Below are 115,343 nucleotides of genomic sequence, written 5' to 3' on the forward strand. Positions count from 1 at the left end.
CGTTGCAGGCAAGCCAGTACTCCATGTCAATCAAGCGAGTTAGCCAAGTGTCCGCCTGGTTACTGGCTTTCATTTGGCCCATCGCCGCACCGACTGCTGGATCGCGCATTTTATGGGCAAGCTTCGAGACGACGTCGGGGGCGATCGTGGTGTCTGAGTCCACATTCAAGATGAGATCCCCAGAGGACTGGGTTATAGCGGCGATTTGCGCTTTGCGCTTTCCAACATTCTTAGGGAGAATTGTGAAGTTGAATCTCTCATCGTCTGCATAGGCAGCGCGCTGAGCCACCACCGCTTCGCGATTTTTGGAACCGTCGTCGACTACATAAAAACGCAATTTTCCAGCGTAATCCTGTTCCGCGAGAGACGCGAGGCATTCCGAGAGAACGATTGGATCCTCGTTGAAGCACGGCACAATGACATCAACGCTTGGTAGACGGGTGCTTTCGACGTCTTTCGCAGGTGTTGTTGAGACCGTTGTCCGCCTGGCATGAAAGACCTGCGCGCTCTTGTAAACGGTGGAGAGCATTGCATAAAGAGAGACGGCGGCGATGCTGGTTGTTGCTAGCAGGGTCATGGTTTCTCGTTTGTCCAGTGGTGTCAGGGAAGTGAACGAATTTCGAATCCGCGGCTATGCAGTGCCGGAATAATTCGAGAGAGTGCTAGAAGCGTCTGGTCACGCAGTCCGGCAAGGGAGCATTGCTCAACCTCATCGGGAGGACACCCGTCATGCAAAAGCACGATTGCCCCAGGTCGAGCAGCAGCAAGCACCTCGTCAACGATCACGTCGACGCCCGGGCAAGACCAATCTCTAGGGTCGGCCGACCAGTGAACGGCTCCAAGTCCAGCCCTCGCCGACGCTGAAAGCACGTCTTCAGTCCAAACCCCGTAAGGCGCTCGTAAGTGCCGGACCAAGGCTTGGGGACAGGCTGAGACAATGGCTTGATGCGCCTCGTCTATTTCACGTTTCACATCCTTTGGATCGCAGGTGGCGAGGTCGGGATGCGTCATGGTATGATTGGCGACATCATGACCTTCCGCCACAAGACGCCGAATGAGTTCGGGGTGGTCCTTCACGTATGAACCGATAGCAAAAAATGTCGCCGGGACGCGGTGCTCGGCTAGAACATCCAGGATTTGCGGCGTGCAGAATGGATTAGGACCGTCATCGAACGTCAAGTAAATGCAGCGATCTTCCTGGCCGCTTGCGTGATTGACCGGTACTTCGCTCATATATGCAGGCCGCTTCATAGTTCCGACCCGTTTCGTTCAATCAACGAGCCCGCAGGCCACTCAGTCATCGGACGGTCGACGGGAACTACCAATACGAGGACATCTTCAGTGCGCGTGGCTGGCAGGTCGGAATGCGCGTCTGGAAGCGTCGAGCGCACACGCAGCCCGGTCATAATATTGGCGGTACCGTCTCGGCAGTATCTTTCCATATGGTTCCGCATGGCGTGGCGAACTGTTCCGAAAGCAAATGGAACGCTCAACTCGCGAAGAACCGGAAACATGGCGCGGACAGAGTGAGCGATGCCTAATCCCTCTAGATCCGGTCGCACTCCGTACAGGCCTAGCTCGGCCACAAGCAAATCAGTCGTACCGACCTTTATGAAGCGGCGTAACAAGCCCATGTGACTAGCGACGCCGCGCGAGTCATATGCGATTGCGCGGCGTTCGGGCCTCGCACCACCCCAGCTTCGGCCAGTCTCGAAGGGCTTGGCATTGAAAGCTCCCGTCGGCCCATAGGTCTTGCAAAAAAAATCAGCGAGTTCCGCGTGGTCTGAGGCTTCCAGCTCATTTTCCCAGCATATTTTCCATCGCACTTCAGAAGACATGCAAAAGCTCCACGTTGTTTCTTCACCCAGCCAGGATCAAAGCTGCGCGAGATTGTTGCGCATGATTATTGGATTGCCGGTTAGACAATCGAGCGGTTAAGAGAATTAAGAATTCAAATCGGGCCCCTTGCCCGGCATTTCGATTTTTCGTTCGCGGCCTTGATATTGATCAAGTTGCGGCTTTTCTATAAGCGAACCGAAAGATTGGTAAAATTGATTGTTTGGATGGCAATCATCTATGGAATGGATATAAACTCATGCGTTTTAAAGGCCTGGATCTTAACCTTCTTGTAGCGCTCGACGCTCTAATGACCGAGCGCAAGCTCACAGCAGCGGCACGCAGCATCAACCTCAGCCAACCCGCCATGAGCGCTGCTATCTCTAGGTTGCGCGACTATTTCCGCGACGACCTTTTTATCATGCAGAGACGGGAGCTAATTCCGACCCCGCGTGCAGAGGCACTCGCCCCCGCTGTTCGCGAGGCCCTCTTGCACATTCAGCTCTCCGTCATCGCATGGGATCCAATAAATCCTGCGGAGTCCGATCGCCGATTCAGAATTATCCTTTCAGACTTCATGGCTCTGGTCTTCTTCGACAAGATCATCTTGCGCTTAGCTCGGGAGGCGCCAGGGGTCAGCTTCGAGTTGCTGCCACTTGACGACGATCCCGAGGAGCTTCTCCGGCGCGGGGATGTTGATTTTCTGATCCTTCCGGATTTATTCATGTCTGGCGCCCATCCGAAAGCAAGGCTTTTCGAAGAGAGACTGGTGTGCGTCGGCTGCTCTACGAACGAGCAACTGCAAGGGAAGCTCTCCCTGGAGCAATATATGTCCATGGGGCATGTTGCGGCTAAGTTCGGACGTGGTCTTAAGCCTTCCGTTGAGCAATGGTTATTGATGCAGCACGGCCTCAAGAGGCGTATTGAACTCGTCGTCCCGGGGTTTAACTTGATCCCGCCGTTGCTGTCAGGCACTAACCGAATAGCAACCATCCCTCTGCGGCTTGTCAAACATTACGAACAAACTATCCCCCTGCGGATCATCGAGCATCCTTTGCCACTTCTTTCGTTCACCGAGGCTGTCCAATGGCCGGCTCTTCACAACTCTGATCCTGGAAACATATGGATGCGCGAGATTATGATCCAAGAGGCTTCGCGCATGGAATCTGAGACGGAAAGTTGTACGTCTTAAGCGGCGCCGCCGGGTTCATTTCACGGCCGCAGTAGTTAGAATGGGCGCTGATCATAGGACCCACACATCCGCTGTGTACCCAAATGAGGCATCACATTACAGGCAGGCCTCCTGCCTCAGCTCATCTAGCGATCGAAGCCATGGTGCCGAGAGCCATGATGCGGCGCCAGGTCCAAATAGTGAGGAGGCAAAGGTTGGTAACTCTGATAGACAGCGGACGCTCTACATGGATCACGAGCAATCGGCCTTTTAATAGGTCCAGACCAGGAGCTCTCTAAAATTATCGATCGCAACCCTTCCGAATGGGAAAAACGCGGCTGTTATCCTTAGGGCAACTAATCGCCCCGTCCTGCTGCTCGCATAGGACCTGCACGGCCAATTTTCCGTAGTCTTGTCTCAATCGACGAACGTCGACTCGATGTTCGATCAACTGCAGCGCTTAACAGAACCGTGAGCCGGCCGCGCCCCTGGAGCATTTTCGATGTGCCGGCAGGTCGGTTCTCAAGTGTCAACAATCGACGCCCACGACAATGCCATTGCGGTTGCTACCTGAGTGCCCTTTTTGTGCTTGCCTTAGCCGATTGCAAAAGTGATTCAAAACTTCATTGCTGATGGCTTTATGTTCGGCTCATTGCGGAAAACCAGCATCCAGCTACGACGACTTCACCGACCTCCCGCACATGCTTCCTGCGCACACTGGCCAACGCGCCGTCCCGGGGAAGTGGCCAAAGCTTAATACTTTCGATCCGCGTAATCACGCTTATCCCGGAGGATTTGCAACTGCGCCGGCGCGTGAATTAGCCGCGGCAATGCGTCGAGCCACAATCCACAGCGTGGATGCTTTTGATCCACACAATCAATTTTACCAATCATTCCATATGATCCATAGCAGGGCAGCCGCGCGGTGAGGTTCCGGTAACTTTATCGGTTTCTGTCGTCACTTCGCAGACGAGCCGGAACATCTTCCGATGTGAGCAGCAATTTGACCGAGCCTTCTCGCAAGGCCGTCGGCTTGTCGAAATTAGGCATGATGGAAAGGAATAAAATGGCTGACCAACTCACACTAGAAATTATCAGTGCGATCAACAAGCTCGTCAAAGCCGAAAACGGCGAGAGAAAGACCGTAGCGGTCGGCGAAATAACGACCGGCACGGAGTTGACTTCGCTGGGCATCGACTCACTGGGTTTGGCCGATGTCCTTTGGGATCTGGAGCAAATCTACGGCATTAAGATCGAGATGAATACGGCAGATGCCTGGTCGAACCTCAACAATATCGGCGACGTGGTGGAAGCCGTCCGTGGCTTGCTCACTAAGGAGGTCTGAATGGACAGGCGTGTCGTTATCACCGGATTGGGCGGACTGTGCGGACTGGGCACCGATGCTTCCTCTATCTGGACGGAGATGCGCCAAGGCCGCTCCGCCATTGGCCCGATCTCAAATTCAGAGATTCATGAGCTGAAGGGGATGATCGGGACCGAGATCAAGGTGCTGCCTGAACACGACATTGATCGCAAGCAGCTCATCTCCATGGATCGCTTCAGCCTGCTTGCCGTGCTTGCAGCTAAAGAAGCCATGCGACAGGCCGGCCTTTCGTGCGATGAAGGAAATGCCCACCGTTTCGGCGCGACAGTGGGCGTTGGCTTTGGCGGCTGGGACGCAACCGAGAAAGCCTACCGGACCCTCCTATTGGGGGGCGCGACCCGCACTGAGCTATTCACTGGGGTAAAGGCAATGCCTAGCGCCGCTGCCTGTCAGGTAAGCATGAACCTCGGGCTGCGGGGCCCAGTCTTCGGCGCCACCTCCGCCTGTGCCTCGGCCAACCATGCGATCGCTTCAGCGGTAGACCAGATCAAGCTCGGTAGGGCCGACGTTATGCTAGCTGGAGGAAGTGACGCGCCACTCGTGTGGATTGTGCTTAAGGCATGGGAAGCAATGCGCGTACTCGCTCCAGATACTTGCCGGCCATTCTCCGCCGACAGGAAAGGATTAGTTTTGGGCGAGGGTGCGGGCATGGCCGTGCTGGAAAGCTATGAGCATGCGGCCGCCCGCGGTGCAACGGTGCTTGCCGAGATCGCCGGCGTCGGCCTTTCCGCCGATGCCTACCACATCGCTGCACCAGCTGTGCATGGGCCGGAGGCGGCGATGCGCGCCTGCCTTGTTGATGCGGGCCTAAATGCTGAGGACGTGGACTACCTCAACGCCCATGGCACCGGCACCAAGGCCAACGATCAGATCGAAACGATGGCGATTAAGCGCGTCTTTGGTGACCATGCTCGATCGATTTCCATCTCTTCCACCAAATCCACTCACGCGCACTGCCTCGGGGCAGCAAGTGCGCTCGAAATGATTGCTTGCGTGATGGCGATCCAAGAAGATGTCGTGCCGCCGACCGCCAACTATCGCGAACCAGATCCCGATTGTGACCTGGACGTGACCCCTAATGTGCCCCGGGAGCGAAGGGTGCGCGTGGCCATGAGCAACGCCTTCGCCATGGGCGGCATGAATGCTGTCCTTGCGTTCAAGCAGGTGCAATGAAGTCGAGACCGTCACGATTGAACTCTTGTAGGGCCAGCGGCAAATGCCTGAAGCAGGCGCCGCCGATTCCCCTCAGCAAGGTTTCGATGTAATTCCCCAGATACACAGGCATCTGAAAATGTTCCCCCGCGCAGCTCACGCTACACCGCTTTCACCACGTGTCGCGGGGGAGCTGGAGCCCGACTGTGTTTCGACTCCGGGAGCTCTCACTGCGGCTCGCCGGTCGACTAAAGTTTAGGCCTCGACCTTTTCTGCCACGACCAAGGAGTGTTGCTATCAATTCCACCTCTGCCTGCACCCCATATCGTGCCAGGCGCCAGCTTGATCGCGAAGTAGTCGCTGGTCCAGAGTTTGGGGGGCGCTTGCCGCTGTGTTCGGAACCTGCCAAGCTGAATCCGCACATCTGATTGTGCCCTCCCAGAGCCGGTGAAATGCAAGGTCGCTGGTCGTCAGTCCCTCTGCAGGATTTGCCTCGCTTGAGCGGACGACTTTCGAACCAGCCTCAGAAAGGGGAAAGATTGCTGTTTACTCCTCTGTGAGCTCTGCCGGTATTAGTTGAATTCGAGCGGTAAGGACCGACCACCCCCACGAACAAGATCTGAGAAGAGACGATGACACGCAGCCAAAAAGAGAAGATGCTAGCAGGCGAAATGTACAACGCAGCGGACCCCGAGATCCAAGCCGAGCTGCTCCTCACGGGGGCTTGGCTGAAGCGGTATAATGACACGCTGGGCGACTCCGCCGAGCGGTGGAATGCGCTCCTTTCAGAAAGATTGGGAGCAGTCGGACTTGGAGCGGTTATTCGTCCTCCGTTCCACTGCGATTACGGGTTCAACATCCGGATCGGAGCTTGGGTCTACATCAATTTCAACTGCGTCATTCTTGACGTGGCAGCGGTGACTATCGGTGACGGAACCGCAATAGGGCCTGCTGTGCAAATTTATACCGCGGACCATCCACACGATCCAGAGCAGCGCCAGGCTGGACTGCAGTTGGGACGACCTGTCAGCATTGGCAGGCACGCTTGGATCGGCGGTGGAGCAATCATTCTCCCCGGCGTGACGATCGGCGATCATGCTGTCATTGGCGCGGGTAGCGTGGTCACGCGAGATGTTCCTGCAGGAAGCACGGCCATGGGAAATCCAGCTCGGGTCCGGGTAGGTGGACGCTCGACGCAATCATAAAAGTAGGCGTTGGGGTGAATCCGGTGGTAACGGGTAGTTTCTTTGCTTGTGCGAACGGATCGTCTGGGCCGCCATGGCCCTTGCGGTTCCAACTGTCGGCACTTTGACGCAAATCTCTTTGCAAATGCGCTTGGGCAGTCGAGCTGACCGGTTCGTGATCAAGTTTGCATGCAAAGGGGCAATTACGACTTAGGGTCAACCCGCAGACACAGACCGCTTCACCTGCAGAAAACGAATTGCTTTTTCGGTCCGTGCGCTCGATGAAAGACAATTGGTCGCGTCGAATGGACATGCGCGTGGCATGTCGTCGGCAAATACCAATCCCTGTTGGCTGGAACATCTTTGTCAGAGGCAGGCGCCCATCATCCGGGCGTAGCCTTTCTGTCGACACCTTGCAGAAGGCATCATTTGCTACGTAACGGCCCTACCGAGGGCGCCGCATCCATAACGTGGATGATAGCTATCGCAACAATCAATTTTACTAATCTGTTCAGATTTATTAGCACCCGCTGGAGGACACGCACCGAGCGGCGTCCGCCCTCCTGATTACCGGTCGGGGGCTCTTGGGACATGGGTGACGAGCATGTGTGGGATTGTTGGCATAGTGGGACGTAAGCCCGTGTCGGAGCGGCTGATCGAAGCCTTGGAGCGACTGGAATATCGCGGCTATGATTCAGCCGGCGTTGCTACGATCTTCGAGGGAGAATTGCACCGACGCCGCGCAGAAGGCAAGCTCGTGAACCTTAAAACGAGGTTGAAAAGAGAGCCCCTGAGCGGCACCGTCGGCATCGCTCACACGCGCTGGGCGACCCATGGCGCACCGACAGAATGCAACGCTCACCCGCACTTTGCCGATGGCGTAGCCGTTGTTCATAACGGCATCATCGAAAATTTTTCCGAGCTGAAGGACGGATTGGCGAAGGTAGGGGTCAAGTTTAAGACCGATACGGACACCGAGGTGATTGCGCATCTCCTGACCAAATTCCGTCGGGATGGCATGGGATGTCTTAAGGCAATGCAAGCCATGCTGAAGTGCGTCAAGGGCGCATTCGCCCTTGCCATTCTGTTTGAGGAGGATCCCGCAACCATTATGGTGGCGCGCAATGGGCCACCGTTGGTGATAGGCCATGGCGACGGCGAGATGTTTCTAGGCTCCGATGCGATCGCTCTTGCTCCGTTCACCAATGACATCACTTATCTGCACGATGGCGATTGGGCTGTTGTAGGCAAAGCGAGTGTCCAAGTTTTCGATATCGAAGGCAAAGTCGTAACGCGCCCGCGGCACATATCGATTGCTACCGCCGACCTGGTCTGCAAGGGCAATCACCGGCACTTTATGGAGAAGGAAATCTACGAGCAACCTGAGGTCATCGCCCGTGCTCTTGGGCACTACATCAATGTCAACGAAAATCATGTCAAAGCCATTTCAACCGACATTGGATTTGCCAGGGTTGAGAGCCTCGCAATTTCTGCCTGTGGCACTGCATATCTTGCGGGACTGATTGGCAAATATTGGTTCGAGCGCTACGCACGCTTAATGGTTGAAATTGATGTCGCCTCTGAATTCCGTTATCGAGAAATCCCGTTGTCGCCGCGGTCGGCAGCGCTCTTCATCTCTCAATCTGGTGAGACGGCTGACACGCTTGCGTCGCTGCGCTATTGCAAAGCACAAGGTCTGAGAATAGGCGCTGTCGTCAATACGCGAGAATCAACTATTGCCCGCGAGGCAGATGCCATCTTTCCGATTCTCGCCGGGCCAGAGATCGGCGTTGCGTCTACCAAGGCATTCACTTGCCAGCTTGCTGTTCTCGCTGCGCTAGCCATCGGCGCAGGCAAGGCGCGGGGCACGATCACAGACGACGAGGAACAAGTGCTCGTCCAAAGTTTGGCGACGTTGCCGGGCGTTATTCGACAGGTGCTGAACGACATCAAGCCGGAGATCGAGCTCTTGTCACGGGAATTGTCGAATTACCGCGACGTGCTCTATCTCGGCCGCGGCACGAGTTTCCCATTGGCCATGGAAGGTGCGCTGAAGCTCAAGGAGGTTTCCTATATCCATGCTGAAGGTTATGCGGCAGGAGAATTAAAGCACGGTCCGATCGCCCTGATCGATGAAAATATGCCAGTCATCGTCATCGCGCCACATGATCGGTTCTTCGATAAGACTGTCTCCAATATGCAGGAAGTGGCCGCCCGCGGCGGCCGCATCATTCTGATCACCGACGAGACGGGAGCGTCGATGTCGAAACTCCCCACCATGCACACTATCGTATTACCCAATGTCGAGGAGATTATCGCGCCGATGATCTTTTCTCTGCCGCTGCAGCTTCTTGCGTATCACACGGCGGTCGTCATGGGGGCAGATGTGGACCAGCCGCGGAATCTGGCTAAATCAGTCACAGTCGAATGATTGTGACGATTGGGTAAATCGCAACTCGCCTCCGAGAAAATCCACGACTTGATCAGACATCAAATAAGTGAGGTCGTATGCACGAACTTTCGCTCGCCGACGTGCCGTCGCGAATTGGCCAGGAACTCGGCAAATCCGAATGGATTACCGTCGATCAAACTACAATCGATCTCTTTGCCGATGCGACACACGATCATCAATTCATCCACGTGCACCCGGAACGCGCGGCAGTCGAAAGCCCGTTTGGTGGCACGATCGCTCATGGCTTCTTAACACTCTCACTTCTGTCGGCGATGAACTTCAGCGGCATGCCAAGGATCCGCGAGCAGACCATGGGCCTTAACTACGGCTTAGACCGGGTGCGTTTCATGTCACCGGTTAAGACCGGCAGCCGCGTGCGCGGTCGCTTCGTTCTCTCTGAATGTCAATTTCGCGGCGCAAGCATGCTGGTGACCACCTACGAGGTGACGGTCGAGATCGAGAACGAGAACCGACCGGCACTCACGGCCAATTGGATCACGATCATTCAGTTTGACCCGGACGACAGGCCTAAAGGGATTTGACGCCAGCCCGCGCCAGTTGCCTGGTCTACGGATAGAACCGCCATGGATCTACGCGCTGTTTTGCATTGAGCGTCTGTTTTCCCTTACGAACGCCTATTGCTTTCAGCCGGTTGATCAGACTTGCGCCGCAAGCAAGGCGGCAGACTGGCATCATGCGCGACATAACGTTATCAGCGAGATCACCAGGCTCGCTTGACCTGCCACTGAACTTTCATCCAGCGGCGGTTAGAGCCTCGGCGTTCATTGAACCGCCCCAGGATTCTGGACCACCGGAGGCTGGAGTTTTCCGGCTTCATTCAGGGAGGTGGGCTGGTTGCGCCTCCCGGATTCATCAGTAAGATTGGCACCTTATTGCCGATGGCGCCATGTGGCCGAACCTCATTGTAGTCTCTGCGCCAATCCTCCATCTTTTCGCGGGCATCCGCAAGGGTCAGGAACCAATGCTGGTTCAGACATTCGGCTCGGAAGCGGCCGTTGAATGCTTCGATGAAGGCATTGTCCGTCAGCTTTCCCGGACGTGAGAAGTCCAAGGTCACACCCTTGGCATAGGCCCAAAGGTCGAGATCACGTGACACAAATTCCGTCCCCTGGTCGACACGGATGGTCTTCGGAATAGCCGACGTTCCGGCACACCCGTTCCAAGGTTTGCACGACATCATCACCGCGATAGCTGTGGCGCGGATCAAGCACCGGAGCATAACGCGAGAAGGTGTCGACCACCGTCAGAACGCGTAGTTTCTTTCCGGTGGCGAGCTGATCGTGCACGAAATCCATCGCCCAGACATCATTCGATCCGACAGCCATTTGCCGATCCTCCCGAAGTTTGGCCTTTACCCGGCGCTTGGGCGTCTTGTTCCGCAATTGCAGGCCCAAGTCCCTGTAAATGCGATAGGTTCGCTTGATGTTGGTGCCCCAACCCTCACGTTCCAACAGCACATGTACGCGACGATAGCCGTAGCGCACGCGGGTCTCGCAAATCTCACGAATGCGACGTTCCAGACCGGCCTGATCGGCGCGGCGAGAGGTGTAGTGGTAGGTGGACCGATCGAAGTTCAACGCTCCACAGGCACGCCGGATCGAGATCGTCCAATCGCGGCACAAGCCCTTCACCACCTCCCGCTTCCGAGCAGGCCTTAGAGCTTTCGCCGGATGACGTCCTGCAGCATCTCGCGATCCAGCGTCAGATCTGCGACGATCCGTTTCAGCCGAGCGTTCTCGTCCTCGAGTTGCTTTAGCTTCTTCATCTCCGGCGGCAACATGCCGGCATACTTTTTCTTCCAATTGAAGTAGGTCGCCTGGCTGATCCCCGCCTTGCGGCAGATCTCCGCAACAGACACACCTTCATCACCTTGCTTCAGAATGAACGCCTTCTGCGCGTCCGAAAACTGCGATGCCTTCATCGTCTTCCGTCCTTTCCCAGCCAGGAAAATGCACCGGAAAACTCTAACCAAAACTGGTCCAGTTTGAAGGGTTCAGATCATCGGCGCTATCGACCTCATCGGCGGGCACCCAATCTGCCTTGACTTCCATGGCGCCGACAGGAGCTGAGATCGGCCGGCCGGTACTATAGAAGGATCGCAGACCGGCCTTGGTAAAGAGCTGGTTGCAAACGATGTAATCGAAAATCGCCTGGTTGCGGCGAACTTCTTCGCTCCCGTCGGGCGACCCATGCGGGACGGGGCCCATCGGAGCCAACTGCTGGAGGGCTGGAATACTCAGTATTTTTGGGCTGGCCACGGGAGTGGCGATTTCCGCCGCTGCAACGACCGCACCCGACTGTCCACAGGACGGGTTACCTTTGGCGCCCGGGAAAATTGGGTGCGGGGTGAATGTATCTTCGTTCGAAGCCCATGTTTCGAACAAAACCTTGACGGGCGTCGCCGCGACGGGAGCAGCGACATAAGCGAGGAAACGCCAAGACGCCTCGTCCGGCCTGTTGATTGCCAGGTTGGCATCGACCGACTGGGCGAAGCCGTCGAGGGGTATGGACGCCAACGCAAAAACGGCACCCGTTGCAAATAATCTGGAAATCCAGTGCATCTTGTCCTCCAAGCAGGTTCATCCAGTCTCCGAGATTTTTCGGCGGCGATTTGTATTTTCGTTGCCTATTCGGGCCATACCGCCGTGGCACTGAATGCGTTCCGACGTCGTTTCGATTTGATAGCGCGGATTCTCCGAATGTGTCATATATTACTCCGTGACGGAGTTACATATAGATAACGTCTATATACCGTCAGAATGTAAAAAACACAATAATGCGATAAACGAAAGTGAAGTGTCGCGATATGCTGGAAAATCCTGAAACATCAATCGTTAAGGCCAGAATCAAGCATCGCTGCCCTACTGGAAATGGCGGAGAACAAGACGGAGTAATCGGGCGATGACCTACATCAGTACGCCCGATCTCTCCCTTATCCGTGACGCCGATCTGAGGAAGAAACTCGCCCAAGCCCGCGAGCGGCTCAAGATGGATGTCGTATTCGCCCTGGAAGCGCGCGAGATTATCGCCGAACAGACCGCGCGCGATGCCAAGGCCGAGGCCCGCGCGAATGAATTGGCAGCCATGTCACCGGGGGCGCGGCGCCGCGCGAAAAGCAAAGACGCGCTCGAAAAAGGGCGCCCCCGCCAAGACCTGCGCTATATTCATAGCGTGCTGGCCCTGTGTGGCCTGCCCTATAGCCGCCAGCCGATCGAGGAGCGCGAGTACCGCAGCAAACAGGGCAACATGCGGCTGATCGTCAATGCCGGTGAGTTGCTGTCGCCAAGGGGCGAGTTCGTCAAGCAGCCGTTGCCCTATGGCTCCCGCGCGCGCCTGTTGCTGTTGCACCTGTGCAGCGAAGCCATCCGCCAGCAGTCGCCCACGATCAAGATCGACGCCAGCCTGACCGCCTTCATCAAGAAGATGGGCTTTGGAGCCAACGGCGGCCAACGCGGTAACCTGAGCGCCTTCAAAAAGCAGCTGCAAGCGCTGGCGGCCTGCAAGATGACCATCGGCACCTTCGACGAGAAAGGGGGCCATACCAAGACGGTCAACACCGCGCCGTTTGAGTCGATGGACGTTTGGTTCCCGCCCCATCCCGACCAGCAAATGCTCTGGGCGAGCACCATCACGTTCAGCCGCGAGTTCTACGACACCCTCACCAGGCACGCGGTACCGGTCAACGTCCATGCGATCCACGCGTTTTCGGACTCGCCGCGCAAGATCGACATCTACTATTGGCTCGGCCACCGCAGCCACGGCTTGAGCAAACCCGTTTCTATCAGTTGGAAAGCCCTAAAAGAGCAGTTCGGGGAGGGGCATTTCGTGACCTCGGGCAAGACCGGCGGCTATACCCGCGATCGAGATTTCCGGGCCAAATTCACGAAGGAACTGGCTCACATCTGCGAGGTGTTTCCCAAGCTCCCCGTCGCCGTCAATGAAGGCGGCATCCGGCTGAAACCGGCTGATTCTGATGCGTGGTCACTCCCCGCCAAGAGTTCCACAAAAAAGCGTGAAATCATAAAGCGTTAGCTACGCTGAATCGGTCGCGCCCCTTACGCTGAATCGGTCGCGCCCCTTACGCTGAATCGGTCGCGCTTTTACGCTGAATCGGTCGCGCCTATATATAGAACTGAACACTACGGAACACTGCGGAACACCTTTTTCTAAAATCCTTCTGAATTTACAGAACAGGAAGATTTGAAATTTTGGATTTTTTGAAGAGATGAAGCTTTGCGGACTTGATCGCACGTGGAAGCTCACCAAAAGCCCACACAGCGCGTTTTCAGGACCTGAGTGCCCGCGAGTGTGGCCGAGGCGTGAAAAACGCCTCCTAGGTGTTTAGTACCGGCATTTGATGGAGCGGATCGAAGGCGAAGCGCTCGGGTTGTGAAGCCCATGCTTTGCAAATGAACTCGTAGGGTGGCCCTTGAGAGTCTTGAGTCTGCGGCCGAAATTGTAAGCGGCGACAAAGTCGGCGAGGTGCTCGCGGAGTTGATCGTGGCTTTCATAGTAGAAGCGTCTGACGGTGGCATCCTTGATGGTGCGGTTCATCCTCTCGACTTGACCGTTGGTCCACGGATGCTTCGGCTTGGTCGTGCGGTGCTCGATATCGCTGGTGGCGCAGGTCTATTCGAAGGGCGATGTCACGTTGTTTGATCAACGGCCGTAAAGTCGCTTGTCGGTAAACTCATGCAATTGCAGCGGTCACGGCTTTCCACTGCGCCATGGCGCGGATGCGATGAATATGGGTGGCTGGGGCTGAGTGTCTCTGGTGCGGCGCGACGAAAAGATTTCGGACTGCTGAAAAGACCGAGATGAAACGTTGCAAACCTCCGACGGATCGAAAGCCCTGCATCATCCGCTCTCGTTATTCGAAGCGGCACGTGAGAATTCTCTGCGCGATTGTTAAGGCCCTTGTGCGATCGATGTTCGACGCCGGGCATTACATCCCGTTTTGCCGCGCCGTATGAGCGCAGTTTTTCGGTGACGATGCGCTTCGGCGACAGACCTTGCTTCTTCAGCAGCCTGACCAGCAATCGCTTGGCAGCCTTGGTATCGCGGCGGGTCTGGACGATCTCGTCGAGAACGTAGCCGTCCTGGTCGACAGCGCGCCACAGCCAATGTTTTCGGCCGCCTATGGAAATCACGACCTCGTCCAGATGCCAGATATCTTTCCGCGACGGCTTCTTTCTAGGCAGCTGCTTGACGTAGGCTGCCCCGAATTTGCGGCCCCATCGCCGTATCGTTTCGTAAGAGACGACGATACCGCGCTCCAGCAACATTTCCTCGACCAGCCGCAGGCTCAACGGGAACCGGAAATACAGCCAGACCGCACGGGCGATAATCTGCGGTGGAAATCGGTGGTTCTTGTAGCTGATGGTCGATGAGGTCATCTCAACCGTATTATCCGCCACCCGTTAGGTTGCCGACAACGTGACATCGCCTGGCGAGATCATTGCCCATAGGCTGACCGATCAGGGCACGGATGATCCTTCCCAGGTGGAGCCGTTGCTCAGCCAGATCGACGGCGAGATTGACCAGTTCACAGCCGACGGAGCCTATGATGGGAAGCCAACCTATCAGACGGTCCTGCAGCACAGCGCAACCGCGAACGTCGTCATTCCACCGCGTTCGACGGCGGTGGAAAGCAATGGTGATACAGGGCCACTTGATCAAAGAGACAAGCACATAGCGGCGATCGCAAAAGACGGTCGGCTGCAATGGCAGGCGGCCACCGGCTACGGCAAGCGTGCACTGATCGAAACCGCCATCGGGCGATACAAGGGGCTGATCGGGCGACGTGTGCGGGCTCGTTCGTTCGCCACCCAGCAGACAGAGGTCGCCATCGGTTGCATCGTTCTCAACCGCATGCTGGCATGTGGACGCCCGGAGTCTGTCCGGCGTCAAGTCAGGTAGGCATAACCGACAACATCAAAGGCCGAAATGCGTTCGATTTCATATCCGCTCAAATGCCGGTACTAAACACCTAGGAGGCGTTTTTCACGCCTCGGCCACACTCGCGGGCACTCAGGTCCTGAAAACGCGCTGTGTGGGCTTTTGGTGAGCTTCCACGTGCGATCAAGTCCGCAAAGCTTCATCTCTTCAAAAAATCCAAAATTTCAAATCTTCCTGTTCTGTAAATTCAGAAGGATTTTAGAAAAAGGTGTTCCGCAGTGTTCCGTAGTGTTCAGTTCTATATATAGGCGCGACCGATTCAGCGTAAAAGCGCGACCGATTCAGCGTAAGGGGCGCGACCGATTCAGCGTGAAAAGACAGTGAAGCCCGACCGATTCAGCGTAGCCCCGCGACCGATTCAGCGTAAGGCCCCTGATAACGTGTTGATTCATATGGGGTACTTTGACCCTGAAAGCGCGACCGATTCAGCGTAGCTAACGCTTTATGATTTCACGCTTTTTTGTGGAACTCTTGGCGGGGAGTGACAACGCATCAGAATCAGCCGGTTTCAGCCGGATGCCGCCTTCATTGACGGCGACGGGGAGCTTGGGAAACACCTCGCAGATGTGAGCCAGTTCCTTCGTGAATTTGGCCCGGAAATCTCGATCGCGGGTATAGCCGCCGGTCTTGCCCGAGGTCACGAAATGCCCCTCCCCGAACTGCTCTTTTAGGGCTTTCCAACTGATAGAAACGGGTTTGCTCAAGCCGTGGCTGCGGTGGCCGAGCCAATAGTAGATGTCGATCTTGCGCGGCGAGTCCGAAAACGCGTGGATCGCATGGACGTTGACCGGTACCGCGTGCCTGGTGAGGGTGTCGTAGAACTCGCGGCTGAACGTGATGGTGCTCGCCCAGAGCATTTGCTGGTCGGGATGGGGCGGGAACCAAACGTCCATCGACTCAAACGGCGCGGTGTTGACCGTCTTGGTATGGCCCCCTTTCTCGTCGAAGGTGCCGATGGTCATCTTGCAGGCCGCCAGCGCTTGCAGCTGCTTTTTGAAGGCGCTCAGGTTACCGCGTTGGCCGCCGTTGGCTCCAAAGCCCATCTTCTTGATGAAGGCGGTCAGGCTGGCGTCGATCTTGATCGTGGGCGACTGCTGGCGGATGGCTTCGCTGCACAGGTGCAACAGCAACAGGCGCGCGCGGGAGCCATAGGGCAACGGCTGCTTGACGAACTCGCCCCTTGGCGACAGCAACTCACCGGCATTGACGATCAGCCGCATGTTGCCCTGTTTGCTGCGGTACTCGCGCTCCTCGATCGGCTGGCGGCTATAGGGCAGGCCACACAGGGCCAGCACGCTATGAATATAGCGCAGGTCTTGGCGGGGGCGCCCTTTTTCGAGCGCGTCTTTAGTTTACCGACAAGCGACTTTACGGCCGTTGATCAAACAACGTGACATCGCCCCCGGCGCAGCTGGCGAAAGCTGCATCTGGCTGTTGATGCCGATAGTGGCGAGATCATTGCACATAGTCTGACAGATCAGGAAACCGGCGATGTCTCGCAGCTGGAGCCGTTGCTGGATCAGATCGACGATGAGATCGACCAGTTCACTGCCGATGGAGCCTATGATGGCTATCCAACCTACGACGCAGTTCTCCGTCACAGCGCAGGTGCAAGGGTCGTCATTCCACCGCGCTCGAACGTGGTTGAACGGCCCAACGTCCAAGCATCCTGCCAGAGAGACGACCACATATCATCCATGCAGGCAGATGGCCGGCTGAAATGGCAGACGTCCACCGGCTATGGCAAACGGGCGCTGATCGAAACGGCGATGGGCAGATACAAGGGCATCATCGGGCCGCGTTTGCACGCTCGTTCATTCCGGTCGCAGCAGACAGAGGCTGCGATCGGGGTCACCATACTGAACCGAATGCTCGCCTGCGGACGCCCGAAATCCGTTCGTTGCGAGGCACCGACGGCAGCAACGAAATAAGTACGCATCAAAGACCGAATGATGACCCGTCGCTGAGCGGTGCACCAACGCCAAATCGACCATGATCGGGAAACTCAATCTGCCTGCTCATCTTCAACCCGGATCTACGCCTACCATACTGGTTGCAAACCCGGTGAAAAGTTTTGCGACAGAACCAAAGCGCAGGCTCGGCCTCACGTGACAACGCCGGCCGCCGACATGGGGGATCGTTCCTCCCGGCCGAAGACGAGCCCACGCCGGACCGCGGAGCGGATCGCTGAGGAAATTGTCTCGCTGCGCCTTCTCTAAGAGAAAAGTCAATGAGGCACGAAAGGCCTTCCGATGGAGCCGGTAAGTTTTGTTGGGCGGCAGCTTATTGACTGTTGACGGTACCGAACAACATCTATATCAACATGACGGAATAAATGCTGCATACATATATAAAACCGTCAGGAGGCAATTTGGCACATTTTGATAATCCGCGCAATGGTCAAGGGGTCCGACCTCCTTGTCTCGGCAATTGAGAACGAGGGGAGTACATCTTCGGCGTCTCCGGCGAGGAAGCCCTCGACGTCGTCGCTCCTGCTCCATCTACATCAAGGCTCGGCGTCTCCTATCACGACGGGGACATCGGCACTCTCACAAAAGAAGGACTGTCGCAATGGCCCGCCCCGCAGAAGCCATTTCAGAAGACGAAATCACCAGCGTGTATTGTCGAGCCGCTAACGCACTTCCACTCTGGCAAGGTATATATCCTCGAATTTTGGGCCACTTGGTGCAAACCATGTGAGGCATCACCCTGCCGTTCGACAGAGAAAGCAAAGGCAGCAACTTTCGCGCATCATCCGTTTCGAGTTCTGCCATCAACCAGTCTGGCCCCCTGAATTCCGCGACCTATCAGAAAGACACGATGCTCATGACCTTCCATTCAGAAAACCTCCAACTCGATTCGCCGCTTGGAGAGAAGCACGAGACATCCCCAGACAGGGTCTTCACTGGCCGATTGGGCAACGGCATGGACGTCATCGTCATCCGCGACCATCGCAGGCCGATCGCGACACATATGGTCTGGTACAGAAACGGTTCGGCGGACGACCCAATTGGAAAATCCGGGATCGCACACTTCCTCGAGCATCTGATGTTCAAAGGAACGCGCAACCACCCAGCCGGGCATTTCAGCGGTCTTCTGGCATCGGTCGGCGGCAATGAGAACGCATCGACCAGCTGGAGTTACACCAATTACTACCAGCGCGTTCCAAAGGATTACCTGAAAACCTGCATGGTCTACGAGGCGGACAGGATGACGGGGTTGATCCTGACGGACGAGATCGTGGACATAGAGCGGCAAGTCGTCCTTGTCGAGCGTGGCATGCATTGCGATGCGGATCCCCAGGTTATTTTTGAGGAAGCGCTGCTGGCGGGTGCCTTTTCACCCGATCCGTGCGGTCGGCCGATCATCGGTTGGCAGCATGAGATCGAGACGCTTGGCCGCGAGGACGCCCTTGCCTATTATTACCGTTTCTACACGCCGGAGAATGCCATTCTCGTCGTGGCCGGAGATGTAGATCCCGATGCGGTCATGGACATGGCGGAAACAATCTACGGCGCGATCACGCCGACCGGCGCATCGTTTAAGCGTCCCGTCGTGCAGGCCCCGCCCGTCAGGACACAGCGTCTCCTGACCCTTGTGGACGAAAACGTCCACGAGCCCGCCTTAACAAGGATCCATGTCGTGCCCTCCATGACGGCGACCGGCCCACATGCGGCGGCACTGGAGGTTCTTGCCTTTCTTCTCGGCGGCGGGAACGCCTCGTATCTGCACGAAGCGCTGATCGTGAACAACCGCATGGCTATCTCCGTCAGAGCGTCCGACTGGAGCAATGTGTTTCGCGACCTTGTGCACTTCCAGATCGATGCGTGTCCCGCACCGGGCGTCTCCTTGACGGACCTGGACGATGCCATTGAAAATGCGCTCGAAATGCTCCGCCGAACCGGATTTTCCGCAGATGACATCCAACGCGCCAAGTCGCGGATCGTCGCAAATGCAATTTATCAGAAGGATGACCATTCCGCTCTCGCATGGCAGTACGGCGTTGCCGCGAGCCTCGGCCTGAGCGTGGAGGACGTCGCGCTCTGGCAGGACCGCATCAAGGGCGTGACGACGGAGGACATCCGCAACGCGCTGACCCTGCTGGAGCGCAGCACCGGGATTGTCGGCTATCTCACGCCCCCCGCAACCGACGCCTGAACCGCAAAGGATTTCTCTCTTGACGATCTTCACCACGCCGTCCTTGGCGACCACCACCTACGCAAGCCGGCTTCAGCGCGTTAAAAGCCCGGGCGGCATCGAAGCCTGGCTTCTGGAGGATCACACGCTTCCTGTTCTATGGACATCGTTCTGCTTCCGCGGCGGCGCGGCGTTCGACCCGGAAGGAAAGCCCGGAGCCGCAGCCCTTCTCGGCAGCATGCTAACCGAGAGCGTGGGCGATCTCGACGCTGGCGGTTTCCAGCGCCGCCTGGACGAAAAAGCGATCCATCTATCCTTCGGCGTCAGGCGCGAAACGCTTCACGGTTCACTGGAGACCTTGACGCAGAATGTGGACGAGGCATTCGACCTCCTCGGCATGGCGGTATCCGACCCGGCCTTCCAGCAGCGGGATTTCGAGCGCACGCATGCCATGCGCGCTGCCTCTCTGCGGATGGGCATGGCCCAGCCCGACAATGTCGCCCGTCAGGTCTTCAATGCCATTGCCTTTGCCGGCCATCCCTTCTCCCGTCCAGCCTCCGGACATTACGAGACGATCGGAAGTGTCGAGCTTTGCGATGTCGTCGCGCTGCATTCCCGCATGATCGCCCGTCATAACCTCGAGATCGTCGCCGTGGGCGCCTTGGGTGCTGACGCCTTCGCCGCTGCCCTCGATCGTGCGTTCAGCCGGTTGCCAGTCTCCGCCGAAGCGTCCGTCCTCCCCGCTCCCTTCCTCGGTCTGGGCGAGGAGGTGCTGACGCACCTCGACAGTCCGCAATCGACGATGATCTTCGGGCGCCGGTGCATCTCGGTGGACGATCCGGACTTCATGGCCGCAGAGGTCGTAAACCATTGCCTGGGCGGCGGAACGTTCAGTTCCCGCCTCGTTACCGAACTGCGTGAAAAGCGCGGGCTGTGCTACTCGATCGGCACACGTCTCGATGCCACCCGAAACGTATCCCAGTTGATCGGGTCCACATCGACGCCAAACGATCGCCTCTACGAGGCTCTGGACGTGATCCGATCCGAATTTGCGCATCTTGTGAGCAACAAGATTTCAGCCGAGGAAGTGGAGATGGCGAAGAGCTATCTGATGGGCTCCTTCGCCCTGCAACTCATGACGTCCAGTGCCATCGCCGAGGAACTGCTATCCACGAAGGTCGAGGGGTTCCAGCCGGACTTCATCGACGAGCACAATGCTCGCATTGCCTCTGTCACCCGTGACACCGTCGCGAATGCGGTGGACCGCCTGATCGGAGACGGTGCCTTACTGGTATCGATTGCCGGCAATCCAGCCACGCACTGAAGCCAGCGCCACGCGATGCCGGCGAAGCCGGATGCGCGAAACAGGACGGTCCGCCTCAAGGCACCGTCGCAACCCACTACGAAATTCAAAGGAACATACCCATGAAAGTGAAAGAACTGCTGATCGGCGATCTTGCCCCGGAGCTGCGGCTCGGAACGGATTTGAAGGGACAGGGGATCGACGGGTTCGATGCAGGCATCGTCCATGTGATCGAGTGCTGGGCCACGTGGTGCAGACCGTGCATCGATACGATCCCGCATCTTACGGATCTGCAAAAGACCTATCCGGACGTGAAGATCATCGGCGTCGCCATCAACGATGACGAGGAAAAAGTGGCGAAATTCGTCGCGGAAAAGGGCGACGAAATCGGCTACATGGTGGCCTCGGACGGGCCGGTCGAGAACGGGCAGGAACGGGACGGTGGCTGGGTCGCGAACCACTGGTGGAAGGCATCCTACAGCAGATCCGTCCCGGAAGCTTTCATCGTCGATGGGACTGGCCGGCTCGCATGGATTGGCGATCCGGTAGAAATGGATGATATTCTTCCGATGATCCTATCAGGCGAATGGGATCTTGATGAGCATGCCAAACAACACCGGTCTGCGCTGGAGAACAACAAGGTCCGAGAAAGTTTCGCTCTGGAGGATATCATCCACGCCAAGGCGAAAGCCGGCGATCAGCGCGGCATGATTGAGGCTTTCGACGAAGCCTTCGCAGCACATCGGGCACTGGAGCGTCAATGGTGGCCGTTCAAACTGCAGATCCTCCTCCAGATCGACAGGCCCGCCGCCCTCATCTACGCGGACCACCGGGTGATATCCGCGAAACCCGATGACGGTCACATCGTTCTGAATGTCGGCCAGATGCTGGTCGGGGCCGCTATCGACAAGGATACCGACACCCTTGCCGCGGATGGGAGGGATCTTTTCGATGCGGGCCTCGGATACGTTCTGGCCGGCGCCATATGGCTTGCGACCTGAGCATGACCATCGTCGACGCGATGTTGATGTCTGGCGATCTCCAGGACGCGAAACGGCGTGCGGTCGCCGCATTTGCATTGGCCGAGGAGTCCGGCCTCCCGGACGACGCCATCGAGGATCTGCGCGCGCGTCGGACGCTGCGAAGGTGCGGAGAAAGCGGCCTCGCCGACCATTGTGATGGTGACGTCTGCATCATCGATCCGGCCCGATTTGGAGAAGCGACTCCCAGAGCGGCGATCAGGATGAGGCGCCGTATTGCCTCACCCAAGAGTGTTCCCAAAGAACAATGCTTGCCTCAGTCGAATGTCCTCGATTGCCTCACTGGTTGTTCCCGAGATGACTCGCATGCCATGGCGATCTTGCCCACGCGATCGTTATGCCAAACGTCAAAGCCGACTATGTCCTACACCTTATCGACGAACAGCGGATCGGGAGACAGCTTGAATGTCTCAGAGCGATGCGGCTGCAAACCAAATGCAGCCCATATCCGACGGATGGTGGTGTGCGACAGCCCGCTGTCGGCTGCCATGGAACGGATAGACCAGTGCGTGGCATCCTTCGGAGTGGTGTTCAACGTACGTTCGATGACCGCAGCCACCTGCGTGTCAGAGACGGTTCGCGGACGACCTGCGCGATATTCGTCAGTCAGCCCGTCAATGCCATCCTGCACGAACCGGCGGCGCCACTTGCCAACCGTGTGCTCGTCGACGCCGAGGCGTTCGGCAACATCCTTGCTCTGCAGGCCCTGCGCGCACAGTAAAACTATCCGGCATCGATCCGACAACGAGCGTGGCGCTTTATGCCGGCGCACCTGAGATTCAAGAAAATTCCTGTCCGCGTTGCTCAGAACGACGACGTCTGCTTGCCTGCCCACCATCAGTTAAACTCCTGCCGTTGTAGCAGAAGCATAACAAAATGATGCCTACTTTAGTGCCAGGTTAATAGGTCCTCCTATCCGATTGCGGCCGCCGCCTTCACGACGGCCACGAGACGACGGCGCACATCGGCGGACGCAAGTTTGCGAAACGCCTGATTGAGGGCGATACCCTCAGTCGACGACAGAAAGGCAATGAGATCTCGTTCCAAGCCCGACCCTCGAACGAGTTCCGGCGTCGACTCGATTGGATCAAAGAAAAAAGACACAGGCACTACCAGCGCGTCGGCAACCGCCTGAAGTCGGCCGGCACCGACGCGGTTCGTACCTTTCTCGTACTTCTGAACCTGCTGGAAGGTCAGGCCCAGCTTATCGGCAAGGGTCGTCTGGCTCATGTTTAGGATTCTGCGCCGTATGCGGATTCGGCTGCCGACTTCAACATCTGTCGGGTGCGGTTTCTTCTTCTCCAAACATAATCTCCTGTGTCATTGCGCCACGGCGATCATTATGGCGCGGCTTGCACCGCGCCCTGATCATGCCGTTCTCCATTGGCTTGATCTGCAGATGCTGCAGAAAGCCGAGAATCGCCGTCAGGGTCGGACCGTCGAAGATCCAGCTTGTCGATTTTCGGACTTCGGCCTCGCTCTCTGCTTCGCCCCAAAGATGCGGTGCGACGGGATCGGATCTCCAGGAGCAACCGGCTGACCGTCAATCGGGGCACGGCGTTTTCGTACCGGTTATGAACTTCGTCGCTAAGCCCGAGCACCGGAGCAAGTTTCGAGCGCGGGATTTTCCGCCGGTCGCGAGCATTGCGTGAGCTGGTGCTGATTTTCTTTTCGATCTCGGCGCTTAACTCCAGTTCCCGGAAGCTGGGTTTACGATAGACCGGCTTGTCAAAATGCGGATCGTGAATCTGCTGCAAACCGAGATGAAATATCCATTCTTCGAAAGTAGGACATTCCATTTCTCCTGCCTATTACTGTTGTTCGTTCCTCTATGTAACCGATTTGGGTGTGTGTATGCTCCTTGGAATATGGCAGAATTATGGGGCGTGTCGCTTCCCCCGAAACCGTCTATGCGGGCGTGTCCCAAAGCGGTCGGCCGAACGTGTTGAGCTGAAATACGTTCTGCTCTTCACGCCTTATTAACCTTCCGAAGAGACGCGCGAGCAGATAGGGCTCAATACATTATTGGGACACGGATATACGGTAGCGGTTATTGGCGCAGATCGATCACCCCAAGTTCGTGCCATATCCACTCGAAACGGCGATGTCAGGTTGTCGGCAACTTAACGGGTGGCGGATAATACGACCTCATCGACCATCAGCTACAAGAACCACCGATTTCCACCGCAGATTATCGCCCGTGCGGTCTGGCTGTATTTCCGGTTCCCGTTGAGCCTGCGGCTGGTCGAGGAAATGTTGCTGGAGCGCGGTATCGTCGTCTCTTACGAAACGATACGGCGATGGGGCCGCAAATTCGGGGCAGCCTACGTCAAGCAGCTGCCTAGAAAGAAGCCGTCGCGGAAAGATATCTGGCATCTGGACGAGGTCGTGATTTCCATAGGCGGCCGAAAACATTGGCTGTGGCGCGCTGTCGACCAGGACGGCTACGTTCTCGACGAGATCGTCCAGACCCGCCGCGATACCAAGGCTGCCAAGCGATTGCTGGTCAGGCTGCTGAAGAAGCAAGGTCTGTCGCCGAAGCGCATCGTCACCGAAAAACTGCGCTCATACGGCGCGGCAAAACGGGATGTAATGCCCGGCGTCGAACATCGATCGCACAAGGGCCTTAACAATCGCGCAGAGAATTCTCACGTGCCGCTTCGAATAACGAGAGCGGATGATGCAGGGCTTTCGATCCGTCGGAGGTTTGCAACGTTTCATCTCGGTCTTTTCAGCAGTCCGAAATCTTTTCGTCGCGCCGCACCAGAGACACTCAGCCCCAGCCACCCATATTCATCGCATCCGCGCCATGGCGCAGTGGAAAGCCGTGACCGCTGCAATTGCCTGAGTTTACCGACAAGCGACTTTTCGGCCGTTGATCAAACAACGTGACATCGCCGCCTCTGTCGTCGTGGCGCTCCCATGAAGAACCTGGCCCATAGCGCATCCTTTGATTCGGAAGACAAGGATGCTCCATCAAAGCCTGGGATCAAACATCCAAGGCCCTCAACGCGGACTTTCACAAAGATGGAATTGCTTCGCGGGCCTGTACAGAAGACGGACGCTACGCAGGCGTCGCTCCTGATACCACGCTGGTCTTCCGCAGCAAGGCCAACTCTGCCAGCGTCTCACGATCCTCTCGACCAAGGTCACGTCTTTGCCGTTGAACAACGCCGACATTGGACAGCACGCGACCGGCCATTGGACCTGGTTCACGTGCCGGTGCATTCGATCAAAAAATTACGTCGTTTCTATTTTCCGTACTGCGCCACGTTGGAAAAGAGAAGCGCCCCAAGGGTGGAACGCTCCTCGGATCTTCGAATTAAATGAAGCCGAAATTTTCCGCCGTAAGCGAGGTAAGACCCGACATGTCGTGCAGATTGTCGGCATGAGCGAAGGCATGCGCGTGGTTCGCAGAATCGACATAGGCTAGTGTCGCACCGTGAGTTTCGCCATCTTGACCGAGAGTTTTTTCATCATGGTAGACAATGATGTCACCGCGGGCTTCGCCGTGAATAGCGGTCGCGGCGGCAGAGCTAGACGTGAACCCTCGATCAGTGATTACCACGACGTGCTCACCGTGCGCGTTCGCGGCCTCGCCATTGTAGAAAGTGTCCACAAATTCGCCCGGGAAACCCTTGGAATGGTTGATGAAATTCGCGCCAAACACATTCCTATCACCACCGAAATCTGCGGCGTCCAGGACAAAACGGTCCTGCTCCGGATCAAAATCCGTCACAGTCGTATAGCAGTGTGTTGTTCCAACCATAGGGTCGTGGAACCGAAACACGAAGGCGTCGCCGTCTTCGCCGCCAGTCAAAACATCTGCGCCGTCACCAGCAACCAGGATATCCTTCCCGGGGCCGGCGTCGATCCGATCGTCGCCCTCGCCGCTATGTGGTATTACGCGGTGCTCGCCGAAGGGTTTGGAGGCGGAGGTGGCGTCGCTATACACGAGGTCGTTACCTTCACCAGCACGGATTGAGTCTGAGCCATCCCCGGCCCAGACAATGTCATGGCCGGGACCGGCCTCGATAAAGTCAATGCCGCCATCAGCCCGAATCAAATCATCGCCGCCGCCGGCTTTAATCCAGTCATTGAACTTGCTTCCATCGATTGTGTCATCGTGATCGGATCCGAAAATAAAGGGGCTGTTATCAGTGCGTTCGATCTTCATCGTAAATACTCCTTATGAGGCGGCCGGCGCCGCCAGCAGCCCTTATGTTTTCTAAGAGCGAATTAGTGAAATCCATTGTTTTGATAGGAGCGATTTGAATGACGGATGCCAAAACCTTTATCTCGGCGGCACTGTGCGCCCTTCGCGGTGGCCGGCAGAATATGAAAAAAAGACTTGGGGCGATTACATGCGTCCGGAACGTGGTCCCTCCCAGATTGATCTTCTATGTCAGTCAAACGGTGGCCAAGCAGCAGCAGCTCTGTCCGCGACTCTTTGCGTGCATCTGATTTATGTTTGAGGCGAATCGTTCAACATGCATAATCGCAACACCCCTATGCGCCGAGGGTTGGCGGCCGGCCGCTCTTCTGTAAGCTCACTTTTTCTCTGGTTGGGATGCACATTTCAACCGAGTCCCAAGGCTCGATGCAGGCTGGCCGCGCGCTGTGCCAGCGAGTTGCGGATTTTCTTAAGTTGAACATTGGCAATTGCGAGAAAAGCGGGGAGCGCTTGATGCTTTCATCGGTGGCTGAGAGGAAAATGCTGAGTGTGCGGAGCCTATTGCTCATTGCGTGGCTCACCCTGATTATGTCTCTTTTTTGGGATCCTTATTCCTTTGGTCTGACGGAGGCTGGCAACGGAAGCAGTCCTTTGAGCATCGCCCATCATGCTGCCATCGTGCAGGGCGTGGAGCTTCCTGTTGAGCCGTATGCCCTCGGCACGCGCGTCTTCTGGACCATCCTTTTACCGATCATGCCGTTGTTCCTCATGGTATTCGGGCACGAGGCCTGGCGCCGGGTGTGCCCCTTATCGCTTGCCTCCCAGATACCCGGGCTGGTTGGCTTGCGTCGTTATCGCAGTAAAGAGGAGCGTCGCACCGGCACCATTCGCAAGACGCTGCCAGTGATCGGCCAACAGAGCTGGCTAGCCCGCAACAGTTGGTATGTGCAGTTTGGCCTGCTGTTCATTGGTATCGTGGCCCGAATCCTCGTCATTAATTCGGATCGCAAGGCCATGGCCATCGCATCGCTGTCGATCATCGGCGCTGCGTTGCTGACCGGTTTTCTGTGGGGCGGTAAGACTTGGTGCAACTATTTTTGTCCGGCGAATGTCGTTCAGAAAATCTACACCGAACCTGGAGGAATCTTCGAGAGCCACCCCCATTTTTTACGCCCCAAGCTGCCTCAGTCTATGTGCCGGAAGGCAACTGCTGAAGGTGACATAGGCGCATGTGTGGGCTGTATGAGCAATTGCGGCGACATCGACCTGCAGCGCGCTTACTGGAGCGTCGTGCTCGATCCACAGCGCCGGAATGTCTACTATATGTTCTTCGGTCTTATTATCGGTTTTTATGGGTACTATTATCTCTATGCCGGCAACTGGGGCTATTACTTTTCTGGTGTATGGACGCATGAAGAGGGCATATGGGAAAAACTGCTTCAATCCGGCTTTTATCTCTTTGGTCAGGCTTTGCCCATACCCAAGGTTTGCGCTGCCCCTCTCACGCTCGCTATCGCCTGCACATTGTCACCTGGTGTGGGCCGCGGACTTGAGAAACTTTACCGCCAATGGCGCTCGCGCGACAACAGCATGTCAGAAAAATTGACTATTCATCACTGCCTCACAGCCGCTGCATGGTTGTCCTTCAATTGCTTTTATCTCTTCGGCGGCCAGCCTAACATCATCCTGCTACCTGAGCTCGTTGGCTGCGTCATCGATATCATTATTGTGGCATTGAGCACAATTTGGCTGTGCTACGCCCTTCAGCAAAGCCCATGTCGATACCAGAAGGAGAGCAGGGCACGGCCTGCCTGAAAAGCGCAGGCTCGGCCTCACGTGGCCACATTCAAACAACGTGACAACGCCCATCCGGGAGCCGGCGGCGCAATCATCTCGAAACAAAGGACGACCTCATCGGAAACGGCAACAAACTGAGCAATAGTACTTATTTACGACATCACGAATATAGCTAGTCTAGCGGCGTCTTGTCCCGCCAAATTTCAATCAATTGTGGAGTCAGCCGATGACAGCAGCGTTTTGGAGTCAGCCACCGACAGTTGCGGATGTGACCAGTACAGGCGTGGCTATCGGCGCTCTTGCGCCTGTAGTTACTCCGACACCTGCCTTCGCGCAGACCGACTTGGTTGCGTTGTCGCGCTATTTTTCCCTTCTGATGATGCGCAACATCACAAGCGATGGCTATGTCATCAACGACCCGGTGTCGCCGGGCGCCTTTTCGGTCCCGGGCTGCGTCATCGCCGCACCCTCCTATCCAGCGAACACACCGGGTGTCGACCAGGATTATGTTTTCAACTGGGTCCGCGATGGAGCGATCACGGCCATCGAGACCGCGCTTGCCGACTTGCCGCCCGTTTCCGGTGGAGGTGTGCCGTCTCTCATCGACTACGTGAACTTCGCCGCGCGCTGTCAGACGAATGCGAAGAAATCCGCGAGCGTAACGCTCGGCCATGCCTGCTTCACTATCAGCGGAGAGGTTCGTCCGTGGTCGGAGCAGAATGACGGGCCAGCCATTCAGTCAATTGCAATCCTGACCTTGTTCGATCGGCTGGATGGTGCCACGCAGACGATCGCCAAACAATTGGTCGAGACTAACCTCTCGTATCTTCTCGAAGTTTACCAGAACAAGACCACAAATCTCTGGGAGGAATATGAGGGCTATTCTTTTTTCGCAAGAGCCGTACAGCTGCGCTTTTTCCGGGAAATTTCCACAAACACGATCGGCATTGCGGTGCCTGCGGGGGTGGCCGATGCCATCTCCTGGCTGGAAAGCCAGCTGGCCACCCACTGGAACGGGCAGCTCTATGTGAGCATTCTGGATGCCGCTGAGCAAGCCGGTTACGACGCGAACATCGATATCGTCTCTTCGGTCTGCTATGGCGGGATCGAGCCGACCGATACCAAGCTTCTGGCAACGGCCGCCATCCTGCGGCACCAGTGGGCCGATCCTTCGTCTTCGAACTATTACCCGATCAATGGCGCCGACGCGGCCAAAGGGCTCGGACCACTCTTCGGGCGCTATCCAGGCGACCATTACGATGGCGACGTGGCGGCTCCGGTGGTCGGCGGGCATCCCTGGGCTCTATGCACTGCCAACTTCGCCGAGTTTCAATATCGGCTTGCCAATGCCATCGAGGCCAACGGCGCCATCCCCCTCGATCAGTTCTCCGAACCCTTCTTCGCGGAACTGGGACTTGGTGCATCCAGCAGCGCCGCAGACGCGTCAGCTGCCTTGCGGGCTTCGTCTGACGTCATGCTGCGCGCCATCGTCTATCACAGCGATCACTATGAACTGAGCGAACAGTTCGATGGAACCGTTGGCTATGAGAAAAGCGTCCGGAATCTGACCTGGAGCTACGCCTCTTTTCTCTCGGCAGTCAGAGCCCGCTCCGCCGCCGCCCCGGCCGCCAAGTCCAAACCCCGAAACTCCCGCGGCCCGAAATCATGACGATTCAGGCCGGACGGCCTGAAATCTCGATTGAGTCCAGAACCGCATGATCCGCAAAGCCTGATGCGGCTTTCCGGGAATAATGGAGGACCAAAGTGCTTTTTCCCCTCGAATCCGCGATAAAAGCCGATGCCGAAACCGTCGCAGCGTCTGACGACTACGATATCGTGATCGTCGGCAGCGGCATTTCCGGAGCAATCATTGCCAAGCAGGCTGCGGAGGCGGGCAAGCGTGTCCTTATCGTTGAAGCTGGAACCGGTGCCAACAGCACGTTGGCAGGCTATGACGATCTGCTGACGACTTTCTATTCGGCAGCCTCCAAGGACAACCAGTCGCCCTTTCCGCTGAATGCGAACGCGGCCATGCCCCGCAGCCCGCAGCTTCGCAAGCTGCAGGCGGGGGAAACCGATAGCTCGACCTATATCGTTCAATCCGGCCCTTATGTCAGCGATACGACATATAACCGTATTTTCGGCGGAACGACCATGCACTGGGAGGCGAAAACGCCCCGCCTGCTTCGCTCGGATTTCAAGACGCGCACCATTTTCGGCCAAGGGTTGGACTGGCCGCTGAGCTTTGAGGAAATCGAGGATGATTACCGCCTGGCCGAGCGGGAAATCGGCGTATCGGCCAATGTCGAAGATCAGCAATATCTGGGGCAGACCTTCCCGGGCGACTATGTCTTTCCCATGCGCGGCCTGCCGCTTTCCTATCTGGATCAGCAGGTCAACAAGGGCATCGAAGGCACCCGTGTCGAACTTTACGACAAGACCTATCCCCTGAAGGTCAGGCCCTATCCGCAGGGGCGCAACAGCATACCAAACCCGGCCTATGACGGTGGGAAGGGCTACCGTCCCATCGGCGCCGTCGATACGCATCAGGTCGAAGAGGGCGGTCGTTGCCAGGGCAACACCAATTGCGTACCGCTCTGTCCCGTGCAAGCGCGCTACCACTCCGGCAAAACGCTTGCCAAGGCGTTCGCGGTAAACGGAAAAAGGGACGAGCGGCTTGTCGAACTGTTGCCGCAGGCGGTCGCATCGAAGGTCAACATCGATCCGGATAGCGGGAAAGTCCGCTCTCTCGAGGTCAAGATTTACAAGGACCCGGCCTCACCGGCCCACGAGACCATCACCGTGAAGGGCAAGGTTTTCGTGCTTGCGGCAGGCGCCATCGAAACGGCGCGTCTTATGCTGGCCTCCGGCCTGCGCAGCACCAGCGGTCTTGTCGGGCGCAATCTGATGGACCACGCCTATCTGCTGAACTGGGCGCTGATGCCGGAAATCTGCGGCACGATGCGCGGAACCAGTTCGACGGGCGGTATCGTGGACCTGCGGGACGGCCCTTTCCGGGAAAGGCAGGCCGCCTTCGCCATCGATATTCATAACGACGGCTGGGGTTGGGCCACGGGTGCGCCGACCACCGACCTTCTCGAACTTGTGGATGCTCGCAACCTCTACGGGGCGGATCTTCGGCGCGGCATGATCGACCAAGTTTCGCGGCAGTTGCTGCTGGCATTCATGATCGAGGTCATGCCCGTCGAAAGCAACCGCATCGCGGTGGATCCGCAATATACCGATGCTCTGGGCAACATGCGGCCCATCCTGTCCTTCACGGTTCCGGAATATACCATGAAGGGTGCCGCCTATGGCCGCCAGTTTGCGCGCACCGTCTTTGCGCGTCTGGGCGCGCAGGATCATACCCATTACGACCCCAGCGATTTCGGCTATGTGGCCTATGAGGGGCAAGGCTATGCGATCCGCGGCGGCAATCATCTGGCCGGCACCCACATCATGGGAACGACGAAGACCAATTCCGTCGTGGACAAGAACCAGCGCAGCTGGGACCACGAAAACCTCTATCTCGTGGGCGGCGGCAGCATGCCGACGATCGGCACGGCCAATGTCACCTTGACGCTGGCCGCCATGTGCTTCCGAAGCGGCCGCGACATTCTGAAGTCTCTGCATTGAACGACGACCGGCATCCGTTGCGCGGAACGAACCGATTGGCTCGATGCAAGCGACACGAGCCGACCTGTGCACCCAACTTATCTTTCACGGAGCTTGAGCATGGATTCCTCCAGTATTAAGACGCTCGATGAGCTGAAAGAGTTTCTCCACCGTGCGATGCAGCTCGAACATGCGACGATTCCGCCGTATCTGACGGCGCTTTACTCGATCAAGCCCGGCGTCAACCAGGATGCGACCCAGGTTCTTCGCGTGATCGTCTTGGAAGAAATGCTGCATTTGACCATTGCGGCCAATATCCTCAATGCCATCGGTGGCACGCCGGATCTTACTAGGCCAGATTTCGCGGTTAACTATCCCGCCTCGCTCCCTGACGGCGAGACCGACTTTAAGGTCAGCATCCAGGCTTTCAGCCGTGAAGCGCTGGCGACTTTCTTGAAAATCGAGCGGCCGGCCCGGCGCCCCGAACATCTCGCTGGCAAGGGCCTGATACAACGCAAAAACTCCCCGCATATCACAGCGCTTGGTAGTGATCCGAGGCACGAAGATCTCCATTTTTACAGTATTGGCGAGTTCTATTCTGCAATCGCAGACAGCATCAAATACTTAGAAGCCGAAGCGCGCCGGGCGGGCACAACGATTTTTATCGGCGACAAGTTTCGCCAGATTACCTCGGAATATTATTATTCCGGCGGCGGTGAGTTGTTTCCTGTGACCGATCTGAAAAGCGCCCTCGAAGCCATAGAGCTCATCATGGAACAGGGCGAAGGTGACGGTGGCGGTATCTACGACGATGACGAGCACGAACTGGCCCATTACTATCGTTTCGATGAGCTGGTCAAAGGCCGCTATTACCAGAAAGGTGATCAGCCGGACCACCCCACGGGTCCGCATTTGCAGGTCGACTGGGAAGGTGCTTATCCCATCAAACCGAACCTCAAGGTGGCGGAAATATCCGAAGGCTCGGAATTGCGTGAGGCGGCGACCGCCTTCAATACATGTTATGGCGAGTTTCTGGAGCTTTTGACGCGTGCCTATAATGGCCAGCCGAGCTTGCTGCTGGAAGCCGTTCCGATCATGTTCGAATTCCGCAATATAATCGTTGAACTGATCCGCAATCCCCTGCCGGGCCATCCCGGTAAGTACAGCAGCCCCACCTACGAGATTCCCCACAGTGCCAAACAGGCAGCTGTCACCAGGCAGGCGGAGGTGATCGCATGAACAGCCGTTTCGATGCATTTCTCGACCTTTCTGTCGAATTGACGGCCTTTTCCCGCTTCGATCTTTTGGGAACGGGCCTGGCGGAACTCTATCTCGACACGCTCGACAAGGTGGTCGGGAGCGAGGTCGCCGACACGCTGCTCACCGCCTTCGTCACCTTGCCCCAGCCGCCAGACGAGGCCCGCCTCAAGGCGGTGCGCACGACCATTCTGGGCAATGAATTGCTGGGAGACGTAGCCCGCGCACTGATCAAGCTCTGGTATTCCGGCACGTGGTTCTCGCTGCCCTCCATGTGGACGGAGCGCTTTGGCCCCAAGCCCGAGGATACCACTTTCGTCGTCTCTCCCGATGCTTATGTCGAGGGTTTGCTCTGGAAAGCTATCGGTGCCCACCCCGCAGGCGCCAAGGCACCCGGTTTCGGCTCCTGGGCCTTTCCGCCGAAAATTCCGCCTCTTCCGGGTCCTGATTCTAAAGGCTAATGCCACTTCCGTTTGTCTTACAAGAACTGGATCGATGCCATGGTGACATATCTGCATCGACTAACGCCTGCCAAGGTCTGGCTCGGTGTCATCCCCACGCTCTGGTGGAATGACGATTTCATCAAACATCGATATCGGGATCCTGCGTTGTCACGTTGTTTGAATGTGGCCACGTGAGGCCGAGCCTGCGCTTTTCAGGCAGGCCGTGCACTCACGGCTTCCCCCGCGGCCATTGCCCGGCGGCGATGGGTTCGAATTTGTGCTGCGGAGCGGTTGGTCTGGTATGGGACGAAGAGGTTTCGGACGGCGGAGAAGATCGACACGAAATGTTGCAATGAGCCAACCGACCGGAAACCCTGTCGCGTTCGCTCCAGTTTTCTCAACGGCAGGTGAGAAACTCCGCCCGGTTGTTCAAGCCTTTATGCGAGCGGTGTTCCACGTTCGGCATGACCTAGCGTTTGGCCGCCCCGTAGGAGCGCAATTTGTCGGTGATCATACGCTTTGGCGGCATGCCCTGTTTCTTCAGAAGTCGCGTCAGCAGGCGCTTCGCCGCCTTGGTGTTGCGGCGCGTCTGGACGATCTCGTCGAGCACATATCCGTCCTGATCAACCGCTCTCCACAACCAGTATTTCTGACCGTTGATGCGCACCACGACTTCCTCGAGGTGCCAGACATCGCCTTTCGTCGGCGCCTTGCGGCGTATGCAGCGCGCATAATCAAGGCCATGCTTTCGGCACCATCGGCGGATGGTCTCGTAAGAAACGACGATCCCGCGATCGAGCGGCATTTCCTCGACATCGCGCAGGCTCAGATTAAAGCGAAAGTAGAGCCAGACAGCACGGGCTACGATTTCGATCGGATAGCGGTGGTTCTTGTAGGTCGGTGCACTCACGGTCATGGGTGCGCTGCTACCTCAATTTCCTTACCGCTCAATCAATGTGACAGTACCGCGGCACCCCCTCCACCGTCAAATTGCCCAGGTTCGCTTCCAGGCCGTTGATATAGCTGACGAGCAATTCAGCCAAGCTACCCGAGAGGGCGATGTTGTTGGCACTCTGCAGAAGACTCGCATCACGGGTCAACAGTTCATACGGCAAGAAGACGAACACAGCGACTGAATCGGTCATCCGCCCGCGGTAAGGATAACAAGAGACCTGAAAATACCTCACCTGGGCCGGTCGCCGTTACATGCCGTTTGGCCTCGGTCCACGCCCAGCCGCTGCGCATTACGCCGACGTTCCAGTGATCGATTGGGCTCGATCGCAGCATGGCCTGATCGCGAATATAGCTGCATGCCTGCGCGCGCTGCTGAACGATGAGGATATCGCCGAGATGCCATCCGGTCTGTTCCGCAAGAACACCGTCGCCCTCTGTTTTCCATCCGGCAGATGAACATCCACAAGCGGAGCCATATGTGATCGCCAGGACTGGAACTGTTCTTTCGGTGGCAGGTTATGCGTCGAAAATCGCAAGGGCACCAGTGCCGCCGCTCCAGGTGCGCCGATCATTCCTGTCCCGCAGCGGGGGTCATCTCCAGCTCCGTAACCATCCAATTCCTCCAGCGCATAAGCCGATCCGGGCTGCTGAAACTGAAGCAAACAATCGTTTTCGCGGCTGAACCGCGCAGCCATCTTACAAAAGCCGAATTGGCTAAAGCTTTACGTGCATAAGCTACTTATCATATTCCCTGGCGAGCAGAAATGGACGGAGCGATAATTTTCAGGATGCGGCGATAACGACAATTGCGTCCTGTTCATATATCTAAATGAGTAGTGGTTAATTCCGAAGGAAGTTCGGAAATTCTAAAAATACGAAGCTGCCGGTGCAATGTAGTTTCGAGGCGCCGGCAACATAAAACGATATTTATTCAAAACAAAACATGCAAAATAGGAGGATAGGTCGTGAACTATCGGAGAATTGTTCTTGCGCGCTTTGCGCAAGCGTTAGCTTACTACAGGAATCATTCTGCGTGCACCCGCTCAGGCGCCGGGAAGAATTCCACCACCTATCGTGCAGATTCATGCGAGACGCTCCTGATGCCGGACATCGGCAAATAATGGCGCGCGAGGGGTTGCGCGCAGCCGAGGCAATCTGTGTCGATGCGTAATGGCTCGAGGCTTGCATGCAACCCCTACCATATCCACCCATTGTCGAAATTGTTGACGCTGCCTTTCATATGGCAGAGCGGAGGCTAAGATGACCACGGCACGTAATGAGAAACATATCGAATTGAAGCCGATTTCGAGCTGCAGACGAGAAGTCGAAGTCGCGATGGTGGAAATGCTCGTCAGTTTGCAGAAACGTGGATGGTCGGCTGCGGAATTGGCACTGGCGCTCGCAGATGCCTCAGAAGATCTCGTAATGCTGATTGCGACCAAAACGCTTCGACCGAATTAGGTCGTGGTGACGATTTAACGATTTGGGATTCCGCCGGAGGCGCAAATCAGATTCAAGGCCGACTTTTGGAGATCGGCCGTGGATTGTGATGCGCTTCGGGATGACCAGTGGGAACGGATCAAGGATTGTTTGTCGGGCGGCGCGAAGGGCAAACGCGGCCCGCGCACGAACAACCGGCTGTTCCTGGACTCGCTGTTGTGGATGGCCCGTTCCGGCGGTCGCTGGGTGACCTGCCCGAACGGCTCGGCGGACACTGTAAACTTAACGCTGCCGCATCATCAGGACGGCCGGAGGAAGAGCTGGCTGCTCTTGAAGCTGAAATCGCCATCTGAAACGGCTCATGCTCGTGAAGTTCCGTGAGGAGAACGATAGGCTCAATTCCATGCTTCGCCGTTTTGGCGGCGCATAAGCGCCAAATCCAGAGGTCATATTATGAGACGTCTTCGCGGACGCGCGACGCGTTTTTGCTTGGAAGAAACGCGGCGATGCGAACCTGCGGTAGCTCTGAAGTCTGCGCCCGCAGCGAAAGCGTGATCCAAAAAGCCTGATCGTGTTCTGAATCGGAGATATTAGTTACGGTAGAGGGCCAGGGTCCGATCAAGCTCCGATACTGAAACGGACGACACCGGCGGCCGTTTTGGCGATCTGCCCAAAGTGGAATACCTGGTTTTCGTTTTGGCGGCGATCGAATTGACTTCGCAATGATCCCAGCTCTTTTCGACCAACACACGAGGTCTTCACGGAAGGGGGTGCAACGGATGCATATCAGAATGTGTTCGGCGTAGGCGGATTTTCGCTTACGGTTCGCCGGAGATGTCGGCCACGTTTTCTTTTGCCGAATCGGATATTAGCAAAGGTTATGAAGAGCGAACAACGACGCCTTGCCGCGCAAAAAGCCTTTGATCGTCTCCGTCGCGCGGGATTGCCGACGGAGGAGGATCCGCGTTTCCTCGTATGGATCGAACAATGGATTGCCGGCGAGATTGAAATGCAAGAGGTTCGGGAGCGGTATCTTGGGTTCCTGCGAGAACAAGCTTCCGAACTCAAGCGGCGTGCGCTTGCCAGGGGCGCCAAGTTACCTTCCGATCCCGGACCGCAGCCGATCGACGAAATTGACAACTTCCTAAGCGACGTCACAAAAGGTTAGCCGGTTCGTTATTGTCCCTGAACGTACTTTGCTGTGCGCAGTTGCGTGATTGTGGCCCGATGTCCTCGGACGTGAAAAGCGTCGGTTTAGACTTCGGCGACAGAATCGTCCCGCCGCCGAACACCCACCAGCTTATAGAAGCCGCGGCCATCGCCAATTTCGTAGCAGAGGTCGAGGTGCGGTACCGTCACGTTAACCGGGCATCGATCAAAATGTGGGATCTGGCGGTATGACAAACCTTGCCCGTGATGCACTTTACCGTGGCCATCGATTTCCTGCAGAAGTGATTGCCCATGCGGTGTGGCTCTATCTCCGGTTTCCGCTCAGTCTGCGCAGGGTCGAGGATATGCTGGCAGCCCGTGGCGTTATCGTTTCTCACCAGACCGTGAGGCTTTGGGCGGAGAAGTTTGGCCGGCATTTCGCCAATGATCGTCGTCGTCAGGGTCCTAAGACCCTCGATAGAAACAACACAGACATCACCTGCCACCATGGCTCCGACGCCGGCCGACGTGCCGGTCATGATCAAGTCGCCGGGCTTTAGCGTCATCGACCGGGACAAGATCGAGATAGTTTCGGGAACAGACCAGATCAATTCGGAGAGATCGGCGTCCTGTCTCACCTCGCCGTTCACCATGAGGCGAATGGCGCCTTTTGCCGGATGGCCGACCACGCTCGCCTTGTGCACAGGGTCCGATCAATGCGGAACGGCCGAATGCCTTCCGCCAGTTCCAAGGTCGCCCCTGATCGCGTGCTTTCAGCTGAAGGTCGCGGCGGGTCAGGTCATTGCCCACAGCGTAGCCCCAGATGTGGGACAGGGCATCCTCCTCCAGTATGTCTCTCCCCGTCTTGCCGATGGCGACCACGAGCTCCGCCTCATAGTGGAAATTCTCCGTCTCTGGCGGATAGGCCACGGTTTCGCCGTCCCCAACGACCGCATCGGCGGGCTTGGTGAAGAAGGAGGCGGGTCGGGCCGCAGGCCCGTTCAATCCACGGGGACCGGCAATTTTAACAATGATTGCCGGTCGATCTTGCCTGTTCCGGTCTTCGGCAGTTCGGCGACATACTGAATGATGCGTGGGTATTTGTAGCGCATCAGAGTCGATTTCACGTAGTCGCGCAGGATGCGGGTTTGCGCATCGCCATGCACCGCGCCATCGCGCAATTTCACCACGGCCCGCAATGTCATACGGCGATCCTCCAATTCATGTGCGAGGACAGCGCACTCATGCACGTCGGGATGTTCGTTGAGGCAGCGTTCAACCTCCATCGGCCAGACCCATTGCCCAGAGACCTTGATCAAATCGTCGGTGCGACCGAGAAAGTAGTAATAACCATCCCGCTCGACGAAACGGTCTCCGGTGGCCATCCAGTCTCCACGCATCGTCTCGCTCGTCTTGTCCGCGCGGTTCCAATAGCAAGGCGCGGAAGAATGACCGCGGATGAGCATTGCGCCCTCCTCGCCCGGTTCGACCGGCTCACCATCCGGCGTGACGAGCCTGATTTCGTAGCCGGGAACGCGCGCACCGGCGGCACCGATACGGTGATCGTCGAGTTGGTTGGAAAGATAGATGTGTAAAAGCTCGGTCGAACCCAGCCCTTCGGTCGGACCGTGCCCGGTAAGATGTTTCCAGGCATTGTAGACGTCTTCCGAGAGGATTTCGGCCGCCGACATCGATTGCCGCAGCGACGAGAGATCCCTTGTCTTGGCTGAATTTGCGCGAACTAGAGCAGTGTAGAGGGTCGGCAACCCAAAAAGTACGGTTGGTTTGAACGTTTCGACCATGTCCAGCACGGCCTCAGGCAACGGTTGCCCGGCCATCAGCAACGTCGTTGCGCCAATTGAGAAGGGGAAAGTAAACGAGTTCCCGAACCCGTAGGCGAAATAAATCTTCGGCGCCGAAAAACAGATATCTTCTTTATTCAATTTAAGGACATGCTTACCGAACGACGCTTGAGTATAGGCCATATCATGGTGGAGATGGACAATGCCCTTCGGACGGCCCGTAGAGCCCGAGGAGTACATCCAGAAGGCCATATCGTCTGGACCCGTATCGGCGCAGCCCAGTTCATCCGGCTGGCCGTTCAGAAAGGTAGCCGCAGCAATCCTCTCTGTGCCGTCAGCGACGCCGTTGACAGTCACTACCTGAGCGACAGCTGTCCCATCGAGAACCTCCGCCCCGAATTTGTCCGCCAACGCCGCCTCGCAGAGCGCGATGCGAGCTCCGGTGTCCTTAAGGTAAAAGTTAAGCGTATCGGGCATCGTCTGAATGTTCAAAAGAACGGGGACAAAACCTGCCCGCACGGCCCCAAAGAAAGCTGTCGGACAGGCGGGCGTATCATCGAGGAACAAAGGGATGCGCTCCCCACGCTGCAGACCAGCGGCGATGAAGGCATTCCCCCAGCGCGAGGCCTCGGCCACAAGCTCCGCATAAGTCAGCGATCCCAGGGGACCGATCACAGCGAGCTTGTCGGGATTGCGGGCGAGATTGTCCCACAGAATAGACGAGCAGTTCGGATGTGCTGTCTTATCGAAGCCGATTTCGACCGCTCCCGGAACGTCGTCGCCAACCGGGTCGCTGATCTTCCGTCCCTCATTCGCCTTCGATGCGTCATAGCGGGCCATGAATTGCGGCGTGATTTTGCGCAGTCGGTTCATGTCCACCCGGCCCGAACGTGTCATGTAGTCGAAGGCAAAATCCAGGGGCTCCATCCTCATCTTCGAAGCAAAGCCGTCATACCAGTTCGCAGATGTATTCGCGGCGTTGACAATTTTCCTCGCAATGGGGGACCTCTCCGCCTGATAGGCTGCTAGCGCTGCGTCCACGTCCTCATGGGCCGCGAGAGCGCTGACCAGGGCGATGGCATCCTCCATTGCCAAACGCGTGCCCGAACCGATCGAAAAATGCGCCGTATGCGCGGCGTCGCCCAACAGCACATGCCGCCCCGCTACCCATTTGTCGCACCATAGACGGGGGAACTGCCGCCACATCGACTTGTTCGTGATAAGCGGGGCGCCTTGGAGAACATCGCGGAAAATCTCCCCGCAGAGCCGAGCACTTCCTTCTTCACCGAGGGCACTGAAATTCCAAGCTTTGAAGGTGTCGTCGTCACATTCGACGATGAATGTGCTGCGATCCGGTGAAAAGCGGTAGTGGTGCGCGTTGAGCGGGCCATGCTCCGTCTCGACGAAGCTCTGGGTCAGGGTGTCGAACGGGCGGGTCGTGCCGAACCACGCGAAGTGATTGCCCAAGACCTCCAAATGCGGCGCAAATTCTGATCCAAGGGACCGTCGCACGAGGGAATTCACCCCGTCCGCGCCGACGATCAGATCCGCTTTGAGTTCGTCGAGCGACTCCACGATGTGGGAAAAGCGAAACTCGACACCAAGCGCTTCTGCCCGCTTACGCAGGATCTCGATCAGTTCCAGGCGACCGATAGCGGAAAAACCGACCCCGTCTACGATAACACTGCCCTTGGGCAGGTTGAGGGTCATGTTCTGCCAGCGCTCCATATGCGGCGTGACAAGGCTAAGCGTTTCTGGATCGTCCGCCTTCAGGAAATCCAGCGCCTGATCTGAAAAAACAACACCGAAACCGAAAGTCGCTCCCTGTGGATTTTGTTCGCTGATCCGAACCCTGACCTGCGGCAGCAGACGCCGCAAAAGAATTCCGGTGTAGAGCCCAGCAGGTCCACCACCAAGGATCTCTATCGTTGAACGTCCCATATTTCTCCTCCCAGGGGGCTTTGACAATGTGAGACAGAGCATAGTACGTGTTCAAAACAATGAACCAAGCTAATTTGTCCCAGAAGGTCACATTTGGGGACTGTGACCCAGCCGGAATCGTGCTTTATCCCAATTACTTCGCGTGGTTCGATCGCGCTTTTCACAGCTGGTTGCGGCCGCACGGAGGACATGGCGCCCTTGTCACGCGATTGGGAGCGATAGGGCTTGGCCTCATGCAGGTGTATCGCCCGAGCGGATGATCGAGACGGCTTCGGCGGCGGAGACAATCTTGGTAGTGGACTTGCCAATTCCGCCCTTTCCATAGAATGCGATCTGACGCAGCGCTGCTTGGCGTTCCTTCATGTGTTCGAAGCAATGCGGATGCGGAGGCCGCTCCGCTGCCTCGCAATAGCTCTCAAGATTCGTGCCAAGCCGGCCGATTGAGCTGACCAACAATTATTTGCTGCTATTTCAGCTATGTGGGCGGAAAATACGGGATTGGGCGAAGACGAACGCATGTCGCGAAGCCGACAAAAGTGACGACGATGTCACAAGTTGGATGTCGAGAATTTCGGTTAATCGGGCCATCTGGAACTGCGACTTACGACCCGTGCAGGAAGAAATGAAGTGGAGATCGCATTGTCCTCAATTTTGGTAGAGGGGGAGTCCGATCGCCGATGTCTGTCGCAAAGCATAAGCTTCTAAACGCGACCTTCTAAATTAGCGCAAAATATACCGGTCTGATGCTCTCGCAAGTGAAGCGTCTACGCCATTTTGGAAGAGCGAACGTCAAGGTGAGGCGAACGTCGCCGAGCTATCGCTGAACAAGACCATGCTACAGTCGTGTCTCCTTCGTTCGTGCAAGCGTCATGGTTATCCAGGTGCCAGGCACACGGCGAGAGCCTCGTGAGGTCACCACCACCAACGGGATGGTCCGCCTCCCCCCGCAAGCCCTCGGCATCAGCAAGCAGGGAATCGCCGTGTTCGGACTTTTATGGTAAGCGCTGTTTTCAGGCCACGGCTTTTAGTTCGTGCTTTGCGGCGTAGGCCCACGGCATCAGGTCGTCGATCTGGCTATTTGGATGCCCGTTGACGATCTTGGTGAGGACGTCTGAGAGATAAGGCAGTGGCTCGACATCGTTGAGCTTGGCTGTTTCGATGAGAGAGCTGGCTCGGTTTGTCCGAATAGTTCGGGGCGTTTGCAAAGTGGATTTCCGCCTCGATTCATGTCAAGTCGGAGAAGATGCCATCCTTCAATCTGGGCCTTGAGGTGACGCGGCAGCAATTCACTGAGACGCTGTGGCTCTTCAGAGAGAAGCTGCTGAACGGTTTCCATTTCAACGTCGGCCAGGGGGCCGACAATCACTGGCCGATCAAGAGCTGGGGTGCCAGTTTTGAGCTTTAGTGATAACAATCGTAACCGCGAGGAAAGCAACGTTTGTCCCAAGGCGCCTCTGATCCAGACGGCGGCCATTTTAAATGGCGGTGAGCAGCTGCCGCCTCCGGTTCGGATAAATGGAAATTTCATCGCTTCTTTCACTAACCTCTTCTCCCTAGCCCTAAATAGATAATGACCCACTTTGAGGGTTGCATGCTTCTGCACTAAGCTCTATATGAACCACCAAAAGGTGCGCTATGGACTTGGAGCTTGAAATCTATCACGGCGGCAAATGGCACGTCGGAGCAGTGGTCGAAATGAAGGAACCCGATCTCGGCGTCATCGGCGAGACGGTCCTCACGTACGACTTGGACTACTGGATGGAGAACGTCGGCGAAGACCTTCAGAACAATCAAACCACACGAGACTTGCGTGCAGTGTCGGTAGCTGACCCAGTCGACCTTGAGAACCACCGTCGGAAGACTTGGCCTCCGTTTCTTCTAGATCTTGTGCCGAGCGGCCGTGCAAGAATTCGCCTTGCAGAAGCGCTGAATATCGATCCGGATGCCAAGACATCAGAGCTGCCATTGCTTCTGCGAGGAGCCGGAAGCCCCGTTGGCAATGTTCGGATAAAGCAGGCAGCGGAGTTGGACGCGGAGCGGGTCGCCGGTCTGGCTAAGGTTGGCGTAACGGAAGAAGAAATCTTCGGCCGAAGCGACCGGTTCATCGAGATCGTGGACTACTTCTCGATCATTGCCTCTGGCTCCAGCGGATTGCAGGGAGTGTGGCCCAAGGTCGCAATGACAAAGGCGAAGGACGGGCTCTATTATCCAGACCCGTTGGTCGATGATGCCGACGCTGTTGAGCACGTAATCGTTAAACTGCTTCGCAGCAGCAACGAGCGCGACGCGACAATCCTTTCGACCGAGGCGATCTATTCGGTGATCGCCAAGCAAATTGGACTGAATGTTGACGAGCCTTCACGCCATAAAAATGGGGTATTGGTGATCCCACGCTTCGACCGGCGGATTGTCGGCAACAGCGTCTTGCGCCTTGGCCAGGAAAGCATTGTCTCGGCTGCAAACATCGCTGAGTTTGCCTACCTTGGACGCCATGAGCAGTATATCGACGTTCTAAAGGCGGTCGCGTCCGATCCTTTTGCTGACATCGTGGAATACATCAAGCGTGAGGTTGCCAATCAAGCGCTGGGCAACAGCGACAACCACGGTCGAAACACAGCCTTATCGAAAGGGGCCGACCAGACAGTTGGTCTTTCGCCTTTGTTCGACTTCGCGCCAATGCGCCTAGCTCCGGAAACCATCGCTCGTTCAACTCGATGGGGCGTCATGCTTAAGACCCATAGCGACCACATGCCGGACTGGAATGTGATCGCCGAAACCATCTTTCCGGATGATACGACGTTGGCCGGAAAGCTTATCAGCGAACTGGCGGAATTCGCGACCAACCTAGAAGCCGCACCTAGCTTGGCTAAACAGCTTGGGGCGCATGATGACGTGCTGACAATCGCGATGAGCCGCTGCGAGGAGATCGTAAGGTCGCTTGATCGGCCTGCCAAATATGGACTTTGATCATGCCTAAGTTGCGAAAGCCAACCAGAGAAGAAATCAACGCTTATAGAAAGCGCCTCATCGAGCGAGCGGAAGCAGGCGCTCTACGCTACCCGCTCGCAGTATCCGAAATTCGGAGAACCATGGGGTTGACCCAAGAGCAGTTCGCGAACCTAGTTCAGATGACCCGACGCCAGATTGCTGAGATCGAACGTGGTGAGGCGAATCCTACGGTGGAAACCATGCAGAGGATCGGAAGGATCTTCGGCTTCACCGTGGGCTTTGTTCCGAAAAACCCTAGCGACGACGAGCCGGAGCCTGCCTTGAAAATGTAAAAGGCACTTTGGTAAGCCTGGTCTTTGGTCATTCCGTTTCCGATGGCGCAGCAGGACGGGAACGTTATGCAGGGCACCAGATGCGGCACGAGGTTACCTCGGTCATCGTCGTCACCTTTGTCGGCTCCGCGACATGCATTCTTCCTCCCCCAATCTCGTATTTTCCGCCCATGTCGCTGAGATAGCAGCAAATAATTGTCGTCAGCTCAATCGGCCGGCTTGGCACGAATCTTGAGAGCTATTGCGAGGCAGCGGGAGCGACCGGCGCCATCCACAGCGCGGCATAACCGCACCGAACACGTGAAGGAATACAAGCTATGGCATGCGCGACGACCAAGGAATTCACAGCAGCAATGCAGATGCCGCTTTTCGATCATCGGCGGTAGGCCAGAACCTAACGGTTGACGGTGCTATGATCGACCTCGAAGCCACGTTCCCGGAACATCTCCTCAAGATCCCGATAGCTGAGTGGATAACCCAAATACCAGGCAACCGCCTGCACGATCGGCCATGCCTCGAAATGCCGGCCATCGAAATCGTCCTTCGATTGCCGCTTCAACTTTTCGGCAATAGCATTCAGAATCATAGGCTCGCTCCACAACTTTCGGAGCGGCATCTCTATTCCCATAATCAACATACCGTTAAGCGCCAAAATTTGCGACAGGCCCATGCGCATCCTTCCTTCGAACGATCGGCTGGGCTTCCGGCCATGTAATATGCCGTCGAAATGTCGCTGAGTACTCTGCGCACGCCGCGCACGCTCCCCGCGGTGACCTTCGCTGCTTCCCTTTTCGACGGACACGCCATCCTTCCGCGCAAGGTCACCTCGCCATTGAGGACCGCCACCTTCACGACATCGTACGTCAGTCCGAGTTCCAGTTCCAAGCGCATTCTAACTGCAGTGGAAAGGTCGTCGTCGCTGACGGGAGTGACGGTGTGTGCGGGCATAGACTCTTCCTCCGATGCGACGGAGAGATCCTATGTCTGATTTGCCGTTGCGGCGTTGATGCAGATCAACTGGCGGCCACGCCGCAAGCCAATCTCCGCGGCGGTCCCACGGTCGAAGGTGATTGAGCGGCGGGCGAGGTGCGGTGCCGGCGCTGTCACGTTATTTGAATGGCAGGCGAGTCCACGAGCGCGACGTGCACCAGCGGCTTGCAGTCAGTTGCAGGCGTGTTCAATCTCGACGTGGACACGAAAAGCGCCGCAGGAGTCGAGATCGGGTCGCGTTGGTCGGAGCCCGCCTCCCGGAGGGTGTCGCCAAGCCGCAAATTACCCGGTTCAACGCGAACGACCAGCCGATCCTGTCGCTCGGGGTCTTTTCAAAGAGTAGTTCATTGTCCGGAATGCAGCATTGGCGGATCGCTTCATTGCCTAGCGGCTGCAAATGATCGCCGGCGTCGGCGAAGACCCCAGGTGGCCGGCAGCAACAAACAAATTCTAGTCTTAGTGGATCCCGACCGACCGCAAGCTTACGCGTGAGCGCCAGGCCGGTTCCCGCTACTTGCCGCACGGGGGCGCACCAAACTGGGAAAAAAGTTCGTCGCGTTCCGGTGCCGAGGGCTGCGGTGCCGATCAGTCCAGGGGTTCACTACGAAGTGCCTCGCACACCCTACGGCTTTTCATTGATTGGTGCACAAAACTCATTCGGACGCATGCCCGGAGCTGGTAAGCCGGTAAGTTTCGCTTCGTCTCGCCGACATTGCTCCGCCGCTCGTTCTAGCAGACGGCTTGAGCGTGCAGACTCACGTGCAAAAATTGACAGCTCGAATTGTTTTTCAGACGAGTGGCGCCAAACGGTTTGCCGACGACGATCCCGCTGGCGAAGACGCGCACGTTTATTCAGGCGACCAACTCGACCTGGAGATGCGCTTTTTGGTTGTATGTATCAAGGCTATCTAATATGGTTTTCAGAGGTTAGCCGCCCACGGAACTGGGCACTCACTGCTTAGATGTGACGAAGTTAATCTTGCGCCGAACCGGGAGGTTGTCGTGAAGGAAGAATCCTCAGCGGTCTCGAATGTGGTGTTCGATTTCCTGTCAGAGTCAGCCAGTGCAAAGAACAAAGACGATGTGTTACTCTTACTTGGAAAAATTTCACAATATTTCGGGTTTAGTTATTTCGCGATATCCGGCATCCCCTCGCCTCCGGAGCGAATTGATCCCTATTTCGTTTTGGGCAATTGGTCAGCCGGGTGGTTTGATCGCTATCGTGAAAACAACTATGTCCACGCCGACCCCATAGTGCAGCTTAGCAAGACATGTGATCACGCATTTGTTTGGTCGGAAGCTCTGCGAGATCAAAAACTCGCTCGGCAGAGCCGTCGTGTCATGAATGAGGCACGCGAATTCAAGTTGATTGACGGCTTTAGCGTTCCTTTACACACTGCCGCCGGGTTTCAATCGATTGTCAGTTTTGGAACGGAAAGGGTAGAGCTCTCAACCTGCGACCGAAGCGCGCTCTATCTGATGGCGGCTTACGCGCACAGCTTGCTCCGCGCCCAAATTGGGAATGATGCCAGTCGAAAAATTCAGGCGTTACCCATGATCACAACGCGAGAGCGCGAAATCATCCATTGGTGTGCCGCAGGCAAAACAGCAATAGAGATCGCAACGATTCTCGGACGATCCCATCGAACCATTCAAAATGTCATTTTGAACATCCAGCGAAAGCTCAATGTGGTTAATACACCTCAGATGATTGCCGAAAGCTTTCGTCTCAGAATCATTCGCTGAAATATATGGAGTTTTCGGCCACTTCAAAGATCGGGCCTGTTGGATCGCGACAGCCATCATGATCAGATAGTAGCCCCGTTGAAATGCAGAGCTAAATCTGCGCCTGAATTGGTAGACAGGCGCAACACAGTTTTCGGTAGGTCGAGCAGACAGCATCCATTGGGTGGCTGCGAGGACGTGCTTTGAATTTGTTTCCTCAGAAATCGTCCGATGACCGCCTACCGCCAGACGGCCCCCCCGAATTGACCCGTCGCGTCTTTTGGGGTGATCCCCGACAGATCGCAGTGGTTGGCATTTTCTGATCGGGCAGCTTGGATTAGCCGCGCACTTTTGACCGGCGCATTTATCACGCAATACGCGTTAAAGCGCGCGGGTAGCCCTGGCAATGTATTCGCCCGGTTGCCATTTGGCCTGCAGTTGACGCTTGCCCCCTCCAAACGTCCGGATGGATCCACGGGCTCGCCGCTGAAGTCGCATGTTTTCCCGGTTGACGTTCCCGGATTTCCAACCGGGCCGGCAAGCGTGACGCCGCGGATCACAACGCCAGTTTCTACGGGCTTCGCCGCGACCTTCCGTTTTTGATGCTTCTCAGCCGCGACTCCCTGCGCGAAGGTGACGGTCAGGGCGAAAGCAGCTAGGCACCCGAAAGCTCTCAAAGTAGCAGTCATTAAGCTTCTCCTCTTTTGCCGGCCGGCAAGATGTCGTCCGGACCGATGTCTCTGAATCGAAAGAAAGGACCGGCGACCCCTTCAAGTTACCGAAACTTGATCAGGTAGTTCACGGCCACGTTCTTGGGACGCGTCTCAAGAGCTGTGCGTGCCGGATTTTCTGGTGAACCTGTCGATTTGCTTGAAATGGAGGTTCCGGCGGCACTGCCCTGTTGCGAAATTCCCGCCGGCGTCGTTATCTCATAGGGATGCGCATGAACTTGCATAGCATCGCATTGGAGTGATCCAACAACATTCGCAACATTATTGCCGGTTGGATCTAGCCGTCGTTTCGCGTCAGGGTCCATACCGGCACCGGCATCGAAACCGCGCAGGAACAGCCCACGGTAGTCTGGAATCCGAAATTCCAGATCGGCCGTAGAATTCCGCTCTCCATAGAGTCCGCCGAGAACGGCGTAGAGTTCTGGATAGGCGGCTGCCCTAAGATAACGTCCGTCGCAAAGCATCCATCCCTGGGCTTCGATGTAGCAGATAGGAGCTTCCGCATTTGTACCCGCAGCCACGCCAGAGCTCGCGCAGGATGCGTTGCTCCAGATTGTATTGACCGAGTTCGAGATAGGGGCAACTTGCCCCGCAAACGAACACACCGCACCGATTGGAGGCCCTGCAAACATCTTTGGTTCCTCGGTCAAGATTGATGTGTGAGTGAGGAGTGCCACTTATCAGCAACAAGAGGCACTCCCATGCATCAGTTCTGACCTGACCGGCGGAGCTGAAGCCAATTCACGTCGCCATCAAGCCGGGTTGACATCCCAGGTATTGTCCTCGTGGAGCACGCCTACGAGATTGAAGACGGCAGAGGGAAACTTGGCTTCACTGGTCTGGGTGATCGTGTCGATACTGAGCACCGAGCCGATAGACACATTCGTTCCCGCCGCAATCCAATAGCTCGGAGTCGGCGTGAACGTGTGGAACAGATTGGTGCCCGCTTGTACAACATAAGTTCCTGTTCCGGACATGCCGATGCCCACGGAGAACCGATTGTTTGGTACATTGCCAGCATCGTTGATGACCAGCGATCCTGCAGGATCCGCCTTGATCGGTACGGTCAGGCCGGGTCCACCACTTAATGAAAAAGTAGTGGTGTTTTTCCCGCTGGGGCTGCAGTCCTCCACCCCGGAGGCAAAAAAGTCCACGCCAGGAATCAGTTGTCCCGTGTCGCTCCAGACGAAATTATAGGCGAGCTCCCAAGTGAACTTGATTTGATTGCCAACCCGAATTTGATACGGAGAGCAGAACCATGCCAAGGAGAAGACATTGGCAACAGGTTGAGGCATCTTTTGATAGACATAGAAGGTCCAAGGTTGCGCCGACTGATTCTTCAACAACAACGAATATTGCGTTCCTTGGGCAAGCGCCGCGCTTCCCGGCTGTGATGCACGGGCATGATCCGTCATTTCCTTGTCTACGTAGCTGACATGCAAGGACATTTGATTCTCCCTTTCCGCTGATTTTCTGTCTTGACGCCAGGACTGATCCAATCGTTTGGACCGCTTCTTGGCCCAGCTCCAACTGAGGCGAGTGTTATTGGAGACACGAATTCAGCTATAATCATTTCTAGGTGACGTAAATGAGTAGATATACTCCCTGACGGGCCGCCACTAACCCATAGGCATGCCCCCGAGACCCGGGACGGTAAGAGCGGTGGAAGCCTATTTGGTCGGTAGCGGATAAGCATCGGCCGAGATGGTTTTCTAACGTGATCCCATCAACGAAAAGCGGCCTGAGAGGCGGCTTGATCGAGCCTTAGGCGTCTTTGACGCACACCGTATGCTCTGCAAATTTACTCTAGCGGTATGAGATGATGGCATTCTTAAGCCCGTTTTGGCCGATCTTTCCGTTCGCGCTATTTCCCATGCCGCGCGGGATTGTTTGGTTTCAAACCATGGTAGCGCGACGGACGACGTTAATCATCCGCGACCTAGTGGATTGATTCCAACGTTTGGTGCCCACGTTTGACGGCTGCGATGATCTCATCGGGGTCTGCTTTCCAGATGAATGGCTTTGGTTCGTGGTTGTGTTCTTTGACGAAGCGGTTGATGGCCGCCTGCAGGTCAACGACGGAGTGGAAAACGCCGTGCTTCAGCCGCCGGCGTGTCAGTTTTGCGAAGAAGCCTTCGACAGCATTGAGCCATGAGCACGATATCGGGACGAAGTGGAAGGTCCATCGTGGATGCCTTGCCAGCCAGGCGCGGACCTTCGGCTGTTTATGCGTCGCGTAATTGTCGAGAATGACGTGGACCGCCTTATCTTTCGGCAGCTCCGCCTCAATGGCGTTGAGGAACCGAATAAACTCCTGATGCCGGTGGCGCTGCATGTTTCGGCCGATGACCGATCCGTCGAGAACATTGAGGGCGGCAAACAGGGTGGTCGTGCCGTGGCGCTTGTAATCGTGGGTCATTGTGCCGGCGCGCCCCTTCTTGAGCGGCAAGCCCGGTTGGGTCCGGTCGAGCGCCTGGATCTGGCTTTTCTCATCGACGGACAAGACAATGGCGTGGGCCGGTGGCGAGACGTAGAGACCGACGACATCGTGAAGCTTCTCGGCAAAAGCCTTGTCGTTGGAGAGTTTGAAACTGCGCCACCGATGCGGCGCCAGCCCATGCTCGTGCCAGATCTTGACGACGGAAGAGGCCGCGATCCCAACGGCATTTGCCGTGGCACGCACGGTCCAGTGCGTTGCCTCCTGTCGAGGCGGTTCCAGCGTCAGCGCAACGACCTGCTCCACCACGTCGCTCTCCAGAGGCGCCATGCCCGGAGGCCTGCTCTTGTCGCGCAACAGGCCATCGACCCCCTCGGACATGAAACGCTCCTGCCAGCGCCAAACGCAAGGTTTGGACTTTCCCGTCGCCTGCATGATGGCGACCGTTCCCAGGCCGTTGCCGCTCATCAAGATGATCTTGGCCCGCCAGACATGCTTCTGCGGAGACGTTGGGGCAGCAATGATGGCTTCAAGCCGAGAACGGTCGGCGGCGGTGACGTCAAATGTGATCCCTGTGCGCATCCCCAACCGTCGCACAATCCGAAACGGTTGGGAATCTCAGGACGGAATCTTTCGTCGCGATCAATCCACTAGCTCAGAAAATGAGTATTTCTACTCATTTTGAAGGACAGAAAGATCGCGCATAGTGATCCCCGGGGGTCAGGAAGCGATGATGAAGATTTGCATTGGGGACTCTCGGGCTAACGCCGTAATCATGGAGAAAATCTGGCGGTTTCGACACCAGCAATTTGTGGAGCGACGTGGGTGGCAGGCATTACGCAAGAGTGACAGACGGGAAATAGATCAGTTTGATCACGATTGCGCTATTCATTTTAGCGTTCTCAAGAACGATACGGTGATCGGGTATTCTCGGCTCCTTCCTACGGTGCAGCCACATCTTCTTTCAACCGTCTACCCGCAAATCATGCGGGGCCAAAAGTGGCCAAGGTCGCACGACGTTTTCGAATGGACGCGGTGGGCGGTTGCAAGCGGTGACGAAAAGATTGACGGGGTTCCAGTATCGCGTGTTTTGATGATCGGGTTGATGGAGTTTTGCCGCGTTGCTGGCATCACCTCGCTTATCGGCGAGACGCACCCAAAGCTGATAAACACCTTGCGCGCCAACGGGTGGCAAACACACATCCTCTCAGAGCCTAGCATTTTCGAAAACGAATTAGTCGTGCCACTCGAAGTCATCCCCTCGTCCGCCCCGCAGACGTTGTAGGCAACTAGCTAGCATAGGAAATTCCGCTCGATGTTTGAACCTTACGGCTCAGGAAGTTTTGGTCACCAATTCGCCGCCAGTCCGGCTCATAAGCGCACACAAGTCATCGCCTGGAATTCTTTTGCACAAGCGGTGCTACATCGCAATCAATGCTTAGGTCAGAGAGCCAGTCACGTAGCCGCCCGGATCGATTGTAGCCTAATGATTCCGCAGCCTATGCCACCCTAGAACGGCGTGGGACAGTCAGTGTAACTCAGTCACTCGCGTCACTGGCACCCCTTTAGGGGAACGGCGAGGAAAGCAACCAACGGAGAATCATAACATGGAAACGATAACTACCCGCAAGCCCGTTAAACTCATCGGTGGCGAGTTGAGCGTTTTTGCTAAGGCGCCGCGCGTCGGACCGACCCCTTCGACCACAGAAATTGCTGCCATGATCAAGGGGGGAAAACCGGGCGACATGGACAAACTCGACGTCTAAGTCTCATCCGTGTGACCGTCGCCAAGGCGGCGGTCACTGCCCCTTTAGATTTTCATCAACTAGGCGATCACCCATGTTCAAGGGAACGATTGACCGAGGTCATCTCGAGTGCGTGGATGAACCGCTGATCCCGTCGTCATACCCCAACATCTCTATCAAGATCCTGGACCATCCTTTACTCGAAAGCTTCCGTTGGGACACCACTGATCAAATCATCCTGATCTGCCGCGAGCGTTCCGCCGAAGCGAATGGGCAGGTTGTGGCACTCAGGGATTGGCCGATAGAACGAGCACATGATTTCTGTGCTTTTGGGCAATGGCCATTGGACTATCAGACAATTTCGATCAATCGCCATTCCGGCACGGTGACCTTCAGCGCCGGACATGGAGGTGTTGCGCCACTTTATCTGAAGGTCAGCGGTGAGCGCATTGATCTCTCCTGGTCGATAGCGGACTTTTATTCGGGCATGACTCTCGCTGACGTCGACACGGACCGAACTGGCCTGCGTCTTGTCGGGACGCTCCCCTATGCAACAACCACGATGTTTCGCTGTGTTTTCATGCTGACGGAGCGCGCGTCACTTTGCATCAGCAGGACGGGAGCCGTCGAGACGAAATATCCCCCTCCGGCACCGTATTTCATCCCGACCCCGCTTGTGGATGGGGCCGATGTTGCCGCCGCAGCATGCCGTTTGATCGACGCCCTGCTGCGTCGCTGGCCGCTCACGCCCGCCCTCACGGCTAGCGAATTCAGCGGAGGATTGGATTCGGCAGTCGTTGCCGCCATTTTGGCGGAGCAGCATCCTGACGCCCTGCAAACCTATGCCTTGGAGGTCGAGGGGCCAGCTCGAAGTCAACAGACTTCGAGGCGCGAAATAGCAATCGAGCATTTTGGCTTCCACGATCAAACGCTGCGTGTTGACACGATACTAATGGTTCCGTGTGGGTTCGAGGTGAGTAGCGACTACGTCCCAGCTCCCTACAATGCCGATCTGCAGCGGCCTCTCCATCAACTATTGAAGTTGCTCGCAACTGCCTCAGCCCCACGGGCGGTCGCAACTGGTACAGGCGGTGATGAGTTGCTAATGGCCCATGCTTTCGAGCAAAATCACGAGCAATTCGCTCGTAATATTAGCGATGCATTCCTTCCTGCGATCCTTCCCTCCGCCATGACACTGGTGCTCAAAAGCCGATTGCCCGACTATGCAGCAAGCTGCGATCGGGCACCCTTTCCTATTCTGCCGATTTCGGTACTGGAGGCACACGCCGCGCGGGCTCCTTTGTTTGCGAGCCATGGCATATGGCCAATAAGCCCATTCGCCCAGCCGGAAGCCGTACGATTTTATCGGAGTTTACCTTTAGCCTGGAGGCACGAAAAGGCGCTGCATCGCCGGATGTTGGAACGGCTTGGATATCCCAAACGGTTCTTCGGCGCTTCTATAAGAGAAAATTTCGAACACTATCTGACCGGCTCGCTGATTATCGGTGCTAGCGAGATCACTAGTCAATTATCCCGTCGTTGCCTGCTGCATGAACTGGGACTGATCGATGCTGACCGCCTGATCGCCACAATAGACGACATCCGATACGATTCTCCGCTTAGCGAGCTCGGCTCTATCTTCCACGCGATTAACGTTGAACACATGCTTCGGCGAATTGATGGAACTTGAAGGAGATCACCCGCTAACGCAGCGGGGACTTCAACACGCCTGCAATTGGAAATCGGTGTATCGCCACGGAACAAGGCGGATGGGTTCGCCGGCAGTTTGAAAATGTCGGGCTTCTGAAGCGAGACTTATATGAACATTTGCCATTGCTTTAGGGCGTTGCGTGGGCGGGATTGGCAGATGCGCCTGCCATGATCTGCCTAACAGGACCGAACAGTTAGGGCTTGATCTTAGCATGCAGTCACGACTTGATGTAAGGTCGCATCAACTGCTTTGCCTTTTGAAAAGATCCGCTCGTTCGTCAGGCGAGCAAATCAGCTACGAGGCGATACTAGCAATCGCCTCCAGGAATGCATCGATCTCTTCCTCGGTATTGTAATAATGTGGCGACGCTCGCACCACGGGCGGGAGTTGTCGCGTATAGGCGTCGACGGGTGTACTAGAAGGAGGGGAAACTGAGACGTTGATTCCCTTGCCATTCAGATAAGCCATGACGGATGACGAGTCCCAGTCGTTGACAGTGAATGAGATGATGGAAGCAAGGGGCCTCCCGAGATCATGCACGGACACGGCTCGTATACCCCGCAAGCCTTCGCGAAGCTTTGACGAAAGGTGATTGCAGCGCTCTTCGATATTTTCGAGCCCAATGTCGAGCGCGTAGTCCACTGCTGCCCGCAGGCCGAGACGAACCGAACAGTTCTTCTCCCATGTTTCAAAACGCCTGGCATCAGGGCGCAATTCGTATCGATCCGGACCAGTCCAGGGCGCGCCATAGAGGTCGATCATCGCTGGCTCGATCTTATCCACGAGTGATTTACGCATGTACATGAATCCCGTTCCGCGTGGCGCTCGGAGAAACTTCCTGCCGGTAGCAGTCAGGATGTCGCACCCGAGCGCGTTGACATCGATCGGGATTTGACCCGCAGCTTGGCATGCGTCGAGAAGATAGAGGATGCCGTTTTTTCGCGCTATTCGACCGATCGCTGCTGCTGGATTGATAAGCCCGCCGTTGGTCGGGATCCAGGTAACCGCTATCAACCGAACGCGATCATCGATCATTTTCGCCAGTGCGTCCGGATCGAGGACCCCAGAAGCGTCATTCGGAATGACTTCGATCGATACGCCGGTGCGTTTGGCAACCTGCAGAAAGGCGATGTAGTTGGCTGCAAATTCGACACTTGCCGTCAGGATCCGGTCTCCAGGTCGGAAAGAGAGGGAATAGAAGGCGCGTTGCCAGGCGATCGTCGCATTTTCAGATATCGCAATCTCGTCGCGGCCACAGTTTACGAATGTAGCCAAGCTGTCATATGTCCCCTCCAGTAGAGAGTTGGACTCAGCTGCGGCTTCGTATCCGCCGATCTCGCCTTCCCGGCTTAGGTACCCAACCACCGCTTCAATAACAGGGCTCGGCATCAGCGCAGCACCAGCATTGTTAAGGTGGTTTCTGTTTTTTGTGCCGGGGGTATCAGCACGCAAGCGAAGAAGGTCCAAAGTCTTGCGAGCGTCGCGGCTGATTTGCGACATGAGGGGTTCCTTCCTTTGATCGAGCGTCAATCTTGTTGACGCAATCGGCGTTGTCACGGAAGCTGACAACTTCGCAACCCGATGTGCAGAATTGAGCGACGGGACGTAAGCGTCCGCCAATTCGGCCGGCAAGAGCGCTCCGCGCAGTCCGATTTGCGAAACTTCACGAAGACCAAGGTGAGTTTCTCAGAAGGCGTTGTTCGTCTCGACGTACCAGCTCTTTCACGAATTGCTTTACGGCTCTCACTCTTGGAAGATAAGCTAGATCCTGGTGTGCTGACATCCAGATCTCGCGCTCGCCGCTCAGTTCGTCGAGCACTGGAACGAGACCCAGGTTTAGACTGAGTGCGAATTCGGGAAGCGCTACGATGCCTGCGCCCGCAGACGCCGCGAACATCTGCGACATCATGCTATTTGAGCTGAACGCAATTTTTGGGGTGGGTACGAGTTCCTCTAGCCAGAGCACGCTTTCAAGCTGAATCAGCTCCTCGATATAGCCAACAAAGCGGTGCTCGCTAAGATCCGCCGCCTGAGAGGGAACTCCATTGCGCTCAAGATAAGCCTGGGAAGCGAATAAGCCAGTCTTGAAACGTCCGATCAACTGACTGTCCAGAGAAGTTCCATGGGGCTTGAAGAAGCTTAGGAATAAATCCGCTTCCCGGCGAGCGACCCGAACCGTTTGCGGCGACGTTACAAGCTCGAGGTCAAGATCAGGGTGCCGGCTACTGAGTTCAACGAGGCGCTCGGAGAGATAAAGCGTTGCGATGCCTTCCATGGTGGCTAATCTGACCGTGCCGCGTATTTCGTCACGATTGCTTACGTCGCTGCGAAGAGCATTCACGCCGTTCTCGATTTCCTCCGCTCGCCGCATTGTAACCAGGCCGGCCGGTGTCAGCAGAAGTCCATCTTTGGTCCGTTCGACGAGTGCACTGCCAACCGTATATTCCAGACGAGCAAGTCGACGAGATACGGTGGAGTGGCTGACTTTTAGTTCGCGAGCGGCGCCGGTCATGCTCTTGCACCGGACAACGATGAGGAAGAGTTTGAGATCGTCCCAATCAAGATGATCGATTGCAGTCGCCATGCTACCTCCGTCTATTTTTGCACAGGGTAGTGCATCCTATTCGGGTTGGCTCGCAAATTCGTTTTGATAGTCTCAAACGTGCTGTGCCGCTATGTGTGGTGTGCAGTGAAGTAAAATATCTTGCGGAAACGCTGATCGCCAGCAGGTCGCACTACTTGAACCTACCTTGGGAGAACGCATGTCCAGACGAACGGTGAATGCTTCAAACGCTGCGGCAGTGGGACCGTATTCGCACGCGACATGGGCCGGCGATCTTCTGTTCTGCTCCGGCCAGACACCGCTAGACCCCGGCACCGGCAAACTTGTCGACGGAAATGTAGCCGACCAGACACGCCAGTGTTTCGATAATCTGTTTCAGGTCCTTGAGGCAGCAGGCCTTGGGCCGGATGATGTCGTATCCGTTAATGTCTATCTCACCGACATGAGTGACTTTGGCCAGATGAATGAGATTTACGCGACGCGTTTTTCATCGCCCTACCCGGCCCGCACCACAATCGGCTGCGCCAGCCTGCCGCTTGGAGCACGCATTGAAATCGGTCTAACAGCAAAACGGCAATCTTGAGCCTGCCTTTGCCGAGCTAGTCGAGATGGCTGATGGCGAGCCTGGATCAGTAGAGGAATGTCGATGGGAAACATGAAATTCTGGGCCGCGGCTGCTCATATTGCCCCCGTCTATCTCGATCCAGTGGCGAGCGCGGAAAAAGCTTGCTCGGTGATAGCAGAGTCTGCCCGAAACGGCGCATCGCTCGCGGTATTTTCGGAAAGCTTTCTTCCCGGTTTCCCCGTCTGGGCAGCACTTTACCCACCCATTCAATCGCACGAACATTTCAAGCGCTTCTTGAATGCTTCCGTATACGTGGACGGACCTGAAATCGAGCGTGTGCGGAAAGCTGCGTCCGACAACGGTGTTTTCGTTTCAATCGGTTTCTCCGAGCGCAACCCGGCAAGTGTCGCAGGTCTGTGGAATAGCAATGTCCTGATTTCCGATACGGGTGAGATCCTAATCCACCATCGAAAGCTGGTCGCAACTTTCTTCGAGAAACTGGTTTGGGATCCCGGCGATGGCGCAGGATTGTTCGTCGCAAACACGAGAATCGGTCGCATTGGCGGGCTAATTTGCGGGGAAAATACAAATCCGCTCGCGCGCTACAGTCTGATGACGCAGGGCGAGCAAGTTCATATAAGTAGCTATCCGCCGATCTGGCCCACTCGCGTTCCCACAGAAAGCGACAACTACGACAACCGAGCAGCCAACCGCATCCGTGCCTCAGCGCACTGCTTCGAGGCCAAGTGCTTCGGGATCATCGTGGCGGGGCACTTGGACGAAGTCGCACGCAAATCCATTGCCTTGGATGATCCTGCGATCGAAGCGATCATAGATGCCAGTCCGCGGGCCACTAGCTTTTTCCTAGGGCCGACTGGAGCGGCAACTGGTGACGAAATGACCGACGAAGGTATCGGCTATGCCCAAATCGATCTCGACGACTGTGTTGAGCCGAAACGATTTCACGACGTCGTTGCTGGTTACAACCGATTCGATATTTTCGACGTCACCGTGAACCGGATGCGTCTAAACCCAATCAGATTTTTGGAAGGCCGCGCTGAGGACGCTCTAACGTGCCCTGAGGCCGTGGCCATGCCGGAGTAGAGGTGATGGCGCGGACGGGTATGCACATGACCAAGAAGGGTTTCTCCTTCCAGGGCACTGCCGACGGCGTTCATGCCCTTAAATCGTGGATCACCCCTGAAGATGATCTTTTTCTGGTCACGCATATGGGGTTCCTGGAGATCGACCCCGAGCATTGGCATTTGGATGTCGATGGCCTCGTGGGTAACCCGACGAGATTGCATCTGTCTGACCTTCAAGCAATGCCACAGCGCGAGTACATGTCGTTTCACGAATGCGCTGGAAGTCCGCTTGCTCCGACAGTGGCTAAACGCAGAATCGGAAATGTAGTTTGGAAAGGTGTGCCGCTGTCGCTTGTTCTGGAACGCGCAAAGATCAGCAGCCATGCGTCCTACATCTGGACTTCCGGCCTGGAGTGGGGCGAATACGCAGATGTTGAAGAAGCCTATCAAAAAGACCTGCCGATAGCCAAAGCACTTGCAGAAGAGGTTATCCTCGCGCTTGAGATCAACGGTCGGCCACTCACTCCAGAGCGCGGAGGACCGGTTCGATTGGTCGTGCCAGGTTGGTATGGCACAAACTCCGTAAAATGGGTTGGTTCGATCACGGCTGCGGATCGGCGCGCAAGCGGCGCCTATACGACGCGCTTTTATAATGAGCCCACCGCGTCGGGAACGAAGCCGGTTTGGGGCGTCGCCCCGGAGTCCGTTATCGTATCGCCGTCCCCAAATGATCTGCTGTCAGCGGACATGCCAACGAAAATATGGGGCTGGGCTTGGGGAGATCGCCAGATCTCCAGCGTGGAGGTCAGCGTGGACGGTGGAGGCTCGTGGCGGACTGCCTCAGTAGGGCCGCGCGAGGGAAGAAGTTGGCAGCGGTTCGAGTTGCCGTGGACCCCTACATCAGGCCAGAATATCTTGCTATGTCGGTGCACGGATGAATTTGGGGAGGGACAGCCGCTGACTGACGCGAGAAATGCGGTGCACACGGTTCAAGTTGACGTTGATCCTTGACCCGGAGCCCACTGCGACATTGGGACGGGCATTCACGGACGCACGAAAAAATCGAGATTTCTCGATGAGCCAGCAGCACTACGGTCTGCCACATCGACAGGACAAGAGCTTTCCTGCGAAAGTTACGATCGGGTGGAACCGAAACGGTAGCCCGCCGTCACACCAGCCCACGCACGACAAACACCGCCCGTTGAACGGCCAGGCGATGATCGCGATCATGCGCTGTAGATCAGCAGTTGTCGCAGCACCTGTCCGCGCTTGTCATCCAATCATTGGCGACACCAGGGCGCTTGTTTTGGAATGCGGACCGGTATCGTCATCATGGCCATCCGTCTTTCCCCTAGTCATCACTGGGTGCATTTCGTTTGTGACTTGATTGAGAAAACCATGCGCAAGAGCCCTCACTCCTGCCAAATCTGGGTGGTTCGCTGCGACGACCTCTTCGCCGATGTACTCGGATTACCTACAATCTGGAAACCTCATTCGTACGCCGATTGTGAGCAATATGGGGCCTTACGAACACGCCTCGCTTTCTGTCACTCGCAAAGAAATTATGAAAAATGACCGGTATTTTTCTCGACATCGGCGAATGTGCATCGGCTCGTGGCTGCCATAGGGGGTATGATATTAGTCGGCCGTACCTTTGCTGAATCTGCTGCGCTGTTCACCGCCGTAGGTGCGTAACCGCCGGCGCGATAGTCTAACGTGGCGCGCCCAACGATTCTCGCGGCGGCAATTACGTTCGTCGAATGTGCACGAATAGTAGCTGACCCTGCTACCTCATCGGGAAGACCGGATTGTCGGGAAAACCTCTCGCCTCCCAAGGCAGCGTGGTTGTCGTCGAACTTGTTTCGACGGCAGCCACGTGTTGTGGCTATGAGACCGCCTGTGTCGCGGGGATAAAAGTCAATGGTCCGGGAGCGAGCGCCGGTGACTGGCGCGATAAGAATGCCGTTCGTTTTTGCTTTGCGGTGTGTCGCTCGCCCAGCGAAACTAGTCGGATCCACCGCAAGGGAGCCAGGATGTCATCGTTTCCGACCTGCCGAGAACGCTTTTTTGTGCCGGTCGAATATAATGGTGGCCCGAGTAAACCGACTTCGGCGTAACCGGTGTTCTTCCCACGCGTTCTCCTGTCAGCGATCTGTGTTCGACCTTCAATACAAGAGCGATGGAAGTGTCTCCTTCGAGACTCCGATTCTACCAATAAATTCAACTCACTGGCGATCGGCGCGATGGTGACGAAATACTCAATCCGACCAACATTTCGGAGTTGTCAGATAGAGGGGAACTTTTCGTGCTGCTTGAGGGAGTCATAGCCGTACGTGACCACTTCGAGCTTTGGCCATCACCAACAGAGATTGTCAGCTCGAACATTCGCGGACTCAATCAAACCTTCAGCGTGTATGCGCAATACTATGTCATTTCGAGTTTTGTAGTCGATTGCTAAGGTATAAATCTACGCTTGTGCGATTGGCCAAATATATAAAAAAATATATTATTGCTATATATTGATCTATGGCGGAGCGCCGTCTAGACCTGCTCAACACGCGCCAGGGGGACTACCCTGGTCAGCGACGGGAGGCCTAGATGAACCGACGTGACAAAATGCATCCAAACAAAGCCAGGCGCGATAGCCCGGAAATGAGGCTCGCCTTCCTCGATGGCGTACGTGTGGTTGCTCCACGGGGTGCTATACGCTGTCCGGCCGCACGGAACGACCATGTGAATGCGCTTCGCGAAGTCGCAGATAGCGGAAGATACTATCGGGTTAACCCTCCCGTGGTGACCGGCATGGAGCCGAGCCTTGAAAAATTGCCGACATTGCAACAACCATCTGCCAAACACGAGGCAAGCATAGGCCTGGGCCTAACCAAGGCACTTCTCGCCACCAGCCACGAACCGGAACGAATGGGCCAGGTCACATGGTTTTCAAAATCTGAACTTGTCTTTGATTGCGCTGGAGGTGATTCTGACAACGGCGAAACCATCGCTACTGATGGACAAGTCGAGGCTCTCGCGAACCGCGGATACTTCAACACCCCCGATGCCTATTATCGGTTGGTTGATAGGAATAGCCGATCGGAAAAATTGCTCATTGACGATGAGGCCGACACACGTCCACCAAAGAACTATCATGAACATGTTGATTTCGAAAACTGCCACCACATTGATGGCACTTGCGGGCCCTGGAGACACGGTTCGCTTAAAGCCGGCCGCTTACGCGAAATACGACAGGCGGTAGACATCGGACCAGCGCGCCATCCCGACGCAGCCTTGTGCCTATGGCATTGAAATTAGTGGCAGAATGCGATAGCTGCCAATTACGGCCGCGGCTGTAATACAGGTGGTTGATGCCGTATCTGGTTCGGGCGGGAAACGCGGTGCCGGTATTGGAAGGGCCGACTAGTTCGACCTTTAATTCGAAGCGACCGTCCGGTCTCAATGCAAGAAGCTCCTGTAGGGTCCTTGAAGGATATCGACAGAGGAAAACTATCAAATGCGGTGTTGCAAAAACGCGCCCCGACGTCCTGGGGTTGACCCAAATTTTTCTACTGAACCAGAACCGGCAAAGGCCGATATTGCCTACGATGCTATTCGACAAATTCTCCACAGTAACGGTCGTGTGCCGGGACAACATCTCAGGGAACAGGATCTAGCGTCTAAGCTCGATCTTGGTCGAACGCCAGTTCGCGAAGCGCTTCAGCGGCTTGCAGCTGAAGGGAAGATCCAATACATCCCTCAAAGAGGCTTTTTCACGAGGCCGATGTCGGAAAGAACTCTGTTAGATTTGTATGTTGTCGGACCTGAGATCCTGATCTCGGCGTTAAATCGAATGCGGCCGCAGGTCCCAGAGGGCTGGACCGTGACGGATAAATTGTCCCCTGACGAGCTTGCCTTAAGGGCAGAAGCGATATTCACTAAAATCGCCCAAGACGCATCAAATTGTGAGGCTTGCAAAATCGTCCACCGATTCTGTTTTTGCACTCACCCTCTGCGAATGGAAATAACTGCGTCGGAACTTCGGCCCGCGTTTGTCGAAAGCCTCGAGAAGCTAATTGCCGCAATGTCTGAACTAGGCACGGCAACGACCCTGGTGGAGTCCGCGTTGATGAACCACCTTGATCTAGAACAGGGTGCCGTCTCTAGGATTGTACAAGAGGTGAACGAACGTGGATTAACAGGTTTTCCGGGGCCCGCGAAAACTTTGTGACATCGTATAGCGTCATCTCGACGAATCCTAATCAACGAACCTGAAGGATCTTGTCGAGTGCCGCGCATATCTGCGACTGCTGCGGGCCCAAAAGCCGACGTCGGCATTACCTACCAGCATTTTAATTATGTTGCCAAATCAAAGAGGCTGCCACCATCCCTTCAGCATTCCAGAATACAGCGTTGGCAAAGCGAAAGTTGCTCGTGTCCTATCGGGCAACGCCCTCCGCAGGTTTCCATTTGCCGCGGCTTGCCCAGGCCAGCTATGATGATCGAGCGACGTTTTCAGCCGAAGTCTCAAAAGACATTGTGCCAAAGATAATAACAGCCAGCGGGATCGAAGCTGCGACCTTGAGGACAGAGGTTACGCCAGGCGGGTATCGCCTCAAAACCAATGCATCGCTTCAGACCGAGGGTGATCTCGATGACGCCGCGGCGGATCGACTTGCCGGCTCCCTAGGCTACGTCTTCCGCCAATATCGTCCTTGCATCTCACCTCAACGACACGGCAGGTAAGACGGGCCTTGTTTTCGTGCGGTTTCCGCAAGGCAGCCTTAGCGCCACCGTCGCGCAGAGATTCTTTGAGGCAGCGGACGCACCGAAAAACGGCTTGGGCGGCGGATATGGCGTAGTCGGTGACGAGCAGATCTTCCTTAATGCAACGAATTCCGAAGGAAAGCCTTATAGCGGACTCGATGACGCAAGCTTCCAAGACGGATTGAGACGCGCAGCCGTATCGTTTGGCGGCCCCAAACCAATGGTTTCTTCCCTCGGCAATGCGACCGCGCGCTTTATTGGGAATGATTGGCAGAGGTCAACAAGAGGCGAGTGCTATCAAACTTTGCTCGGTGGATCGGACGGCGAGTTAGTGAGAAAGCTGGACGAGATCAGCAGGTGTTATGCATTCCTCCTCGCGAAGACAGCCGACAGCAAGGGCTGGGCCAAAGATGAATAAGGGCTGGACGAGGACCTACGCTCAAGTCGCTTAGCGGGTCAGATGGCATTTCGCGAGACGGATCTCGCAGTCGACACGATTTTGAGGATCGTACGCCGGCCACCTGGGGCCGCGCCGGAGAAAATCTCACTGCTGCAATGCTCAAGAAATTGAAGACGGCTTAATCCTGCTATGGTTCTAGAATATCTTAGCGCGGCGATTTTCAATGCTTGAGTGGTTACCATCTTTGCCCGATCTGGTCAGACATTCGGTTCGCAAGCGGCCGGGATTGCGGCATCGCGGTAGCTGAAACTGATGGCGTCTGATCGCCGTTGGAACAAATGAGAGTCGTCCAACATCGCTATTCAAAGCGTTCGATATTGGTGCGGATCGCATCACCAGCCACCGATTTTACATTCGACGGAGGATTGCCAGGACGAGCCGTGCCGCAGGGAGTCCTTATCTCGCCGGAAAGGTACTGGCCGCTGTTGCAGGGCAGCATGTTGACGTCGAGAAAGTCGCTCCTCTTCAGGGAGTTCTGATACGCTACAACTTCTTTTATCGACATCGGGGTCGAGAAGATCGTCGCTCCCTCAAATCCCGGCAACGCCTCTATTGGCTCAATCATGGGCGACGCCTGACCGGGCGCGGCTGCAGCGCCAATAACCCATGGTCCAACCGATCCGAAAATCACGGATTTCGGACGATCGGCTGGCGTACCAGAGCTGAAAGGAGAATGCGGAAACCCACTGTCGAGCACTGCCTCATCCCATTGGTAAGCTGTAAAAGCTAGAAAATAGGTATACGGCGCAAAACGGTCGATGCGCACTTTGCCGTCTGGAGTAAAGGTATAGTAAATCCACTCTGTGCCGGAGAATGCCCCTGTTGGCCCCACGACGTTCAAATCCCAGGGCTTCTGCCACCATGCAATAGACGCCATGTCGCTTTGAAGCAGGCTTTTCGCAAAAGACCACTTTTGACCATTCGGATTGGGCGTGGCTCCCAACGCGAATGATAGGTAAGCATCGTTCGAATTAGAACTTAGAAGCGATAGGGCGCTACCGCCATTAGGAGCGGTATTTTCACGGGTCTTTTCGACCAAAAGGACAGTGAACCCCGTGTCCGGTCTGATCGACGCGCTTTGACTAGTCACGATTGACGCGTGCGGTGGAAAGTTGAAGGAAGTCTTGTTGGTATAGAAGTCAAATGCCTGCCTCGTATCTTCGGGCACCGGATAATCCGCTTCTGCCGCCGAGTCGTGGATGTACAGCTTTGGAAATTCCCCGAAAATTGGCACTACCTTCGGTGTGAGCGTCTGAGATACTTTGTCCGACGCGCTTCTAAGACAATTGGCTTCATTGGTGCATGATGCCCCTTGCCCTTCGCCAGCGACAAGACAGCCCAGCGTGGAAAACAATAGGAAGAATTTCATTCCATTATTCATCAAAACAATCCCGTTTTTGGAAGCGGAGGTCTTGCGCTAGCGCGTGAGCTCGGTGGTGTTGCGGCGCCCTATCTGGCGCAACATATCGCCGACTACGTCGGGCCAATCAGTGGTGATAAGATTGGTACGATTGACGATCGCCATCTCCGGATCTCCTCGGTAATCTGGTACGATCCCTCGTTGAGCGGTCGATTTCGGATCCGTGTTGTGGTCGAAGCAGCATTTTCCGGCGCTGTTGGCGACGCCCTCTGGAAAATAGTTACTTTCGTGATAGGTGGCGAAGCCCTGCTTCTGGTCGATATAGTCGAAATATGCCTGCAGACCGTCACCTTTATAGAATTGGTTCATTTCAAACTGAATGGAGAACGGCGCCACATTCCATTGATCGTAGATTGAGTCCTCGTGGGGATCGTAGCTGGAATCCTTCACATTCTCGTCATCCGGGTTTTCGACGACAATTAGCCCGCCAACGAGGTTGGGGTCGTAGGTCGTCCGATTTAAAATCGTGCCGACATCCACCGCATCCTTTGCTTTGAGCTTGAATACAACGGCTTTGCTGAGTTTCGCATTTCCCTTGGTCGCGAGAATGTCAAGGCAGCGTTGCATGAGCTCGATGGAATCAGTAGGGTCCTGATCATCGACTGCCGCCTTGATATCGACGATCATCACGTAGCCATGACCATCATCGGAGACATATTGGGCGAGTAGATCGAGCGCGGCAGAGAACGTTAGGAACTTCGCCTTTCGCCCTTGTGAATCCGTAAAAACGCGGCCATGTCGGTCCCGTAGATCGGCCTGTCGTAGCTGCGAAAAGTTCTGATTATATAATAGGCCGCTTCCAGTTGACTCGCGCTCAATCCTGTAGTCGTGAGATAGAACGACTTCATTGTCAGCGGTGAAGCGGGCATCGACTTCCACGCTCTCGATCTGCGAATTCCAGGCGTCTTGCAAGGCATAGGCTGAATTCTCGGGATAGATCTCCCAAGATCCGCGGTGCGCAGATAGCAGGACCAAGTCATCGTCGGGTTTCGGCAGCTTAAACATGTTTCTTGTAATCGCACTTACAAGATATGGTGAAGGCTTTACCGGAAGCAGCGCCTCTGCTTCGGCACAGGATGGAATAGCGAAAGCAAAAAAAGAAGTCAAAATGAGCGATGCCCGCAGATCCCGTCGGCCGCCGAGGTAACCAAAACGCGAGGCGTAAGAATTTAGGATCGCTGATGCTACGTTGTTGCTGGTGTGCATAAGGTTTCAGAACCTTTCGATGAGAATTTGGGTAGCTCGCTAGTTGTACGGCCTGTTCCTGGGGCTTTTTGCAACAGCACGAACCGCCTCAGCAGTGGCTAAGGCCTGGGCTGGGAACGAAAGAGGGGAGATGCCCTCGCTGCGCGATGGGATTTGTTAGCCGACCGCCGGGTTCACCCCTTGCTCTATGGCTGTAATAACAGGCTGTCCGACATCAAGACGATCCATAAAAGCGGCGCCCAACAAAGGCGTTGCGTTGCCGGGTTGCGACATAGCGTGCTCAAAGGTTGAGAGAGTTTCGGTGAAAGCAGCTTGGAGCTCGGCACGATCATTTTCATCCTGGTGCAGCGGTTCTCAGGTGAGGAGGCGTTGGCAGGGTTTTCACCATCAAAGCTGCTGCGCCATGGGGTGTTTGGACGCAATCAATTGCCTGCCAGCCGCTCTTTTCGTAAAGAACACGCGCGTCCTCCGTTATCAAGAAAAGGCTTTTGTAGCCGAGGCGCGATGCTTCGTGCTCCAGCCGCTCGATCAACAAGGTGGCTATCCCTTTCTTGCGGTGAAATGGATGGACAAAGAGCGACTTAAGCCACGGGGATAGATGAGATTTTCCATCGAAATCACGATCAGCCAACGTGACCATCCCAACCGGCAATGCGTTTTCAATGGCAATCAATGTTAGCGGTATCGAATTTTTTGTTGCTGCTTCAAACTCGCCCCGCGTTTGTTCGTACGAGCCATTTGATTGACAACCCCATTGTCCGAAAGTCCAACTTGCGCAAATCGAAATGAATTTCGGAAGTCTTTCTAGGTACTCGATCGTTACCGGAGTTGCAGCTACCATTGGTTTCGCGGTCATAGTATCTCCATTCTTCTGGCGGGCCGAGCAATCGAGCGAGGATCGGTCAATTTGAGGTGAAGCCCGTGCACCAACCGATGCTATCGGATCCCACGATATATCCTGGACGGTGACGCTGCGATTCAAGACGCTTCGCCTGAGCGCAACTGCGTGATCACAAAGCTGCTAAGATTTGTGGCAACGCCGTCATGCGGCTAAACAGCTTTGTGGCACCTGCCTCCATCAGTTTGTCTCCATGCCCAGCAAGGCAATGAGAGCCACCCACGAAGCCAATCACCATCATCCCGGCTGCCACTGCCGCCTGAGTTCCAGCAACGCTGTCTTCAATAACGAGACAACTGCCAGCCGGTGTGTTCATATTCTGTGCTGCAAACAGAAAGAGATCCGGCGCTGGCTTACCACGCGCAACTTGCGAAGCGCTGAAGACATGGGGCGAAAAGAAATCATGCAGGTCTGTGACTTTAAGAGCCAAGCAGAGCTTCGCAGCATCACTGTTCGACGCCACGCACTTCCTTAAATTGATAGCTTCCAAGGTTTGCCGAACGCCGCTGGTTGCACGCAGATCACGAGCATATCGATTTGCAACTTCGGCCATCACACGTTCATGATGATCCTCCGGTAGGCGCAAGCCGCCCTCGGATTCTATGACTGAATAACTTTGCTGGTCAGTCATTCCTATGAAGCGATCGTTATACTCTTCAGCGGATATGATATAGCCACATTTCGCCAAAGCTTCGATGTGCACCCTGGTTGCGATAAGCTCGCTATCGACGAGAACCCCGTCGCAGTCGAAGATCAGTAATTCCGGACTTTTTGAAAAAGACATACAAGGAGTCCTCGTTGTAGAATCGCTCTGAGTTTTGTCCCAGCGCAGCTTTCAATCTTCCGGGCATTGAGCAAAGTATGATTGAAAAGGATCGGATGTTGACCATTGCGGCACTGGGAAATTGGTGCGACGCGCGGGGCTCAGCCAGAAATTGCTCCTGCGGCGACCTTCGGACCTTGCTTATGAAGAGCATTCCAAACCTTGTGAAACGCCTCTGCATAAAGCTTCATCAATTCGCCATCGTTGGGTGGCGCAATCTCGGAAACGTAAAACATCGTATCCAAGAGTTTCACTGTATTTGGAAAATCGGCGGCCTTCCAGTTGTCGCGAATGTCTGGAAGATATTCGAATACGGGCTTCGTGAGCCAAACACAGATAGGCACGCCTTCGGCCTGCAGCGATTTCACCACGAAATCCCTTGCAGCCGGGCCTGGCGCGAAGCCAAGTGCCGCAGGTTCGATCCGGAGGGGAAAGTTGAGCATCGAATGGTCGCAGTCAGATGGGTTGAAAAGAGGAAATATACCCACAAGCTCGCTGATCATCTCCCATAAAAGCTTGCTATTGTCTCTTCGGATTTGCAGTTGCGTATCCATCTCAGTGACCCGCAAGTTCGCTATAGATGAAGAGAATACGTTGGGCCTGTAGTTGTACCCTTGGGAATAGGGCGAGAATATTCGCGCTCCGCTCCGAGACGAGCTGGACAGCGATACGCGATCAACATGTGCAATCAAGTTGGCGTCTTCCGTGATGACAAATCCTAGCTCCCCAGCCCCAAGGTGCTTGGCGCCGTTTCCGGATAGAGCGAGTGCGTCTGCATCAAGATGCGCACCGTCGACGATTGGTTTCGCGGCGCCGATCGATTGGCAGATGTCGTCGATCACAGCAATGCCTTGAGCTCGCGCTGCAGACCTCGCGTCGGGGACGAGAACATTGTTTCCGAAAAGGTGAGTGACTAAAACTGCAGCCACGTTGGGGCCGAACTCTTCAGCGGCGGCGCGCTGATCAATCCCGGCCAAGTTCATGTCGACATCAACGAAGGCGGGTTGAAGACCGCTGATCGTGATTGGCCCTACCGCTCCCGGCCAATTCAATGCTGCGGTAACAACTTGCTCGCCTCGCTCTTTGACGTAGTCGAGCTCGATGTGAATGGCTGCCGTTCCGCTGCCGACAGCGCGCACTTGCCACTTCCCGGTCCACCTTGCAAGGCTTTCCTCCAAACCGCTCACAATTGGATGATTAACGCGGTGATATCTTCCACCATCCACAACTCCACGCAGGGCATCCGAGTGCTTCTTCTCCGCGGCGGGCCAAGGTGTAACACGTCCCTGGGGGACCACAGGCTTCCCACCGAAAACGGCGAGCTTCTCGACTGAGAAAGCACCAGTTGCGTTGCGAGTTATGAGCCGTAGTGCACCGAATCCGTTCATCTCGATCTCCAATCATGCTCATTAGAATGCTGATCAGCCCACACAAACGCTAGCACTGCTTTCCCAGGTATGATAGCTCAAAATAAGTATATAAAAAAGTATATGCTAAATTATATTCAAGATACGCGAGATAAAATAAGTATAATATTCGATTCTGTCGTGTATGGTCAGGCAGCTGCTTGGGCGTCACCTTGGTCAGCTTCTGCACGGAGCGCTTGGGATATTTCAATAGTTTTTAACGATTGGGCGGACAACTAAGATCACTGAATGAAGGCTTGGGACGGGAACCGGCCAAAGTTTCCCGTAAACGCCAGGTGCCGATCATAAGATGCGTTGGAAGAACAGCACATGGCCCCCAGATCATAACCCAAGCCTCACCAGATTGCGAAGAAGCGGTTAGCCCCCTGATAGTGCTGGCCGTTGGCGGCGCAATTGGTTCGGCCAACAGGATTGGATGCTATGGACTCTTTGATAAGAAGACTCGAAGCTCACCGACTGGGAGAAAGTGAGGGCAGTTCTGACGATCGCCATAAAGATGAGAGCGCTAAGGGTATAGTACCGGCCCAAAAACTGATTCCAACGCGAACCTTGGGCCCTGCGAATCGGGGCCGATTGCTGCAAGCCTTGTACGACATAGGGCCATCCAGCAGGGCGGACCTGGCCCGCCTTGCGGGTGTGACTCGAGGGACTATCGGAGGGATTGTGCAGCCCCTGATCGATCAGGGTGTTCTTGCGGAAGGAGAGGTGATACCTCCCAACGAAGCAGGCGGCAAGCCGGCTACCAAGTTGTGGTTTTCCAAGGATGCAAGGCCAATATGCGCGGTGCTCCTGATGCACGACCGCGTGAGTGCTTGTTTGGTCTCTTTGGAGGGCAAGGTCTATGCTCAACACGCCGCCGATTTTCCGAAGAACCTTACACGCCCCACCGACGCATTCCGAATTATAAGCACCTGTGTCGAAGAAACCATCGCATCTGGCAAACCGATCTTAGGGATAGGTGTAGCAGTTGCAGGAATGATCAATACGGAGACGGGCACAATCGTGACCGCCAGTCTCGGGCCATTCCTGGACGGCTTACCGCTCGAAGCCGAGTTGCACAAAAGGTTCGGCGTTACCGTGTGTGTCGATCAGGATACCAGAGCCTTGCTGGTTGGGGACCGATGGTTTGGACAAGGCCGCGGTCGGAGAAACTTCGCCTCCGTCCATATCGGCGAGACTTTGGGTGGAGCGCTTTACCTTGATGGGCATCTCTATCGGGGACCCGCAGGTGCAGGCGGCGAAATCGGTCATACGACCGTAGACATCAAAGGTCGGATATGCCAGTGCGGCCGACGTGGATGCTGGGAAACAATCGCCGGCTCGAAGTGGTTAACGGACGAGGCCAAGGTTAGGCGGTTGCCACAACCGCACTCCCTGGATGTGAGCCGATTATTGACTCTGGCCAACGACGACGTCCCAGGCGCACGAGAATTACTTCGCGACTACGCGTTCAACATTTCGGTCGGCCTGGCGAACCTCCAGCAGTTCATGGCGCCCAATTTTATCGTTATTCACGGCGACATCGTACGAGGGGGAAACCCCATGCTTCATCTAATCCAGGAAAGCTTCCGGGAATTGGTATTCCATCGCCCGGGCGATGAAATTGCCCTTGCTTTCGGAGATAGCGAATGCCTGGCGGCTTTACGCGGTGCCGCCAGTCTGCTTCTTTCTGAATTGCTGAATTTTGTCATCTAATGGCCTCCGCAATACGATCCTCAGGAAACGTCTTAAGTGGCGCCAAGGTGGGCTGCCTTTGAAAGCATCTGGCAGACGGTAGGTAGTTCTTATTGGTGGCTTTCGAACCTAAAGCACCGTACGCTTAATCGGACGCATATCCTGGGGCTTTGAGATAGTTCCAGCATTCGGTTCTGTTGAAGAGATTGCAGATTGAGCGAGAGCGTCGGAGAGGGCATCGAAGGTTCTTGCGGCTGCGGCGCGCAGGTCAGCCTTGATCTTGGAAAATGCATCTCCATGGGATTGAGATCGGGCTGTAGGGCGGCAGAAACAGTAGCCCGGCTCCTCGTTTAACGGCCTGTGCCGCGCTGTGTGCTTTTGTGAACGACGAGGTTGTCGAGGATGACGAGATCACCGGGTTCAAGCGTTGGCGAGAGCTGTGTCTGGACATAGGTCTCGAACGAGACGCGGTTCATGGCGTGATGGATGATCCACGGCGCGGTCAGGCCGTAACAGCGCAATGCTGCGATGAAGGTCTGCGTCCCCCAATGCGCGAACGGAGCATCCATTCGCAATTGTTCGCCGCGCAGGCAGCGTGACCACGTAGCCGGACCATCTTCGTGTTCACGGATGTTTCGTCATTGAACAAAAGACGATGCGGTTCCAGTCGCATTCGTGGCTGACGCTTGCCGATCCAGACGTCACGGTCCAGCCGCACCGTCGCGCGTGCGCGTTCGACGCCATCAGGGCTTGTTTAATATGTGAGCCCGTGGGCCACCAGGACACGCGACAGTGACGAGTGGAACCCGAACACCATCCGTGCCATCAAGCTTGTCAGCCGGTTCCGGCATGGTGATGTCGGGCTTGCGCTCGACCTCAGCGGTAACCGGTGTTCCACTCCCACATTCCTCTCTTCGCCCTAATCTGTGATCGGCTTTCCATGGACGAGCGAAGGGAGTTTCTCCATGGAGAGTACAGCTCGCGCACATTACCCGGCCACCCGTAAGCCGTCATGAGGTCGAGTGTCCGGGGGTGGAAGCCGGCGACTTGCCGGTTGAACGACTTGTTGATCTGTGTAAGGATCCGCGCTGCGATCGCGGGAATGTCCTCCACCCGGTCCTTGAGCGCCGGCATGTGGATCGGAAAGGCCGCGAGCCGGTAATGAGGTCGCGACGAAACCGGCCGGCCGCCACCTCGGCGAGCAGGTTGCGGTTGGTGGCCGAGATCACCCGGACATTGACCTTGCGTGGCCGCAGGGCGCCCAGCGGCCGGATCCCGCCCTCCTGCAATACGCGCAGCAGCTTGACCTTGAAGGCGGGCGAGGTTTCGCCGATCTCGTCGAGAAAGATCGTGCCGCTGTCGGCGAGTTCGAAAAGGCCGATACGATCCTGATAGGCGCCGGTATAGGCGCCCTTCTTGCAGCCAAAGAGCTCGCTTTCGAGCAGGTCATCCGGAAGGGCGCCGCAATTCTCCACAACAAAGGATTTTTCGGCTCGGGCCGATTCCTGATGGATGGCGCGCGCCAGCAATTCCTTGCCGGTCCCCGAGGCACCGGTAATGAGGACCGAGACATCGTAGCGCGCGGCGCGGCGGGCGAGTGTGATGGGGCCGACCAGCGGGCTGTCGCCGCGGTGAACGATGCGGTCGAAGCCGAAGGACTGGCTCTGGCTGCGGCGGCGATCGCTGATGACCTTCTTGAGCGCCTCGCTCGCCGGCTTCACCTCGATGCGCATATCGGTGACTCGTGCTGCAGACGCCAGAGATTGGCGCTTTCGCGAACGCAGTCGATCAGTTTGTCGGGGCTCCACGGCTTGGTGATATATTGGTAGATGCCGGCATTGTTGACGCCCTCGATAATGTCGCTGGAATCGGTGTAGCCGGAAATGATGATGCGGATCGTGTCAGGCCAGAGTTCGCGCACGCGCTTCAAGAATTCGACGCCGGATTCGCCGGGCATGCGCTGGTCGCACAAGATCACCTGCACCATCTCGCCTTCCAGCACTTCCTCGGCTTCCTTGGCGTTGCGCGCGCCGATGACCTCGAATTCGTCGGACAGAACCCGCTGAATCGCCTCGATCGAGCGCACCTCGTCATCGACGACGAGAACGGTAGCGTGCGGGTTCGTCATCGCATGGTCCTCCCGCGGTCAGCCTCGTCGCCGGTTGCACGGTGGATCGCGAGCGTGAGGGGCGTGCGCGACTTGGGCGTCTTGCGGATAAAGTTGTAGCGCGCCACGTGATAGCTCGGATCGAAGCCGTAGAAATTGCGCCGCATGCGCCGCAATTCCTCCTCGCGATAGGCGGCAAGCGGTTTCTCGGCCTCGTCGCGGCCGCGCCGTGCCTGCTTGGCGGCAATGCGTCCGGCAAGTTCGGGAGACGCCGCGAGTTCCGCGACGGCGCGGTGCAATACCTGCTCGGCAGCGTCGATATTGCCCGGCAGGCGCCGAGTCGCGAGCCCAAACTCAAGGGCCTCGTCGATCCCCATCGGCAGCCTCGCCTGCATTACGCGGCGGGCGCGATCCTCGCCGACGCGGGCGGGCAGGAGATAGGTCCAGTATTCCGAACCGTAAAGATTGCCCATGTCCTTGTAATGCGGATTAAGAATGACGCCCTCGCGCATCCACACCTCGTCGGCAGCGAGCGAAAGGAAGACGCCGCCGGCGCCGGCATTGCCGAGCACGGCGGCGATCACCAGCCGATCGTCGGTCACGATGATCTCGCGCACCAGCTCGTTCATCGCGTTAATGTTGCGCCAAGATTCGTCGGCGGCGCTGTCGGCGCTCTCGATGATGCCGAGATGGATGCCGTTCGACCAGCAATCCGCGTCGCCCTGCAGCACAAGAACCGGAAGCGCACGCGCCTTCGCCGTCACGATCGCTTCCCGCAAAATATCACAATCCTCCGACGACATCGCACCGTTGTGGAAGCGGAACTCGAGGACGCCGACACCATTCTCCTCGCGGTAGCGGCAGGGTTGCGGCCGCGCCACGATCGGCAGAACGTCCGCGTCTACCCCAAGAAGCCGCAGCGCCGGCAGTTTCAGGCTCCGCGCTTCCGGCCGGCGAAGATGGGCGACCCAAAGCGCGCCTTCGCGGAAGGCCATGGCCACCGCCTGCCGTGACCGTCCGACCAGAGTGCCGGGCGGCCCCGCAAGCCCCTCCGCTGGCTCGGCGTCGAACACCAGGAATGTCTGGCCGATGATCGTCAGCAACGCGCCGGGATCTCCGTCCGAGGCCCGGATTATCCGGAGCGCTTCCTCGGCGGAATGAAGCGCGGGATCGAGCATGCGGTCGGACTTCCAGCAAGCGGACCGCTCGCGCCCGCGGCCCCAATTGGCCGGCATGACCGGACCTTCCCCGCGCTCGATGCGACCGAGCGCCTCGAAGACGCAGGCGGTGGCGGCCTCCGTTACCTCGCGGCGATAGAGGCTCGATTTCCGCGCGGGGCGCATCGGGAACTCCCGCCACGCCCAGACGGGGCCGGCATCCATTTCTTCCCGGGCCTCGATCAGCGTCACGCCCCAGCGCGCCTCGCTTTCGAGGATCGCCCAGTCAAGCGCACTCGGTCCCTTGTCGCCCCGGATGCCTGGATGAACGATCAGACAGAGCGTCCGGCGCCAGACGTCGGCCGGGATCGGCCGCTTGAGGAAGGGGGCAATTATGAGATGCGGCGAGAAGAGTGCGACGGCCTCGCGGGTGAGGTCGTCATGGATGTCAAGTTCGACCGACACTTCGTGTCCTGCCCGCCTCAGATCGACATGCAAGCGCTGGGAGAGCGAGTTGAAGCTGTGGCAGAGAAGCAGGATGCGCATCGTCCGCCCTCAACAGATCCGGGGCAGTTGTTCGCCCGAAAGCCAATCGACGATCCGGCCGCCGCCGAACGAGGTCACCATCTGCACGAAGTAATTGTCATCGGCCACGACATGGCCGATCAACGCCGCCTCGGCTCCCAGCGGATGGGCGTGGATCGCCGCGAGCACGGCGTCCGCGCCCTCCGGCGCGACAACCGCCACCAGTTTGCCCTCGTTGGCGACATTGAGCGGATCGAGGCCGAGGAACTCGCAGGCGGCCGCCACCTCGGGCTTCATGGGAATGGCTTCCTCGTCGATCCGGAAGCCGACCCGCGACTGGCTGGCGATCTCGTTCAGCGTCGCTGCGATGCCGCCGCGCGTCGGGTCGCGCATCAGCCGGATATGCGCGCCGCCGGCTGCGACCATGTCCGCCACCAGCCCGTGCAGCGCCGCGCTGTCGGAGACAATGTCCGTGTCGAATTCGAGGTCCTCGCGCTTCGACATGACGGCGACGCCGTGGTCGCCGATCGAGCCGGATATGATCACCGCATCGCCGGGCCGGGCGGCGTCCGAGCGGAGGTCGAGCCCATCCGGAGCCATGCCGATGCCGGCCGTCGAGATGAAGACGCCGTCGGCCTTGCCGCGCTCGACCACCTTTGTGTCGCCGGTGATAATCGGCACCCCCGCCTCGCGGGAGGCCGCGCCCATGCTGTCGGCGATGCGTTCGAGATCGACGAGCGGGAAGCCTTCCTCGATGATGAAGCTCGCCGAAAGATAAAGCGGCACGGCGCCCGCCATGGCGATATCGTTGATCGTGCCGTGGACGGCAAGCGTGCCGATATTGCCGCCAGGGAAAAACAGCGGAGAGACGACATAGCCGTCCGTCGTCATCACCATGCGGCCGCCCGGCACCGAAAAGGCCGACTGGTCATTGCCGGCCCGCAGCCAGTCATTGTCGAAGGCCTTGTGGAAGATGCCCTCGATCAGTTGGCCCATGGCGCGCCCGCCCGCGCCATGCGAGAGATCGATGCGGCCGTTCGCGACATCAAGCTTGCGTTTGTAGGCCTTGATCATCATGTTCATGCGACCGCTCTCCGCGCATCAACCTGCCGCACCTTTTCGCGGAAGCGGCCATAGGCCCGGTGCGCCGCGCAGGCGCCTTCCGACGAGACCATGCAGGAACCCATGGGTGTGTCCGGCGTGCAGACCGTACCGAACAGCTTGCAGTCGGCCGGCTTCTTGACGCCGCGCAGGATCGCGCCGCATTCGCAGGCCGGATTGTCCTTCGCGGCGGGCGTGACCATGGAGAAGCGTTTTTCGGCATCATAGGCCGCATATTGTGGCCTGAGCCGCAGCGCGCCATAGGGCACTTCGCCGAGCCCCCGCCATTCGAAGCTCTCCCGGAGTTCGAAGAAATTTGCGACCTCCGCCTGGGCCTTCTCGTTGCCGAGGGCGGTGACCGCGCGGATATACTGGTTTTCCACCTCATGGCGGCCATCGTTGACCTGCCGCACCAGCATCAGGATCGCCAGGATAACGTCGAGCGGTTCGAAACCCGCCACCACCACCGGCTTGCGGAACTCCTCGGCGAAGAACTCATAAGGCTCGGTGCCGATCACCGTCGAGACATGGGCGGGACCGATAAATCCATCGATCTTGATCGTGCCGAGCTTTCGGACATCCGGGCTTTCGAGGATGTTCTGGATCGCCGCGGGCGTCAGAACGTGATTGCAGAAGATCGAGAAATTGCCGAGCCCCCTGGCGATTGCCGCCTTGAGCGCGAGCGCGGTCGTCGGTGTCGTCGTCTCGAAGCCGATCGCGAAGAATACGACCTCGCGGTCGGGTTCGGCATCGGCGATCCGCAACGCATCGAGCGTCGAATAGACCATGCGGATGTCCGCACCGGCCGCCTTGGCCTTCAACAAGCTCGAACCGTTGGAGCCCGGTACTCGCATCAGGTCGCCATAGGTGCAGAGCGTGATTTCCAGCCGCATGGCAAGCGCGATCGCAGCATCAATGCGGCCGATCGGCAGGACACAGACGGGACATCCCGGCCCGTGGATCATCCGCACATTGGCGGGCAGCAGGTCCTCAAGGCCGTAGCGGGAGATGGCATGCGTGTGGCCACCGCAGAATTCCATGAAGTGATAGGAGCGCGCGGGGTCGGCGAGCGCGGTGATTTGCCGGGCAACATCCTTGGCGAGGCTGCCGTCGCGATATTCGTCGATATATTTCATGCCGCATCTCCCATCGCAGCTTCGCGGATCAAAGCCAGCGTCCTCTCCGCCTCCTCTGGATCGATCTTCGCCAGGGCATAACCGACATGGAGGACGACATAATCGCCCACCTTCACATCATCGACGAGCGCCGTCGAAACGATTTTCGAGACGCCGTCGAGCGTGACCTTCGCCATGTTGTCGGGCAGCAATTCCTTAACCTGGACAGGTATGGCTAGGCACATGTCCGGTTCTCCTCGATTGATGCATGTTCGTTCATGATGACCTGCCGCGCATAGGCGGCCTGGCCGAGCGCGATACCGCCGTCATTGGCGGGCGCGAGACGCGGCAGGCTGGGCTCGAGGCCACGCTCCCTCAGAGCCCGCGCGAGGCCCGCCGCAAGGACGCGGTTCATCATGCATCCGCCGCCGAGCGCGACCTGCCGGGTGCCGCGCGCGGCCGCGCCCCTGGCCGCCCAATCCGCGAGACCCGCGATCAGCGTGCCGTGAAAGACGTCGGCGGCATCGGCGCCGCAAGGACGACCTTGTTCAGCGAGGTGCAGGATGAGCGGCCGGAAATCGAGCGTACCATCCCCAATCGAATATCCGCCGGCAAGGCAGCGCGGTGCCCGAACCAGCGCCTCGAACTCCATCGCGGCCTGCCCCTCGTAATCTTGCACGAGGCGAACACCCGCTATCGCCGCGGCTGCGTCGAACAGCCTGCCGAGGCTGCTGGTGACCGGAGTGCGCATGCTGCGCGAAAACATCGCCGTCAATTGCGTTACGCCTGAATGACCCGGCCAGAGCTGTGGCGCGAGATCGATGCGGCCGGCCGCCTGAAGCGCCGCGACACCCATGCGCCAAGGCTCCCGCGCCGCGCGATCGCCACTCGGCAGCGGAAGGGGCATGAGTGATCCCGCCCGCTGCCAGCGATGGTGGTCAATCACGACTATTTCGCCGCCCCAACTCGTGCCGTCGGTGCCGAAGCCGTGACCGTCGAGCGCAAGTCCTAGAACCGGCCCGGAAAGGCGATGCTCCGCCACCACGGCAGCGACATGGGCAAGATGATGCTGGACCGGCACAATCGGCAGGTTCAAGCCTTCCGCCGTTCGCACCGAACGGAAATCCGGATGCAGGTCGCAGGCGGCGAATTCCGGCTTCACGTCGAGGATCGAACAGAGATGGGCGATTACCTCGCGCTGGAAGCGGATCGCTTCGGCATTGTCGAGGCCGCCGATATGCTGCGACAGAAACGCCTCCCGGCCACGTGTAACGCAGATAGTGTTCTTGAGGTCCGCGCCGGTGGCGATCACGGAGGGGCCGTCCGCGCCAAGATCGACCGGCTCCGGCACGAAGCCGCGGGCGCGGCGAATGAAGGCCGGGGCGCCATCGATCACCTGCATGACGGAGTCGTCAGCGCGGACGACGATGTCGCGGTCATGGGTAACGACCAGGTCGGCGATCGCGACAAGGCGCCGCCCGGCGTCGTCATTATCGGCTACCAGCGGCTCGCCGCCGGGATTGGCGCTGGTCGCGACCAGCGCGGCGTGACAGTGCGGCGAAGAGCGGGAGAGCTCGTCGAGCAGCAGGTGATGCACCGGGGCATAAGCGAGCATGAGTCCTACCCGCGTGAGCCCGGGCGCGATCAGGCCAGAGAGTTCGCCAGCACGGGCCGCGACGAGAACGATCGGGCGTGCTGGCGAGATCAGCAACGCCTCTTCGGCTTCGTTCGGCCGTGCAAGCTGCCGCGCCGCCTCGATGTCGCGAACCATGACGGCGAATGGCTTCTGGTCGCGCGCCTTGCGCAGCCGCAACAGGCCGATCGCCCCATCGTTGCGGGCGTCGCAAAGCAAGTGGAAACCGCCGACGCCCTTGAGCGCAACGATCGCGCCGCCTTCGAGCCGCGCGGAGATTTCCTTGATCGGATGACTGAGCCTCGGCCCGCAATTAGGACAGGCGACAGGCTCGGCATGGAAACGCCGGTTCTCCGGATCGACATAGTCCGCGGCGCAAGTCCGGCACATCGGAAACGACGCCATCGAGGTGTGAGCCCGGTCATAAGGCAGGGCGCGGGTGATGGTGAAGCGCGGGCCGCAATGGGTGCAGTTGACGAAGGGATAGCCGAAGAAGCGGCTCGCCGGATCCGTCAACTCCCGACGGCATCCGTCACAGGTTGCGGCGTCGGCGCCGATCCTGGTCGCACTCCGACCGCCCAGGCTTTCGAGTATCTCGAACCGCTCGCCGCCAGCAGGGACCAGTTCGAGGACATCGATCGAATCGATGCGGGCGAGCGGCGGCGCCTGCGTCCTGACCGCTTCGGGGAAGTGGTTCGCGTCCCTACCCTCGATCTCGATCAGCACGCCCGCGCTGTCGTTCAGCACGAAGCCGGAGAGCCGCATTGCCCGAGCGAGCCGATAGGCAAAAGGCCGGAAACCGACGCCCTGCACGGCGCCGCGCACCCGGAGCCTAAGCCGCCGGACCGGGCTTTCGATCTGTCGTGCAAGCGACGGCGTCATACTTCAAGCCACCTTCGAACGAATTGCCCGGCGCGCCGCGGACACTTCGAGCCAGGCGTAGAACGCCTCCATGCCCTCTCCGGTGCGAGCCGACACGGTTAATGTCTGCAGGCGCGGATTGACGCGCAGCGCGTTGGCGATGCAGAACCCGGTATTGAAATCGAGATGAGGCAGCAGGTCGGCCTTGTTGAGGATCATCAGGTCGGCGGCGGCGAACATGTCGGGATATTTGAGCGGCTTGTCCTCGCCTTCAGTGACCGACAGCACAACCACCTTGTGCGCCTCGCCGAGATCAAAGGCGGCGGGACAGACGAGATTGCCGACATTCTCGATAAAGAGCGCCGAGCCGGGCTCGGGCGCGAGATCCTCGACCGCGTGGCCGACCATATGGGCGTCGAGATGGCAGCCCTTGCCGGTATTGATCTGGATCGCCCGCGCGCCGGTCTCACGGATACGCGCCGCGTCGTTCGAGGTCTGCTGGTCGCCCTCGATGACGGAGATCGAGAGGCGGTCCTTGAGGTCTTTGATTGTCCGAACCAGCAGGCTGGTCTTGCCTGAGCCGGGACTGGAGACAAAATTCAGCGCGAAGACGCCCTGGCGCTCGAAATGTCTCCTGTTCTCGGCCGCATAGGCATCATTCTTGGAGAGGATGTCCTTCTCCACCTGGATGATCCGCTCCTGGCTCATGCCCGGCACATGCACGCCGGCGATGCCCTTGCTATAATGGACGCTGCCGTCCTCGGCGTGGTGGTGGTCATCATGTTCATGATCGCCACGGTGATGATCATGATCATGATCGTGATCGTGGTGACCATCGTGATGATGATGGCCGTGGCCATCATCTCCAACCTCATGCGTGTGGCCCTCAATGGCCGACGTTCCGCAGCCGCATACCGTGCACATCAGATCACCTCCATGTCTCTGATCTTCAATTCGTCGCCTGCCGTCATCTGGACGCGATGCCGTCCGCAGTCCGGGCAGGCGCCGAACCGCTCCTCCAAAGCTACCGTCTTGCCGCAATCGAGGCACCAACCCTCGCCAGCGATGCGATTGATCTCGAGTGTCGCGCTGTCGGCGACCGTACCATGCCGCACCGCCTCATAGCAGAAGATCAGCGCGTCGGGATTGACATGGCTCAATACGCCGACATCTAGCCGGACCGACTTGACCCGCGTCGCGGCGTTCTGCCGCGCCGTCTCACAGACGATTTCGATCACGCTCTCCATCAACGACATTTCATGCATCGGCAGCCTCGCGAACGTTGATTTCGAAGGCCACGCAGGGGTCGAACAGGACCGCGAGCCGGGATATCGATCGGACCGCGGCCTCGTCGGCCCCGACCGGTGACGACAACAGCGTCTCGACGAAAGGGCCAGCCGGATGAAAATTCCACTCGGTCGGAGCAAGAATGCGATAGGCTGCGAGCCTGCCGTCACCGCCGATTTCGATCTGATGATAGAGCCTGCCGCGCGCGCATTCCACCGCGCCATAGCCGCCCGCGCCCGGCGTCGGGCCGCTGCAAGCGAGTGAAGCGCAGTCGAAGTCGCCGGTCCTCGCGAGAGCGGTGAGCTGCGTGAGCGAGATGCGGACATCGCCGATCCGGGCCCGGAGGCGCCGCGCCAGATGGGGCGCCTCCGGGAGGCCGGCGGACGCGGATCGGGCATAGGCTCCTGTCTCCGCGATGCGGCCGGAAAGATGCGGCAGGCTGGCATAGCCGGCTTCGTCGCGAAGCCGCGCCACGACCTCCGCGTCGTCACTGATAGTCAGCGGGTCGGGTCGTCGACCGGCGAAGACGTGGTCGTCCTCGACATCGCGCAAAATCGCCGCGCAGGCCGTCTCCGGCAACGGCGTGTCGCCCCGGCCCGGAATCCCGAGCGCCGTGGCCGCCGCTGAAAGCCGCTCGGCCGCGGCCGCCAATCGCGGTCGGCTGGTTCTCCCAGCCTTGGCATGCGAGATGATCGCCAGCAAGGCGGCCAGCGCCTCCCGGAGATGTCTGCCGGCATCCGCTGCAAAGCGCTCTGGCAGCGGCGTCGGCCACTGAAGGATGAGCGCGCGCAAGGTTTCGAAAATCCGCTCGGCGAGCAAGCCGGCACTGGCGCCGAGACGCTCCTCGTCGTTCATCGCCAGATCCGCCGCGGCGAGGACGGCGAGCCGCGCCGCCACCGATTGCGCAAAGCCGCAAAGCGAAAAGACCTGGCCGGCGAGAACGGGCGCCTCCTCGGGCTGGCGGCCGACGAACATGCGCGTCAGCCCCCGCGGGCGGTTCGCCTTCACCGCAACGGAACAGGCGAGCGCGCGCGACACCGTCACGTCGATCCCTATCGTGCCGGCCCCGAGAAGGAATGTCATTCCGATGCCTCCTCGCGCCCGCGGAAATGTCCGCGCAGCAGGTCGCGCCGATTGACGGCCGCGGGTGGAGCCGGCGGCGGTTCGAGCGTGGCGGGATCGAAGAAGGCGCGGACGGCTTCCTCCGCGGTTTCCAGCGCGGCTTCCATGGTCGCGAACTCGAAGACCGGCGAAAACAGCGAGCAGGAATCGATCCGGCCGATCGCATCGAGTTGGCCAGCGATGAATTCGACCTCGCCCGCCGGCAGGTTGACGCGCAGGGTTGTGCCCGTGGCGGCTGGGCCGGTGGGCACGCCATCTGGCAGGTCGGCGGCCACGAGGTTCATGAACCAGGGCGTGGTGACGATGCCGAGGGCGCGTCCGCCATAGGTCCGGAAGCCGGTCGCGGCGACGCCAAGCGCGGGGTTGCAGATCGGCACGTCAGCCATCGCGGTCGCATAAATCTCCCGGTAGCGCATCTCGAGCTGCAGCCCGAGCGCCAAAGCCGGATCGATGGCCGCGACATCGTGCGACTCAGCGTCCATCGCCAAGCCTCATGAACTTCGACTGCAGGGCATCGCAATTTGGGCATCGCCAGTCCTCGGTCAGATTGGAGAACGGGGTGCCTGGCGGGATCTGCCAGACCGGGTCGCCTTCGGCAGGATCGTAGACATGCCAGCAGATCCCGCATTCCATCCGGTCGTCGGACACTGTCTCGCGCTTGCCGAAATTCTCGAAGGCGCTCATTTGAAATAGGCCTCCCAGATGTCCCGCAGTCGCGCCTCGGAGTCGCGGAAATCCTCCTCGGCGGCGATGGCGACCGAAGGAATGTTGCAGACCTCCAGCGTGTCGAGGATGATCGTGTCCATGGCGTTGTAGAACTGAACCGACCAGACATTGCGCGCGCCGGTCGCCACGACGCGGCAGGTGCCGTAGCCGCGCGAGGTAAGCTGCACCGGTCCGGCCCCCAACGCATCCTGCAGGAACGCCATGTCCTCCGGGCTCATCGGGAAAAGCGAGAAGGTGATGACATGGGCCGGATCGCCGTCGCGGTACCGGGCGATGCGGTCGCCGATCTCGGTCAGCACGGGCATGACGTTCATGGCGCCCGCCGGCGCCGGTCCGTGGCTAATCGATGCGGGCAGCCCCGAACACGCCTGCCGGACGGCGGCGGGAATGCTCGCCACCTCGATATAGTCGGCAATGAGCCGACCATCGACGTCGGTGAAGCGGATGCGCCAGACGCCAGCCATCACGGCCTCCTGCATCTGGGCCGTGACGCCGTTCGCCAACGCAGCGACGCCGGCCACCTCGCCTTCACCAAGGGTCTGGGTTATCAGTTCCCTGTCGTCGTCGGGGAAATCGGTGATGTCGAACAGCCGGCCCGGCTGCTCGGCCTTCTGAACCGCGAGCGCATCGGCGAGCTCCGGCAGGAGCATCGCCGTCCGCCGGCATCGACGGATCATTTCCTCGGCGCTGCTCGTGGCGAGAAAATTGAGCTTTCGGGCGCGAAGTGGCGGTTCGGCGCCGATCGGCATCACCGTCATGGCGGCGCCTTCGCCCTCGGGGGCAACCCAAAAACCAGCCTTCATCGCGCGATCTCCTTGCCGGCATGGGTGATCTCGACCTTCGGCCCGCCCGAGGACACCATGACCGGCACGTCGGGCGACAGCCATGCACTGATCTTCTCGACATATTCCGACCAGTCGCGGATCTTGCCGAGCACGCCGACCGGCTGGTCCCGCCGCGTCACGACGAGGCTCGGCATGACGACGACGTTGAAGCGCGCCTTAAGCTTGTCCTCCGTCGCACGGCGAACCACCGCGCCCCGCAGGCGGCCACGGAAGACCTGCATGAGTTCTGGAAGAACCACGGCGACATCATCGGCCTCGGGCCGTTGCGCCGGATCGCCGGTGAAGAACAGGACGGCATTGTCGGGCTCGCCCGCAGCCGGGGCGAGGAAGGCATCGATATTCGTCTCATCGACGACAGGTAGGTGCGCCCGCTCGCTCAGGGCGCGGACCAGGGCAGATGGCATTGTCTCCTCCACAAATCACGATGCAAAACATTGCGAATGATGATCTGCAAACGGCGTGCCAGACTGAGGAAAGTAGGATTCCATTGATCTGGAAGGGAAATTTTCGCTAGAGGAAAATATCGCCAACATCTGGGTGGAAACTCAAATTCCATTTTGGAAGTTCTCTTTTCACTCGCCGCGCAAATGCGGCGGCAATTCCGGCTCGCGGGAAATGAGATCGGCGAAGAGCATATCGAAGGCTCTTCCCTCCACCGCTTCGGCAAGTCCGGCGAGCGCGTCGTCGATTGCGCGGGCCTCGTCGGCATCGAGCACGCGGATGGCCGAGCCGAGATGGGTGAGCAGATGGGTTCCGGGCGCCTGCGGGCCGACCAGCATCAGGGAAATCGAGGAGATCGCGCCATGGCGCTCGCATTGCGCGATGAACTCGCTGCCGACGACGACCCGCATGGGAATGCCGATGCACATGACGCTCTATCTCCGTCCGAATCTAGTGAAATCGGGAGCCACGACGGAGCAGGGGTGCCCACGCGGCTCACGGAAGGCCTCAGCCTTGGGAGTGATTCAGCCGACCAGCAGTGCCGCGCCGGCCAGGGCGACGGCCCCGCCGGCCACCCGCGCGACCACCTGTCCGGCTTTGCCGAACCTCAGCGAAGCCAGCCCGATGCCGAGGACGTGCAGGATGACCGTCGCAGCCAGGAAGCCCGCCACGTAGCCCGTCGCGTTTGACATTGTCGGCAACTCGATGCCATGGACGTGGCCGTGGAAGAGCGCGCATATGCCGACGACGATCGCGGCCACCGGGGTGGGAATCTTCACCTCGAAGGCCACCAGCAAGCCGAGCATCGCCACGGTCAGCGCGATTGCAGTTTCGACCATCGGCAGCGCGATACCCTCGATACCCAGGACGCCGCCACCGGCCATGACGATGACGAAGGCGGAGGGCACGATCCAGACGGCCTTGCCGCCCAGCGTCGAGGCCCAGAAGCCGACCGCGACCATCGCCAGGATATGATCGAGGCCGCTGAACGGATGGTTGAGACCCGCAAGCGTGCCATCGGCGTGCAGCCCGACATGGGCGTGGGCGATGCTCGGTAGCGCCAGCGCGGCGAGCGTCGTCGTAATCTTATGATACTTCATGGATGTCCTCCTCAGCAGTTCAACGCGGCCGGTTCGGCACGGCGCTCGTAACGTTCGAAATCGATATCGTGTTCGAGGAGCGGCGGAACCGCCGCGCCTTCCGGGCGCGCCGTGACGGCGACACCCCAGCTTCTCAATACTCGGACCGCCGTTTCGATGGCCGCGGGTATGACTCCCCTGACCGGCGCCGTCAGCGGGCCACCCCAATCCTCGAGATCGAGTGGCTGGCAGCCAATCAGGGTCAACCGCTCCGGATAGTGCCCCATGAAGTCGGCGGCACTCAGCACCTCCTGGAAGCCGGTCTGGTGCAGGCTCATCTTCTTGGCGCCGGTGAATTTCGGCACTTCGTCGTCTTCCACCACCTTCATCGTGCCCGGCTCGAGGCCGTAGTCGATCGCATCGAAGACGATCAGCCGGTCGTGCTCGTTGACGAACTGCACGAGATAGAGCCCCTGCGTGCCGCCATCGAGAATGGTGACATTGTCGGACAGTTCATAGGCTTTGTGGAACGCCTCGACCGCGCGCACGCCAAAACCCTCGTCGGCCCAGAGGATATTGCCGATGCCAAGCACGAGAATACGAGGCGCCGGCGGAGGTCCCAGGGGATACGGGATGGTCATCTAATCCTCCCTGTCCTTGAAGAGCCGTTCACCCGAGATCATCGACGAGATGATGCTCTGCCGGCTCATAATGTCCTCGCGCACCGCCACATAGATGTGGACCATCACGAAGACGAGGATCACCCACATGCCGAGATGGTGGTAAGTGTGGATGTCCTGGCTGTTCGGCCAGATCGAGAACACCCAGCCGAAGAGCGAATATTCCCAACTGTCGCGGCCGGCACCTTCGCTATAGAGTGCAAAGCCGGTGATCGCCATGAACAAGAGCGGCAAAGTGAACATCAGGAACATGGTGAACTGGGGGAGCGGATTGTGGCCGACATATTTCTTCGGCTGCCGCACCAGAAATGTATACCAGCCCACCTCATGCAGCCATTCCTTCCAGAAACGGCCGCTCCAGAACGGCACGTAGAAGATCTGCCGGGCATGGACGTTGCCGACGAAGGCCCAGTAGACCCTGAGGATCAGGAACACGGCGAGGAGCTGCCCCGCCGCGAAGTGGATGAAACGGATATAGCCCATCAGGAAGTTGGCGCTCGCCTCGCCGGGCACGGAAGGAAGCGGCGAGCCGATGAAGTAGCCGGTCAGCGCGAGCGTAAGAATCGAGAAGGCGTTGACCCAGTGCCAGATGCGCACCGGAGCCTCGTAGACATAGACGCTCTGGCGCTCGATGGCCTTTTCGCCATGGGCGTCGGCGGCGAGTGTTTCGTGGATAGTCATGACCGAACCTCCCTTATCGGACCTGGACCCTGGCCATTTCTTGCCCATCCGGGCTCATGACATGCGTCGAGCACGCCAAGCACGGATCGAAGGAATGGATGGTCCTGAGGATTTCGAGCGGCTGGGTGGGATTGGACATCGGCGTATCCATCAGCGACGCCTCGAAGGCGCCGATATTGCCGGTCGGGTCGCGCGGGCTACCATTCCAGGTGGTGGGGACAACGCACTGGTAGTTGTCGATCTTGCCGTCCTTGATCCTGATCCAGTGCGCGAGCGCGCCGCGTGGCGCCTCGGTGAAGCCGACACCCTTGACCTCCTTCGGCCAGGTTTCCGGCTTCCACTTGTCGACAAAGGCGGTGTTCGAGTCTCCGGCCTTGATGTTGGCGATCAGCTTGTTCTGGAAATAGCGCATCTGGTAACCCGCCCACTGCGATTCCAGCGCGCGGGCCGCCGTGCGGCCAAGCGTCGAGAAGAGCGCCGTAACCGGCAGGCCGAGGTCCTTCAGCACCTTATCAACCGGGTCCTTGAACTCGGCCTTGTTTTGAGCATAGCCGATCACCCAGCGCGCCAGCGGCCCGACTTCCATGGCATTGCCGCGCCAGCGCGGCGCCTTGATCCACGAATATTTGGCGCCCTCCTCGAGCTGCTCGATGTTCGTCTTGGTGCCCTTGGCGTTGGGGCCGAGTTCGTAATGCGGCTCCGTGATGCCATCCCAGGGATGCAGGCCCTTGGACTCGTCGGGATACTTGTACCAGGAGTGGGTGACGAATTCCTGGATCTGCTCGGGATCTGCATGATCGACGGGGAAGACTTCCGCGAGGTTGCCGTTGATGATCGCGCCGCGCGGTAGCTTGAGGCTCGCCTCCGAATAATCATTGGCATGTTCCGGCACGTCGCCATAGGCAAGCACGTTCTTGCCCGAGAGACCGCCGCCATAGAGCCAGTCCTTATAGAACGAGCCGATGGCCATGATGTCGGGGACATAGACCTTGTCGTTGAACTCGATCAGTTGGTCGATGATCGAGGTGACCATGTTCAGCCGTTCCATGTTGATCGCGCCGACGGCACCGGTGCCATCGACGTTGATCGGACAGGGCACGCCGCCGACGAGCCAGTTCGGGTGCGGGTTCTTGCCGCCGAAGATCGTGTGGATCTTGACGATCTCCTTCTGGAAGTCGAGCGCCTCGAGATAGTGCGCCACCGCCATCAGGTTGGCCTCGGGCGGCAATTTGTAGGATGCGTTGCCCCAGTAACCATTCTTAAACGGACCGAGCTGGCCCGACTCGACAAATTTCTTGAGCCGCGTCTGGATGTCCTTGAAATAGCCCGGCGACGAGAGTGGCCAGTCGGATATCGACTGTGCGAGCGCCGAGGTTGCCTTCGGATCGGCTGAGAGCGCCGAGACCACATCGACCCAGTCAAGCGCATGGAGGTGATAGAAATGCACCACGTGGTCATGGACCTGAAGCGCGAGCTGCATCAGGTTGCGTATCGAATTGGCATTGTCCGGAATGGTGATGCCGAGCGCGTTTTCGACCGCGCGCACCGAGGTCAGCGCATGCGTTCCCGTGCAGACGCCGCAGATGCGCTCGGTGAAAGCCCAGGCATCGCGCGGGTCCCGATTCTTCAGGATCACTTCGATGCCGCGCCACATCGTGCCGGTCGACACCGCGTTGCGGATGATGTTGTTCTCATCGACATTGACCTCGACCCGCATGTGACCTTCGATGCGGGTGACGGGATCGACGACGATGCGCTTGCCGGAATTGTCCAGCGTGAAGCCGTTCGGAGTTTGAATCGTCATGATGGTGTTTCCCGCCCAGAATGTTAAGCGTCAGCTTTTTCGCGCTTGGTGGTCAAGCGCTTGACGGCGGTCACCGCGGCATGTGCCGCGATCGCGCCGCCCACGACACCGGCGGCGGTCATGCCGACCTTGTCGGCGTTGGCCTCGATGCCGAACTGGTGGATGTTGGTCAGCCGGTCATAGAAGCTGCCATTGTCCCAGAAGCCATCCTCCGAGCAGCCGATGCAGCCGTGGCCCGACTGGATCGGGAAGGAAACGCCGCCGTTCCAGCGCACGGTTGAGCAGGCGTTGTAGGTAGTCGGGCCCTTGCAGCCCATCTTGTAGAGACAGTAGCCCTTGCGCGCGCCCTCGTCGTCCCACTCCTCGACGAACTGACCGGCGTCGAAATGCGGACGGCGATAGCACTTGTCGTGGATGCGCTGCGAATAGAACATCTTCGGCCGGCCCTGCCGGTCGAGTTCGGGGAGCTTGCCGAAGGTGGTGATGAAGGTGACGACGCCAGTCATCACCTCGGCGATCGGCGGACAACCTGGGACCTTGATGATCGGCTTGTCGAGGATGACCTTGTTGATCGGCGTCGCCTGGGTCGGGTTCGGCTTGGCCGCCTGGACACAGCCCCAGGAGGCGCAGGCGCCCCAGGCGATGATCGCCATGGCGTCCTCGGCCATCCATTTCAGCTTCTCGACGAAAGGCTTGCCACCGTCGATGCAGAACATGCCACCCTCGTTGAGCGGCGGATTGCCCTCGACGGCGAGGATGTACTTGCCCTTGTACTTCTCTTTGGTCTCCGCAAGGATCGACTCTGCCTGGTGGCCGGCCGCGGCCATGATCGTATCGTCATAGTCAAGCGAGATCATCGACAGCACGACGTCCTTGACCAACGGATGGGCCGATCGGATGAAGCTCTCCGAACAGCAGGTGCATTCGAGGCCATGCATCCAGATGACCGGAACACGTTCCTTGGTCTCAAGCGCCTCCGCCATAGCGGTCGCCGCACCCGGGCCGAAACCGAGGCTCGCGGCCGTCAGGCTGCAGAACTTGGTGAAACTGCGCCGGGTTATCCCCTGGCGGCGAATGACGTCATAAAAAGTCTCGGCAGTTGCCACCTTGCTCCTCCAGCAATCCCATCCCCATCACATCGCTCAGGATGACATCCCGGCTCTGTCATGAGGAGTGCTGCAAGAAGCGGACCAGTTCGAAAATGACCCTCAAATTTCGCGGTAAATAGTTGATATTTAATGTTTACCTTGAGGATAGACGTTACCTAGCGTTTTCGAGCTTGTCGGCCGCGTCAATCTGAAACTCCGACACAATCCCGCGCAACTGTTTTGCCTCGATGGCAAGTGCCGTACTTGCAGCCGTGGATTCCTCGGCCATGGCTGCATTTTGCTGCGTAACCTGATCCATTTGATTGACTGTCCGGTTGACCTCAAAAAAAGTTGCGGACTGCTCGTTGGAAGCGGCCGTGATGGCATCAAGCTGAGTGTTGATCAGCACTATCTGGTCCACGATGATCTTGAGCGCCTCACCGGTGTCGCGGACCAGCTTGACGCCACTGCTGACCTCATCAACCGAATTGAGGATAAGATCCTTGATCTCTTTTGCTGCATGCGCAGAGCGTTGAGCAAGCTCCCGCACCTCCTGGGCAACCACCGCGAAACCTTTTCCTGCCTCGCCGGATCGTGCCGCCTCGACGCCTGCGTTGAGCGCCAGAAGATTGGTCTGAAATGCGATTTCGTCGATGACCCCCACAATACTGGAGATCTGCGAGGATGACCGTTCGATGCGTTGCATTGCCGCGACAGCGCTGGAGACCACTCCCCCGGAGTGGCGCGCCGACTTGTTTGCCTCGATCGCAACATGTCGCGCCTCCGCTGTGCGCTTTGAGGAACTGGCGACGTTCTGGGTAAATTGATCCAGCGCGGCGGCGGTTTGCTCCAGTGAAGCAGCCTGGTGCTCTGTGCGGCGTGACAGGTCCTGCGCGCTCAAACTGATTTCCTGCGCGCTATCATCTATCGATTCGGTTGCGTTCGACACAGCTCTCAAGCTCTCGGCGAGCTGGGCAACAGCAGCATTGAAGTTCGCCCGCAACGGTTCGAAGTCCTCCGCTAACTTGTCGTCGAGGCTGAACACGAGGTTCCCGTCGGCGAGATGCCTTAGGCCCTCTGCAAGCCCGGTCGTTGCCTCCGCCATATCCCGCGCCCGCTGACGATCGGTCTCGGCGAGACGCGCACGTTCAATCTCGTTTGCGCCACGACTTGTCTCTGCATCCTTTCCGAGATCGCACGCCCTCAACTCGTTGTCCTTGAAGATCTGTACTGCCCGGGCCATCGATCCGATCTCGTCGCGGCGAATCGTTCCCTCAACAGTCGAAGTAAGATCGCCGTCGGCTATGACCTTCATCGTCGTAACCATCTGTTTGATCGGTTTGACCAACCAGGCGCGAATTGCGAGAAAGCCGAAACACGAGACAGCGAAGAGTGCCACAATAGCTGTTCCCAAACTCAGCACGGACGTGTCACGGACAACGTTTGAAACGCCAGCACGCTTTTGATCTGCGTCGGAAGCGAGTTTTTCCGTGACGGATGTGAATCTCGGTGAGATGGCAGCAAAGGCGGGTTGGCAAAGAGTGAGATAGAGTTGCTGCACCATGGCAAGCTCGGCTTCACTAGTTGCGCCGCGACCAACAGCGATGGCTGCACCACACGTATCGGTCAGGACGGAGAATCCATCCGCCTTCAACTTCGGCAGTGCGCTCTGCTCAGGAACTGCGGCAATCGCCATATCCATGAACCTGACGAAGTTTTCTCGTGCGTCATTCAAGCCAAATTCTGCGCGCGCCCTCGCCTCTTTCGACCGCGTCATCACCATGTCGCTGATGCTGGCACGCGCTATTTCCAGACTTCGGTTCGACTGGGTCAAGCGAAGTGCTGCAGATGCATCTTTGTCGAGAAGCTCCTGATAGCTGTCGTTAACTTTCAACATTTGCCGGCTCTGATAGAACGTCAGACCGAGTGCCATGACGCCAAAGACGGCCATGATGATAAAGAACTTACCGACAATGGAAATGTGTTTCACGGGCCACTCCTCTAAGCTCGGTGTCACTTACGGCGGATGGATGTTCAGATTCTGATGGTTTGATGTCTCGAGTTTTAAAAAAATGGCCGCCGCCGACCTCGTAATCGACGACAGCCAAGTTGCCTGGGAGGGCAGGAGAAAAGAGTTGAAACCCCAGCTGGCGATATTTCGTGCACGTTCTGTCAGTCGCGGATCGCAGCCCCCGTTACTGGGTCGAACCAGTGCAATTTCTCCAGGTCGACTGTCAATGGCAGCACTTGATTGGGTCGAGGTGTCAGCGCCGGTGGTATACGCGCCACAAGCCGGTTCTTACCCTTATTGGGAAAGTCTTCGGTATCCTCAGCATCGTTGATATTGACCGGCGGTGAGGCGATGTCGAAAAACACGAAAGTGTCGGCTCCAAGCGCTTCGGCAACCGGGATCTGCTCATTGAACAACGCCTCGGCCTCGGGACAAACCTTGAACATCTCCGGGCGAATTCCAACAATGACTTGTCGCCCGGCAAAGACCGACAATGCTGGCTGGGCGGGGATGGAGAAGGATATATTCGTCCCGGTAATCGCAGCTTTCAGCGTCCCGGCTTGCGCTGTCAGCTCGATGCGTACGAAATTCATGGCGGGCGAACCGATGAACCCCGCGACGAACAGATTGGACGGCTTGTCGTAAAGCTTCTGCGGCGTGTCGATCTGCTGAAGATTACTCTCCTGTCCGTTAAACACCGGCTTCAGCACAGCTACGCGATCGCCCATGGTCATAGCCTCGACCTGATCGTGGGTCACATAAAGGGTTGTGACGCCGAGCCGCTGATTAAGCAGCTTCAGTTCACCGCGCATCTGCACGCGGAGCTTGGCATCCAGGTTGGAAAGAGGTTCGTCCATCAAGAAGGCCATGGGATGGCGAACGATCGCTCGACCCATCGCCACGCGTTGGCGTTGACCACCAGACAATGCCCCCGGTTTGCGCGCGAGATAGCGCGCGAGATCAAGCATTTCGGCTGCATCGCGCACCAGCTTGTCAATCTTGTCCTTGGGCATTTTGCGCTGCTGCAAGCCAAAAGCCATGTTGTCGTAAACAGTCATATGAGGGTAAAGCGCGTAGTTCTGAAAAACCATCGCAATATCCCGGTCCTGTGGCTCGGTCTCGGTGACATCGGCGTCATCCATGAGCAGCCGACCGCTGTTGAGCGTTTCAAGACCCGCAGCCATCCGCAATAAAGTTGACTTGCCACAACCCGACGGGCCGACCAAAACGACGAATTCTCCGTCCGCGACCGAAAAACTTACATTCGCAACAGCAACGGTTCCGTCCGGAAAGGTCTTGCCTATCCCATCAAAGGTCATGGACGCCATTTTTATCTACTCCCAGTATTTTTGGGCGAGGCAAGCCGAACTGTTCGCACGGATTTGCCCCGAGCTTTTGGGTGCGGCATTAGCCGATGTTCACAGCCTTGCCGCTTGCGACCGATTGTTCGATCGCCGCCAGGATCTTGGTGTTTTCCAGACCGTCCTGTGCATCTGCCAGCAGAGGAGCATCACGCACCACGCTATCGACGAAGCGAGCGATGGATTCCAACACGAAGCCACCGATACGCGTCGCGCCGGTTGGCGTTATGCCGATGTAGTCATTGTATTTCAGTCCGCCGTCGACGATACGGCGCAGGCCGCCGCTATGGGTCGGGTCTGCCTGGATCTGGCCCTTTTCACCAACGAACTCGACCTTGAAATCGACGAGCGAGGGATTGTCGCGCGACAGGATCCAGCTGTTCTCCATGGTCACGACCGTGCCCTTGGAAAATTCAAGGATCGACGCATGGAAGTCTTTCGTATCCACGCCGCCGGCAGACAGTGTCCCAGAGCGGGCGACGGAATAAACACGCACGACCTCGTCTGCGAGAATGAAACGCAGGACATCAACGAGGTGGCTGCCCAGGAACCAGAGTGCCGAAGACTTTGCAGCCCAGCTCAGCATTTCGAACGGAACGAATGTCGTATTCGAAAGACGCGAGGTCCCGTGTTTGGCCAAGCCGATCTGACCGTCCTGGATCATGTCGCGAACCTGGGCGAGGATGGGATTTACACGGTTGTGGAAATCAATCATCAGCTTGCCCTTGGATTTTGCGGCAGCCGCCGCAATTTCCTCGGCTTCACTCACCGTCGTCGCAAGCGGCTTTTCGCTCAACACGTGTTTGTCAGCTTTCAGAGCGGCGAGGATTATCGGCGTGTGGGTAAAGTCGGGTGTCGCAACCGAGATCGCATCGATCTGATCGCTGGAGATCAGCTTCTGATAATCGGTGAAGGCCCGCGTTGCGCCGTAGGTTTCCTTCATCTTCAGCGCCCTGCCCTCATCGAGGTCGCAGACGCCGACCAGCTCGGTCTCCGGCAAGACATTAAAGGTGTGGGCGTGATTGCCGCCCCAAAGACCGGCGCCAATGACGCCCATTCGCAGTCTGCTCATTTCATTACTCCATTCATAAAGGGAAAGCTCAGCCCTTCACCGAACCAAAGGTGAGGCCTCGTACGACGTATCGATCGAAAACAAGGAAGATGATCATCGGAGGTATCATCGCGAGCACTGCTGCGGCGGCGATGTAGTTCCAGGTCACTCCGCTCGTTGCGAAATATCCAAGTGTTCCGATCGGAAGAGTGGCGGTCGAGCGTGAGCTCAGCACCAGCGGAAAAGCGGCATTGTTCCATGCGAACACGAAGGCGAACATCGAGGTAACAATGATGCCGGGACGAACGATCGGCAGCGTGATCCGCAACATGATCGTGTACCAGCGGGCGCCGTCGACCCGGGCAGCCTCCTCCAGTTCCACCGGCACTTCATCGATGAAACTCTTCATCAACCAGACGGAAAACGGGATCGTCAGCGTCTGCAGGACCAGGATCATGGAGAAATAGGAACCCTGCAGACCGATGCGCGTGATGAGGATGAAATAAGGGATCAGGAATGCGACCGGCGGGGCCATCAACAGCCCGAGATACCACAACATGATGTTCTTCTTGCCGCGGAGCTTGAAACGGGACAACGCATAGGCCGCAGGAACCGAAAAGGGCAGATTGAGTAGCACAGCACCAATCGCGACGATGAGGCTGTTGACCAGTTGCCGCGCATTGGTGCCCGGATCGACGAGGATGTGCCGGAATGCGTCGAGATTGGGCTCGAATGTGAGTTGCGGCGGCATGGTGAACGCCGTCTCGGCCGGCCGGATCGCAAGGGCGATGAACCAGAGGATCGGACCGACGAAGATTGCCAGGAAGAGGAGGCCGGCGGCGTAGGTGAGTGCCGTGTTGAAGCTCGTGTGGCGCCGGGACATTTTACCACTCCTCGTTTCGGAACGCGAAGAAGACGTAGAGGGCAACGATGACGTTGACGATCAATACGGTGATCCAGGTCATGGCGCTGACCAGACCGATGTTGAAGTTCACAAGGCCCTGTTCGTAGAGAGAGTATCCAAGGGTGCGCGTCGACGTGCCCGGTCCGCCGCGGGTGAGCACAAGCACCGTGTCGAAGGTGTTGAAGATCTGCATGAAGCGCAGCATGACGATAATGATTGCGGTGCGTTTGATCAGCGGCAGCTTGATCCGCATCAGGATCGTCCATGCAGACGCGCGATCCAGGCGTGCGGCCTCCAAAATCTCGTCGGGCACGGCCAAAAGGCTCGCATAGAGAACGATTGCAAAGAACGGCGTCCACTGCCAGATGTCGACGAAGAGGATGGCCGCGAGTGCAGTCGATGGCGAGCCAAGAATTCCCTCTGCTGGAACGGGGAGCCAGAGCGACTGCAACAGCCAACTCAACAGTCCACCGCCGGGATCATAGAGGTAGCGGAACAAAAAGCCGACGACGATGGGTGCGATCGTTGTGGGCAGGATCAGCAGGGCCCGCACGATGTTCATGCCAGGCAAGGCCTTGAGCAGAATGAGCGCGATCGCCAGGCCGAATGTGAACTCAAGTGCCGTGCCAAGGATCGACAGGATCAGGGTGTTGGTGAGCGCGGCGCGAAAGTCGAATGCGTTGAAGGCCTGCACATAATTTTCGAACCCAACGAACTGGAGCGGTTCCGGGCCGATTTGCAGGTTCCAGAAGTAGAAGCTCGATCTGAGGGCAAACAGCAAAGGATAGGCGATGAGCGCGAGCAGCATCACGACCGAAGGCGCGATCAGAAAGTAGGGCAGGTTTCGTCGGATAAAGCTCTTCCGGGCAGGCCCAAAGGCTCGCGGAGAGCGAACAGTTGTCGTGTGCATTGCCAGATCCAGTTCTTCTTCAAGTGGATGCCGGCGCGATCGCTGTCGCGCCGGCCCGAGGAGAACTCTGTTACTTCTTGGCGATCAGGGCTTTGGCCCCATCAAGAGAATCCGCGTAGCTGTCCTTTTGATAAGGGATCATGAGATTGCCCTTCAGGATGCTCTCGAACAGGCTGTTGGCGCGTTCCAGGCCGGTCGTCGGCTCCTCGTTGCCGGTCAATAGCTGGTTCAAGGTCAGGCCCAACACGCTTTCGACAGCCGTGTAACCAGGTACAGGCGGGCGAGCGACCTTGCCGTTGCCCTGCTTCATCATCGCATACTGCACATCGAGGTAAGGATAGATCGCCTTGACTTCCTCGTCTTGATAGAGCGAAACGCGCGCAAAGTCGGAGAACTGGTAGTTGAGGTCCGGCCAAAGAGCCATTTTCTTCTGCGTGGCCTTCGAAGTCGCCCATTTGATGAAGGCGTAGCCTGCCTCTTGCCTTTCGGAACTGGACGGGATGCCAAGGCTCCAGCCGCCGAGGCTGACCGTCTGAGGCACGCCCTCAGCTTTCGGCAAGGCTGCGGTTGCATACTTCTCCATGACGTCCGACTTCTTGCCGGTCATGTAGCCGGAATTCTTGATCAGATAGAAGTACGGGGTCCACCAGTAGAACATGCCGATGTCGCCCTTGGCGAAACGGGTGCCGGCGTCGAACCAGACATAATTGATGGCTTCAGGCGGAGACAACTTGTAGAGCTGCCTGTAGACTTCGACAGACTTGATCCAGGCGGGGCTTGTCAGTTGCGGGGAGAAATCCCACGGAGCGGCCGGGAATGATTTGAACCAGTTCGCGCCGTGGCTTGCTGAGACCTGCGTAAACATGTGGACGATCGGCGACGGTTGAGAGCCGCAAACGACGGTTGGGAAGAGCGGCTTGCCGCCAAATGTTTTGCCTTCCATCGACTTCAGGGTGTCAACGTATTTCGTCCAGGTCCAGTCTTCGGATGTCTCGGTCGGCGGCGCTGCAATGCCGAGTTCGTCAAAGACGTCCTTGCGATACATGACCCCCTGCGCATAGGCGGCAACCGGCAGTGTGCCAACTTGGCCGCGCCACATGTTCGAGGAATAAAGGACCTCGGGGATGAAGTCGGAGAGGTCGAATTCGCTGTCCTTGGCAATGAAATCGTTCAGCGAGATGATCCAGCCGTTGTCGAGATATTGCCCGAGCCACATCTGGTCGACAACGATGACATCGGCGTCGGAGGTCTTGGCGACAAAGGCAGACACGAGGCGCGATTGAAGGGCGTCATACGACAGGCTCTCCAATTCTACTTTGATGCCGGTTTCCTTCTCGTATTCTGGCACCAGCGCCTTCATTGAGAAAAAGAATGGGTCTTCAACGGACAGGACGCGCACCGTGTTCGCATCCTGTGCCGCCCCTCGCCGTGGCACGGCCAATGATCCCGCGCCAGCCACAAGAGCTGCGACGGAAGCGCTTTTCAGCAGGTCACGTCGCGACATATTTCCGAAATCGATTGTCATAAACAGCCTCCTCAGTTGCTTCGTATCCCAACCCCGGCCCTTCAGCGCAGCCCTGGGCTTCCGCTTGTCGATACTGAGATTGTTACCCCTAATGTGCTTTTTGTAAGCAGTTAGTTTGTACCTCGCACAAACTTATGTTAATGTCAAGAAGTTGTCGCGGCGAAAAATTTCCGCGCTGTACCGCGGTTGTCATCGACGTCCTGCTTGCATCACCGGAAAGGGCCTTATGTTGTATGGCCGTTCGATAATGTACGGGCTAAAAGGATCCGGTAGATTGGAGAAGAGAATTGAAGTTTGAGAGCCAGCCGTCCTATTCGTTGGGCCAGCGGACCCCTGCCAGCAGAGAAGTCGCCGCCGGCGAGAACGGCGGCAACGTGACACTTGTCTCCCAATCGGCACTTGGCGCGATAAACCGCGGTCGCGTCCTTCAAGCCTTATATGATAACGGACCCAAAAGCCGGGCAGATCTCGCTCGACTTGCAGGCGTCAACCGGACCACGATAACCGGTATTGTGCAGCCGATGATCGAAGACCAGCTTCTTGTTGAGGGAGATGCGTCGCCTTCCGACGTCAAAGGCGGCAAGCCGGCTCGTCCGCTTTATTTTAACCCCGATGCACCGATGCTTGGCGCAGTCCTCCTTCTGCCCGGCACGATACAAACATGCCTCGTGGCGCTAACCGGTGAGATCAAGGCCGTTGCGAAAGCTGAGTTTGATACGCATGGCGAGACAGAAGCATTCATCGCGGTCATGACGGAGACGCTTACTGCCACACTGTCTCAGGCCCAGCAGGCGCCGTTTGGCATTGGCGTGGCCTCTGCTGGAATGATCGACAGTGACAACGGAACCATTCTTACCGTCAACCTTGCTCCCGTTCTAACGGGACTTCCCCTTGTAGCAATACTACAAGAACGCTTCTCTCTTCCGGTTGTCATCGATCATCACCCCCGTGCCTTGCTTGTTGGGGACAGATGGTTCGGACCCGGTCGCGGCCAACAAAATTTCGCAGCAGTCTATACTGGTGAGGTTCTCGGCGGCGCCTTCTTCATCGACGGCAAGGTCTATCGTGGACTCGCCGGATCCGGCGGCGAGCTCGGTCACAGCGTGGTGCAGATCGATGGTGCCCTTTGCAATTGCGGAAAGCACGGCTGCTGGGAGACCGTCGCCGCCCTTCCTTGGTTACGAAAAGAAGCCGCCCGATTGAGCTTTCCGCATCCCAAGAGCGTCACCTGTGCCAGGCTTGTCAAGGAAGCAGACGAAGGCTCGAAGGCGGCAGAGGAGCTTCTCGACCGTTATACGCGGAACGTAGCTTTCGGCATCGTCAACCTGCAGCAAACACTCTCCCTCAACTCCTATGTCCTTCATGGAGACGTCGCCGGAGGCGGAATGAAGGCAGCAGAGCTGATCAGGCAGCATATCGAGCAACTGGTGGTGAAGAGACCTGGTCAGGAGATATCGATCACGGTGAATGGTATCGGCGAAGGCCATACGGCTCTGCGCGGCGCCGCGGGTCTGGTTTTATCCAGCCACCTCAAGCTGGTTATTTGAGGTTTTGTAGCGGCGCCGATCTGCAAGGAAGGCTGCAAGGTGCGGTTCGCGCCCGGGCCTGCCCCGGTCGACCTCTTAAAGAGACTCAGGCGCGCAATCAAATTTTCTAAGGTCGGGATTTGGGCTTGCGACCGTTAAGGTAAGGACTGCCGTCGTCTGCGACGGCGGCGGAAAAGAGAGAGGCAAAGAACGGAATGCAGGCCGCCCCGATCGCGCCGGCGCGAGGGCCAAGTCGGGAGGCCTCGACTGCGGCAGCCTCCAAGCCGCGCGACGGGCCAAGGATTGGCTGACTGGAAATTGCGCGTACCAGCCTGTCTGTCACGAGTTCTGGCAGCCGTCCCCCAAGGACAATCAGCGCTGGGTCGAACATTGCCGTTGCTACGCGTACCGTCTCGCTGAGCTGCTTTCCGGCGCGTTCAACCCAGATTTCTAACGCCGCTTCGGCGCTGTTTGGCAACCGTTCGAGATCGATGAAGTCGTGGATGGCGAAGCCGGCACCGTTGAGGGTGGCAAAAAGGTCCTGGCCGGATGGGCGCGGCTGGTCGTACGGGTAAAGAACTCCGGGCAGGCAGGCGTTTCCATTGACACCGCGGTACGGCCGTCCATCGATAACCGCCCCTCCCCCGACACCGTGTCCGATGTGAATGAAGAACATCGGATCAGGCTGCGGGATGCGTCCGCCGAACACATACTCTCCGAGCGCTGCAGCTGTTCCATCATTCTCGATGTAATAGGGCGCTTCGAAAGTCGCTTTAAAAGCTTGGTCCGCCTCGCCATCATCGAAAGCCGGGAAGAAGCTGTGTGCCTTGAGGAGGTTCGACATCATGCCGAAATTGCCGGGCACCGAGCAACCGACCCCGAGAAGGCGATCCTGAGGCGTACTAAGGTGGGCCAGCATCGCCGCGATAGCCGCCTGGGCCGCACCTGCCACAGACAAAGCCGTGCTGGTCTCGATGTCGACTGATCGGGAGGTAAGAATCGTACCCGCTAGATCAACAATTGCTACCTCCATTCGGGAGACCGAGAATGTTATTCCTGCGGAAAGATACCGGTCAGCCCGCAAGCTCAGCAAGCGCCGAGGCTGGCCTTGGGCGCCGGTCCGGTCGACCACCTCGATCAGAAGTCCGATGTCCACCAAGCGGCCTATCAGCCGAGTGACAGAAGCGCCTGTCATGCCTGACCGTTCGGCTAGGTCCACGCGCGCGATCTTCTTGCCTACGAAAATCAGTTCGACCAGCCGTCGTTCGTTTCGTGAAAGGTCCATGGGTCCAAGAGTGCCTCAAATCGCCAGCAGCCAGAGGGTATTGCAATATATATTAAATTACGCAATGTAATTAATCTGTCATGAAGGCCGTTTAAGAAGCCAAACCGGAATGACCGCCAAAATGAAATGGGAGAACACCATGTACCAGATCAAACGATTGTTGAGCCTCGCGGCCGTGCTGATCGCGATCGCCTCTCCGGCCTTGGCAAAGAGTCTCGTCGTTTATTCACCTCAGGGGGAAGAGAACGTTCAATGGATAATCGACCAGGCTAAAGCCGCCGGTCACGACGTGCAGTTTCTGCGCGCACCCGGAGGAGAACTTTTTGATCGGCTCGTCGCGGAAAAGTACAATCCCCAGGCCGATGTCGTACTTGGTATGGTCGATACGTCTATGGCTTTGCTCAAAAAGAACGGACTATTCCAGCCATACGCCCCAGCCTGGGCGGCGGACCTCCCCGCGCAATACAAGGACAAAGAAGGTATTGTCTACAAATTCTGGAGCACACCGATCGTCATCGCCTATGATCCCGAAAAGCTAGCCGCTGCGGAGGCCCCAAAAAGCTGGCTAGACCTGATAAAGGGCGAATACAAGGGCAAATACGTCATCGGCAACACTGCCTGGCAGACGACAAGGGTCTATCTGGCCGGCATCTTGGCGCGGTTCCTCGACGACAAGGGCGAAGTCACTCAAGCTGGATGGAATTTTCTTGGCACATTCTATGCGAACGCGATCGTTGTCGATGACGCCGATGCGCGCAAGGAAGCGTTCAAATCGGGCGGTGCGGTCATCAATCTGAACTGGTTCGGCGGCGTCATCAAGGACGCCAAGGAACTCGGCATGCAAGTCAAGGTCATTGACCCGGAAGGTGGCACGCCCGTCATCTCCGAAGGCGTGGCGATCATGGCGGGAACCGATCAGCTGGAGCAGGCAAAGGCATTCGTCGACTGGTTCGGGTCTGCCGATGTCATGGCCGGCTACGCCAAAAAGTTCGGTCAGGTTCCGGTGCTGCCGGCGGCGCTGGCTAAATCTCCGCCAGAGGTGCAGGCGAATGCAGAACTAGTCAAGGCTCAGCCTATCGACTGGGATGCCGTCGCGCCCAAACTGGACGGCTGGTTGCAGAAGATCGAGCTTGAAATCCGGTGAGCATGTAGGACCGGGCGATGCAGATCGCCAGGCTTCACAGGAGTATGATCATGCCGGCCCCGATCCTCATCATCGATAAACTGCATATTGGCTATGGCGATAAGGTAGTCATCCGCGACCTCTCGCTTGAGATTCACGAAGGCGAGTTCGTTGCTCTGCTCGGGGCTTCCGGCAGTGGCAAATCCAGCGTTCTAAGGACCCTCGCCGGCTTTCATTCGGCCATGAGTGGGCGGATTATTCTTGAAGGAAAAGATATCACCAACGAGCCTCCGGAGCGCCGCAATGTCGGCATGGTATTCCAGAACTATGCGCTGTTTCCAACGATGACGGCGTTCGAAAACATCGCCTTTGCTTTGCGTGTGGCGAAGATGCCGCAGAGCGAGATTGACAAGCGCGTCGGCCAGATCGCCGAAACATCCGGGATTACGGAGCAGCTGCACAAGAAGCCAGCGACCATGTCAGGCGGGCAACAACAGCGGGTCGCGATTGCGCGCGCGCTCGTCGCGGGCTCCAAGGTGCTTTTGTTCGACGAACCATTGTCCAATCTCGACGCCAAGGTGCGAGTGACGATGCGCCGCGAGATCAAGAGGCTCCAGCAGGAATTTGGCTTCACGGCAGTCTTTGTCACGCATGATCAGGAAGATGCACTCACGATGTCCGACACGATCGTCGTGCTGGCGAACGGTGGCGTTGAACAGATCGGTGACGGGCGTACTCTTTATCGGAAGCCCGCGACGCCGTTCATCTGCGAGTTTATCGGCACCGCCAACGAACTGCTCGCACCGGTTGTCGCGCATATTCTGGGTCGCGACGTTCGGGGGCGCATCTTTGTCCGCCACGAAGATGTGTTCGTCGGGAAAGCGGTAGAAGCCGGGTTGCCGGCGACCGTCTGCCACGTGGAATTCCTTGGCGCCCACAGCCGCATCGACCTGGATGCCGGCGGATATTTCATTTCGGCCGCCAGGATGGGGCACGAGTTACCCGAAATCGGTGAGACCGTGTCCTGGACGATCCGGCCGGGCTCGGTGCATATCTTCGAGGAAGCGGACAGATGAACCGCGCGGCTGCCGTCGAGCGCGTAGTCTATTGGATCGGGTTGGCGGCCCTGATCTGGATCGTCGTCACCTTCCTGATACTGCCGCTGGTCGCGTCACTTCATGCGGCATTTTTCAAGGACGGCAGCCTGGTGGTTGGCCAGATCGTAAGCGAACTTTCAAGATCACGAAGAGTGCGCGCTGCCCTTTGGAATACGGTTTGGATGACGTCAGCGACCATGGTCACGGTGACCATGGTCGGGATTTTCCAGGTGGTCGTCCTTGAATATTTTCACGTACGCGGTCGCGCACTCTTGAAAATCGCTTATGCAACGCCGCTGGTCTTCGGCGGTGTCGTTGCGGCGGCGGGTTACAACTTCACCTATGGTCCGGGCGGTGCGGTGACACATCTGGTGAAGGCGATCGTTTCCAGCCTCCCACAAGACTGGTTCATCGGCTGGTTTGGCGTGCTCTTCACGCATACCTTTCTGATGACCACCTTTTACTATCTTTTTCTGCGTGCTGCGATGCGCCGCGTCGACTACGCAACCATCGAAGCAGCGCGCAGTATGGGGGCCTCGGAATATACGATCCTGCGGCGTGTGGTACTGCCCGCAATCATGCCGACGCTCCTCGCCGTCACCCTTCTCACCCTTTACACCGCGATCAGCTCTTTCGCAGCCCCTCAGGTGCTGGGCGGTCGCGACTTCCACATGCTGAGCCAGATGGTGTTGACTCTGAACAGCCTGCGCCGTCCCGACATGGCCGCATTACTGGCGCTCATGATGGGACTGTGTCTCGTGGCGCTTATCCTGCTGTCTCAATATTACGAAGCGCGCGGCTCCTATGTCGGCGGCGCGAAAGCGACTGCGCCCATCCAGCTACGCAAAATTTGCAACCCGATCGGCAATGCAGTGCTACATTTTTTTGCCTATCTTCTCGTGGCTATTTATGCGGTGCCGATCGCTCTTGTCGTACTCTTCTCATTCGCCCCGGCCGCGAGCATCGGCATCGAAGTGATCCCATCCAGCCTGACACTGAAGAACTATGCCCGCGTCTTTACCGAAGGCACCGCCTTTCTTCCGTTCTTCAACTCCATAGTGATGAGCCTTGTCGCGGTATCGGCGGCGCTCGTCGTTACACTGTTTGCCGTCCCGGTTATTCTTGGCCGGCGCAGTTGGCTGACGCGCCTTCTGGACATCACTTTCTTCCTGCCATGGGTAGTTCCTAGTATTCTGCTCGCTGTCGGGCTGATCGTCACCTTCGACACGCCAAACCCGCTCGTTGGAAACGCAGTCCTCCTCGGCGGCTACTGGCTCCTGCCGATTGGCTATGCCATCGTCGCCTTGCCGCTTATGATGAGGTTCCTGCGGGCAGCCTTCGTAGGAATCGATCCGGCCTATAACGAGGCGGCCCGCTCGATGGGCGCCACTGGTCTCTATCGCTATCGCCGCATCATTCTGCCGATAGTGGCGCCGACTGTAATCCTTGTCGCCGGGATGGCATTCAACGATCTCCTGTCGGAATACCCCTTGTCGGCGTTCCTATACAACGTCAACAACAAACCGCTGCCGATCGCAATCGTAGACAGCTCGCTGTCTGTCGATCCTGAGCAGGCCGCGCTCAACCTTGTCTATGTCACTCTGATCATGGCGTTTTCACTGGCGATCATTCTGTTGGCCGAGCGCATCGGCCTTGGCAAAGGTCCAGAAACCACAACATTGTAGAACAGGAGACTGATCCATTGGATACCTGCATCACCGTCTGGCATTGGCCGCACCAGGAGCGTTGGTACGACGAAGGCATTCGCAACTCGCTCACCCTCATCAAGGAAGCTGGCTTCACACACATCAACTGGAATCCCGACTCCGGCAGTTCGTACTGGCTGGCCGACGCCGAGATTGAGTTTACAAGCAGGATCGTGGCCGATGCTGGGCTGAAAGTGCACTCGGTTCATGGCAGCAATGGCCGCAATCCTATCACCGAGATCGGCCACAAAAACCCTGGCCCTTTCGCGATGGAGACGCGCAAGGACTTCCTGTCGCCGCATGAATGGCAGCGTCGCAGCGGAGTAGAGCTGTTGCGTAACCGTGTCGACTTGGCGGCCGCGTTCCAGTCCCCAAATATTGTTCTGCACATAGATATCAACGACAACGTCTTCGGCAGCGAAGCCGCCGAACGAGCGTTCTTCGACCCCCTTTACCAGTCTCTCGACGAGATCAGGCCTTACTGCGTCGAAAAGGGCGTCCAGATTGCCGCGGAAACTCTCCTTTGCGCCAACGCCCAGAATTTCCTCAACCTCTATGATCGATTGTTCGCTCGATACGGCAAGGAGTTCATCGGCGTCTGCTTCGATTGTGGCCACTGGGAACTGATCGAGCCAGGCAAGCTCAGCGTGCTTGAGCGTTTCGCGGATCGCCTCATCGCTACTCACATTCACGACAATTTCGGAGCAATGGATAACCATCTCTTGCCATTCGACGGACGATTAGATTGGCACACGATCGCCTCGGCGATCGCCGCAACTCCTTATCAGACTCCGCTCAACTTCGAGACGCCGATGGACCGGTATGGGATTCCAGAATCCGCCTACTATCGCCGCGCTCACAGTGTTGCTGTTAGGCTCGAGGAGATGGTCGCCGAGGCGCGCGAGAGGAAAAGCACGTGATGGCGAATGCGCTTACCCTCGATAATCCTCCATTACGTCGTGACAAAGGTAGCAGCGTTGATGCTTGAACAGTTCCGCAGTCCGGATGCTGATCGTTGCAATGATGCCGCGCATGATATGATCATGAACTGTCGTTCCATGCTGGCCGGCGTACCGGCTGGATTGGGGCCCACGCGGCAATGATTGTCATGGTTCCGCCGCAACAGGAGCAGCGGTGTCGCAAAGGTGGTGGCTTTGCGTCCGGTTCTTCGAGCGGCGGCGGGACGTCGAACAGGCTTCGGCACAGGTCCAGCTTCAGTTGCCGATGGCCATTGGCAAGCAGGCCGTAATGACGAATGCGGTGAAAGCCGTCCGGAGCGGTGTGAAGCAGGAAGCGGCGGATGAACTCGTGGGCATCGAGCGTCATCACCTTTTGCCTGCCGCCCGTTCGATAATCCTTCCATCGGAATGTGACGCGATCGCCAGAGATGGCAATGCGATGGGTATAGCGGCCGAGATAGGCCAGCACTTGTTTGGGTCCGGCAGTCCCGGCCCGGAAACAGCCAGACCTCGGGTCTCGCCAGCCGCCAATAGACCGCAGGATTGCGAGCAACTGCGCTGACAGCATGCCGTTGCGATCCTTTCCGCCCTTGCCATGCTCGACACGGATGATGCCGCGCTCGCCATCAATGTCGCGGACCTTGAGATGGACAGCTGACTAAAACAATCCCGCTCTAGAGAACAAGCCTGTGCTCTGAGCAGCCGCTCTGCCATCGCTTGGAACCGAAATTTGGGCCGCATCAGATGGCGCTCTTAAGGTCTATGGCCGTTGCGGACGGCAGAAGCGAATGTGGCCGCCCCCTTTGCTGCGGCTGACCGCGTATGCCCGACGGTGCATAGTAGAAATAAAAGCCGAATTCTAGACTGCTGGCTATCATGTGTTCAGCTTGGGTAGGTGCGCAAGCTTGGCTCTTACCGCGACGGCTCGTCCGGCCGGAAAGCGTATGGGCACGCCGGCCTCGCATGGCTGCGTTCGCCTGCATCCCGATAATGCCGCCCAGTTCTTCTCGCTCGCGCCACAGGCTGGCTTCGCCAATACCCGCGTGGTCATTACGCTAACCCAACGGGTTATGCGCCGCGCTGATCCCTCTTATGTGCTGATCATCCGCTCCAGTTCATCCATGTCGGGGATGATGATATGTCGGAGATTCTCGATGAGAATGACGCCGCTCTTGCGCAGCCTGGTCATCTGGCGGCTGACGGTTTCGATCGTCAGCCCGAGGAAGTCGGCGATCTCGGCGCGGGATAGCGGCAGGTCGAAGGCGGTGCTTGTGGCCGTTTGCGGTTCGGCGTGGGTGGCGATGAGGTGGAGCAGGCTTGCGACCTTCTCCTCGGCGGTGCGCCGGCCGAGCGTCAGCATCCATTCGCGCGCGGCATCCAGCTCCTTCAGCGCCTGATCGTGCAGGCTGCGCTGCAATTCCGGCGTCTCAGATATCATGCGGTCGAGCAGGTTGCGGGGAAAGATACAGATTTCGGAATCGGTTGCAGCCTCGGCCGACAGCGTGCTTTCGCGCACGAAGGGCCTGCCGACGAAATCGGGGGCGAATTGCAGGCCGACGATCTGCTGGCGCCCGTCCGGCATCACCTTGCAGAGCTTCACCACCCCGCGCATGATGTTCGAATAGAAAGAGCTATCCGAGCCTTGAGCGATGATCTCGCTGCCGGCATCGACCTTGCGGCGCAGCGAATGGCGGCCGAGTTCCCGGAGTTGGCTGCTCGACAGAGCGCCGCAGATGACGCCGTGCCGCGCCTGGCAGGAACGGCAGGCGACGGGCACGGTTATGTCAAAAGTCCCACCGTTGGCGATGTCCATAAGTCGTGATCCTTTGAAAGCCGGACCTCCAGACAGCGCGATCGCGATGCCTTTAGCGCAGCATGATGGTTTCATTGATGCGAGCGTCAATCAGGCCGTTTACATGCGCCTTTTTTACTCACTGCAGCATTTTATATTTCGTTTTGTGGCGGGCCGCATCGATTGCAATCATGCGGTGCTCCGATAAATCCGGCCTTAGCTCCCGCCCATTACAGAACCTTCATCGGCCATATGGGCCGCCGCCTCCATGTCCCGCATCGGTACTCTCGCCTGCGGTTTGCACCCCTTGTACTTCACAAGCTTGTTAGCAACGTTCGATGTACCCACTTCACAATAGTGGACTTCGGCTGGGCGCCGACAAAGACATCGGCGACTATGCCCCCGTTGAAGAATGCAAGGGTCGGAATTAAGTGCACACTGAATTGAGCGGCGAGTTCCGGGTTTTCACCGAGATCCAGCTTAGCGACTTTGATTCCACCTTTCATCTCGACGGCGATTTCTTCGAGGATCGGAGCAATCGTGTCGCATAAGCCGCACCCTTCAGCACAGAGGTCGAGAAGAACAAGTATTGCGCATTCCTGAACTTCTGACTGGAAAGTTATTGATACTGATGTTCACCGAATGCATGGGTTTTTCCCGTCACCAGAGTTGAGTTCCGTTTGCCGCATGTGTGATGCGTTTTCGAATTCGATGTGATGCAACGCCTCGTCATGAAGGTGAACAGAGTGAGTGAGACGTCATGTACTCCAGACCAGATAATTGTCCCCACGCTGAAGGTCACGGCCCCTCACCTTCGGCGAACGAGCGCGAAATCGTTTGATCTGGAGTCAGCCTCGGTAGCTGCGCCCAGCCAGGAGTTCATTGCCATACCCCGAATGCGATCCGCCGTTACACCCCTCAAAGCATATATCAAATTGCTGCATTAATTCTATCCTGACGGTTTGTATACGTTATGATGGCTTTATCCCGTCTTTATGTAGCAAAATCTTGGCATGGTCAAGTCGACATGCGCTCCCGAGTCCAACAACTCACCGGGCTCCCATCGCAGCAGGCTTTTCGTCACCCTCAGTGTTTTTTTCCTTTTTTGGTGGGGCGCAGCTATCGATCATCCATTTTCAGCCTACTCCTCGAAAGGGGTTGACGCCGATCCCTCAACACGGGCAGCTTGTGCAGGGGACGGCCCTACCGGCACGCAAATAAAAATCCGAGGCGATTAAGCTCAGGCCCGAGAGAGGCGCTGGACGAAAGACCCCGTTGATGAAGCGTAGTCGCTTCCCTTTTACTGATGGTCACCCGCATTGCCCGAAGACAACGCTCTGTTTCCTCCGACGAATCGGCTTCGCCGACTCAAGGTCGACGAGTGTCTATGGCGACCAAAAGCTCATCCAACTGAACTCGGCAAGCAAGGCAACGACTCTTTCAGCGGTGGTGTAGGCGCGCAGTTCGACAACGACTTGGAGCTTAAAGGGCGGCATCACCCGACGCTGCGCCAGGTCCGCGTGCCAGGTCGGCAGCGCGCCCATGCGATGCGCCTCTTCGACTAGGGCGCCTACAGCCCAGGCTTCCGCGCCAGCTGTGTACCATCCAGATCATCGCCGAGCAGGTCTCGTGGCCGCCAAGCAGCAGCAAGCGGATATTGGCGACCAGGACGTCATCGGAGAGCGCGTCGCCGCTGCCATCGAAGGCGTTGACTATCGGCGCGCAGATCCAACATCTTGGGCGACGGCTCGATGTGACCACTCGCCAAATCGGCAGCCTCATCAAGCGTTGTACGCCGCTCCGAGCTCGCGATTTTTAGGCGTTTCAGCTTGTTGTCTCCGTCCTGACGGTTGTTTAATGTCATGATGGTCAAAAAGCCACATCCTATTGCATCTATGTCATCCAGCAGTCATCATGGAATTCCGCTGGTTCTGGCGGGGAGCACACTGAGTAGGGCTTAGCCCAAATTACAAAAAACCCGCCGAGGGGCGGGCTTCTGATATCCGCTGGAGAGCGGGAAACTAAGGTGTCTGTGGTAAGCGCCAGTTTCCCCTAATCGCCGGAACATTGCAAGAGGTTTCTTGCCACGGGAACGCTTGGCCTTTTGTCAGTCCGTGCCTTTTCCGCGTGGAGCCTTCGCCCGTCGGTCTCAACCACTGAAGAGACGACGCATGTTTAAACCCATCGGGGCCATTGTTGCGCAGGGGCTTGTATCCGGCGATTTCCAGACCCGTAGAACGGGCAAAACCACCAGCCGCGCCCAACAACCCGTCAGACGGGAAAGCCACCTAGCGGGTCGCTGTGAGGCCGGGTTTTGGAGTCCTACCACTCGGAAGGAAGTGCAGGAGATCCTGGCCGCCGCCCGCCGTTACGAGGTGACCACGCGACAACCAGGCGCCCGAAACGGTGCGCTTGGTCATGTCGCGATGGAGGTGCTCGCGCTTCTTGCAAACCTCGTCGACTTTAAGACGGGCCGGCTTGAACCGTCGCTAAAGTTCCTAATGCGAAAATTGCGCCGATCCAAGGACGCTATACACCGCGCGTTGAACGCGCCTGCGGCTTCCTTGATTGGCAACGCCGATACGTGTCGACAGGCAGCGAGGACAAGGGACCGAAAGTTCAACAGACCAGCAACGCCTACCGCCTGTCCCTTGCAGAATGCGCCAGACGCATTTTGGGACCTTTTGCAGCCCCATCACCGCTGCCGGACGACGCCGCGCATGCACGGGCCGCGCAAGCGGAAGAGATCGCCGCTCATGTGAAGACGTTGCCGCTGGATGAGCGGGCCCTATTCTTGCTGGGAGATACGTCGACAGGCCGAGCGTTTGCGAGGCTCGCAAAGGCCATGATTGCATCCAAGGACCGTGAGTCCGCCAAGCAGGCTGAATCCCATCCTAATTTCTTATCTAAGAGGAATCTTGGACCTTTTGCAGCCCCATCACCGCTGCCGGACGACGCCGCGCATGCACGGGCCGCGCGAGCGGCTGATGTGCCGCTCATGAAAACCTTGCCGCTGGATGAGCAGGCCCCATTCTTGCTGGGAGATACGTCGACAGGCCGAGCGTTTGCGAGGCTCGCAAAGGCCATGATTGCATCCAAGGACCGTGAGTCCGCCAAGCAGGCTGAATCCCATCCTAATTTCTTATCTAAGAGGAATCTTGGACCTTTTGCAGCCCCATCACCCCTGCCGGACGACGCCGCGCATGCACGGGCCGCGCAAGCGGAAGAGATCGCCGCTCATGTGAAGACGTTGCCGCTGGATGAGCAGGCCCTATTCTTGCTGGGAGATACGTCGACAGGCCGAGCGTTTGCGAGGCTCGCAAAGGCCATGATTGCATCCAAGGAACGCGAGGCCGCCAAGCAGGCTGAATCCCATCCTAATTTCTTATCTAAGAGGATTTAAGCCGAATCGGCTTTCGCCGATGAGTTGTGTTCCATCCATCGCCCATCAGCTTGCCGAAATGCTCGCTCCGTCAACGGCCTTTCGATTACAGGGACTTTGCCGAAGCCGGCGGGAAAGCGGGCGTGCTCGATCAGCTTCGGCAGTACCTAGGCTCCGAGCCCCAATCGCCGGCGGAATGAGCCTTATCCCGACGAAGCTCGCATCATCAATGGCCTGGCCAACGAAGAGCTGAGCAAACTCGGATCGGACTCGACTTCCAAGAGGAAAGTTGTCCGGAACAAGGCTATCAGTCAACGTAGGTTCAGTGATCGGCTCAGGAGCCCCTCACAATCGTCGGCATGATACTCTCTCTAACCGGTTTCCAATTTACAACCCAGTATGTTTGTGCGACATACGTACTAACGGCGAGCGCAGTTGGTGCGGCCCTAACGCGATCGACGTCGTGTCAGGTGACCTCCTGAAGGAACGGGCGAATGACTGTCTACCTAATCGGAATCGACGGCGGTGGCACCAGCTGCCGTGCGGCAGTCACCGGTGCGAACGGGAGTATCCTTGCGCGGGCTCAAGCAGGGCCAGCTAACATTCTCTCCGATCCGGATATGGCGCTCCACAACATCGCAAGTGCGACCCGCGCGGCTTTCAACGCAGCTGGCATCAATGCGCGGAGCATCGCCTCGGCGCGTGCCGTTCTTGGGGTAGCGGGCAATAATGTCGGCGAGGCCGTTCACTACGTGAAAAACAGGCTACCCTTCGCGCAGGCGGACATCGAGTCAGACGGGCTGATCGCGCTACAAGGCGCACTTGGTGATAAAGACGGAGCCGTCGCCATTTTAGGAACAGGCACGATCTACATTTCCCGCCATTGCGAAACGGTGACCTACGTCGGCGGATGGGGCTTTACTGTGGGCGACCTCGGCAGCGGCGCTCGTATTGGACATGCGCTTTTGCAAGAAACGCTGCTCGCATATGACGGCATCCACGACATGTCCGCGATGACCGCCTCCGTCCTTGCGGAATTCAAAAATGACCCTCGCAATATCGTCGAGTTTGCGCGGCAGGCAAAGCCCGGCGCCTTCGGCCGCTATGCGCCGCGCGTATTTGAGCACATGAAAGAGGGCGATGCCGTCGCCGCGCGCCTGTTGCAAGAAGCCGCTGTTTCAGTTGACGAAGCACTTGATCGTCTAGTCGGTCGAGGAACGCAGAAGATTTGCCTGCTCGGAGGATTGGGGCCGCTCTATTCGTCCTGGATCGCTGCACGGCATCAAAGTCTATTGGTAACGCCCGAAGGCGATGCTCTGAGCGGGGCCGTGGCCCTGGCTGTGTCGCGCTTCGGGCATCAGACAGCGATCGAATGAGTGAAGGGCTCGCGGCCATGCTTCCAGGATGGGGCACAGACATCAAGGGCGCCGGTCCGCTCTATCAAAGGCTTCGCCTGGCGCTTGAAAAGGCGATCCTGTCGGGTAAACTCAAAGAGGGCGAAGTTCTTTATCCCGAACGAGACCTCGCTGAACATGTCCGCGTTAGCCGTGTAACGGTCCGCAAAGCGATCGACCATCTCGTCCAAGACGGATTTCTGGTTCGCCGGCGCGGTTCAGGAACCTTCGTAGCCGGATCGGCGGTCCGCGCAGATCAGCCTCCGTCACGCGCGAACCTTTTGACGGGTGGCATTTCCTGGCTTGGATCGGGCACGAAAATCGAGTGCATCGAGCGCAGCACGTCTCATCCCGCACCAGAGGAGATGATGACACTCGGCCTGTCAAGCGACAGTCACGTCGTGCGCATCACCCATTTGCGGAGCTCGGCGGGCCAACCGCTTGCGATTGAACGCATATGCATTTCCTCCGAGTTCCTGCCCGACGCTCGCACCGTTACCTCTTCCCTCTGCAACACACTCGCGGACGCAAATCTTAGACCCGTTCGTGCGATCCAGCGCACTTTCGCACTTAACATCGAAGATCCGGACGCCACAACGCTTGGCGTCGCGATCGGAACGGCTGGTCTTTTGACAAAACGCGTTGCCTATCTTGCTTCGGGCCGTGCGATCGAATTCACCCGCTCACTTTTTCGAGGCTATGCCGAAGGTTTTGTCAGCGAGCTCACCTTTCTCGAAAACTGACCGCTCTTCTTACAAGACAGGATCCTATCATGCAGGCCACCGTGCAAACGAACATGCGCCGTGAGATCGACGAAATTCCAGAAGCTGCGGCCAGATTACTCGATCGCTTAGCGAAAGACTTCGCTGCCACCGGAGCGGCTTTGCGGGCCGAGGACTCCACATTCGTCGTCACAGCCGCGTGCGGCTTGTCCGACCACGCCGCCATGTCCCTGAAATATTCAATCGAGCTAAGCGCGAAATTGCCGTCGCTTCGATTCGGCTGTCACTCGCTTCAATCTACGGTCTCGAGCCCAACTTGGTCGCAGGCCCCCTTTCCCAAGGCAGCCACGCGCGCCATCGCCGCTTGGATTGCTCTGACAAATACGCTTCCCGCTTGCGGGACCCACCAACGCCATGAGCATGCTGAGTACAAAGGTCGGCTTGTGCCTGAAGACGACGCAGATCTCGTGGTGTTGACCCCCGAGTTTGAGTTGAAGTCGAGCTGGACAGGTAGGCCAAAGGGTTTCGAGACAAGCGATCATGGTGATCTTGGATCAAATTTGCACAGGTTCTCCAATCTTATGGTTGATGTTTTCCGCTCGGAAACCTGCTGGCTTTAGCTGAGTGGGACCAGCGCGTCATGAAGATAGCAATGCTCTCGCCGTTTGAACGAACCTGTCTCCATTGGATATCGAGAGGCTGGACTGTGGCTGATATAGCGTTGATCGAGGGAAAGGATACCGCTGAAATTCAGGCGTGCGTGGAGCGTGCGGTTATTTCGCTCAACGCCGAATCATTGGAACAGGCGCTTGAGAAAGCGAAGCTCACGCGATCAGACTGATCGCATCATGGTGGCGGGCGCCGGACACTTTCACCTTACCTTGCATGCTGCTTGTAAATGCACCGTTTTTGGCGACGTCAGGCGCAGCAAGGTCGCGCCATCGGTTTTGAAATGGCTCCAGCGGTCGGTGCGGAACGTAGCCGAACCGAGGTGGCCACGAAAGCAAACCAATCCGCGGTTTCCCCGCTGTAAGGTCCCACGCCTTTGAGAAGCCATCGAGCGGGAATTGGCCGGCTCCCGCTGGAGCCTCTCTAAAGTCGCTTGGTCTTTCCCGCGCACAGTGCCGCTCCTTCCAGCTCCCATGACCTCATGGTCCGGTCACCGTCTTTGAAGTCGACGGTGAATACAGCGTCTTTCCCTCTGCCGAGATCGATGCCGACGACGACCTTGAGATCGTCCATGAATCCTTTCCCTGGCCGGCTCATTGGAGGCGGCCTTGCCTTTGGCGTGCCGCCAGCGAGCCGCATGCCGCAAGGGAGGCTTCGCCGCGACCGGGCAGATCATTGCATGATCCGACAGTTGCCGGCCGCGCCCTTGCAGCCTTTGCTCTTCGCGGCGGGAGGAAGTGTCCGCGAAACAACGGGCAGAGACGGGCAACGAGGGCCGATCGCCGGGCGATCGGAAATAAAATGAAGAGAAGAGACATAGAAGCGCTCCGCGAACGGGTCAGTTGCGCGGCCGTTCTCGAAAAGGCGAGCTTCGCCATCGACATCAAGGAAAGCACCCGGCGGGCGATCAAGTTTCGCCGTGGCGGTGAAATCATCATCGTCACGCATGAAGGGCGTGGATGGTTCGATCCGCTCAGTGATGCGAAAGGCGATGTGTTCGGGCTTGTCGAGCATCTCGATCATGTCGGATTTTGCGAAGGCGCCGAAAGGGTCGCGGATCTCGTGGGATTCACGATCACCGAGCCGGAGTGGCAGTCGTTGGAGCCTGATGGAGGATACGACCTCTCCCTCCCCGATCGTTGGCAGGCGCGCCGCCGCCCATGGCCCGGATCGTCGACATGGCGTTATCTCAATGGCGAGCGTTGCCTGCCGTCGCCTTTACTCCGCACCGCAATCAAAGGCGGCCTTCTTCGAGAAGGCCCGCATGGCAGCATATGGGCAGCTCATACGGACAAGACCGGAGTTGTGACCGGCTGGGAGGCACGAGGGCCGCAATACCGGGGCTTCTCCTCTGGCGGAAGGAAGGTTCTCTTCCGTCTCGGGTCGGTTACTGCGTCGCGCCTGGCCGTCACGGAAGCTGCGATCGATGCCATGAGTCTCGCGGCGATCGAGGGGATGCGGGAAGGCACGCTCTATCTCAGCACCGGCGGCGGGTGGTCGCCGGCCACGCAGGCCGCGCTGTGGGACTTAGCCTCCCGACAGGATGCCCGGCTGGTCGCTGCGACGGACGCCAATGCACAAGGCGATCTGTTTGCCGAGCGGTTGCGGGCGATCGCCGAGGAAACTGGCTGCGACTGGTCGCGGCTGCGCCCGCACGAGGAGGACTGGAACGAGACCCTGAAGATCAGGGAGAAGGAAATGAGGGAACGAAGAGAAAGAGGCGTGCCGCATTCCCGCCGCCCGCGTCAAGGGAGGCTTCGCCCGGCTGAGCCGGCCCTTGACCCGACCGGTCGCGATGCCGGCGGCAGGCAAGGGGTCATGGAGAACTGAAGAAGATGGCGAGGTCGAGAGGACGGCGCCGCACATCAGTTCGAAGACGCGCAAGGAGCCGCAGATGATCCCCCTCTCCCGCAACCACCTGGAAGCACTGCTTTTCACAAACCCGGAAGCGACGCACCTGCGGGCGCAGTTTGCGCCGGAAACCATGCAGGTCTCCGTAATCACGCGCTTGTAGCTCGCGATCGCTGCAGCCGAAACCAGGTCCATCCCTCACCTCATTTTCATCCGCCTTCGCAGCCGCGGGACCTGTCCCGTGGGCGATGGCGCACATCCTCGAAAAGGAGTTTTCCATGTCCACCGATCCCTTCACCCTCGATATATCAGGCAGCAGCGCATTGTCGCTCGGGCTTGGCTTGGGCGTCACCGCGTTTGGCGGTTTCGCCGCCAACGACGACGATCCCGATCCGCCGCCGCTCTCCCCGACGCCGGCATTGCATCTGCCAGCTGCGAAGCGGCCGGCACCGCGGAGACAGGGCACGTGCGCTAACTTCTATCTCGAGGATGGCGATCGTGGACTTGCGATCGACTGGAAGCAAAGAGCGAAGGCGAATCTTGCAGCCATCCTGACGGCCAACGAAATCGAAAAGCAGGATCGACCCGCCATCCGTGACGAGCAGGCGAAGCTGATCCGCTTCACCGGTTTTGGCGCATCGGAACTCGCGAACGGCATGTTCCGGCGTCCAGGCGAAGTCGATTTCCGGGAAGGCTGGGATGACCTCGGCAGTTCGCTGGAAAGCGCCGTCACCGATGCCGATTATGCTTCGCTCGCGCGCTGCACCCAATATGCTCACTTCACTCCCGAGTTCATCGTCCGGGCGATCTGGGCGGGCTTGCGGCGGCTCGGATGGCGCGGGGGCCGCGTGCTGGAGCCGGGAATCGGCACGGGCCTGTTTCCGGCGCTGATGCCAACGGCGCTCCGCGACACAAGCTATGTCACCGGCATCGAACTCGATCCGGTGACGGCGCGGATTGTCCGGCTTCTTCAGCCGAAGGCGCGCATCATCAACGCCGACTTCGCGCGCACCGATCTCAACGCGATCTATGATCTCGCGATCGGCAATCCGCCCTTCTCCGATCGAACAGTTCGGTCGGACCGGCAGTACCGTCCGCTCGGTCTGCGGCTGCACGACTACTTCATTGCCCGGTCGATCGATCTCTTGAAGCCCGGTGCACTCGCCGCGTTCGTGACAAGCAGCGGCACGATGGACAAGGTGGACAGCACAGCGCGAGAGCATATCGCCAGGTCCGCCGATCTGATCGCAGCGGCCCGCCTCCCCGAGGGCAGCTTCCGCCGCGACGCTGGCACGGATGTGGTCGTGGACATCCTGTTTTTTCGCAAGCGCAAGGCCAGCGAGCCGGAGGGTGATCTATCATGGCTCGATCTCGAAGAGGTTCGTCCTGCGACATCCGACGAGGGGGCGATCCGCGTAAACCGCTGGTTCGCACGGCACCCGAATTTCGTGCTCGGCGAGCACGCCCTAACGTCTGGCCCGTTCGGCGAGACCTATACGTGCCGGCCACGCTCCGGTGAAGATCTGGAAACGGCACTGAAGGCAGTGATCGCTCTTCTTCCGGAGGATCTGTATGACGGCGAGCCGACGCAGATCGACATCGATCTGGAAGAGGAACTGGGCGAGATCGTCGATCTCCGCTCCGGCAACGACAAGGTCCGCGAGGGCAGCTTCTTCATCAATAACCGCCACGGCCTCATGCAAACGATCGACGGAGTGCCGCTCGCGGTTTCGGTGCGGAAAGGCCGGTCAGGCGACGGCCTATCCGAAAAGCATGTCCGGGTCATCAAGAAGCTGATTCCGATCCGCGACGCCGTGCGCGAGGTTCTCAAAGCGCAGGAGCTGGACCGACCGTGGCGGGATCTGCAGGTTCGGCTGCGCATCGCCTGGTCGAGTTTTGTGCGCGACTTCGGGCCGATCAACCATACGACGGTTTCGATCTCGGACGATGAGGAAAGCGGCGAGATCCGCGAAACCCATCGCCGGTCCAATCTCCAGCCGTTCCTGGACGACCCGGATTGCTGGCTGGTGGCCTCGATCGAGGACTACGACCTCGAAACCGATACGGCAAAGCCCGGTCCGATCTTCTCCGAGCGGGTCATCTCTCCTCCGGCA

The 115,343-nt window shown here is 57.7% G+C and carries 93 protein-coding genes and 20 pseudogenes (2 of these 113 running past the window's edge); 50 read left to right on the forward strand and 63 right to left on the reverse strand.

Annotated features, from left to right (window positions below; all coding sequences use genetic code 11):
• The 3 genes in view from nodC to CUJ84_RS34205 are tightly spaced (at most 23 nt apart) and all read right to left on the reverse strand, a layout consistent with a single transcriptional unit that may run on beyond the window.
• Positions 1-577: the 5' portion of a chitooligosaccharide synthase NodC gene (gene nodC, locus CUJ84_RS34195; protein ID WP_105009922.1), read on the reverse strand. 701 nt of this gene lie to the left of the window's left edge; 577 of the gene's 1,278 nt are visible here — the first part of the coding sequence; it begins with the start codon at positions 575-577; the stop codon falls past the left edge of the window.
• Positions 578-600: 23 nt separating this feature from the next.
• Entirely contained in the window at positions 601-1,251 is a 651-nt protein-coding gene (nodB, locus tag CUJ84_RS34200) for a chitooligosaccharide deacetylase NodB (protein WP_105009923.1), read from the reverse strand.
• A complete protein-coding gene (locus CUJ84_RS34205; RefSeq protein ID WP_065284387.1) occupies positions 1,248-1,838 on the reverse strand; it encodes a NodA family N-acyltransferase in 591 nt (196 codons plus the stop codon). The genes nodB and CUJ84_RS34205 overlap by 4 nt, the downstream gene beginning before the upstream one ends.
• Before the next feature lie 257 nt (positions 1,839-2,095).
• On the opposite strand from CUJ84_RS34205, the gene CUJ84_RS34210 reads away from it, so the two are divergent.
• From CUJ84_RS34210 to CUJ84_RS34235, 6 genes are all read left to right on the forward strand, one after another.
• Entirely contained in the window at positions 2,096-3,028 is a 933-nt protein-coding gene (locus CUJ84_RS34210) for a LysR family transcriptional regulator (protein ID WP_105009924.1), read from the forward strand.
• Between the two features lie 1,045 nt (positions 3,029-4,073).
• A complete protein-coding gene (locus CUJ84_RS34215; RefSeq protein WP_105009925.1) occupies positions 4,074-4,352 on the forward strand; it encodes an acyl carrier protein in 279 nt (92 codons plus the stop codon).
• The gene (locus CUJ84_RS34220) at positions 4,353-5,564 is read left to right on the forward strand and encodes a beta-ketoacyl-[acyl-carrier-protein] synthase family protein (RefSeq protein WP_105009926.1); all 1,212 of its coding nucleotides are present in this window, start codon (positions 4,353-4,355) and stop codon (positions 5,562-5,564) included.
• A gap of 611 nt (positions 5,565-6,175) precedes the next feature.
• Positions 6,176-6,748: a nodulation O-acetyltransferase NodL gene (nodL, locus tag CUJ84_RS34225; protein ID WP_105009927.1), complete on the forward strand. Its 573-nt coding sequence runs from the start codon at positions 6,176-6,178 to the stop codon at positions 6,746-6,748.
• Positions 6,749-7,331: 583 nt separating this feature from the next.
• On the forward strand, positions 7,332-9,158 hold the full coding sequence (gene glmS, locus CUJ84_RS34230) for a glutamine--fructose-6-phosphate transaminase (isomerizing) (RefSeq protein WP_105009928.1): 1,827 nt from the start codon (positions 7,332-7,334) through the stop codon (positions 9,156-9,158).
• Between the two features lie 77 nt (positions 9,159-9,235).
• The gene (locus CUJ84_RS34235; protein WP_064251338.1) at positions 9,236-9,721 is read left to right on the forward strand and encodes a MaoC family dehydratase; all 486 of its coding nucleotides are present in this window, start codon (positions 9,236-9,238) and stop codon (positions 9,719-9,721) included.
• A 296-nt stretch (positions 9,722-10,017) separates the two neighbouring features.
• On the opposite strand, the pseudogene CUJ84_RS34240 reads toward CUJ84_RS34235, so the two are convergent.
• Both CUJ84_RS34240 and CUJ84_RS38515 read right to left on the reverse strand, forming a co-directional pair.
• Positions 10,018-11,121, reverse strand: a pseudogene (locus CUJ84_RS34240) (IS3 family transposase).
• 43 nt (positions 11,122-11,164) lie between these two features.
• On the reverse strand, positions 11,165-11,761 hold the full coding sequence (locus tag CUJ84_RS38515) for a hypothetical protein (RefSeq protein ID WP_199788878.1): 597 nt from the start codon (positions 11,759-11,761) through the stop codon (positions 11,165-11,167).
• Positions 11,762-12,101: 340 nt separating this feature from the next.
• Here CUJ84_RS38515 and CUJ84_RS34250 point away from each other — a divergent pair, with 340 nt between their 5' ends.
• The gene (locus CUJ84_RS34250) at positions 12,102-13,232 is read left to right on the forward strand and encodes a replication protein RepA (RefSeq protein ID WP_105009929.1); all 1,131 of its coding nucleotides are present in this window, start codon (positions 12,102-12,104) and stop codon (positions 13,230-13,232) included.
• 301 nt (positions 13,233-13,533) lie between these two features.
• Here the strand turns inward: CUJ84_RS34250 and CUJ84_RS34255 are convergent.
• Positions 13,534-13,826, reverse strand: a pseudogene (locus CUJ84_RS34255) (integrase core domain-containing protein); the annotation flags it as partial.
• 64 nt (positions 13,827-13,890) lie between these two features.
• Positions 13,891-14,643, reverse strand: a pseudogene (locus CUJ84_RS34260) (IS6 family transposase).
• A 5-nt stretch (positions 14,644-14,648) separates the two neighbouring features.
• Here CUJ84_RS34260 and CUJ84_RS34265 point away from each other — a divergent pair.
• A pseudogene (locus tag CUJ84_RS34265) lies at positions 14,649-15,119 on the forward strand (transposase); the annotation flags it as partial.
• A gap of 473 nt (positions 15,120-15,592) precedes the next feature.
• Here the strand turns inward: CUJ84_RS34265 and CUJ84_RS34270 are convergent.
• The gene (locus CUJ84_RS34270) at positions 15,593-16,453 is read right to left on the reverse strand and encodes a replication protein RepA (RefSeq protein ID WP_105009930.1); all 861 of its coding nucleotides are present in this window, start codon (positions 16,451-16,453) and stop codon (positions 15,593-15,595) included.
• 102 nt (positions 16,454-16,555) lie between these two features.
• Here CUJ84_RS34270 and CUJ84_RS34275 point away from each other — a divergent pair.
• The 4 genes and pseudogenes from CUJ84_RS34275 to CUJ84_RS34290 all read left to right on the forward strand — a co-directional run.
• Positions 16,556-17,089: pseudogene (locus CUJ84_RS34275) on the forward strand (IS5 family transposase); the annotation flags it as partial.
• Between the two features lie 994 nt (positions 17,090-18,083).
• A complete protein-coding gene (locus tag CUJ84_RS34280; protein ID WP_105010028.1) occupies positions 18,084-19,316 on the forward strand; it encodes a M16 family metallopeptidase in 1,233 nt (410 codons plus the stop codon).
• Between the two features lie 19 nt (positions 19,317-19,335).
• Positions 19,336-20,619 carry a M16 family metallopeptidase gene (locus CUJ84_RS34285; protein ID WP_105009931.1) on the forward strand — a complete coding sequence of 428 codons (1,284 nt, stop codon included), beginning with the start codon at positions 19,336-19,338 and terminating at the stop codon, positions 20,617-20,619.
• 101 nt (positions 20,620-20,720) lie between these two features.
• Positions 20,721-21,599 carry a TlpA family protein disulfide reductase gene (locus CUJ84_RS34290; RefSeq protein ID WP_105009932.1) on the forward strand — a complete coding sequence of 293 codons (879 nt, stop codon included), beginning with the start codon at positions 20,721-20,723 and terminating at the stop codon, positions 21,597-21,599.
• Positions 21,600-21,918: 319 nt separating this feature from the next.
• Here the strand turns inward: CUJ84_RS34290 and CUJ84_RS34295 are convergent.
• From CUJ84_RS34295 to CUJ84_RS38150, 3 genes and pseudogenes are all read right to left on the reverse strand, one after another.
• Positions 21,919-22,476, reverse strand: a pseudogene (locus tag CUJ84_RS34295) (IS630 family transposase); the annotation flags it as partial.
• A gap of 74 nt (positions 22,477-22,550) precedes the next feature.
• Complete coding sequence (locus CUJ84_RS34300) at positions 22,551-22,943, reverse strand: helix-turn-helix domain-containing protein (RefSeq protein ID WP_245457633.1); 393 nt, start codon at positions 22,941-22,943, stop codon at positions 22,551-22,553.
• A 35-nt stretch (positions 22,944-22,978) separates the two neighbouring features.
• Positions 22,979-23,437 carry an XRE family transcriptional regulator gene (locus CUJ84_RS38150; protein WP_158687008.1) on the reverse strand — a complete coding sequence of 153 codons (459 nt, stop codon included), beginning with the start codon at positions 23,435-23,437 and terminating at the stop codon, positions 22,979-22,981.
• A gap of 305 nt (positions 23,438-23,742) precedes the next feature.
• On the opposite strand from CUJ84_RS38150, the pseudogene CUJ84_RS34305 reads away from it, so the two are divergent.
• Positions 23,743-24,486, forward strand: a pseudogene (locus tag CUJ84_RS34305) (IS6 family transposase).
• A gap of 474 nt (positions 24,487-24,960) precedes the next feature.
• On the opposite strand, the gene CUJ84_RS34310 reads toward CUJ84_RS34305, so the two are convergent.
• Positions 24,961-25,815, reverse strand: coding sequence for a calcium-binding protein (locus tag CUJ84_RS34310; protein ID WP_105009933.1), 855 nt, complete (start codon positions 25,813-25,815; stop codon positions 24,961-24,963).
• Between the two features lie 423 nt (positions 25,816-26,238).
• Between CUJ84_RS34310 and CUJ84_RS34320 the strand changes: the two genes are divergently transcribed.
• The 6 genes and pseudogenes from CUJ84_RS34320 to CUJ84_RS39345 all read left to right on the forward strand — a co-directional run.
• Positions 26,239-27,627 carry a 4Fe-4S binding protein gene (locus tag CUJ84_RS34320; protein WP_105009935.1) on the forward strand — a complete coding sequence of 463 codons (1,389 nt, stop codon included), beginning with the start codon at positions 26,239-26,241 and terminating at the stop codon, positions 27,625-27,627.
• Between the two features lie 208 nt (positions 27,628-27,835).
• Positions 27,836-29,278 carry a glycoside hydrolase family 15 protein gene (locus CUJ84_RS34325; protein ID WP_105009936.1) on the forward strand — a complete coding sequence of 481 codons (1,443 nt, stop codon included), beginning with the start codon at positions 27,836-27,838 and terminating at the stop codon, positions 29,276-29,278.
• Between the two features lie 95 nt (positions 29,279-29,373).
• Positions 29,374-31,245 (forward strand): GMC oxidoreductase, encoded by a 1,872-nt coding sequence (locus CUJ84_RS34330; protein ID WP_105009937.1) that lies wholly within the window; start codon positions 29,374-29,376, stop codon positions 31,243-31,245.
• Positions 31,246-31,344: 99 nt separating this feature from the next.
• A complete protein-coding gene (locus CUJ84_RS34335) occupies positions 31,345-32,463 on the forward strand; it encodes a ferritin-like domain-containing protein (RefSeq protein ID WP_105009938.1) in 1,119 nt (372 codons plus the stop codon).
• Complete coding sequence (locus CUJ84_RS34340) at positions 32,460-32,942, forward strand: hypothetical protein (RefSeq protein WP_105009939.1); 483 nt, start codon at positions 32,460-32,462, stop codon at positions 32,940-32,942. Before CUJ84_RS34335 ends, CUJ84_RS34340 begins: the two co-directional genes overlap by 4 nt.
• Before the next feature lie 39 nt (positions 32,943-32,981).
• Positions 32,982-33,084: pseudogene (locus tag CUJ84_RS39345) on the forward strand (myo-inosose-2 dehydratase); the annotation flags it as partial.
• 52 nt (positions 33,085-33,136) lie between these two features.
• Here CUJ84_RS39345 and CUJ84_RS34350 read toward each other — a convergent pair.
• Both CUJ84_RS34350 and CUJ84_RS34355 read right to left on the reverse strand, forming a co-directional pair.
• Positions 33,137-33,840, reverse strand: a pseudogene (locus CUJ84_RS34350) (IS6 family transposase).
• 49 nt (positions 33,841-33,889) lie between these two features.
• Positions 33,890-34,573 (reverse strand): annotated as a pseudogene (locus tag CUJ84_RS34355) (AraC family transcriptional regulator); the annotation flags it as partial.
• A 565-nt stretch (positions 34,574-35,138) separates the two neighbouring features.
• Here CUJ84_RS34355 and CUJ84_RS34360 point away from each other — a divergent pair.
• The 4 genes and pseudogenes from CUJ84_RS34360 to CUJ84_RS39085 all read left to right on the forward strand — a co-directional run.
• Positions 35,139-35,339 carry a hypothetical protein gene (locus CUJ84_RS34360; protein ID WP_105009940.1) on the forward strand — a complete coding sequence of 67 codons (201 nt, stop codon included), beginning with the start codon at positions 35,139-35,141 and terminating at the stop codon, positions 35,337-35,339.
• Positions 35,340-35,417: 78 nt separating this feature from the next.
• Positions 35,418-35,593: pseudogene (locus tag CUJ84_RS34365) on the forward strand (transposase); the annotation flags it as partial.
• A 605-nt stretch (positions 35,594-36,198) separates the two neighbouring features.
• Entirely contained in the window at positions 36,199-36,486 is a 288-nt protein-coding gene (locus CUJ84_RS34370) for a hypothetical protein (RefSeq protein ID WP_105009941.1), read from the forward strand.
• Positions 36,487-36,715: 229 nt separating this feature from the next.
• Positions 36,716-36,928: pseudogene (locus CUJ84_RS39085) on the forward strand (IS6 family transposase); the annotation flags it as partial.
• Here CUJ84_RS39085 and CUJ84_RS39090 read toward each other — a convergent pair.
• The 4 genes and pseudogenes from CUJ84_RS39090 to CUJ84_RS34395 form a co-directional block, all read right to left on the reverse strand.
• Positions 36,914-37,502: pseudogene (locus CUJ84_RS39090) on the reverse strand (fumarylacetoacetate hydrolase family protein); the annotation flags it as partial. The pseudogenes CUJ84_RS39085 and CUJ84_RS39090 overlap by 15 nt on opposite strands.
• Positions 37,469-40,210, reverse strand: coding sequence for a benzoate-CoA ligase family protein (locus CUJ84_RS34385; protein ID WP_105009942.1), 2,742 nt, complete (start codon positions 40,208-40,210; stop codon positions 37,469-37,471). The gene CUJ84_RS34385 and the pseudogene CUJ84_RS39090, both read right to left, overlap by 34 nt.
• Positions 40,211-40,441: 231 nt before the next feature.
• Positions 40,442-40,666 carry a hypothetical protein gene (locus CUJ84_RS38585; protein WP_210208133.1) on the reverse strand — a complete coding sequence of 75 codons (225 nt, stop codon included), beginning with the start codon at positions 40,664-40,666 and terminating at the stop codon, positions 40,442-40,444.
• A gap of 554 nt (positions 40,667-41,220) precedes the next feature.
• A pseudogene (locus CUJ84_RS34395) lies at positions 41,221-41,379 on the reverse strand (transposase domain-containing protein); the annotation flags it as partial.
• A gap of 74 nt (positions 41,380-41,453) precedes the next feature.
• Between CUJ84_RS34395 and CUJ84_RS38155 the strand changes: the two are divergent.
• The 3 genes from CUJ84_RS38155 (at position 41,454) to CUJ84_RS34405 (ending at position 43,491) form a co-directional block, all read left to right on the forward strand.
• On the forward strand, positions 41,454-41,615 hold the full coding sequence (locus CUJ84_RS38155) for a hypothetical protein (protein WP_158687009.1): 162 nt from the start codon (positions 41,454-41,456) through the stop codon (positions 41,613-41,615).
• 230 nt (positions 41,616-41,845) lie between these two features.
• On the forward strand, positions 41,846-43,177 hold the full coding sequence (locus CUJ84_RS34400; protein WP_105009944.1) for a type II toxin-antitoxin system HipA family toxin: 1,332 nt from the start codon (positions 41,846-41,848) through the stop codon (positions 43,175-43,177).
• Between the two features lie 2 nt (positions 43,178-43,179).
• Positions 43,180-43,491 carry a helix-turn-helix transcriptional regulator gene (locus tag CUJ84_RS34405; RefSeq protein WP_105009945.1) on the forward strand — a complete coding sequence of 104 codons (312 nt, stop codon included), beginning with the start codon at positions 43,180-43,182 and terminating at the stop codon, positions 43,489-43,491.
• Between the two features lie 397 nt (positions 43,492-43,888).
• Here CUJ84_RS34405 and CUJ84_RS34410 read toward each other — a convergent pair.
• Positions 43,889-44,077: pseudogene (locus CUJ84_RS34410) on the reverse strand (IS6 family transposase); the annotation flags it as partial.
• Between the two features lie 44 nt (positions 44,078-44,121).
• On the reverse strand, positions 44,122-44,439 hold the full coding sequence (locus CUJ84_RS34415) for a BON domain-containing protein (RefSeq protein WP_105009946.1): 318 nt from the start codon (positions 44,437-44,439) through the stop codon (positions 44,122-44,124).
• Positions 44,440-45,483: 1,044 nt separating this feature from the next.
• Between CUJ84_RS34415 and CUJ84_RS34420 the strand changes: the two genes are divergently transcribed.
• A complete protein-coding gene (locus CUJ84_RS34420) occupies positions 45,484-46,227 on the forward strand; it encodes a helix-turn-helix transcriptional regulator (RefSeq protein ID WP_105009947.1) in 744 nt (247 codons plus the stop codon).
• Positions 46,228-46,981: 754 nt separating this feature from the next.
• Here the strand turns inward: CUJ84_RS34420 and CUJ84_RS34430 are convergent.
• The 3 genes from CUJ84_RS34430 to CUJ84_RS34440 form a co-directional block, all read right to left on the reverse strand.
• Positions 46,982-47,458, reverse strand: a complete 477-nt coding sequence (locus CUJ84_RS34430; RefSeq protein ID WP_032998704.1) for a tail fiber protein — start codon at positions 47,456-47,458, stop codon at positions 46,982-46,984.
• A gap of 231 nt (positions 47,459-47,689) precedes the next feature.
• Positions 47,690-48,385 (reverse strand): hypothetical protein, encoded by a 696-nt coding sequence (locus CUJ84_RS34435; RefSeq protein ID WP_018484262.1) that lies wholly within the window; start codon positions 48,383-48,385, stop codon positions 47,690-47,692.
• Positions 48,386-48,876: 491 nt separating this feature from the next.
• Positions 48,877-49,956 (reverse strand): IS630 family transposase, encoded by a 1,080-nt coding sequence (locus CUJ84_RS34440; RefSeq protein ID WP_105009872.1) that lies wholly within the window; start codon positions 49,954-49,956, stop codon positions 48,877-48,879.
• 148 nt (positions 49,957-50,104) lie between these two features.
• Here CUJ84_RS34440 and CUJ84_RS34445 point away from each other — a divergent pair, with 148 nt between their 5' ends.
• The 3 genes from CUJ84_RS34445 (at position 50,105) to CUJ84_RS34450 (ending at position 52,809) form a co-directional block, all read left to right on the forward strand.
• Entirely contained in the window at positions 50,105-50,659 is a 555-nt protein-coding gene (locus CUJ84_RS34445; protein WP_028734672.1) for an acyl-homoserine-lactone synthase, read from the forward strand.
• 322 nt (positions 50,660-50,981) lie between these two features.
• Positions 50,982-51,140: a hypothetical protein gene (locus tag CUJ84_RS38525; protein WP_018484260.1), complete on the forward strand. Its 159-nt coding sequence runs from the start codon at positions 50,982-50,984 to the stop codon at positions 51,138-51,140.
• Positions 51,141-51,213: 73 nt separating this feature from the next.
• Positions 51,214-52,809, forward strand: a complete 1,596-nt coding sequence (locus CUJ84_RS34450; RefSeq protein ID WP_105009950.1) for an asparagine synthase-related protein — start codon at positions 51,214-51,216, stop codon at positions 52,807-52,809.
• A gap of 315 nt (positions 52,810-53,124) precedes the next feature.
• On the opposite strand, the gene CUJ84_RS34460 is transcribed toward CUJ84_RS34450, so the two are convergent.
• Both CUJ84_RS34460 and CUJ84_RS34465 read right to left on the reverse strand, forming a co-directional pair.
• Positions 53,125-54,330, reverse strand: a complete 1,206-nt coding sequence (locus CUJ84_RS34460) for an aminotransferase class V-fold PLP-dependent enzyme (protein ID WP_105009951.1) — start codon at positions 54,328-54,330, stop codon at positions 53,125-53,127.
• Positions 54,331-54,493: 163 nt separating this feature from the next.
• Positions 54,494-55,414 carry a LysR family transcriptional regulator gene (locus CUJ84_RS34465; RefSeq protein ID WP_105009952.1) on the reverse strand — a complete coding sequence of 307 codons (921 nt, stop codon included), beginning with the start codon at positions 55,412-55,414 and terminating at the stop codon, positions 54,494-54,496.
• A gap of 178 nt (positions 55,415-55,592) precedes the next feature.
• On the opposite strand from CUJ84_RS34465, the gene CUJ84_RS34470 reads away from it, so the two are divergent.
• From CUJ84_RS34470 to CUJ84_RS39100, 6 genes are all read left to right on the forward strand, one after another.
• A complete protein-coding gene (locus CUJ84_RS34470; protein WP_105009953.1) occupies positions 55,593-55,976 on the forward strand; it encodes a RidA family protein in 384 nt (127 codons plus the stop codon).
• A gap of 63 nt (positions 55,977-56,039) precedes the next feature.
• Entirely contained in the window at positions 56,040-57,062 is a 1,023-nt protein-coding gene (locus CUJ84_RS34475; RefSeq protein WP_105009954.1) for a carbon-nitrogen hydrolase family protein, read from the forward strand.
• Between the two features lie 5 nt (positions 57,063-57,067).
• Positions 57,068-58,054, forward strand: a complete 987-nt coding sequence (locus CUJ84_RS34480) for a molybdopterin-dependent oxidoreductase (RefSeq protein ID WP_105009955.1) — start codon at positions 57,068-57,070, stop codon at positions 58,052-58,054.
• 1,587 nt (positions 58,055-59,641) lie between these two features.
• The gene (locus tag CUJ84_RS38160; protein ID WP_158687010.1) at positions 59,642-60,346 is read left to right on the forward strand and encodes a hypothetical protein; all 705 of its coding nucleotides are present in this window, start codon (positions 59,642-59,644) and stop codon (positions 60,344-60,346) included.
• 205 nt (positions 60,347-60,551) lie between these two features.
• Positions 60,552-61,265 carry a GntR family transcriptional regulator gene (locus tag CUJ84_RS34495; protein ID WP_105009957.1) on the forward strand — a complete coding sequence of 238 codons (714 nt, stop codon included), beginning with the start codon at positions 60,552-60,554 and terminating at the stop codon, positions 61,263-61,265.
• 531 nt (positions 61,266-61,796) lie between these two features.
• Entirely contained in the window at positions 61,797-62,219 is a 423-nt protein-coding gene (locus tag CUJ84_RS39100) for a hypothetical protein (protein ID WP_245457634.1), read from the forward strand.
• A gap of 340 nt (positions 62,220-62,559) precedes the next feature.
• On the opposite strand, the gene CUJ84_RS34505 is transcribed toward CUJ84_RS39100, so the two are convergent.
• The 5 genes from CUJ84_RS34505 to CUJ84_RS34525 all read right to left on the reverse strand — a co-directional run bounded on the left by CUJ84_RS34505 (position 62,560) and on the right by CUJ84_RS34525 (position 67,996).
• The gene (locus CUJ84_RS34505; protein WP_432444929.1) at positions 62,560-63,642 is read right to left on the reverse strand and encodes a hypothetical protein; all 1,083 of its coding nucleotides are present in this window, start codon (positions 63,640-63,642) and stop codon (positions 62,560-62,562) included.
• A 36-nt stretch (positions 63,643-63,678) separates the two neighbouring features.
• Positions 63,679-64,887: a glycerophosphodiester phosphodiesterase family protein gene (locus CUJ84_RS34510; RefSeq protein WP_245457635.1), complete on the reverse strand. Its 1,209-nt coding sequence runs from the start codon at positions 64,885-64,887 to the stop codon at positions 63,679-63,681.
• 334 nt (positions 64,888-65,221) lie between these two features.
• On the reverse strand, positions 65,222-65,743 hold the full coding sequence (locus CUJ84_RS34515) for a GNAT family N-acetyltransferase (RefSeq protein ID WP_245457636.1): 522 nt from the start codon (positions 65,741-65,743) through the stop codon (positions 65,222-65,224).
• 154 nt (positions 65,744-65,897) lie between these two features.
• The gene (locus CUJ84_RS34520) at positions 65,898-66,569 is read right to left on the reverse strand and encodes an HAD family hydrolase (RefSeq protein ID WP_105009959.1); all 672 of its coding nucleotides are present in this window, start codon (positions 66,567-66,569) and stop codon (positions 65,898-65,900) included.
• A 140-nt stretch (positions 66,570-66,709) separates the two neighbouring features.
• Positions 66,710-67,996 carry a DegT/DnrJ/EryC1/StrS family aminotransferase gene (locus CUJ84_RS34525; RefSeq protein WP_105009960.1) on the reverse strand — a complete coding sequence of 429 codons (1,287 nt, stop codon included), beginning with the start codon at positions 67,994-67,996 and terminating at the stop codon, positions 66,710-66,712.
• Between the two features lie 459 nt (positions 67,997-68,455).
• Here CUJ84_RS34525 and CUJ84_RS34530 point away from each other — a divergent pair, with 459 nt between their 5' ends.
• On the forward strand, positions 68,456-69,730 hold the full coding sequence (locus CUJ84_RS34530) for an ROK family protein (protein WP_105009961.1): 1,275 nt from the start codon (positions 68,456-68,458) through the stop codon (positions 69,728-69,730).
• Between the two features lie 329 nt (positions 69,731-70,059).
• On the opposite strand, the gene CUJ84_RS34535 is transcribed toward CUJ84_RS34530, so the two are convergent.
• The 26 genes and pseudogenes from CUJ84_RS34535 to CUJ84_RS34660 form a co-directional block, all read right to left on the reverse strand.
• Entirely contained in the window at positions 70,060-70,278 is a 219-nt protein-coding gene (locus CUJ84_RS34535; RefSeq protein WP_168301133.1) for a transposase, read from the reverse strand.
• 406 nt (positions 70,279-70,684) lie between these two features.
• Positions 70,685-71,837: pseudogene (locus CUJ84_RS34540) on the reverse strand (sigma-54-dependent transcriptional regulator); the annotation flags it as partial.
• A complete protein-coding gene (locus tag CUJ84_RS34545; RefSeq protein WP_105009963.1) occupies positions 71,834-73,519 on the reverse strand; it encodes a hydrogenase maturation protein in 1,686 nt (561 codons plus the stop codon). The gene CUJ84_RS34545 and the pseudogene CUJ84_RS34540, both read right to left, overlap by 4 nt.
• Before the next feature lie 9 nt (positions 73,520-73,528).
• Positions 73,529-74,581 carry a hydrogenase expression/formation protein HypE gene (gene hypE, locus CUJ84_RS34550; protein ID WP_199788879.1) on the reverse strand — a complete coding sequence of 351 codons (1,053 nt, stop codon included), beginning with the start codon at positions 74,579-74,581 and terminating at the stop codon, positions 73,529-73,531.
• Positions 74,578-75,735 carry a hydrogenase formation protein HypD gene (gene hypD, locus CUJ84_RS34555; protein ID WP_105009964.1) on the reverse strand — a complete coding sequence of 386 codons (1,158 nt, stop codon included), beginning with the start codon at positions 75,733-75,735 and terminating at the stop codon, positions 74,578-74,580. Before hypD ends, hypE begins: the two co-directional genes overlap by 4 nt.
• Positions 75,732-75,959 carry a HypC/HybG/HupF family hydrogenase formation chaperone gene (locus CUJ84_RS34560; RefSeq protein ID WP_018517060.1) on the reverse strand — a complete coding sequence of 76 codons (228 nt, stop codon included), beginning with the start codon at positions 75,957-75,959 and terminating at the stop codon, positions 75,732-75,734. The genes hypD and CUJ84_RS34560 overlap by 4 nt, the downstream gene beginning before the upstream one ends.
• Positions 75,950-78,229, reverse strand: a complete 2,280-nt coding sequence (gene hypF / locus CUJ84_RS34565; protein ID WP_018517059.1) for a carbamoyltransferase HypF — start codon at positions 78,227-78,229, stop codon at positions 75,950-75,952. The genes CUJ84_RS34560 and hypF overlap by 10 nt, the downstream gene beginning before the upstream one ends.
• Before the next feature lie 3 nt (positions 78,230-78,232).
• On the reverse strand, positions 78,233-79,132 hold the full coding sequence (gene hypB, locus CUJ84_RS34570) for a hydrogenase nickel incorporation protein HypB (RefSeq protein ID WP_026242367.1): 900 nt from the start codon (positions 79,130-79,132) through the stop codon (positions 78,233-78,235).
• Positions 79,132-79,473 (reverse strand): hydrogenase maturation nickel metallochaperone HypA, encoded by a 342-nt coding sequence (gene hypA / locus CUJ84_RS34575; RefSeq protein ID WP_105009965.1) that lies wholly within the window; start codon positions 79,471-79,473, stop codon positions 79,132-79,134. Before hypA ends, hypB begins: the two co-directional genes overlap by 1 nt.
• Positions 79,466-80,578 (reverse strand): nickel-dependent hydrogenase large subunit, encoded by a 1,113-nt coding sequence (locus CUJ84_RS34580; RefSeq protein ID WP_105009966.1) that lies wholly within the window; start codon positions 80,576-80,578, stop codon positions 79,466-79,468. The genes hypA and CUJ84_RS34580 overlap by 8 nt, the downstream gene beginning before the upstream one ends.
• Positions 80,575-81,099 (reverse strand): [NiFe]-hydrogenase assembly chaperone HybE, encoded by a 525-nt coding sequence (hybE, locus tag CUJ84_RS34585; protein ID WP_018517054.1) that lies wholly within the window; start codon positions 81,097-81,099, stop codon positions 80,575-80,577. The genes CUJ84_RS34580 and hybE overlap by 4 nt, the downstream gene beginning before the upstream one ends.
• On the reverse strand, positions 81,089-81,301 hold the full coding sequence (locus tag CUJ84_RS34590; protein WP_018517053.1) for a rubredoxin: 213 nt from the start codon (positions 81,299-81,301) through the stop codon (positions 81,089-81,091). The genes hybE and CUJ84_RS34590 overlap by 11 nt, the downstream gene beginning before the upstream one ends.
• Positions 81,298-82,146: a hydrogenase expression/formation protein gene (locus CUJ84_RS34595; RefSeq protein ID WP_018517052.1), complete on the reverse strand. Its 849-nt coding sequence runs from the start codon at positions 82,144-82,146 to the stop codon at positions 81,298-81,300. Before CUJ84_RS34595 ends, CUJ84_RS34590 begins: the two co-directional genes overlap by 4 nt.
• Positions 82,143-82,592 carry a hydrogenase accessory protein gene (locus CUJ84_RS34600; RefSeq protein WP_027667916.1) on the reverse strand — a complete coding sequence of 150 codons (450 nt, stop codon included), beginning with the start codon at positions 82,590-82,592 and terminating at the stop codon, positions 82,143-82,145. Before CUJ84_RS34600 ends, CUJ84_RS34595 begins: the two co-directional genes overlap by 4 nt.
• Positions 82,593-82,760: 168 nt before the next feature.
• The gene (locus CUJ84_RS34605; protein ID WP_018517050.1) at positions 82,761-83,057 is read right to left on the reverse strand and encodes a HypC/HybG/HupF family hydrogenase formation chaperone; all 297 of its coding nucleotides are present in this window, start codon (positions 83,055-83,057) and stop codon (positions 82,761-82,763) included.
• Positions 83,058-83,153: 96 nt separating this feature from the next.
• Positions 83,154-83,729: a nickel permease HupE gene (gene hupE, locus CUJ84_RS34610; protein ID WP_105009967.1), complete on the reverse strand. Its 576-nt coding sequence runs from the start codon at positions 83,727-83,729 to the stop codon at positions 83,154-83,156.
• An 11-nt stretch (positions 83,730-83,740) separates the two neighbouring features.
• On the reverse strand, positions 83,741-84,349 hold the full coding sequence (locus tag CUJ84_RS34615) for a HyaD/HybD family hydrogenase maturation endopeptidase (RefSeq protein WP_018517048.1): 609 nt from the start codon (positions 84,347-84,349) through the stop codon (positions 83,741-83,743).
• Complete coding sequence (gene cybH / locus CUJ84_RS34620; protein WP_105009968.1) at positions 84,350-85,069, reverse strand: Ni/Fe-hydrogenase, b-type cytochrome subunit; 720 nt, start codon at positions 85,067-85,069, stop codon at positions 84,350-84,352.
• A 13-nt stretch (positions 85,070-85,082) separates the two neighbouring features.
• Positions 85,083-86,873 (reverse strand): nickel-dependent hydrogenase large subunit, encoded by a 1,791-nt coding sequence (locus CUJ84_RS34625; protein WP_105009969.1) that lies wholly within the window; start codon positions 86,871-86,873, stop codon positions 85,083-85,085.
• Between the two features lie 23 nt (positions 86,874-86,896).
• Positions 86,897-87,979, reverse strand: a complete 1,083-nt coding sequence (locus tag CUJ84_RS34630) for a hydrogenase small subunit (protein ID WP_105009970.1) — start codon at positions 87,977-87,979, stop codon at positions 86,897-86,899.
• A gap of 154 nt (positions 87,980-88,133) precedes the next feature.
• Positions 88,134-89,951 (reverse strand): methyl-accepting chemotaxis protein, encoded by a 1,818-nt coding sequence (locus CUJ84_RS34635; RefSeq protein ID WP_245457637.1) that lies wholly within the window; start codon positions 89,949-89,951, stop codon positions 88,134-88,136.
• Between the two features lie 182 nt (positions 89,952-90,133).
• Positions 90,134-91,300: an ABC transporter ATP-binding protein gene (locus CUJ84_RS34640; RefSeq protein ID WP_105009971.1), complete on the reverse strand. Its 1,167-nt coding sequence runs from the start codon at positions 91,298-91,300 to the stop codon at positions 90,134-90,136.
• Between the two features lie 79 nt (positions 91,301-91,379).
• Positions 91,380-92,405, reverse strand: a complete 1,026-nt coding sequence (locus tag CUJ84_RS34645; protein WP_105009972.1) for a Gfo/Idh/MocA family protein — start codon at positions 92,403-92,405, stop codon at positions 91,380-91,382.
• Positions 92,406-92,433: 28 nt separating this feature from the next.
• Positions 92,434-93,267, reverse strand: coding sequence for a carbohydrate ABC transporter permease (locus CUJ84_RS34650; RefSeq protein ID WP_018517040.1), 834 nt, complete (start codon positions 93,265-93,267; stop codon positions 92,434-92,436).
• 1 nt (position 93,268) lies between these two features.
• Positions 93,269-94,198, reverse strand: coding sequence for a carbohydrate ABC transporter permease (locus CUJ84_RS34655; protein WP_018517039.1), 930 nt, complete (start codon positions 94,196-94,198; stop codon positions 93,269-93,271).
• Between the two features lie 70 nt (positions 94,199-94,268).
• Positions 94,269-95,723: an ABC transporter substrate-binding protein gene (locus tag CUJ84_RS34660; RefSeq protein WP_105009973.1), complete on the reverse strand. Its 1,455-nt coding sequence runs from the start codon at positions 95,721-95,723 to the stop codon at positions 94,269-94,271.
• A gap of 287 nt (positions 95,724-96,010) precedes the next feature.
• On the opposite strand from CUJ84_RS34660, the gene CUJ84_RS34665 reads away from it, so the two are divergent.
• A complete protein-coding gene (locus CUJ84_RS34665; RefSeq protein ID WP_028734640.1) occupies positions 96,011-97,270 on the forward strand; it encodes an ROK family transcriptional regulator in 1,260 nt (419 codons plus the stop codon).
• Positions 97,271-97,376: 106 nt separating this feature from the next.
• On the opposite strand, the gene CUJ84_RS34670 is transcribed toward CUJ84_RS34665, so the two are convergent.
• Positions 97,377-98,534, reverse strand: coding sequence for an ROK family transcriptional regulator (locus tag CUJ84_RS34670; RefSeq protein ID WP_105009974.1), 1,158 nt, complete (start codon positions 98,532-98,534; stop codon positions 97,377-97,379).
• A gap of 139 nt (positions 98,535-98,673) precedes the next feature.
• Between CUJ84_RS34670 and CUJ84_RS34675 the strand changes: the two genes are divergently transcribed.
• Genes CUJ84_RS34675 through CUJ84_RS34690 form a run of 4 tightly spaced genes read left to right on the forward strand, consistent with a single transcriptional unit; the run spans position 98,674 to position 103,380 of the window.
• A complete protein-coding gene (locus tag CUJ84_RS34675; protein WP_105010033.1) occupies positions 98,674-99,678 on the forward strand; it encodes an extracellular solute-binding protein in 1,005 nt (334 codons plus the stop codon).
• A 50-nt stretch (positions 99,679-99,728) separates the two neighbouring features.
• Positions 99,729-100,733: an ABC transporter ATP-binding protein gene (locus CUJ84_RS34680; protein ID WP_105010034.1), complete on the forward strand. Its 1,005-nt coding sequence runs from the start codon at positions 99,729-99,731 to the stop codon at positions 100,731-100,733.
• Positions 100,730-102,439: an ABC transporter permease gene (locus CUJ84_RS34685; RefSeq protein ID WP_105009975.1), complete on the forward strand. Its 1,710-nt coding sequence runs from the start codon at positions 100,730-100,732 to the stop codon at positions 102,437-102,439. The genes CUJ84_RS34680 and CUJ84_RS34685 overlap by 4 nt, the downstream gene beginning before the upstream one ends.
• 17 nt (positions 102,440-102,456) lie before the next feature.
• The gene (locus CUJ84_RS34690; protein ID WP_018517032.1) at positions 102,457-103,380 is read left to right on the forward strand and encodes a sugar phosphate isomerase/epimerase family protein; all 924 of its coding nucleotides are present in this window, start codon (positions 102,457-102,459) and stop codon (positions 103,378-103,380) included.
• A gap of 121 nt (positions 103,381-103,501) precedes the next feature.
• On the opposite strand, the pseudogene CUJ84_RS34695 reads toward CUJ84_RS34690, so the two are convergent.
• A pseudogene (locus CUJ84_RS34695) lies at positions 103,502-103,903 on the reverse strand (transposase); the annotation flags it as partial.
• A 454-nt stretch (positions 103,904-104,357) separates the two neighbouring features.
• Between CUJ84_RS34695 and CUJ84_RS38165 the strand changes: the two are divergent.
• A pseudogene (locus CUJ84_RS38165) lies at positions 104,358-104,474 on the forward strand (L,D-transpeptidase family protein); the annotation flags it as partial.
• A 35-nt stretch (positions 104,475-104,509) separates the two neighbouring features.
• Here the strand turns inward: CUJ84_RS38165 and CUJ84_RS34705 are convergent.
• From CUJ84_RS34705 to CUJ84_RS38530, 4 genes and pseudogenes are all read right to left on the reverse strand, one after another.
• Positions 104,510-105,232, reverse strand: coding sequence for a Crp/Fnr family transcriptional regulator (locus tag CUJ84_RS34705; protein ID WP_105009976.1), 723 nt, complete (start codon positions 105,230-105,232; stop codon positions 104,510-104,512).
• A gap of 293 nt (positions 105,233-105,525) precedes the next feature.
• Entirely contained in the window at positions 105,526-105,834 is a 309-nt protein-coding gene (locus tag CUJ84_RS34710) for a thioredoxin family protein (protein WP_105009977.1), read from the reverse strand.
• An 882-nt stretch (positions 105,835-106,716) separates the two neighbouring features.
• Positions 106,717-106,927, reverse strand: a pseudogene (locus CUJ84_RS34715) (cytochrome P450); the annotation flags it as partial.
• The gene (locus tag CUJ84_RS38530) at positions 106,884-107,084 is read right to left on the reverse strand and encodes a hypothetical protein (RefSeq protein WP_199788891.1); all 201 of its coding nucleotides are present in this window, start codon (positions 107,082-107,084) and stop codon (positions 106,884-106,886) included. The gene CUJ84_RS38530 and the pseudogene CUJ84_RS34715, both read right to left, overlap by 44 nt.
• Positions 107,085-107,795: 711 nt before the next feature.
• On the opposite strand from CUJ84_RS38530, the gene CUJ84_RS38535 reads away from it, so the two are divergent.
• From CUJ84_RS38535 to CUJ84_RS39230, 5 genes and pseudogenes are all read left to right on the forward strand, one after another.
• On the forward strand, positions 107,796-108,614 hold the full coding sequence (locus tag CUJ84_RS38535) for a hypothetical protein (RefSeq protein ID WP_199788880.1): 819 nt from the start codon (positions 107,796-107,798) through the stop codon (positions 108,612-108,614).
• A gap of 473 nt (positions 108,615-109,087) precedes the next feature.
• Entirely contained in the window at positions 109,088-109,969 is an 882-nt protein-coding gene (locus CUJ84_RS34725) for an N-acetylglucosamine kinase (protein ID WP_105009978.1), read from the forward strand.
• On the forward strand, positions 109,966-110,730 hold the full coding sequence (locus CUJ84_RS34730; RefSeq protein ID WP_105009979.1) for a GntR family transcriptional regulator: 765 nt from the start codon (positions 109,966-109,968) through the stop codon (positions 110,728-110,730). The genes CUJ84_RS34725 and CUJ84_RS34730 overlap by 4 nt, the downstream gene beginning before the upstream one ends.
• Positions 110,731-110,759: 29 nt before the next feature.
• A pseudogene (locus tag CUJ84_RS39475) lies at positions 110,760-111,104 on the forward strand (SIS domain-containing protein); the annotation flags it as partial.
• Positions 111,105-111,415: 311 nt separating this feature from the next.
• Complete coding sequence (locus CUJ84_RS39230; protein WP_260696655.1) at positions 111,416-111,550, forward strand: hypothetical protein; 135 nt, start codon at positions 111,416-111,418, stop codon at positions 111,548-111,550.
• Between the two features lie 251 nt (positions 111,551-111,801).
• Here CUJ84_RS39230 and CUJ84_RS38170 read toward each other — a convergent pair whose 3' ends face one another.
• Positions 111,802-111,951 (reverse strand): hypothetical protein, encoded by a 150-nt coding sequence (locus tag CUJ84_RS38170; RefSeq protein ID WP_158687011.1) that lies wholly within the window; start codon positions 111,949-111,951, stop codon positions 111,802-111,804.
• A gap of 228 nt (positions 111,952-112,179) precedes the next feature.
• On the opposite strand from CUJ84_RS38170, the gene CUJ84_RS34745 reads away from it, so the two are divergent.
• Both CUJ84_RS34745 and CUJ84_RS34755 read left to right on the forward strand, forming a co-directional pair.
• On the forward strand, positions 112,180-113,208 hold the full coding sequence (locus CUJ84_RS34745) for a DUF3991 and toprim domain-containing protein (protein ID WP_105009981.1): 1,029 nt from the start codon (positions 112,180-112,182) through the stop codon (positions 113,206-113,208).
• Positions 113,209-113,507: 299 nt separating this feature from the next.
• A protein-coding gene (locus tag CUJ84_RS34755; RefSeq protein WP_105010035.1) for a DEAD/DEAH box helicase family protein crosses the window boundary here: on the forward strand, positions 113,508-115,343 show its 5' portion. It continues 3,264 nt past the right edge of the window; only the first 1,836 of its 5,100 coding nucleotides appear in the window; it begins with the start codon at positions 113,508-113,510; its stop codon lies off the right edge, out of view.

The sequence above is a fragment of the Rhizobium leguminosarum genome (assembly GCF_002953715.1).
GTDB classification, from domain to species: Bacteria; Pseudomonadota; Alphaproteobacteria; order Rhizobiales; family Rhizobiaceae; genus Rhizobium; species Rhizobium leguminosarum_V.

What these genes read in the sequence shown, in the direction of transcription:
- nodB (WP_105009923.1), bottom strand. Translation starts at nt 1,251, where the DNA reads ATGAAGCGGCCTGCATATATGAGCGAAGTACCGGTCAATCACGCAAGC.
- CUJ84_RS34205 (WP_065284387.1), bottom strand. Translation starts at nt 1,838, where the DNA reads ATGTCTTCTGAAGTGCGATGGAAAATATGCTGGGAAAATGAGCTGGAA.
- CUJ84_RS34210 (WP_105009924.1), top strand. Translation starts at nt 2,096, where the DNA reads ATGCGTTTTAAAGGCCTGGATCTTAACCTTCTTGTAGCGCTCGACGCT.
- CUJ84_RS34215 (WP_105009925.1), top strand. Translation starts at nt 4,074, where the DNA reads ATGGCTGACCAACTCACACTAGAAATTATCAGTGCGATCAACAAGCTC.
- CUJ84_RS34220 (WP_105009926.1), top strand. Translation starts at nt 4,353, where the DNA reads ATGGACAGGCGTGTCGTTATCACCGGATTGGGCGGACTGTGCGGACTG.
- nodL (WP_105009927.1), top strand. Translation starts at nt 6,176, where the DNA reads ATGACACGCAGCCAAAAAGAGAAGATGCTAGCAGGCGAAATGTACAAC.
- glmS (WP_105009928.1), top strand. Translation starts at nt 7,332, where the DNA reads ATGTGTGGGATTGTTGGCATAGTGGGACGTAAGCCCGTGTCGGAGCGG.
- CUJ84_RS34235 (WP_064251338.1), top strand. Translation starts at nt 9,236, where the DNA reads ATGCACGAACTTTCGCTCGCCGACGTGCCGTCGCGAATTGGCCAGGAA.
- CUJ84_RS38515 (WP_199788878.1), bottom strand. Translation starts at nt 11,761, where the DNA reads ATGCACTGGATTTCCAGATTATTTGCAACGGGTGCCGTTTTTGCGTTG.
- CUJ84_RS34250 (WP_105009929.1), top strand. Translation starts at nt 12,102, where the DNA reads ATGACCTACATCAGTACGCCCGATCTCTCCCTTATCCGTGACGCCGAT.
- CUJ84_RS34280 (WP_105010028.1), top strand. Translation starts at nt 18,084, where the DNA reads ATGGACGTCATCGTCATCCGCGACCATCGCAGGCCGATCGCGACACAT.
- CUJ84_RS34290 (WP_105009932.1), top strand. Translation starts at nt 20,721, where the DNA reads ATGAAAGTGAAAGAACTGCTGATCGGCGATCTTGCCCCGGAGCTGCGG.
- CUJ84_RS38150 (WP_158687008.1), bottom strand. Translation starts at nt 23,437, where the DNA reads ATGGAATGTCCTACTTTCGAAGAATGGATATTTCATCTCGGTTTGCAG.
- CUJ84_RS34310 (WP_105009933.1), bottom strand. Translation starts at nt 25,815, where the DNA reads ATGAAGATCGAACGCACTGATAACAGCCCCTTTATTTTCGGATCCGAT.
- CUJ84_RS34320 (WP_105009935.1), top strand. Translation starts at nt 26,239, where the DNA reads ATGCAGGCTGGCCGCGCGCTGTGCCAGCGAGTTGCGGATTTTCTTAAG.
- CUJ84_RS34325 (WP_105009936.1), top strand. Translation starts at nt 27,836, where the DNA reads ATGACAGCAGCGTTTTGGAGTCAGCCACCGACAGTTGCGGATGTGACC.
- CUJ84_RS34335 (WP_105009938.1), top strand. Translation starts at nt 31,345, where the DNA reads ATGGATTCCTCCAGTATTAAGACGCTCGATGAGCTGAAAGAGTTTCTC.
- CUJ84_RS34340 (WP_105009939.1), top strand. Translation starts at nt 32,460, where the DNA reads ATGAACAGCCGTTTCGATGCATTTCTCGACCTTTCTGTCGAATTGACG.
- CUJ84_RS34360 (WP_105009940.1), top strand. Translation starts at nt 35,139, where the DNA reads ATGACCACGGCACGTAATGAGAAACATATCGAATTGAAGCCGATTTCG.
- CUJ84_RS34370 (WP_105009941.1), top strand. Translation starts at nt 36,199, where the DNA reads ATGAAGAGCGAACAACGACGCCTTGCCGCGCAAAAAGCCTTTGATCGT.
- CUJ84_RS34385 (WP_105009942.1), bottom strand. Translation starts at nt 40,210, where the DNA reads ATGGGACGTTCAACGATAGAGATCCTTGGTGGTGGACCTGCTGGGCTC.
- CUJ84_RS38155 (WP_158687009.1), top strand. Translation starts at nt 41,454, where the DNA reads ATGCCATCCTTCAATCTGGGCCTTGAGGTGACGCGGCAGCAATTCACT.
- CUJ84_RS34400 (WP_105009944.1), top strand. Translation starts at nt 41,846, where the DNA reads ATGGACTTGGAGCTTGAAATCTATCACGGCGGCAAATGGCACGTCGGA.
- CUJ84_RS34405 (WP_105009945.1), top strand. Translation starts at nt 43,180, where the DNA reads ATGCCTAAGTTGCGAAAGCCAACCAGAGAAGAAATCAACGCTTATAGA.
- CUJ84_RS34415 (WP_105009946.1), bottom strand. Translation starts at nt 44,439, where the DNA reads ATGCCCGCACACACCGTCACTCCCGTCAGCGACGACGACCTTTCCACT.
- CUJ84_RS34435 (WP_018484262.1), bottom strand. Translation starts at nt 48,385, where the DNA reads ATGTCCTTGCATGTCAGCTACGTAGACAAGGAAATGACGGATCATGCC.
- CUJ84_RS34440 (WP_105009872.1), bottom strand. Translation starts at nt 49,956, where the DNA reads ATGCGCACAGGGATCACATTTGACGTCACCGCCGCCGACCGTTCTCGG.
- CUJ84_RS34445 (WP_028734672.1), top strand. Translation starts at nt 50,105, where the DNA reads ATGATGAAGATTTGCATTGGGGACTCTCGGGCTAACGCCGTAATCATG.
- CUJ84_RS38525 (WP_018484260.1), top strand. Translation starts at nt 50,982, where the DNA reads ATGGAAACGATAACTACCCGCAAGCCCGTTAAACTCATCGGTGGCGAG.
- CUJ84_RS34450 (WP_105009950.1), top strand. Translation starts at nt 51,214, where the DNA reads ATGTTCAAGGGAACGATTGACCGAGGTCATCTCGAGTGCGTGGATGAA.
- CUJ84_RS34460 (WP_105009951.1), bottom strand. Translation starts at nt 54,330, where the DNA reads ATGTCGCAAATCAGCCGCGACGCTCGCAAGACTTTGGACCTTCTTCGC.
- CUJ84_RS34465 (WP_105009952.1), bottom strand. Translation starts at nt 55,414, where the DNA reads ATGGCGACTGCAATCGATCATCTTGATTGGGACGATCTCAAACTCTTC.
- CUJ84_RS34470 (WP_105009953.1), top strand. Translation starts at nt 55,593, where the DNA reads ATGTCCAGACGAACGGTGAATGCTTCAAACGCTGCGGCAGTGGGACCG.
- CUJ84_RS34475 (WP_105009954.1), top strand. Translation starts at nt 56,040, where the DNA reads ATGGGAAACATGAAATTCTGGGCCGCGGCTGCTCATATTGCCCCCGTC.
- CUJ84_RS34480 (WP_105009955.1), top strand. Translation starts at nt 57,068, where the DNA reads ATGGCGCGGACGGGTATGCACATGACCAAGAAGGGTTTCTCCTTCCAG.
- CUJ84_RS38160 (WP_158687010.1), top strand. Translation starts at nt 59,642, where the DNA reads ATGAACCGACGTGACAAAATGCATCCAAACAAAGCCAGGCGCGATAGC.
- CUJ84_RS34495 (WP_105009957.1), top strand. Translation starts at nt 60,552, where the DNA reads ATGCGGTGTTGCAAAAACGCGCCCCGACGTCCTGGGGTTGACCCAAAT.
- CUJ84_RS34505 (WP_432444929.1), bottom strand. Translation starts at nt 63,642, where the DNA reads ATGAATAATGGAATGAAATTCTTCCTATTGTTTTCCACGCTGGGCTGT.
- CUJ84_RS34510 (WP_245457635.1), bottom strand. Translation starts at nt 64,887, where the DNA reads ATGCACACCAGCAACAACGTAGCATCAGCGATCCTAAATTCTTACGCC.
- CUJ84_RS34515 (WP_245457636.1), bottom strand. Translation starts at nt 65,743, where the DNA reads ATGACCGCGAAACCAATGGTAGCTGCAACTCCGGTAACGATCGAGTAC.
- CUJ84_RS34520 (WP_105009959.1), bottom strand. Translation starts at nt 66,569, where the DNA reads ATGTCTTTTTCAAAAAGTCCGGAATTACTGATCTTCGACTGCGACGGG.
- CUJ84_RS34525 (WP_105009960.1), bottom strand. Translation starts at nt 67,996, where the DNA reads ATGAACGGATTCGGTGCACTACGGCTCATAACTCGCAACGCAACTGGT.
- CUJ84_RS34530 (WP_105009961.1), top strand. Translation starts at nt 68,456, where the DNA reads ATGGACTCTTTGATAAGAAGACTCGAAGCTCACCGACTGGGAGAAAGT.
- CUJ84_RS34535 (WP_168301133.1), bottom strand. Translation starts at nt 70,278, where the DNA reads ATGGATGCTCCGTTCGCGCATTGGGGGACGCAGACCTTCATCGCAGCA.
- CUJ84_RS34545 (WP_105009963.1), bottom strand. Translation starts at nt 73,519, where the DNA reads ATGCGCATCCTGCTTCTCTGCCACAGCTTCAACTCGCTCTCCCAGCGC.
- hypE (WP_199788879.1), bottom strand. Translation starts at nt 74,581, where the DNA reads ATGAACATGATGATCAAGGCCTACAAACGCAAGCTTGATGTCGCGAAC.
- hypD (WP_105009964.1), bottom strand. Translation starts at nt 75,735, where the DNA reads ATGAAATATATCGACGAATATCGCGACGGCAGCCTCGCCAAGGATGTT.
- CUJ84_RS34560 (WP_018517060.1), bottom strand. Translation starts at nt 75,959, where the DNA reads ATGTGCCTAGCCATACCTGTCCAGGTTAAGGAATTGCTGCCCGACAAC.
- hypF (WP_018517059.1), bottom strand. Translation starts at nt 78,229, where the DNA reads ATGACGCCGTCGCTTGCACGACAGATCGAAAGCCCGGTCCGGCGGCTT.
- hypB (WP_026242367.1), bottom strand. Translation starts at nt 79,132, where the DNA reads ATGTGCACGGTATGCGGCTGCGGAACGTCGGCCATTGAGGGCCACACG.
- hypA (WP_105009965.1), bottom strand. Translation starts at nt 79,473, where the DNA reads ATGCATGAAATGTCGTTGATGGAGAGCGTGATCGAAATCGTCTGTGAG.
- CUJ84_RS34580 (WP_105009966.1), bottom strand. Translation starts at nt 80,578, where the DNA reads ATGACATTCCTTCTCGGGGCCGGCACGATAGGGATCGACGTGACGGTG.
- hybE (WP_018517054.1), bottom strand. Translation starts at nt 81,099, where the DNA reads ATGGACGCTGAGTCGCACGATGTCGCGGCCATCGATCCGGCTTTGGCG.
- CUJ84_RS34590 (WP_018517053.1), bottom strand. Translation starts at nt 81,301, where the DNA reads ATGAGCGCCTTCGAGAATTTCGGCAAGCGCGAGACAGTGTCCGACGAC.
- CUJ84_RS34595 (WP_018517052.1), bottom strand. Translation starts at nt 82,146, where the DNA reads ATGAAGGCTGGTTTTTGGGTTGCCCCCGAGGGCGAAGGCGCCGCCATG.
- CUJ84_RS34600 (WP_027667916.1), bottom strand. Translation starts at nt 82,592, where the DNA reads ATGCCATCTGCCCTGGTCCGCGCCCTGAGCGAGCGGGCGCACCTACCT.
- CUJ84_RS34605 (WP_018517050.1), bottom strand. Translation starts at nt 83,057, where the DNA reads ATGTGCATCGGCATTCCCATGCGGGTCGTCGTCGGCAGCGAGTTCATC.
- hupE (WP_105009967.1), bottom strand. Translation starts at nt 83,729, where the DNA reads ATGAAGTATCATAAGATTACGACGACGCTCGCCGCGCTGGCGCTACCG.
- CUJ84_RS34615 (WP_018517048.1), bottom strand. Translation starts at nt 84,349, where the DNA reads ATGACCATCCCGTATCCCCTGGGACCTCCGCCGGCGCCTCGTATTCTC.
- cybH (WP_105009968.1), bottom strand. Translation starts at nt 85,069, where the DNA reads ATGACTATCCACGAAACACTCGCCGCCGACGCCCATGGCGAAAAGGCC.
- CUJ84_RS34625 (WP_105009969.1), bottom strand. Translation starts at nt 86,873, where the DNA reads ATGACGATTCAAACTCCGAACGGCTTCACGCTGGACAATTCCGGCAAG.
- CUJ84_RS34640 (WP_105009971.1), bottom strand. Translation starts at nt 91,300, where the DNA reads ATGGCGTCCATGACCTTTGATGGGATAGGCAAGACCTTTCCGGACGGA.
- CUJ84_RS34645 (WP_105009972.1), bottom strand. Translation starts at nt 92,405, where the DNA reads ATGAGCAGACTGCGAATGGGCGTCATTGGCGCCGGTCTTTGGGGCGGC.
- CUJ84_RS34650 (WP_018517040.1), bottom strand. Translation starts at nt 93,267, where the DNA reads ATGTCCCGGCGCCACACGAGCTTCAACACGGCACTCACCTACGCCGCC.
- CUJ84_RS34655 (WP_018517039.1), bottom strand. Translation starts at nt 94,198, where the DNA reads ATGCACACGACAACTGTTCGCTCTCCGCGAGCCTTTGGGCCTGCCCGG.
- CUJ84_RS34660 (WP_105009973.1), bottom strand. Translation starts at nt 95,723, where the DNA reads ATGACAATCGATTTCGGAAATATGTCGCGACGTGACCTGCTGAAAAGC.
- CUJ84_RS34670 (WP_105009974.1), bottom strand. Translation starts at nt 98,534, where the DNA reads ATGGACCTTTCACGAAACGAACGACGGCTGGTCGAACTGATTTTCGTA.
- CUJ84_RS34675 (WP_105010033.1), top strand. Translation starts at nt 98,674, where the DNA reads ATGTACCAGATCAAACGATTGTTGAGCCTCGCGGCCGTGCTGATCGCG.
- CUJ84_RS34680 (WP_105010034.1), top strand. Translation starts at nt 99,729, where the DNA reads ATGCCGGCCCCGATCCTCATCATCGATAAACTGCATATTGGCTATGGC.
- CUJ84_RS34685 (WP_105009975.1), top strand. Translation starts at nt 100,730, where the DNA reads ATGAACCGCGCGGCTGCCGTCGAGCGCGTAGTCTATTGGATCGGGTTG.
- CUJ84_RS34705 (WP_105009976.1), bottom strand. Translation starts at nt 105,232, where the DNA reads ATGGACATCGCCAACGGTGGGACTTTTGACATAACCGTGCCCGTCGCC.
- CUJ84_RS34725 (WP_105009978.1), top strand. Translation starts at nt 109,088, where the DNA reads ATGACTGTCTACCTAATCGGAATCGACGGCGGTGGCACCAGCTGCCGT.
- CUJ84_RS34730 (WP_105009979.1), top strand. Translation starts at nt 109,966, where the DNA reads ATGAGTGAAGGGCTCGCGGCCATGCTTCCAGGATGGGGCACAGACATC.
- CUJ84_RS38170 (WP_158687011.1), bottom strand. Translation starts at nt 111,951, where the DNA reads ATGGACGATCTCAAGGTCGTCGTCGGCATCGATCTCGGCAGAGGGAAA.
- CUJ84_RS34745 (WP_105009981.1), top strand. Translation starts at nt 112,180, where the DNA reads ATGAAGAGAAGAGACATAGAAGCGCTCCGCGAACGGGTCAGTTGCGCG.